The sequence below is a fragment of the Desulfotomaculum sp. genome (assembly GCF_982386235.1).
Genome location: NZ_CEVWQM010000006.1, coordinates 52,604 through 139,942 on the forward strand (window position 1 = coordinate 52,604; position 87,339 = coordinate 139,942).

At 44.6% G+C, this 87,339-nt stretch carries 94 protein-coding genes, 8 tRNA genes, 1 rRNA gene, 1 riboswitch and 1 other annotated feature (1 of these 105 running past the window's edge); of the genes, 42 read left to right on the forward strand and 61 right to left on the reverse strand.

The features are described from left to right. Both AC1U9Z_RS05160 and AC1U9Z_RS05165 read left to right on the forward strand, forming a co-directional pair. Nucleotides 1-124: the 3' portion of a hypothetical protein gene (locus tag AC1U9Z_RS05160; RefSeq protein WP_333529111.1), read on the forward strand. Its footprint begins 503 nt before the window's first position; only the last 124 of its 627 coding nucleotides appear in the window; its start codon lies beyond the left edge, outside the window; it ends in the stop codon at nt 122-124. 56 nt (nt 125-180) lie between these two features. Then, nucleotides 181-318: a hypothetical protein gene (locus AC1U9Z_RS05165; RefSeq protein WP_333529110.1), complete on the forward strand. Its 138-nt coding sequence runs from the start codon at nt 181-183 to the stop codon at nt 316-318. Between the two features lie 18 nt (nt 319-336). Here AC1U9Z_RS05165 and AC1U9Z_RS05170 read toward each other — a convergent pair. From AC1U9Z_RS05170 to dut, 4 genes are all read right to left on the reverse strand, one after another. Beyond that, nucleotides 337-411: transfer RNA gene (locus AC1U9Z_RS05170), tRNA-Cys, on the reverse strand. A 14-nt stretch (nt 412-425) separates the two neighbouring features. Beyond that, nucleotides 426-500: transfer RNA gene (locus tag AC1U9Z_RS05175), tRNA-Gly, on the reverse strand. 5 nt (nt 501-505) lie between these two features. Then, a tRNA-Phe gene (locus tag AC1U9Z_RS05180) sits at nt 506-581 on the reverse strand. A 71-nt stretch (nt 582-652) separates the two neighbouring features. Beyond that, nucleotides 653-1,222, reverse strand: coding sequence for a dUTP diphosphatase (gene dut / locus AC1U9Z_RS05185; RefSeq protein ID WP_333529109.1), 570 nt, complete (start codon nt 1,220-1,222; stop codon nt 653-655). 202 nt (nt 1,223-1,424) lie between these two features. On the opposite strand from dut, the gene AC1U9Z_RS05190 reads away from it, so the two are divergent. After that, on the forward strand, nt 1,425-2,102 hold the full coding sequence (locus AC1U9Z_RS05190) for a 4Fe-4S binding protein (RefSeq protein ID WP_479956104.1): 678 nt from the start codon (nt 1,425-1,427) through the stop codon (nt 2,100-2,102). An 82-nt stretch (nt 2,103-2,184) separates the two neighbouring features. On the opposite strand, the gene AC1U9Z_RS05195 is transcribed toward AC1U9Z_RS05190, so the two are convergent. The 7 genes from AC1U9Z_RS05195 to AC1U9Z_RS05225 all read right to left on the reverse strand — a co-directional run bounded on the left by AC1U9Z_RS05195 (nt 2,185) and on the right by AC1U9Z_RS05225 (nt 4,800). Beyond that, nucleotides 2,185-2,259: transfer RNA gene (locus AC1U9Z_RS05195), tRNA-Cys, on the reverse strand. Nucleotides 2,260-2,273: 14 nt separating this feature from the next. After that, nucleotides 2,274-2,348 (reverse strand) — tRNA-Gly (locus tag AC1U9Z_RS05200). A 5-nt stretch (nt 2,349-2,353) separates the two neighbouring features. Then, nucleotides 2,354-2,429 (reverse strand) — tRNA-Phe (locus AC1U9Z_RS05205). Between the two features lie 7 nt (nt 2,430-2,436). Continuing rightward, nucleotides 2,437-2,513, reverse strand: a tRNA-Asp gene (locus AC1U9Z_RS05210). A gap of 80 nt (nt 2,514-2,593) precedes the next feature. After that, nucleotides 2,594-3,469 carry an agmatinase gene (gene speB, locus AC1U9Z_RS05215; protein ID WP_333529107.1) on the reverse strand — a complete coding sequence of 292 codons (876 nt, stop codon included), beginning with the start codon at nt 3,467-3,469 and terminating at the stop codon, nt 2,594-2,596. A gap of 13 nt (nt 3,470-3,482) precedes the next feature. Then, a complete protein-coding gene (gene speE / locus AC1U9Z_RS05220; RefSeq protein WP_333529106.1) occupies nt 3,483-4,316 on the reverse strand; it encodes a polyamine aminopropyltransferase in 834 nt (277 codons plus the stop codon). 22 nt (nt 4,317-4,338) lie between these two features. Beyond that, nucleotides 4,339-4,800: a pyruvoyl-dependent arginine decarboxylase gene (locus tag AC1U9Z_RS05225; RefSeq protein WP_333529105.1), complete on the reverse strand. Its 462-nt coding sequence runs from the start codon at nt 4,798-4,800 to the stop codon at nt 4,339-4,341. 380 nt (nt 4,801-5,180) lie between these two features. Continuing rightward, nucleotides 5,181-5,433, forward strand: a binding site (T-box leader). A 115-nt stretch (nt 5,434-5,548) separates the two neighbouring features. Here AC1U9Z_RS05225 and trpD point away from each other — a divergent pair. From trpD to AC1U9Z_RS05255, 6 genes are all read left to right on the forward strand, one after another. Further along, nucleotides 5,549-6,598, forward strand: coding sequence for an anthranilate phosphoribosyltransferase (trpD, locus tag AC1U9Z_RS05230; protein ID WP_479956108.1), 1,050 nt, complete (start codon nt 5,549-5,551; stop codon nt 6,596-6,598). Next, nucleotides 6,595-7,284, forward strand: a complete 690-nt coding sequence (locus tag AC1U9Z_RS05235) for an indole-3-glycerol-phosphate synthase (protein ID WP_479956110.1) — start codon at nt 6,595-6,597, stop codon at nt 7,282-7,284. The genes trpD and AC1U9Z_RS05235 overlap by 4 nt, the downstream gene beginning before the upstream one ends. Continuing rightward, on the forward strand, nt 7,281-7,976 hold the full coding sequence (locus AC1U9Z_RS05240) for a phosphoribosylanthranilate isomerase (protein WP_479956112.1): 696 nt from the start codon (nt 7,281-7,283) through the stop codon (nt 7,974-7,976). Before AC1U9Z_RS05235 ends, AC1U9Z_RS05240 begins: the two co-directional genes overlap by 4 nt. Nucleotides 7,977-7,987: 11 nt before the next feature. After that, complete coding sequence (trpB, locus tag AC1U9Z_RS05245) at nt 7,988-9,172, forward strand: tryptophan synthase subunit beta (RefSeq protein ID WP_479956219.1); 1,185 nt, start codon at nt 7,988-7,990, stop codon at nt 9,170-9,172. After that, nucleotides 9,165-9,944, forward strand: a complete 780-nt coding sequence (gene trpA, locus AC1U9Z_RS05250) for a tryptophan synthase subunit alpha (protein ID WP_479956114.1) — start codon at nt 9,165-9,167, stop codon at nt 9,942-9,944. The genes trpB and trpA overlap by 8 nt, the downstream gene beginning before the upstream one ends. Before the next feature lie 197 nt (nt 9,945-10,141). After that, nucleotides 10,142-10,621: a hypothetical protein gene (locus AC1U9Z_RS05255; RefSeq protein ID WP_333529100.1), complete on the forward strand. Its 480-nt coding sequence runs from the start codon at nt 10,142-10,144 to the stop codon at nt 10,619-10,621. 198 nt (nt 10,622-10,819) lie between these two features. On the opposite strand, the gene AC1U9Z_RS05260 is transcribed toward AC1U9Z_RS05255, so the two are convergent. Both AC1U9Z_RS05260 and AC1U9Z_RS05265 read right to left on the reverse strand, forming a co-directional pair. After that, entirely contained in the window at nt 10,820-12,277 is a 1,458-nt protein-coding gene (locus AC1U9Z_RS05260) for a metallophosphoesterase family protein (RefSeq protein WP_479956116.1), read from the reverse strand. 85 nt (nt 12,278-12,362) lie between these two features. Further along, on the reverse strand, nt 12,363-13,220 hold the full coding sequence (locus tag AC1U9Z_RS05265; RefSeq protein ID WP_479956118.1) for a TIM barrel protein: 858 nt from the start codon (nt 13,218-13,220) through the stop codon (nt 12,363-12,365). 105 nt (nt 13,221-13,325) lie between these two features. Here AC1U9Z_RS05265 and AC1U9Z_RS05270 point away from each other — a divergent pair, with 105 nt between their 5' ends. The 5 genes from AC1U9Z_RS05270 to AC1U9Z_RS05290 all read left to right on the forward strand — a co-directional run bounded on the left by AC1U9Z_RS05270 (nt 13,326) and on the right by AC1U9Z_RS05290 (nt 17,165). Further along, nucleotides 13,326-14,903, forward strand: a complete 1,578-nt coding sequence (locus tag AC1U9Z_RS05270) for an ABC transporter substrate-binding protein (RefSeq protein WP_479956120.1) — start codon at nt 13,326-13,328, stop codon at nt 14,901-14,903. 131 nt (nt 14,904-15,034) lie between these two features. Next, nucleotides 15,035-15,748 carry a hypothetical protein gene (locus tag AC1U9Z_RS05275; protein ID WP_479956122.1) on the forward strand — a complete coding sequence of 238 codons (714 nt, stop codon included), beginning with the start codon at nt 15,035-15,037 and terminating at the stop codon, nt 15,746-15,748. A 218-nt stretch (nt 15,749-15,966) separates the two neighbouring features. Further along, entirely contained in the window at nt 15,967-16,209 is a 243-nt protein-coding gene (locus tag AC1U9Z_RS05280) for a hypothetical protein (RefSeq protein WP_333529095.1), read from the forward strand. A gap of 107 nt (nt 16,210-16,316) precedes the next feature. Further along, nucleotides 16,317-16,610: a hypothetical protein gene (locus AC1U9Z_RS05285; RefSeq protein WP_333529094.1), complete on the forward strand. Its 294-nt coding sequence runs from the start codon at nt 16,317-16,319 to the stop codon at nt 16,608-16,610. A 69-nt stretch (nt 16,611-16,679) separates the two neighbouring features. Continuing rightward, nucleotides 16,680-17,165 (forward strand): gamma carbonic anhydrase family protein, encoded by a 486-nt coding sequence (locus AC1U9Z_RS05290; RefSeq protein WP_479956124.1) that lies wholly within the window; start codon nt 16,680-16,682, stop codon nt 17,163-17,165. 42 nt (nt 17,166-17,207) lie between these two features. Here the strand turns inward: AC1U9Z_RS05290 and AC1U9Z_RS05295 are convergent, their stop codons facing one another. From AC1U9Z_RS05295 to fni, 3 genes are all read right to left on the reverse strand, one after another. Continuing rightward, nucleotides 17,208-17,507, reverse strand: coding sequence for a hypothetical protein (locus AC1U9Z_RS05295; protein ID WP_479956126.1), 300 nt, complete (start codon nt 17,505-17,507; stop codon nt 17,208-17,210). 87 nt (nt 17,508-17,594) lie between these two features. Further along, nucleotides 17,595-18,545 carry a hypothetical protein gene (locus AC1U9Z_RS05300; protein ID WP_479956128.1) on the reverse strand — a complete coding sequence of 317 codons (951 nt, stop codon included), beginning with the start codon at nt 18,543-18,545 and terminating at the stop codon, nt 17,595-17,597. Between the two features lie 75 nt (nt 18,546-18,620). Beyond that, nucleotides 18,621-19,673, reverse strand: coding sequence for a type 2 isopentenyl-diphosphate Delta-isomerase (gene fni / locus AC1U9Z_RS05305; RefSeq protein WP_479956129.1), 1,053 nt, complete (start codon nt 19,671-19,673; stop codon nt 18,621-18,623). A gap of 229 nt (nt 19,674-19,902) precedes the next feature. On the opposite strand from fni, the gene AC1U9Z_RS05310 reads away from it, so the two are divergent. Further along, nucleotides 19,903-20,865, forward strand: coding sequence for a metal-dependent hydrolase (locus tag AC1U9Z_RS05310; RefSeq protein ID WP_333529089.1), 963 nt, complete (start codon nt 19,903-19,905; stop codon nt 20,863-20,865). Between the two features lie 62 nt (nt 20,866-20,927). Here AC1U9Z_RS05310 and typA read toward each other — a convergent pair whose 3' ends face one another. The 5 genes from typA to AC1U9Z_RS05335 all read right to left on the reverse strand — a co-directional run bounded on the left by typA (nt 20,928) and on the right by AC1U9Z_RS05335 (nt 23,988). Continuing rightward, nucleotides 20,928-22,757: a translational GTPase TypA gene (gene typA / locus AC1U9Z_RS05315; RefSeq protein WP_479956131.1), complete on the reverse strand. Its 1,830-nt coding sequence runs from the start codon at nt 22,755-22,757 to the stop codon at nt 20,928-20,930. Nucleotides 22,758-22,950: 193 nt separating this feature from the next. Further along, nucleotides 22,951-23,130: a hypothetical protein gene (locus AC1U9Z_RS05320; protein ID WP_333529087.1), complete on the reverse strand. Its 180-nt coding sequence runs from the start codon at nt 23,128-23,130 to the stop codon at nt 22,951-22,953. An 85-nt stretch (nt 23,131-23,215) separates the two neighbouring features. Beyond that, entirely contained in the window at nt 23,216-23,560 is a 345-nt protein-coding gene (locus tag AC1U9Z_RS05325) for a hypothetical protein (protein WP_479956133.1), read from the reverse strand. 21 nt (nt 23,561-23,581) lie between these two features. Beyond that, entirely contained in the window at nt 23,582-23,794 is a 213-nt protein-coding gene (locus AC1U9Z_RS05330) for a hypothetical protein (RefSeq protein WP_333529085.1), read from the reverse strand. After that, nucleotides 23,794-23,988 carry a cap-binding protein gene (locus AC1U9Z_RS05335; RefSeq protein ID WP_333529084.1) on the reverse strand — a complete coding sequence of 65 codons (195 nt, stop codon included), beginning with the start codon at nt 23,986-23,988 and terminating at the stop codon, nt 23,794-23,796. The genes AC1U9Z_RS05330 and AC1U9Z_RS05335 overlap by 1 nt, the downstream gene beginning before the upstream one ends. A 134-nt stretch (nt 23,989-24,122) precedes the next feature. Here AC1U9Z_RS05335 and AC1U9Z_RS05340 point away from each other — a divergent pair, with 134 nt between their 5' ends. Both AC1U9Z_RS05340 and AC1U9Z_RS05345 read left to right on the forward strand, forming a co-directional pair. Continuing rightward, nucleotides 24,123-24,464: a phage holin family protein gene (locus tag AC1U9Z_RS05340; RefSeq protein WP_333529083.1), complete on the forward strand. Its 342-nt coding sequence runs from the start codon at nt 24,123-24,125 to the stop codon at nt 24,462-24,464. A gap of 173 nt (nt 24,465-24,637) precedes the next feature. Further along, nucleotides 24,638-24,895 carry an alpha/beta-type small acid-soluble spore protein gene (locus AC1U9Z_RS05345; RefSeq protein WP_333529082.1) on the forward strand — a complete coding sequence of 86 codons (258 nt, stop codon included), beginning with the start codon at nt 24,638-24,640 and terminating at the stop codon, nt 24,893-24,895. A gap of 203 nt (nt 24,896-25,098) precedes the next feature. On the opposite strand, the gene AC1U9Z_RS05350 is transcribed toward AC1U9Z_RS05345, so the two are convergent. Then, the gene (locus AC1U9Z_RS05350; RefSeq protein WP_479956135.1) at nt 25,099-26,565 is read right to left on the reverse strand and encodes a S1C family serine protease; all 1,467 of its coding nucleotides are present in this window, start codon (nt 26,563-26,565) and stop codon (nt 25,099-25,101) included. A 288-nt stretch (nt 26,566-26,853) separates the two neighbouring features. Between AC1U9Z_RS05350 and AC1U9Z_RS05355 the strand changes: the two genes are divergently transcribed. Next, on the forward strand, nt 26,854-27,042 hold the full coding sequence (locus AC1U9Z_RS05355) for an indolepyruvate ferredoxin oxidoreductase subunit alpha (protein ID WP_333529080.1): 189 nt from the start codon (nt 26,854-26,856) through the stop codon (nt 27,040-27,042). Nucleotides 27,043-27,102: 60 nt separating this feature from the next. Here the strand turns inward: AC1U9Z_RS05355 and AC1U9Z_RS05360 are convergent, their stop codons facing one another. Further along, complete coding sequence (locus AC1U9Z_RS05360; protein WP_333529079.1) at nt 27,103-27,369, reverse strand: DUF2619 domain-containing protein; 267 nt, start codon at nt 27,367-27,369, stop codon at nt 27,103-27,105. 155 nt (nt 27,370-27,524) lie between these two features. On the opposite strand from AC1U9Z_RS05360, the gene AC1U9Z_RS05365 reads away from it, so the two are divergent. Continuing rightward, complete coding sequence (locus tag AC1U9Z_RS05365) at nt 27,525-27,773, forward strand: YkvA family protein (protein ID WP_333529078.1); 249 nt, start codon at nt 27,525-27,527, stop codon at nt 27,771-27,773. Nucleotides 27,774-27,793: 20 nt separating this feature from the next. Here AC1U9Z_RS05365 and AC1U9Z_RS05370 read toward each other — a convergent pair whose 3' ends face one another. Together AC1U9Z_RS05370 and AC1U9Z_RS05375 are read right to left on the reverse strand one after the other, a co-directional pair. Next, entirely contained in the window at nt 27,794-28,015 is a 222-nt protein-coding gene (locus AC1U9Z_RS05370; RefSeq protein WP_333529077.1) for a hypothetical protein, read from the reverse strand. A 34-nt stretch (nt 28,016-28,049) separates the two neighbouring features. Further along, nucleotides 28,050-28,646 carry a hypothetical protein gene (locus tag AC1U9Z_RS05375; protein WP_333529076.1) on the reverse strand — a complete coding sequence of 199 codons (597 nt, stop codon included), beginning with the start codon at nt 28,644-28,646 and terminating at the stop codon, nt 28,050-28,052. Between the two features lie 541 nt (nt 28,647-29,187). Between AC1U9Z_RS05375 and AC1U9Z_RS05380 the strand changes: the two genes are divergently transcribed. The 4 genes from AC1U9Z_RS05380 to AC1U9Z_RS05395 all read left to right on the forward strand — a co-directional run bounded on the left by AC1U9Z_RS05380 (nt 29,188) and on the right by AC1U9Z_RS05395 (nt 33,185). After that, on the forward strand, nt 29,188-30,750 hold the full coding sequence (locus AC1U9Z_RS05380) for a [FeFe] hydrogenase, group A (RefSeq protein ID WP_333529075.1): 1,563 nt from the start codon (nt 29,188-29,190) through the stop codon (nt 30,748-30,750). 26 nt (nt 30,751-30,776) lie between these two features. Then, nucleotides 30,777-31,559, forward strand: a complete 783-nt coding sequence (locus tag AC1U9Z_RS05385) for a 4Fe-4S dicluster domain-containing protein (protein ID WP_333529074.1) — start codon at nt 30,777-30,779, stop codon at nt 31,557-31,559. Nucleotides 31,560-31,587: 28 nt separating this feature from the next. Further along, nucleotides 31,588-32,727, forward strand: coding sequence for an NrfD/PsrC family molybdoenzyme membrane anchor subunit (gene nrfD, locus AC1U9Z_RS05390; protein ID WP_479956138.1), 1,140 nt, complete (start codon nt 31,588-31,590; stop codon nt 32,725-32,727). Between the two features lie 382 nt (nt 32,728-33,109). Then, nucleotides 33,110-33,185 (forward strand) — tRNA-Met (locus tag AC1U9Z_RS05395). Between the two features lie 319 nt (nt 33,186-33,504). After that, a riboswitch (cyclic di-GMP riboswitch) is annotated at nt 33,505-33,596 on the reverse strand. 16 nt (nt 33,597-33,612) lie between these two features. On the opposite strand, the gene AC1U9Z_RS05400 is transcribed toward AC1U9Z_RS05395, so the two are convergent. The 7 genes from AC1U9Z_RS05400 to AC1U9Z_RS05430 form a co-directional block, all read right to left on the reverse strand. Continuing rightward, complete coding sequence (locus AC1U9Z_RS05400; RefSeq protein ID WP_479956140.1) at nt 33,613-40,689, reverse strand: S-layer homology domain-containing protein; 7,077 nt, start codon at nt 40,687-40,689, stop codon at nt 33,613-33,615. Between the two features lie 26 nt (nt 40,690-40,715). After that, a complete protein-coding gene (locus AC1U9Z_RS05405) occupies nt 40,716-40,931 on the reverse strand; it encodes a hypothetical protein (protein ID WP_479956142.1) in 216 nt (71 codons plus the stop codon). A 202-nt stretch (nt 40,932-41,133) separates the two neighbouring features. After that, nucleotides 41,134-41,625 carry a DUF6591 domain-containing protein gene (locus AC1U9Z_RS05410; protein ID WP_479956144.1) on the reverse strand — a complete coding sequence of 164 codons (492 nt, stop codon included), beginning with the start codon at nt 41,623-41,625 and terminating at the stop codon, nt 41,134-41,136. 18 nt (nt 41,626-41,643) lie between these two features. Further along, nucleotides 41,644-41,967 carry a DUF4870 domain-containing protein gene (locus tag AC1U9Z_RS05415; RefSeq protein ID WP_333529070.1) on the reverse strand — a complete coding sequence of 108 codons (324 nt, stop codon included), beginning with the start codon at nt 41,965-41,967 and terminating at the stop codon, nt 41,644-41,646. A 43-nt stretch (nt 41,968-42,010) separates the two neighbouring features. Then, on the reverse strand, nt 42,011-42,763 hold the full coding sequence (locus tag AC1U9Z_RS05420) for a zinc ribbon domain-containing protein (RefSeq protein ID WP_333529069.1): 753 nt from the start codon (nt 42,761-42,763) through the stop codon (nt 42,011-42,013). Between the two features lie 9 nt (nt 42,764-42,772). Beyond that, nucleotides 42,773-43,111, reverse strand: coding sequence for a double zinc ribbon domain-containing protein (locus AC1U9Z_RS05425; RefSeq protein WP_479956146.1), 339 nt, complete (start codon nt 43,109-43,111; stop codon nt 42,773-42,775). A 332-nt stretch (nt 43,112-43,443) separates the two neighbouring features. Beyond that, the gene (locus AC1U9Z_RS05430; RefSeq protein WP_479956148.1) at nt 43,444-43,596 is read right to left on the reverse strand and encodes a hypothetical protein; all 153 of its coding nucleotides are present in this window, start codon (nt 43,594-43,596) and stop codon (nt 43,444-43,446) included. A gap of 198 nt (nt 43,597-43,794) precedes the next feature. On the opposite strand from AC1U9Z_RS05430, the gene AC1U9Z_RS05435 reads away from it, so the two are divergent. Genes AC1U9Z_RS05435 through AC1U9Z_RS05445 form a run of 3 tightly spaced genes read left to right on the forward strand, consistent with a single transcriptional unit; the run spans nt 43,795 to nt 47,258 of the window. Continuing rightward, complete coding sequence (locus AC1U9Z_RS05435; protein WP_479956150.1) at nt 43,795-45,261, forward strand: extracellular solute-binding protein; 1,467 nt, start codon at nt 43,795-43,797, stop codon at nt 45,259-45,261. 16 nt (nt 45,262-45,277) lie between these two features. Beyond that, complete coding sequence (locus AC1U9Z_RS05440) at nt 45,278-46,912, forward strand: LuxR C-terminal-related transcriptional regulator (RefSeq protein ID WP_479956152.1); 1,635 nt, start codon at nt 45,278-45,280, stop codon at nt 46,910-46,912. Further along, entirely contained in the window at nt 46,896-47,258 is a 363-nt protein-coding gene (locus tag AC1U9Z_RS05445; protein ID WP_479956154.1) for a helix-turn-helix domain-containing protein, read from the forward strand. The genes AC1U9Z_RS05440 and AC1U9Z_RS05445 overlap by 17 nt, the downstream gene beginning before the upstream one ends. Before the next feature lie 410 nt (nt 47,259-47,668). Here the strand turns inward: AC1U9Z_RS05445 and AC1U9Z_RS05450 are convergent, their stop codons facing one another. The 6 genes from AC1U9Z_RS05450 to AC1U9Z_RS05475 form a co-directional block, all read right to left on the reverse strand. Then, complete coding sequence (locus AC1U9Z_RS05450; protein ID WP_479956156.1) at nt 47,669-48,142, reverse strand: LysM peptidoglycan-binding domain-containing protein; 474 nt, start codon at nt 48,140-48,142, stop codon at nt 47,669-47,671. A 76-nt stretch (nt 48,143-48,218) separates the two neighbouring features. Continuing rightward, nucleotides 48,219-48,488, reverse strand: coding sequence for a hypothetical protein (locus AC1U9Z_RS05455; RefSeq protein WP_333529061.1), 270 nt, complete (start codon nt 48,486-48,488; stop codon nt 48,219-48,221). Nucleotides 48,489-48,618: 130 nt separating this feature from the next. Next, a complete protein-coding gene (gene spoIIR, locus AC1U9Z_RS05460) occupies nt 48,619-49,155 on the reverse strand; it encodes a stage II sporulation protein R (RefSeq protein ID WP_479956221.1) in 537 nt (178 codons plus the stop codon). A gap of 290 nt (nt 49,156-49,445) precedes the next feature. After that, on the reverse strand, nt 49,446-49,808 hold the full coding sequence (locus tag AC1U9Z_RS05465) for a hypothetical protein (protein WP_333529059.1): 363 nt from the start codon (nt 49,806-49,808) through the stop codon (nt 49,446-49,448). Between the two features lie 176 nt (nt 49,809-49,984). Continuing rightward, nucleotides 49,985-50,635 carry an HlyD family secretion protein gene (locus tag AC1U9Z_RS05470; protein ID WP_333529058.1) on the reverse strand — a complete coding sequence of 217 codons (651 nt, stop codon included), beginning with the start codon at nt 50,633-50,635 and terminating at the stop codon, nt 49,985-49,987. 32 nt (nt 50,636-50,667) lie between these two features. Further along, nucleotides 50,668-51,522 (reverse strand): efflux RND transporter periplasmic adaptor subunit, encoded by an 855-nt coding sequence (locus AC1U9Z_RS05475; RefSeq protein WP_479956158.1) that lies wholly within the window; start codon nt 51,520-51,522, stop codon nt 50,668-50,670. Between the two features lie 314 nt (nt 51,523-51,836). Between AC1U9Z_RS05475 and AC1U9Z_RS05480 the strand changes: the two genes are divergently transcribed. Continuing rightward, on the forward strand, nt 51,837-52,286 hold the full coding sequence (locus tag AC1U9Z_RS05480; protein ID WP_479956160.1) for an RDD family protein: 450 nt from the start codon (nt 51,837-51,839) through the stop codon (nt 52,284-52,286). 19 nt (nt 52,287-52,305) lie between these two features. Here AC1U9Z_RS05480 and AC1U9Z_RS05485 read toward each other — a convergent pair whose 3' ends face one another. After that, nucleotides 52,306-52,746, reverse strand: coding sequence for a YaaR family protein (locus AC1U9Z_RS05485; protein ID WP_479956162.1), 441 nt, complete (start codon nt 52,744-52,746; stop codon nt 52,306-52,308). Nucleotides 52,747-52,977: 231 nt separating this feature from the next. On the opposite strand from AC1U9Z_RS05485, the gene AC1U9Z_RS05490 reads away from it, so the two are divergent. From AC1U9Z_RS05490 to asd, 3 genes are all read left to right on the forward strand, one after another. Further along, the gene (locus AC1U9Z_RS05490; protein WP_479956164.1) at nt 52,978-53,562 is read left to right on the forward strand and encodes a carbonic anhydrase; all 585 of its coding nucleotides are present in this window, start codon (nt 52,978-52,980) and stop codon (nt 53,560-53,562) included. Between the two features lie 118 nt (nt 53,563-53,680). Beyond that, the gene (locus AC1U9Z_RS05495) at nt 53,681-54,118 is read left to right on the forward strand and encodes a CBS domain-containing protein (RefSeq protein WP_333529053.1); all 438 of its coding nucleotides are present in this window, start codon (nt 53,681-53,683) and stop codon (nt 54,116-54,118) included. A 248-nt stretch (nt 54,119-54,366) separates the two neighbouring features. Beyond that, complete coding sequence (asd, locus tag AC1U9Z_RS05500) at nt 54,367-55,152, forward strand: archaetidylserine decarboxylase (protein WP_479956166.1); 786 nt, start codon at nt 54,367-54,369, stop codon at nt 55,150-55,152. Nucleotides 55,153-55,245: 93 nt separating this feature from the next. Here the strand turns inward: asd and AC1U9Z_RS05505 are convergent, their stop codons facing one another. The 3 genes from AC1U9Z_RS05505 to AC1U9Z_RS05515 form a co-directional block, all read right to left on the reverse strand. Then, on the reverse strand, nt 55,246-55,587 hold the full coding sequence (locus AC1U9Z_RS05505) for a hypothetical protein (RefSeq protein ID WP_479956168.1): 342 nt from the start codon (nt 55,585-55,587) through the stop codon (nt 55,246-55,248). A 169-nt stretch (nt 55,588-55,756) separates the two neighbouring features. Next, nucleotides 55,757-58,300, reverse strand: a complete 2,544-nt coding sequence (gene glgP / locus AC1U9Z_RS05510) for an alpha-glucan family phosphorylase (protein WP_479956170.1) — start codon at nt 58,298-58,300, stop codon at nt 55,757-55,759. A 128-nt stretch (nt 58,301-58,428) separates the two neighbouring features. Beyond that, nucleotides 58,429-59,310: a DMT family transporter gene (locus AC1U9Z_RS05515; RefSeq protein ID WP_479956172.1), complete on the reverse strand. Its 882-nt coding sequence runs from the start codon at nt 59,308-59,310 to the stop codon at nt 58,429-58,431. Between the two features lie 110 nt (nt 59,311-59,420). Between AC1U9Z_RS05515 and AC1U9Z_RS05520 the strand changes: the two genes are divergently transcribed. After that, nucleotides 59,421-59,606, forward strand: a complete 186-nt coding sequence (locus AC1U9Z_RS05520; protein WP_479956174.1) for an LAS seventeen-binding protein 3 — start codon at nt 59,421-59,423, stop codon at nt 59,604-59,606. 17 nt (nt 59,607-59,623) lie between these two features. Here the strand turns inward: AC1U9Z_RS05520 and AC1U9Z_RS05525 are convergent, their stop codons facing one another. Genes AC1U9Z_RS05525 through AC1U9Z_RS05535 form a run of 3 tightly spaced genes read right to left on the reverse strand, consistent with a single transcriptional unit; the run spans nt 59,624 to nt 62,039 of the window. Continuing rightward, nucleotides 59,624-60,331, reverse strand: coding sequence for an ABC transporter ATP-binding protein (locus AC1U9Z_RS05525; RefSeq protein WP_479956176.1), 708 nt, complete (start codon nt 60,329-60,331; stop codon nt 59,624-59,626). Further along, nucleotides 60,332-61,081, reverse strand: coding sequence for an ABC transporter permease (locus AC1U9Z_RS05530; RefSeq protein ID WP_479956178.1), 750 nt, complete (start codon nt 61,079-61,081; stop codon nt 60,332-60,334). Then, nucleotides 61,056-62,039 (reverse strand): ABC transporter substrate-binding protein, encoded by a 984-nt coding sequence (locus AC1U9Z_RS05535; protein WP_479956180.1) that lies wholly within the window; start codon nt 62,037-62,039, stop codon nt 61,056-61,058. Before AC1U9Z_RS05535 ends, AC1U9Z_RS05530 begins: the two co-directional genes overlap by 26 nt. 137 nt (nt 62,040-62,176) lie before the next feature. Here AC1U9Z_RS05535 and AC1U9Z_RS05540 point away from each other — a divergent pair, with 137 nt between their 5' ends. After that, nucleotides 62,177-62,587: a VOC family protein gene (locus AC1U9Z_RS05540; protein WP_479956182.1), complete on the forward strand. Its 411-nt coding sequence runs from the start codon at nt 62,177-62,179 to the stop codon at nt 62,585-62,587. 47 nt (nt 62,588-62,634) lie between these two features. Here the strand turns inward: AC1U9Z_RS05540 and AC1U9Z_RS05545 are convergent, their stop codons facing one another. The 7 genes from AC1U9Z_RS05545 to AC1U9Z_RS05575 form a co-directional block, all read right to left on the reverse strand. Then, the gene (locus AC1U9Z_RS05545) at nt 62,635-63,507 is read right to left on the reverse strand and encodes a DUF1028 domain-containing protein (protein WP_479956184.1); all 873 of its coding nucleotides are present in this window, start codon (nt 63,505-63,507) and stop codon (nt 62,635-62,637) included. Between the two features lie 19 nt (nt 63,508-63,526). Next, complete coding sequence (nikC, locus tag AC1U9Z_RS05550; RefSeq protein WP_479956186.1) at nt 63,527-64,420, reverse strand: nickel transporter permease; 894 nt, start codon at nt 64,418-64,420, stop codon at nt 63,527-63,529. 15 nt (nt 64,421-64,435) lie between these two features. Beyond that, nucleotides 64,436-65,383 carry an ABC transporter permease gene (locus AC1U9Z_RS05555; RefSeq protein WP_333529219.1) on the reverse strand — a complete coding sequence of 316 codons (948 nt, stop codon included), beginning with the start codon at nt 65,381-65,383 and terminating at the stop codon, nt 64,436-64,438. Nucleotides 65,384-65,509: 126 nt separating this feature from the next. Beyond that, nucleotides 65,510-67,099, reverse strand: coding sequence for an ABC transporter substrate-binding protein (locus AC1U9Z_RS05560; protein WP_479956188.1), 1,590 nt, complete (start codon nt 67,097-67,099; stop codon nt 65,510-65,512). Nucleotides 67,100-67,148: 49 nt separating this feature from the next. Continuing rightward, nucleotides 67,149-68,120: an ABC transporter ATP-binding protein gene (locus AC1U9Z_RS05565; protein ID WP_479956190.1), complete on the reverse strand. Its 972-nt coding sequence runs from the start codon at nt 68,118-68,120 to the stop codon at nt 67,149-67,151. A 1-nt stretch (nt 68,121) separates the two neighbouring features. Further along, on the reverse strand, nt 68,122-69,102 hold the full coding sequence (locus AC1U9Z_RS05570; RefSeq protein WP_479956192.1) for an ABC transporter ATP-binding protein: 981 nt from the start codon (nt 69,100-69,102) through the stop codon (nt 68,122-68,124). Nucleotides 69,103-69,395: 293 nt separating this feature from the next. Next, on the reverse strand, nt 69,396-70,292 hold the full coding sequence (locus tag AC1U9Z_RS05575; protein WP_479956194.1) for an acetamidase/formamidase family protein: 897 nt from the start codon (nt 70,290-70,292) through the stop codon (nt 69,396-69,398). A 197-nt stretch (nt 70,293-70,489) separates the two neighbouring features. Here AC1U9Z_RS05575 and AC1U9Z_RS05580 point away from each other — a divergent pair, with 197 nt between their 5' ends. Further along, complete coding sequence (locus tag AC1U9Z_RS05580; RefSeq protein WP_333529214.1) at nt 70,490-70,819, forward strand: PilZ domain-containing protein; 330 nt, start codon at nt 70,490-70,492, stop codon at nt 70,817-70,819. A gap of 96 nt (nt 70,820-70,915) precedes the next feature. On the opposite strand, the gene AC1U9Z_RS05585 is transcribed toward AC1U9Z_RS05580, so the two are convergent. Together AC1U9Z_RS05585 and AC1U9Z_RS05590 are read right to left on the reverse strand one after the other, a co-directional pair. After that, the gene (locus tag AC1U9Z_RS05585; RefSeq protein ID WP_333529213.1) at nt 70,916-72,106 is read right to left on the reverse strand and encodes an NAD(P)/FAD-dependent oxidoreductase; all 1,191 of its coding nucleotides are present in this window, start codon (nt 72,104-72,106) and stop codon (nt 70,916-70,918) included. Nucleotides 72,107-72,269: 163 nt separating this feature from the next. After that, nucleotides 72,270-72,425: a DUF1540 domain-containing protein gene (locus AC1U9Z_RS05590; protein ID WP_333529212.1), complete on the reverse strand. Its 156-nt coding sequence runs from the start codon at nt 72,423-72,425 to the stop codon at nt 72,270-72,272. Nucleotides 72,426-72,486: 61 nt separating this feature from the next. Here AC1U9Z_RS05590 and AC1U9Z_RS05595 point away from each other — a divergent pair, with 61 nt between their 5' ends. From AC1U9Z_RS05595 to AC1U9Z_RS05605, 3 genes are all read left to right on the forward strand, one after another. Further along, nucleotides 72,487-73,308, forward strand: coding sequence for a heparan-alpha-glucosaminide N-acetyltransferase (locus tag AC1U9Z_RS05595; protein WP_479956197.1), 822 nt, complete (start codon nt 72,487-72,489; stop codon nt 73,306-73,308). A 203-nt stretch (nt 73,309-73,511) separates the two neighbouring features. Continuing rightward, complete coding sequence (locus tag AC1U9Z_RS05600) at nt 73,512-74,189, forward strand: TerC family protein (protein WP_333529210.1); 678 nt, start codon at nt 73,512-73,514, stop codon at nt 74,187-74,189. Nucleotides 74,190-74,536: 347 nt separating this feature from the next. Beyond that, the gene (locus AC1U9Z_RS05605) at nt 74,537-75,328 is read left to right on the forward strand and encodes an undecaprenyl-diphosphate phosphatase (RefSeq protein ID WP_479956199.1); all 792 of its coding nucleotides are present in this window, start codon (nt 74,537-74,539) and stop codon (nt 75,326-75,328) included. 135 nt (nt 75,329-75,463) lie between these two features. Here the strand turns inward: AC1U9Z_RS05605 and AC1U9Z_RS05610 are convergent, their stop codons facing one another. After that, the gene (locus AC1U9Z_RS05610; protein ID WP_479956201.1) at nt 75,464-76,246 is read right to left on the reverse strand and encodes a DUF169 domain-containing protein; all 783 of its coding nucleotides are present in this window, start codon (nt 76,244-76,246) and stop codon (nt 75,464-75,466) included. Between the two features lie 146 nt (nt 76,247-76,392). Next, entirely contained in the window at nt 76,393-76,548 is a 156-nt protein-coding gene (locus AC1U9Z_RS05615) for a hypothetical protein (RefSeq protein WP_333529207.1), read from the reverse strand. Nucleotides 76,549-76,744: 196 nt separating this feature from the next. Between AC1U9Z_RS05615 and AC1U9Z_RS05620 the strand changes: the two genes are divergently transcribed. From AC1U9Z_RS05620 to AC1U9Z_RS05630, 3 genes are all read left to right on the forward strand, one after another. After that, nucleotides 76,745-78,121, forward strand: coding sequence for a tyrosine phenol-lyase (locus AC1U9Z_RS05620; RefSeq protein WP_333529206.1), 1,377 nt, complete (start codon nt 76,745-76,747; stop codon nt 78,119-78,121). Between the two features lie 86 nt (nt 78,122-78,207). After that, nucleotides 78,208-79,614 carry an amino acid permease gene (locus tag AC1U9Z_RS05625; RefSeq protein WP_333529205.1) on the forward strand — a complete coding sequence of 469 codons (1,407 nt, stop codon included), beginning with the start codon at nt 78,208-78,210 and terminating at the stop codon, nt 79,612-79,614. 27 nt (nt 79,615-79,641) lie between these two features. Beyond that, the gene (locus tag AC1U9Z_RS05630; RefSeq protein ID WP_333529204.1) at nt 79,642-79,806 is read left to right on the forward strand and encodes a hypothetical protein; all 165 of its coding nucleotides are present in this window, start codon (nt 79,642-79,644) and stop codon (nt 79,804-79,806) included. A gap of 42 nt (nt 79,807-79,848) precedes the next feature. On the opposite strand, the gene AC1U9Z_RS05635 is transcribed toward AC1U9Z_RS05630, so the two are convergent. After that, nucleotides 79,849-80,439 carry a YueI family protein gene (locus AC1U9Z_RS05635; protein ID WP_479956203.1) on the reverse strand — a complete coding sequence of 197 codons (591 nt, stop codon included), beginning with the start codon at nt 80,437-80,439 and terminating at the stop codon, nt 79,849-79,851. 84 nt (nt 80,440-80,523) lie between these two features. After that, nucleotides 80,524-81,954, reverse strand: coding sequence for an NAD(P)/FAD-dependent oxidoreductase (locus tag AC1U9Z_RS05640; protein ID WP_479956205.1), 1,431 nt, complete (start codon nt 81,952-81,954; stop codon nt 80,524-80,526). 458 nt (nt 81,955-82,412) lie between these two features. Between AC1U9Z_RS05640 and hcp the strand changes: the two genes are divergently transcribed. Both hcp and trhA read left to right on the forward strand, forming a co-directional pair. Beyond that, nucleotides 82,413-83,720: a hydroxylamine reductase gene (gene hcp, locus AC1U9Z_RS05645; RefSeq protein ID WP_479956207.1), complete on the forward strand. Its 1,308-nt coding sequence runs from the start codon at nt 82,413-82,415 to the stop codon at nt 83,718-83,720. 165 nt (nt 83,721-83,885) lie between these two features. After that, complete coding sequence (gene trhA, locus AC1U9Z_RS05650) at nt 83,886-84,536, forward strand: PAQR family membrane homeostasis protein TrhA (RefSeq protein ID WP_479956208.1); 651 nt, start codon at nt 83,886-83,888, stop codon at nt 84,534-84,536. A 37-nt stretch (nt 84,537-84,573) separates the two neighbouring features. Here trhA and AC1U9Z_RS05655 read toward each other — a convergent pair whose 3' ends face one another. Next, the gene (locus AC1U9Z_RS05655) at nt 84,574-85,323 is read right to left on the reverse strand and encodes a sulfite exporter TauE/SafE family protein (protein WP_479956211.1); all 750 of its coding nucleotides are present in this window, start codon (nt 85,321-85,323) and stop codon (nt 84,574-84,576) included. A gap of 22 nt (nt 85,324-85,345) precedes the next feature. Further along, entirely contained in the window at nt 85,346-86,299 is a 954-nt protein-coding gene (locus AC1U9Z_RS05660; RefSeq protein ID WP_479956212.1) for a sporulation protein, read from the reverse strand. A 240-nt stretch (nt 86,300-86,539) separates the two neighbouring features. On the opposite strand from AC1U9Z_RS05660, the gene AC1U9Z_RS05665 reads away from it, so the two are divergent. Then, nucleotides 86,540-87,151, forward strand: coding sequence for a DUF3298 and DUF4163 domain-containing protein (locus AC1U9Z_RS05665; protein WP_479956213.1), 612 nt, complete (start codon nt 86,540-86,542; stop codon nt 87,149-87,151). A gap of 69 nt (nt 87,152-87,220) precedes the next feature. Here AC1U9Z_RS05665 and rrf read toward each other — a convergent pair. Continuing rightward, nucleotides 87,221-87,337: ribosomal RNA gene (rrf, locus tag AC1U9Z_RS05670) — 5S ribosomal RNA — on the reverse strand. Between the last annotated feature and the right edge of the window lie 2 nt (nt 87,338-87,339).

The window sequence follows — 87,339 nt, forward strand, 5'->3', positions numbered from 1 at the left end:
GGTTTTGGAAGAGATCACCGAATCCGTTGTTGCTGCGGCACCTACCATACAGTTAGCAGACGTATTTAATCAACCAAGAATTACCACACATAAAAGCAGACCACCTAAAAGAAAAAAACGTTAATAATCAACGATTACCTTTCAGGAAAGGAGGAATCATTTGCCCTACGGGCGATTAAAATGCTGTCATCCTTCACTGACGCTCAGGATGACATTCAATTTTCACTCTTTGATGGTGCCGTTAACGGCATGGAAGCCTATACTGCCATCGTTAAAAATTATTCCTTTGATCACACAAAAAAGCCATCTACTTGGTAGATGGCTTTAATTATTCATTGGAGGCGGCACCCAGGTTCGAACTGGGGGATAAAGGATTTGCAGTCCTCTGCCTTACCACTTGGCTATGCCGCCAGCTTATAAATAAATGGAGCGGAAGACGGGATTCGAACCCGCGACCCTCGCCTTGGCAAGGCGATGCTCTACCACTGAGCCACTTCCGCATAAATGGTGCCTCGAGCCGGAATCGAACCAGCGACACGCGGATTTTCAGTCCGCTGCTCTACCAACTGAGCTATCGAGGCACTGCTGACGCTTATAAAATATATCATACTATGACATGTTTCGCAATAGTTTTTACCAATTTTTTTAAGAATTATAGCCCAGTGCTACCAAAGCCACCCTTTCCCCTCTCGGTATCGCCTAATTCTTCGCATTCAATAATCTCAATGTCGGGAAGGGCATGGATAATGGCTTGGGCGATGCGGTCCCCTGCTTTGAAAGATACCTCATAATGTCCTGCGTTATGAAGCAGCACAATTACCTCCCCACGATAGTCAGAATCCACCACACCTACAGCATTGCTTAGGGTGATGCCATATTTCTTGGCATTTCCACTGCGGGGATAAACCAACATGGCATAGGCCGGGGGCAATTCAAAGGCCAGACCCGTTCTCACAGATTTATGTTCTCCAGGGCAGATGGTAAAATCCTCTATTGAGTGTAGGTCGAAACCAGCACTTTCAGGCGTAGCACGCCTAGGCATTTCCGCATTTTCATGCAACTTTTTAATTTTAACAATGCAATTTTTAAAGCTAAATAAGCTACATTGTCTGAATGGGTACAAAGCTTCATCCCTCGGTATTTTAATTTCTTGCTTTTCGCATTTATAGTCTCCCCGAATAATCTCCACTCCATAGCGGCATCTTTTGCAAGTTTCTAACATATATAAACACCCCTAAGAACAGGATTTGTGATATTTGTCACTTCGACATTCCATATGAACTTTCCCTTCTATTTGGAAAAACTTTTTGTCATTTATTTGACAACTCCCTTGAATTACGCACAATTATATCGACTGCGTAATAATATATAAGTATATTAGTATTACCCCTTTGATATTTCAAAACAAGGAAGGAGGAAATTCGTTGAAAAATATTGTGCTATTAAAACGCATTCGCAAGCAGGCCATAACTTGGATTGTTTTGCCGGCAGTAATTGGTATTGGTTGGGTCTTTCCACCCGTTGGTTTCCTTTTATTATTATGCATGGTTGGTGCAGTGGGTCTGTCTTTCTTTAGTGGCCGCTCTTGGTGCGATTGGATGTGTCCACGAGGTGCCTTCTACGACGTGTTCTTTCAAAAATTCAATCAGGGAAAACCCGTTCCGACATGGTTACGTTCAAACAAACTGCGTACTTTCATGGTAGGTTTAATATTCACCGTTCTGGGAACCCAGCTTTATTTTGCTTGGGGGGATTTACATGGTATGGGTATGGCCTTTGTTCGCCTACTAACCATAACCACTACTGTCGGCATAATATTGGGCCTAACCGTACACGCCAGGGGCTGGTGCCATATTTGCCCGATGGGTACATTGGCTAGTTGGTTCGGAAAGGGTAAGAAACCGTTATTTATTAATCGGGAAAAATGCAGCGACTGTGGTTTATGCACCAAAGCCTGCCCAATGGGCTTAGTCCCGAATATAGCTGAAAATGGTCGACTGACTGATCCAGATTGCATTAAGTGCGGCAGCTGTGTAGTTGCCTGCAATCGTAAGGTATTAAGCTTTGATCAGCCAATCAAGGAAGTTAAAAGGCCCGCTTAAGTAATAAAAAGGGTCGTGTCATTATAAGCATAAAAGTCCTTGGACACAAAAAACTCCTGAGTTATAACTCAGGAGTTTTCACTGGAGGCGGCACCCAGATTCGAACTGGGGGATAAAGGATTTGCAGTCCTCTGCCTTACCACTTGGCTATGCCGCCAGCTTATAAATAAGTGGAGCGGAAGACGGGATTCGAACCCGCGACCCTCGCCTTGGCAAGGCGATGCTCTACCACTGAGCCACTTCCGCATAGATGGTGCCTCGAGCCGGAATCGAACCAGCGACACGCGGATTTTCAGTCCGCTGCTCTACCAACTGAGCTATCGAGGCATTTATGTGGCGGAGCTGACGGGAGTCGAACCCGCGTTCTCCTGCGTGACAGGCAGGCATGTTAGGCCACTACACCACAGCTCCAAAGTCATTTAGCTCACGCTCACTGACATTGATTAGTATACAAAAACTACCCCCAGAAGTCAAATGTTATTTTTCTTACCCTATACTTTTATTTTAGATCTTCCAAAAGCCAAGATAGCTTCCCGTACCAGCTTAGCTCCTAGCAACGCTGTTTTCTCAGAATGATCATAGACCGGACTAATTTCCACCAAGTCCATGCCAACCACCTTTAATTCCTTCATTAAATAAATGGCTTCCAAAATTTCTGTTGAAGTACAGCCACCTGGCTCTGCCGTACCCGTTCCTGGTGCATAGGCTGGATCAACCACATCAATATCCAGTGATAGGTACACCGGATGTCCTAACAGCTCCGGTAACACTTGCTGCAATGGCTCCAGTACCTTTGCCGGAAACATCCGGGTATGTCCCCTGGCATAGTCAAATTCTTCCTTGGTGCCGGAGCGAATACCAAATTGGTAGATATTCTGCCCCCCCACTAAATCAACCGCCCGCCGCATAACGGAAGCATGGGAAAGGGTCTGTCCCATGTAATCCTGACGCAAATCTGCATGGGCATCAAAATGAAGAATCTTCAAACCAGGGTACTTTTTAACCACTTCCATAATTACCGGCAGGCTGATCAAATGCTCACCGCCAAGCACCAAAGGAAATTTGTTATCAGCAATAATCTTGGCCACAACTTTGCCAATCCGCTCCAGGCTTTCCAATACATGCCCAAAGGGCAGGGCAATATCACCGGCATCAAAATAGGCATAATCAGCCAGGTCAAGATCAAGCATCACGCTGTATTCTTCTAGCCCAACAGAAACCTGCCTAATGGCCCGGGGCCCCTGGCGTGTCCCCGGGCGAAAGCTGACAGTAAAATCCATTGGTGCCCCCACCAGAACTACGTTAGAATTCTCGTAGTCCTGGGTGGCACCCATAAATCCAGTGCATTGATCGAGTAGATCAAACATTGGTAATCCCCCGTTATTTATTGATTAATTCTTGGACAAAGTTAGGCAAAGCAAAGGCTGCCTGATGGATATCATGGTTGTAGTAACGTGTTTTATAGCTGGGTTTTGTACTAAAATCCACCGCCTTGGGATCATATTTTTTAGATCCCATGGTGAAGGTCCAGCTACCACTGGGGTAGGTGGGTACGTGGGCCAGGTAAACATTCGTAATGGGGTACAGGGAACGAATATCTTTATTTACCTTGGGAATTAAATCCTTATTATAATAGGGAGACTCGGTTTGTGCTACAAAGATACCATCTTCCTTTAGGGCCTCATAACAATCTTTATAGAAGTTTCCTTCAAACAAACCTACGGCAGGTCCAATGGGATCGGTGGAATCCACAATAATGATATCAAATTCATTTTTGTGATCCCTTACATATTGAATGCCATCCACACAATGCACTTCAACCTTTGGATCATCCAAGGCACCTGCAATTTCAGGCAAATATTCTTTGGATACTTCCACCACCCGCCGGTCTATCTCTACCAATATCGCCTTTTCGACACTGGGATGTTTAATGATTTCACGGATAGCACCACCGTCACCGCCTCCGATGACCAGTACTTTCCTAGGGTTTGCATGGGTATTTAAAGCCACATGGCTAATCATTTCATGATATACGAATTCGTCATTAATGCTTGTCATAATAATATTGTCCAACCAGAGCATGCGGCCTAAAAGTGGCGTATCAACAACTGCAAGGTGCTGAAATTCTGTTTGCTCTTCGTGTAACACCTTGCTTACCTCAATACCTAAAGCCAGTCCGGGAACAATCCCTCTCTCTGTATACCATAATTCCATTTCTTCACAGACCTCCTTAATACTAATACCAAAGGGGAACTGCTGCTAGGGCACAACCAATTTTATCAACCTGATGTTCTGCGGAAGCAATCTTAATTGTCTTTAGTTCCAAACCACGGGTTTCAAATGCCTCTTGTAACATGCTATTGATACTTCTTTCAGCCTCTTCTTTACTACATTTCCCCGAGAACTCCATGATAACTCCAAAGGAGTCGCTGGAGTTAATACCCACTCCCACACAGGCGGCAATGGTATCACCAGGGATATCACTGACGATGTAGCCATAGGCTGTTGGAACTAGAGAACCTGGGGTCAATACCAAGCCGGGGTCTTCTTCACATCCCGGAGGTAGAATGCTAGATACTCTTAAGAGGTTAACATTTCCGATACGTGCTTTAAGCAATGCATTGTCAAATGCGGTAAGCTTGCTTTTTCCCTCGGAAGAAGCTGCTGTAACAAAATATTTCTTAGGAGTTTGTAGCATCCTTCGTTCCCCTTTCATTATTATTGCTTTTCCATCATTCTCCCTAACAACAAAACATATTATACCAAAGAGCAGTTAAAAATAAACTATTTTTTGTAATTGACCAATTTAATATTTGTAGCCCTTGAATTTATGATAGTTTTTTTATATTGTCTCTTAATTTTTGTTTTTTGCTAATCTATGCCTTAGATCGTGACAACAAATGAAGCAAAGTATACAAATTTCAAATATTAAATGGTAGAAATGGTACAACAAAGGAGGATGTATAGGCAAGGGAAAAATCATGGCCTGAACAAATAGAAAAAATAATCAACCCCTCTATTTTAGAAAATCATTGACATCCTAAAATCATCGGCGTATAATGTGCCTCAAACCAAATATCAAAACCTTTGATTGAGAAGAGTACCTTACTTCAAGCATACTCAAAGAGAGCCGCCGGTGGTGAGAGCGCGGCAGTATCGAAATAGGGGAATGGACTCATGAGGGCGGCAAGAAAGTGATGAACGAGTAATGGCCGACGGAATCTTCATCCGTTATCAAGGAAGCATGCATGTTGGTGCATGGAGCAAGTGGGCGAATTTTCGCCAATTTGGGTGGTATCGCAGAAGCAAGCTATACGCTTTTGTCCCTTACAAGGGGACAAAGGCGTTTTTTTATTGCAGGGAGGGATATGATTGGGACTGATACGATGGCGGGGATGCTTCGTATGAATCATCACCCCATAAATATTCTGAAAGGATGAACAACCATGATCGCAAATATATTGAACAAGCTGACAAATCAAATCGAACTGACAAATGAGGAAATTTCCGGGCTTATCCGGGCAATCAACGAGGATAAAATCAGCCCGGTGCAGATTGCCGGCTTCCAGGTGGCCTTGATGATGAAGGGCCCCACATTGGCAGAAATATCAGCGATTGCGCAAGCCATGCGTGACAACTGCATACAGCTTTCCCCCAATGTACCCGGTGATCTCATGGACACATGTGGCACAGGCGGCGGTCTTTCCACATTCAATATATCCACCGCCGTAGCCATCGTAGCCGCTTCAGCGGGCATCACGGTGGCCAAGCACGGCAGCCGCTCTATTTCCAGTCTTTCAGGCAGCGCGGATGTACTGGAAGCACTGGATGTGGCAATAGACCTTGATCCCGCAGACGCTTCCAAGATGATGGAAGACATCGGTATCGCCTTTTTGTACGCGCCTCTATTCCATCCTGTGATGGGTAAAGTTCTCCCACCCGAAACAGAGCTTGGCATCAAAACGATCTTCTACACGATTATTGGCCCGCTCATCAATCCGGCGGGAGCGAATCTGCATCTCATGGGAGTATATAAGCCGGAACTGCTAGAAACAGTCAGCCAGGTGGCCCGTAGCTTGGGTTATCGGCACGGGCTATTTGTGCACGGCACCGATGGTTTGGATGAAATTTCTCTGCTGGGCCCCACGCTTGTACATGAACTCAAGGACGGCAAACTATCTCGTTATGAAATCACACCCGAGCAATTTGGCCTGACCCGTTGTACCCTTTCTGATATTGCAACCGGCACCCCCGCAGAAAATGCAAACACCATCCGACAGGTATTCTCCGGCATCGACAAAGGACCGCGCCGTGATTCCGTTCTTTTGAATGCAGCAGGCGCGCTTTATGTCGGCGGACTTGCCGAGAATATTGCCGAAGGCTTGGCCATGGCCGCTGATCTGATTGATAGCGGCAAGGCGCAGGAAAAACTGCGCCAATTGTCCGAAGCTTCCAACCGTTACGCCAGACACAAACAAGAAAGGGAACGGCCATGAGGTTTACCAGCGCCTTAGAAAAAAGAAGGCAAGCGGGTCTTTTGCCCGTCATCCCCGACCTGAAGCGAAGATCTCCCAAGGAAGGAGATCTGTTCGCGGGCAGAGAGATTCACGAGCTTGCCGAAGCCCTGCAGAACGCGGGCGCGCCTGTGCTGTCGGTTGTCACAGAATCGCAGCACTTTGGAGGCTCGTTGGAGCTGCTGAAGCAGGCCGTGGCCACCGGACTGCCTGTTTTACGCAAGGATTTCATCCAAACGGCAAGGGATATCGAGGAAACAGCGCAGGCTGGAGCCGCAGCGGCATTGCTTATCGTGTCAATGCTTGATGAGAAAACCCTTGTCAGTCTGCTGGAAAAGTGCAAAGCCTGTGGGCTGGATGCCTTGGTGGAGGTTCACACTGCGGCAGAGCTGGGGATTGTCAACCTGCTAGGCCCAAAGCTGGTGGGAATCAACAACCGGGATATTTTACGCCTGGAAAAAGACAATGGCACAGTTGAAAACACAAGTATGCTGGCGGCCCTTGTCAAACAGCCTGCTTTGGTTGTGAGCGAAAGTGCCATCCATGACCAGGAGGATGCACGCCTGGCCCTACAAGCCGGGGCCGATGCCATTTTAGTGGGTACCGCTCTTTTGCAAGCAACAGACCTCGGCGCCAAGTACAGTCAATTGCAGGTGTCTATACCATGATGCCGGTTAAGATTTGTGGGATGACAAATGAAGAAGATATCTTCATTTGTTCGCAGCTTGGGGTTCATGCTTTGGGCCTTGTGGTGGAATATCCCGTGTCCGTTCCCTGGAACCTGACCGTTCACCGCGCTGCGTCCCTGTGTTGTGCCATTCCCTCCACCGTAACAGCCTGTATGGTCACAGGCGGCAAACCAGATGATATTATTGCCAGGGCAAAGCGGGTGAGGCCCCAACTGGTGCAATTGCATTTTGAAGAAACACTGGAAGAAATCGCCTACATTGCCAAATCACTTGCGGCTGAGCAAATCCGTGTGGTGAAAGCCCTTCGCGTAGGGCCTAGTGGGCGGTTGCTGTTTGAGATTGAAGACCCGACCGAAGCGGTGCGCTTGATTGCTCAAGCTGGCGTGGCCGCATTGTTGGTCGATTCCGGTACAGCAGAAAGGCCCGGCGGCAGCGGTATTGTTGTAAACCTGAAAACCTATCGTGCTGTTGCTGCAGCAAGCAACCTGCCAGTGGTGCTGGCGGGAGGTCTGACCGCCCAAAACCTGCATGCAACGGTTCCCGCTGATCTGCCACCCAGCGCAGTGGATGTGCTGAGTGGAGTGGAAGGCGAGCCGGGTCGGAAAGAAAAAGAAAAGGTGCGCGCATTTCTGCACGCGGCAAAATCACTGCCGAAAAGGAGTGGAAAATGATGGATCAATCCATGAAAAAAGGTCGCTACGGCACACATGGTGGACAGTATGTGCCTGAGACGCTGATGAACGAACTGCTGCAGCTGGAACAGGCTTATGCTCAAGCAATGGAAGCTGCTGACTTCAGACGGGAATTGAACGCCCTGTTATCCGAATACGCCGGAAGGCCTTCTCTTTTGTACCACGCTAAAAAGATGACTCAGGATTTGGGCGGCCCTCAAATTTACCTGAAGCGGGAGGATTTAAACCATACGGGTTCCCACAAAATCAACAACGTGCTGGGACAAGTACTTTTGGCAAAGCGCATGGGCAAAAACCGGGTGATTGCAGAAACGGGAGCAGGTCAGCATGGCGTAGCGACCGCAACGGCGGCAGCGCTCCTTGGGCTTGAGTGTGCCATCTTCATGGGAAAGGAAGATGTGGAACGCCAACTGCTGAATGTTTACCGCATGGAACTGCTGGGCGCAACCGTAACGCCAGTCACAACCGGAACCATGACACTGAAGGATGCTGTAAACGAAACCATGCGGGAGTGGACCCGTCGTGTGGACGATACCCTGTATGTGCTGGGGTCGGTGATGGGACCCCACCCATTCCCCATGATGGTGCGGGATTTCCAAAGCGTCATTGGCAGAGAAGCACGCGCACAGATACTGGTGGAAACCGGACGGCTCCCCACCGCTGTGATGGCTTGTGTGGGTGGTGGCAGCAACGCAATGGGCCTGTTTTATTCCTTCCTGCAGGATGAAACAGTGCGACTGATTGGCTGCGAAGCGGCGGGTCAGGGCGTTGAGACGGACCGACATGCCGCCACGATCGCGAAGGGCAGCATGGGGATTTTCCACGGCATGAAGTCATATTTCTGCCAGGACGAGTTTGGGCAGATCGCTCCGGTTTATTCTATCTCGGCGGGATTGGATTACCCAGGCATCGGTCCGGAGCATGCTCACCTGTACGACATCGGCCGCGCGGAATATCGGCCCGTCACCGATGAAGAGGCTGTCCACGCCTTTGAATACCTGGCAAGAACCGAGGGTATTATTTGCGCCATAGAAAGTGCCCATGCCGTGGCTCAGCTGATAAAAATGGCAAAAGAATTCACGCCGCAGGACAGTGTTGTTGTCTGCCTGTCGGGCCGAGGTGATAAAGACGTGGCGGCGATCGCCCGGTATAGAGGGAGGGCTATCAATGAATAGAATCACCAAGGCATTCGGAGCTGGGCGGCCATTTATCGGTTTTATCATTGGGGGTGATCCATCGGTGGAAAAAACAGAAGAATTCATTCTGGATATGATTGAGGGTGGCGCCGATATCGTTGAGATCGGTATCCCCTTTTCAGATCCCATTGCGGAAGGTCCCACCATCCAAGCGGCCAGCCTGCGCGCGCTTCAAAACGGGACCAATGTTGACAAATTATTTGATATGGTAGCCTCCCTGCGTCTCAAAACCCAAATACCGCTTTTGTTTATGACCTATCTGAATCCGGTGTTTCATTATGGGTATGAGCGTTTCTTTGCCCGCTGCCAAGCCTGTGGCTTGGACGGTATCATCATCCCAGACTTACCTTATGAAGAGCGGCAGGACGTGGAGGATATTTCAAACCGCTATGGCATCGCGCTTATTTCCATGGTTGCCCCGACGTCCAAAGACAGAATCAGTCAAATTGTACAGCATGCGCAGGGCTTTATCTACACTGTTTCTTCCATGGGGGTCACAGGCGTGCGCAGCAATCTGGACGACACGATCGCCCAATTGGTTCAAAGCATCAAAAAAAAGACCCCCGTACCAGTGGCCGTAGGCTTTGGAATCAGCACCCCTGAGCAAGCGCGTGCGGTTGTCCAATATGCTGATGGCGTGATTGTGGGCAGCGCACTGGTCAATATCATCGCCTCTCACAAGGAAGAGGCCGGGCTGTTTTTACGGGAATATGTGCAAAAGATGAAAGCGGCTATGGTCGTGCAAGAATAAACCAACCGGATTCTTGCTATCTTATGGTGAGTGGATAGGATAATCTTTCAACTATACATGAAAAAATGACTGGTGTTCGTTTTTTTTCAAAGCAATAAATTATATACAGGCCCTATTATATTTTCTAGGCATGAGTTTTGTTCCCCCCGGGCATGCTATTTTGGAAAGGCAAATAATTTTCAAAGGGGGCAGACTGTATGAAGACAATTACCGGATTTTTCTCCTCCAAGGATCAAGCAGAAAGAGCCATCAAGGAATTGCGCCGCAATGGCTATGATAAGGAAATTTCGATGGTGGCCAAGGATGATGAAAAGATGCAGGAAGGACCCAGAACCTCCAACTTTACCGGTGGAGATGGTGTCGCGGATGGCGCAGTTGGTGGTGCTACCATAGGTGGTCTAGCTGGTTTAGCCTTGGGCGTCGGTGCCTTAGCTATTCCTGGTTTTGGTCCTTTGGTCGCTGCGGGCCCAATTGCCGCCATTTTATCCGGTGCTGCCACAGGTGGTATTGCCGGTGGATTGGCCGACTATGGCATTCCTGCTGAAAAGGGTCGGGAATATGAAAACCGTATCCGCGAAGGCAAAATGTTGGTGACCGTTAAATCTGCTGATGGCACAGCCGAAAAAGCTGCCGAGGCTTTAAGAAATGCCGGTGCTGAAAACGTAGAAATCCATTAAACCAAGCACAGGGAGTGTCGCACTACTTTTTAGTAGCAGTGGCACTCTCCTTTTTTAGCCGTCAGCTTCCGCTTCAGCGCTCAAAAACCATTCCTGACACCACAGACAGTTACGTATTACCTACATAAAAAGTCCAAGCCCCACGGCTCGTGGCCCTAAGCACTTCCTACGGCTATCTTGCTGATAGCTGACGGCTATTCAGTTATTCTCTTCCAATCTACTTCTTATATCCCTAGCTGCATCCGAATCCAAGGGCTTTTCTGTTGCATCCGTCGACCCGTCAAATAAATGCCGCTTCATGCTAAATTCTGAGGTTACACTATCAATTTGAATGGAATCTACCGCAATTAAACGATTTTCTTTCCCATCATGATAATAATTTAGCAGCATCACGGAATAGGGTCTTTTCTCTACTTCCTGCAGCGCACCTAAACCGGAGGCACCGGAGGTCCCGGCATTGATCAGAACACTATGCCCCACCTTTTCCACGTTAAACTGGTGATTATGCCCAAATAACAGCACGGGTGCCAATCCAGCCAGGGGGCGGGCCACATAGGGACTGTGCACAGCTATGATATCCACGGGTTTATCCTGTTTAGCCAGGGAATATTTAATTTGTTTAACGAATTGTTCTTCCTCTTCCGGGGCAACCGATTTAATCTGATTGGTACGGGAGGCAGGATCATGAAAACCGACGATTCTAAAACCCTTTATCTCAACGGGTTTCCCGAGAACCATGACGTTTCCCTTTAACTCTTTCATTTTACTAATAATGCTGGGGGAGTCATGATTACCTGCCAGGAAGAGATAGGGTACGGGTAAGCTTTTAATACGTTCCAGCAACAACCCTTCCAGGGGGGTGCCAAAATCGCTAATATCCCCCGTATCAATGATAAAATCAACCTGAAACAATTCCGCCATTCTTCGGACCACTTCTATACCCGCAGGATTATTATGAAGATCCGATACATGGAGGATTTTGGTCGTATGGGTGTCCGTGGCAAGGGGCTGAAGGTTATCCACTTGTTCATAAAGCTGATAAAAGTTTTCAGCCACCAATTGAAGTTTATTACTTAGGGTATCGATTTTGGTAATGGCTTCTTCGGCAATTCCGATCATCCAGGGGGCCGCCTTTAATGCTCCTTCATACTCAGGGTTTGAGAACCGATTAACATCAAAACTTTTATACGTGGCAAAAAGCAAAAGACCGACTATACCCACCGCCACAAGGCTTCCCAATAGATATTCGGTTATCTTTCGGGAACGTAATAAAAAAGCTCCCAATAACCCAGCCACTCCGGCCAGGGCAATTAATTTCCCTACATATCTTCTTGCTTCCTTTTTTAAATCATTCTCCAGCCTTAGGGAAATTTCTCTTTGGTCAACATTATTTTGTACGAGGCTTTGAATTTTTTCTAAATCGAGACCAGTTAAATGCACCGTCATCTTTAAAGGAGTGTTGTGTGTGTAAGCCCTCACCAACCCCAAAGGCGGTACCTCCAGTTGGGTGGTCCCTTGATAGGCCAAGGTGGTGCGCACATTAAACTCAAGGCCTTCAAAATCAAAGGAATGGCTGCCAAAAGTATGAACTGCCAACAAGGACAGAAAAATTGCTATAGCAATTATCAATACATGCCTGTTTATTTTGATTTTCATAATTACATTCTCTGTACTTTGAGCACTCTTTATGTAAGGTGTCAAAAGAACCGTCACCATGACATCCGCCCTTGACATTGCTTGCTTATTTTCTAAGTTGTTCAAATATACTTTTATAAACCAATGCATCCTCCGCCTGGGTCCCGGCTGATTCACAAATTATTACTGGTTCCATCTGGCGTTCTACCATTAATTCCGCCAGAGGTGTAAAGTCCGGACCATACAGATGACTTTCCTGCAGGGTCCAGTGTTTCTTTTCGCCGGCCTTGGTAAACTCAATCGTACTAAAATGCATATGCAGGCGATTAACCACTTCTTGGCCCAGAGTCTGTTCAATCCGATCTAATACCCTGGCATAGTCTTCTTTGGTTTTTAAATTTCCCTGGCTAATGGCATTTAGATGTCCAAAATCAACACAAGGTATCACTTGCTCTCCCAACGTACATAATTCTAGAACTTCCTCTAGGGAGCCCATCTGATTAATTTTACCCATTGTTTCCGGAGCCAAAAAAATATTTTGTAAACCCTCTGCGGCAACCTCCTGTAAAATCTCTTTAAATAAAACCTTAGCACGGTCAAAAGTAACCAATCTGTCACTCCCTGGGCCACCCCCGGGATGAAATACGACAGTTTGTGCTCCCATCCATTTGGCTACCCGTAATGAATCCAATAGGTATCCCTTGGTTTTTATCTTTTTCTCAGGTTCTTCTGTACTCAAATTGATGTAATAGGGAGCATGGATCGAGAGGGTTATCCCAAACTGGCGTGCCCTTTCCCCCAATTCCCTGGCCATTGGTTCTTTGATTTTGACACCCCGGCTACACTGATACTCATAGGCATTTAAACCTTGCCTTGACAACCATGCTGGCATATCCAAGGAACTTTTATACCCTTGGGAATAAAAAGCATCCGGTGCTCCTGCAGAGCCAAATTTAACAGTCATTTTTTCTCTCCTTTACCTGGTCAACGATTTATTCTATCTATTTTGGAAGGATTTTACATATATGGAAGTGAATATACATATTAAAACCTTTAATGGGGGTTAAAAATGAGAAATAAACTATACCAGTTAGTCTTTTTATTTCTATTTTTGGGGTTCCTTTCGGCTATGATGGGCTACGATAGAGATAATTTTCCTGTGCTATCCAAAACACAAATTCCCCAAGAAATGGATCTCACCTATGCGATGGCAGAGCCGTTGAAAACGCTAGATCCAGCTGAAGCCAATAATATGTCGGAAGCAAGGGTTTTGTCAAATATTTTTGAGGGCCTCGTCCGCTATCGGTCAGGCAGCAGCGAAATCGAGCCTTGCCTAGCCACCGATTGGGAGATATCCAAAGATGGCTGTAATTGGATTTTCCATTTAAGAAAAAATATTAGCTTTCATGACGGCACACCCTTTAATGCCGAGGCAGTAAAAATTAATATCGAAAGACAACTACCACCCCAAAAAAAGGATACCATGTCCTATGGCAGTTTTACCTTTGGCATCGTTAAGGCAGTGGATGTCATTGATGAATACACCATAAAATTTACTTTAAAGACCCCTTACTCACCCTTTTTAAGAAACCTTGCCATGCCCTGGTCCGCACCAATTGTTAGTCCACAATCCCTTAGGGCAGCCACGAAGGGTAATCAGGCAAACTATGCAGGTACAGGCCCCTTTTTCCTAGCAGACTGGCGAGATGGTGCACCGGTCCTCTTGGCCTATGAAAAATACTGGGGTCAAAAGCCCTTAATCAAATCCATCGCCTTTCTTCCCCAGTCTCCCCAGCAAAGGGCCACTGCCCTTGATAAAGGAATTGTGCAGCTAGTCGATTTATCGGATTTACCCCCGGCAGATATTAAGTCAGAAAGAATGGTTATTACCACTCAAACAGCACCTTCCATCAGTTATCTTGGGATGTACAACAATCGTCCCCCCTTTAACAACGACAAGGTGCGGCGAGCCCTTTGCATGTCCATCGATACAAAGGATTTGAGCATGCAAATGTTTGGACATCAAGCTTTGGCTGCTAATAGTATTCTGCCACCGTTAATTGCAGGCCATCATGAAAATTTAAAACCCTATTATGGCGGTTCTGAAAAAGCAAAGGAACTACTAAAACAATATGGTTACCCAAATGGACTGGACATCACACTCATCACTTATAATACACCCCGCCCCTATAATCTACTGGGGGGAGCTGAATTGGCTAATATTATTAAAAAACAACTGGCACCTGCTGGTATTCGTGTGATCATAAAGGTTTATCCATGGCATGAATTTAAATCGGCCCTGCATAAACAACAGGGTGATGCCTTTTTATTCGGTTGGGTCAGTGACAATTTGGACCCAGATAATTTTCTTTATACCCTGCTGTCTGCCAATGAAACTGCCAAAACAAACCTTACCTATTATAAAAACAGTGAGGTAGACCGTTTAATCAGTGCCGCTCAAAAAGAACAAGATGAGAAAACGCGGATTCGGTTATACTACCACGCCCAACAGATCATGCTTCAGGATACGCCTATGGTCTTTTTGAATTATGGTCAAGAAAAAATTGCTATTGCTAAAAATGTAAAGGATGTAGAAATCACAAGCTTCGGTATTCCCCTTTTTGCCAAGGCCTACATTCAAAAATAATCTGGGCAGACAAATGCCAGGCCACAAACTGCGAAGTTTATCAAAGAAAATAAATAAAAAATGAATAGATTTTCAATTTTGGAAAAAGATATGACTAGTAAGTTCCAAAATTTATTAGGGGAGGTCATTCCATGCAAGCTATGCAACAACTGCAAGATCGCGTCAATCATCTGCGGAATGATATCAGTCAAATTCAACAAATGTGTAACCAAATGCAACAGACGGAACAACAAAATGCTCAACAACTGCAACAACTCTCAAGCCATGAGTCCACTACCGCACAGCAATTGCAACGCCTCAGTCAGACATTGCAACATATGAATCAGGACTTAGCTCAAATTAGCAGTGCATCTCAACAATTACCCCAGCAGAACCAGCAGTATAACATTAATCCTTACGGACAAGGCCAACCATATGGAAGTTTCATAAGTTCTACTGTAGATCCCCAGGCCTTAAACTCTGTGAGCAACCTTGGGCAATATACCAGTTTTCAAAGCAATCAAAACCAACCCTTTGCTCAATATAACCAAAACAGTTCACAGCAATTTGGCCAGCAGGCTAATCCATCCCAGTCAAGCCGCCCATTTGCCCAATATAACCAGTACGGCCAGCAACAAGGGCAGCAATATGGTAGCTTTGGTCAAGGACAACAGTTGAGTCAAAATAATCAACAGAGCCAACCCTATGCCCAATACAACCAGTACAGTCAACAACAACAGGAGCAAAACTTTCAAAATCTAGGTACCTATGGTCAGAGTACCAGTCAAGCAAATTACCTTAGTGGCCAACTTGGATCATTTAGCAGCCCCCAATTGGGACAACTTTACAATCAATACAATCAATAATCAAGCCTTAATAGGGAGTGTCGGAACTACTTTTTTAGTAGTAAGCGACACTCCCTTTTTATTTCACCTACATAACGAATGTACTATTAATAATGTATGAACATCAATTTTTTTACAAACAAAGGTTTAATTAGACATTTTATCCCCCTTACAAAAGCAACCAATGAGAAGTATAATGAATATACAATTTATGGTATTATTTGCAGGAGGTGTAAATTATGGCAAAGACTTTAAAAGAGGGTGCTGCATATAATCAGCGTGACATAGTGGACATACTTGCAGAATTTTCCGGGTTCAAAGACAGGGTAGAAAAGAAATTTAAAGATGTAGCAAAGGAACTAGACGGCAAAGCAAACGAGCATGAACTCTGGGTAGGAGTATACATGATTGCCAGTGACTATGCAGATGAACAAGCTTCCCGTCGCAAAGTAGTTGTTGACCAAATTCAAAAGATATCCTAGTAATATAGCAACCCTGTGGCCGCAGGGTTGTCTTATGTTAATCTTCAGATTGACATTTTTTGTTAGTGAAAGTATAATCAACAAAAAACAAACAGGAGGATGCTATAATGACTTTTGAAGTATATTACCCTCGTTCCGAAAACTACGTATCCGTATCTAAAAATCATATTACTTTAAATCGCAACCTAGCAGCAAAACTAAATGTTGACCATATCGAATTAGCCTACGATAGAGAAACAAAGGTTATTCGTATTCAAGGCTCCTCAGCCGATAGCGGTCTTATATTAAACAAAACACGTATTGGTGCAAAGGGTTTTTTACAATACTTCGGCATCGAAAACAAAGGCAAATTTCCAGCTACCTATAATGAAGAAGAAAATAGCATCTATATTCAATTATAATGCAGCCCAACCATAAAGGTTGGGTTTTTTCAAAATTATATATATTAAATTGAAAGGTAGGTTTTCGTTATGGTGATACATCCTTCCGTCTTTATTGCACCTGGTGCAATGGTTATTGGTGCTGTTAACATTCAAGATCAAGCCAGCATTTGGTATAATGCGGTGGTTCGGGGGGATGCTGACAGTATTTTCATCGGTAAAAAAACCAATATTCAGGATTGCTGTGTACTTCATCAAGACAAAGGTTTCCCTCTGCAGGTGGGGGAAAATGTTACTGTAGGGCACGGCACCATTCTGCATGGTTGCAGTATAGGAAGTAATTGCATAGTAGGTATGGGCTCCATTGTACTCAATGGAGCCCAAATAGGGGAAGGATCAATTATTGGTGCCGGCACGCTGGTCAAGGAAGGCCAGGAAATTCCACCAGGGTCCCTAGCGGTAGGTTCACCGGCCAGGATCATTCGCAGCTTAACAGAAGAGGAAAAAGAAAAAATTATTCATTCAGCCCAGCATTACTACCAAATGGCTCAAAAATATAAAAACGATCTGAAATAGTCTTCATGTTAAAAGACCAGGTCATACACCTGGTCTTTTTAGCTACTTTCCGCTTTCGTTAAGGCTTAATCCCTTGCCCTTCTCAAATTCTTTCTTGGATAGGTAAAATACATCGCAAATGGTGTATTTCTGGAATTTACTTTCCAGTTCTTTTTCATGCTGATGTCCATAGACGATGCCTCTGGAAACTGCTTTATCTTCAAAGCTAAGTAGATATAAGTCCCCTTCTTTTAAAAACCGGCAGGGAACCTCATGGGTTTGTGAAAATTTAACGGCAGCAGGCAAAACCTTCTCAAAATCTTCGGGCTCCAGGGTAAAGGCAGGGTAAAGGTAAGATCGCACTTAAATAGTCTCCTTTCATGACTTGCTTACCTTATGTGTATTCAACAATGACGTTTTTTGACCTTTATGCAAATGGTGGTAGAAATGTTAATTACAGCGATCATCGTCCTCGAAGATTCTAGTATCTGTAATTTCTGCATAGGCCTGACGATTTAGCAACTGATCTAAGCCTTCCCTAAGAACCCGATAGCCGGTGTCTCCCTCATCCATGACCTGTAATTCAATCTTTTTTTCCACGTTGACTGTACTATCTCGATAACGAATGGTCAGATAAACCCAAAAGCTCTCCGGGCTGCCCCCTTCGGAACGAATTCTTTGAACCTTGATCTGTTCAATTTGGCTAATAATTTTATGCAATTGATCATAGTCCTGGGGACCAGGTTTATGAATGGTCTTTAAGGCAAGGTTCGTATCCTGTTGATCGATGGTATTCATCAATACTTCGATCACTTCCTCTGGACTCATGGCTGTTATCATTTGTTTAAATCTCCCCGCTGCCTTCCAGATCATCATTTGGTGAGCCAGGTTTTCTTTACCCGATTGGTGTACCTTACTGTCCCTGAAATGAATGCAAAAATGCCCATTAAAATTATTTCCCCGTATGGCCCCAGAACCATGGGGCATACCGTTCATAGACGCAGCAATACGGCGACCCGCCACCTCCAGAACAATGGCTTTTCTTTTCCAACTCCATTGTCCATCATAGATGACGTTCATAATCGCCGTATCCTTGGCTGTCAAAGGCTGCACATCTGCATGATAGGTTCCGCCACGTCTCTGAACCTGAAAACTTAACCCAGTATCTACATCAATAACCGTGGCATTGGCATAGCGATAAAAGATTTGGTCAACTTCCTCCCAGGTTAAAAATTCACTCCGTTCAATTTCCGGTGGTGCACTGTGTGGCAGAGGCGCTACCTCTTCTGGCGTTTTAAAAGCTTCCCAGATTACATTGCCTAATGTAATTAGACATGCCAGTACAATAAGCAACCTAAAAAATTGTCTTGGCTTTAAAATGATAAAAAAAGAATTTTTCACCGGCCCGTCCCCCAAGATTTCATCTAACAAATAATATGGTGGGACAGCGTTTTTATGACTATTAAATTTATTTGTTTAGAAAAATTCCCTTCTGGCATAGTGATCAACGGAAATTCCTCTACGGGATAACCAATCATAGGTATTCCCACTGATAATGAGAGGAACTTTTTGTAAATCTGTAATGGTACGAGCCCCCAGCATCAGCATGATGCGATGGATATCCATGATTAGGCTTGATAAATATAAATTTAGTTCATAAAAGGAACTCTCTACTAATACCTTTAAGAAGGGGCGTGCCATTCCTACCAAAGAACAACCCATGGCTAAAGCCTTTACAATATCTAGCCCATGCCTTATCCCGCCAGAAGCGATGAGTCTTAAATCACCCTGTACTAAAGATAGTCCTTCCAAAGAGCTGATGGCTGTGGGAATGCCCCAGCTATAGCCGGCACCTTTACCCGATCGGGCCTCTTCTATGGCCATAAAATCGGTTCCCCCAGAGCCACCCACATCAATATGTTTTACACCGGCCTGGCTAATGCGGCTGATACTTTCACGGCTCATGCCAAAGCCCACTTCTTTCACGATAACCGGAACCTCCAGATCACGATTAAGCATCCGGATGTTTTCAAGAATGCCCTTAAACTTCCGATCTCCTTCGGACATCGCCAATTCCTGGGGTACATTTAAATGTAACTGAAGGCCATCGGCTTGAATCATCTTAATGGCTGCCCTGGCTTCCTCCAGCGTACAATCTGCCCCTAAATTGGCCAGCACCACACCCTGGGGGTTCATTTCCCGGACTACTGAGAAACTATACCGGGTAGAGATATCCTCCAGGGCCGCCCTTTGGGAGCCAACAGCCAGGGCCACCCCTGCCAGCGACGCGACCTTTGCTAAATCACCATTAATACCTTCTAATTCCCGATGTCCCCCTGTCATCGCATTGATTAGTAGAGGAACAGCTAACTTTTTTCCCAAAAACGTACAACCAGCATCAATATCCTCCCAATTTAACTGGGGTAAAGAATTATGTACCAGCGTTATATCATTAAAACCATTGGCACCCTCGATGGTTCCCTGCTTTAAAGAAAACTCGATATGTTCCAGTTTTCGGTTTAACCTCAATTCTCTGCCTCCTCCTAGCTTTTTGCCTTTAGCCATCCTATCAAGTTTTCATTCTTTGCCGATGGCATAAACGTCTTTTAGTCCCTGTTATTTGTTGTTGACTAAAGGCAAACAGCTACTATATATTTCCCCTAGCTGCATCCATTACCTGCTATGCTTTTTATTATTTGACAAGTTTCTCTCTTTTTAGCTAAAATGTACACATTCATTCTAATCTTTGGAGGAACCTATGGACAACGCAACCCATCTGCTTACCAGCCTTGGGGTAGCTGCCCTTGGGCAAAATATTCCCTTAATAAAAGAAGAAGATACTCGAAAAGCCGTATTCTGGGCAGCAGTGGCTGGTTCCCAAATACCGGATTTAGATGTGATCTATCGTTTAAAAAGCGAACTGGCTTATCTGGAAGTCCATCGTGGCTTTTCCCACTCTTTTCCATCATTAATCGTTATCCCGGTGTTGGTTACCGTGATCTTGGGCTTATTTTTTCCCCGTTTGTCGAAGCCTTTGGTGCTGGTGGTGACCTTTGCTTCTACCCTTTTACATATCTTATTGGATCTTCTCACCAGTTATGGTACCCAATTCCTCTGGCCTCTGTCCGATAAGCGGTTGGGTTGGGATATTCTGATGATTATTGACCCCTTTATTCTATTCGTTTGTGCCGCAGCCCTCATAGTTGGTAAAAAATCCAAAATATCACCGATAAAAATTTTTTCTACCATGTTTGGTATCATTGGATTATATATTTTGCTGCGTACGGGCATTCATCACAAGGCATTCATCATGGTCGATAATAAATATGAGGCAGAAAAATACCGGTTGGTCAGTGTACTCCCAGGATTTGGACTTAGCCAATGGGATTACATCCTTGACCCCTATGATAAAAGAAAGCCCATTATCGTAGGGTATGTCAATGTTCGAGAAGGAAAGGTCATTGAAAAACACCAATTTCTAACGGCCACAGGTCCCGTGGTTGATGCTGCGGCTAAAGTCCCTGTGGGACGTGTCTTTACCAAGTTTGCCCGTCATCCCCTGGCAATCGTAAAGGAGACGAAAACCGGTTATCTTGTCACATGGACCGATTTGCGCTACCGTTACCAAAACCATCACCCCTTTACAGCCTCTGTCCAATTGAATAAGGATTTAAAGCTGCTGAACAGCGGCCTGGGCAGAAAATTTACCTATGAAGAGTAGTGTTCCGTGTAAAAAAGTGTCGCTTCCCTACTAACAAGTAGTTGAGCGACACTATCTTTTGGCTAGGCTTGGAGGGCAACAACCTTTTTGGCCCGGGCCCTGTCACTTTTGTCTAATAGCTTTTTACGGATTCTTAGACTCTTAGGGGTAACTTCCAATAACTCATCATCATTTAAATACTCCAATGCCTCTTCCAAACTCATAATTCTTGCTTCTTCCAACTTTACGGTGGCTTCAGCGGTACTGGCGCGGTGGTTGGTTAATTGCTTTTTCTTACAAATATTTACTTCGATATCCTGCTCCCTTACATGTTCACCCACTACCATCCCTTCATAAACCTTGGTACCAGGCACAACAAAGAGGGTCCCCCTATCTTGAACAGAATTCAAGCCATAAAAAGTAGTATCACCCGTCTCAAAGGCAATAAGCACACCTTGATAGCGGCGGCGGATTTCTCCTTTGAAGGGTTCATAACCATGGTAAGTATGGTTGATCACGGCCAGGCCCCTGGTTTCAGATAAAATCTGGGAGCGGAAACCGATTAAACCACGGGCCGGTACCTTAAACTCCAAACGCAGTTGGCCAGGGCCATTGGGTCCCATATTAATCATTTCACCCTTACGGTTACCCAAATTTTCCATAACCGGTCCCATTTTATCCTCAGGAATGTCCACTAATAACATTTCCATTGGTTCCAACAGTTCTCCGTTTTCACCGCGTTTATAAATAACCTCTGGCTTAGAAACCTGCAATTCATAACCTTCCCGCCGCATCGTTTCAATTAAAATGGAAAGGTGCAGTTCACCACGACCAGCTACCTTCCAGGCATCCGGGGAATCTGTATCCAGAACCCTTAGGCTCACGTTTTTTTCCATTTCCTTGTGGAGCCGGGCCCGCAGCTTACGAGAGGTGATATGCTCACCTTCCTGACCAGCAAAGGGACTATCATTAACCATGAAGGTCATCTCTAAAGTTGGTTCATCCACCTTTATTGGCGGTATCGCCACTGGGTTATCCTTGTCTGCAATTGTCTCACCGATTTTAATATCTTCCAGGCCAGAGACTACCACTATTTCCCCACAGGCAGCTTCCGGTACTTCTACCCGCTCTAGACCTTCAAAGGTATAGACACGGCCAATGCGTTGGTTTCTAATGTTACCATCATGATCAATTACTGCAACATTTTGGCCATTCGAAATACTTCCCTGATTTATTCTGCCAATGGCAATACGACCTACATAGGTGTCATATTCCGTATTGTTAACCAGTATCTGTAGGGGTGCTTCAGGTTCTCCCTGGGGAGCTGGAAAATGATTGATAATCGTTTCAAACAATGGTTTTAAATCCGTTCCCGGTTGATCAAGATTCATTGTTGCTTTGCCCTCCCGGGCAATGGCATAAACAACCGGAAAATCAAGTTGTTCATCATTGGCACCCAGTTCAAAGAACAGTTCATAGATCTCATCCACAACTTCGTTAATTCTAGCATCTGCCCGGTCAATTTTATTGATTACCACCACTGGCACTAAGTTCAGTTCCAGTGCTTTGCGTAGTACAAACCGAGTTTGAGGCAGGGGTCCTTCCGAAGCGTCTACCAATAAAAGCACGCCATCTACCATTTTTAATACCCGTTCCACCTCACCGCCAAAATCTGAGTGGCCGGGGGTATCCACAATATTAATTTTATAGCCTTGATAGCGTACCGAGGTGTTTTTGGCCAGGATCGTGATGCCCCGTTCCTTTTCCAGGTCATTCGAATCCATGACCCTTTCCTGGACCACTTGGTTTGTACGGAAAATCCCACTTTGTTTTAACATCCCATCAACCATCGTGGTTTTACCATGGTCTACGTGGGCAATGATAGCAATATTCCTGATTTCCTGTATATTCATAAATGCCTCCTCAAAGGGTCTACGTAATAATTTTTCCCAAGATTAAATTATATAACACCTTCGTCCAATTGAATATGTAAATTTTTTACTTTATCCACACTTTCGGCAATAAAATTTTAAATCTCAGACTTTCTGAATCGTATCGAAAAAGATAAGCAGCCCTTTGGCTGCTTTAGTCGTTGTTTTTATATTATTAGCGGAACCTGTTCTGGTATTGAAAATTATTACTTTGTCTGCGTTCCCATGGTCGACACATTTCAATCGATATGCCTTGTTTATTATCTTCTTCATAAAGCAAGCGGTACACTTTGTTACCGAGGGTTGAAATCCCTAAATACACAGCACCCAGCAGAGGAAAAATAACTTTTTTCATAAAGTCACACACTCCCAATAATTATCCTCTACATCTTTCGTCACGTAATTCCAAAATCCTTCAAAGAAACCTTGTTTTTGGAAATTTAATTGTCAATTTGCAACGAGACACTCGATTGGTATTCATCCCCTTGATCTTGCCTAATGGCTAGCTCGTCCACACTTTGATTATCCCAGTTAAGCTTAATTTCCAGAGGCAAAGAGGCTTTGCTGATGTCTATCTTACCCTGACGCATCCAGTCATCATTGATCCTTACAAAAACAAGCTCCATCCGATTATTCCTAAATAACTTGATTCGGGACTCTCCAACAATCTTGTAAAAAAGGGTAAACTCCTTGATCTCCTTATTAAAAAAATCTTCCTCCGTTATGCTAAAAGTCAATTGACCTCGGGTTTCCATATCATCTGTAATGATGCTGGCTAAATCCACATCCTCTCCCCCTTATCTTATTTAGATACTACCACAGCCCTTTCTATATTCCTTAATGGTTAGTTGAACATTGGGGTTATTGAGTATGGTACGTAAAATTGAGACAATGTCATAGGGTTCATTGGCCACGGTTTGCTCAGCATACTGCAGGGCGGCCCCTTCATTATCAAAACTAGAAATCTCATCCACCTGACCGTTTAACAGCTTTACTACAGAATAAACATTTACATTCATTAACCTTCTACCTCCTGCTTAGTAATTTCATAGTCCGGACAGTCCTTTAAATATTCTTGAAAAGAATTAATCGCCATCTCTATCCCATCAGCAAAACCACTATTGTACTCATTGGCAGACATTCCCTTAATATAGTGAAGATAAATAATCGTGTTTTTTTCCCATTGCTTTAACTGCTCCTGCAAAGAAGCCAAGGATCATGCCCCCTTTTATCATTTTATCATTATCTCAAAGTTTATTGTTTCTATTTGAATAGCGATTATCCTTCAATATTATTAACATTGACACAAGATGAAATAGCAGATAGATTAGTTAAAGGGGTGAAAAAATGAGCTGGTTAATTACTCTGCTATTAAACAGTGCAGCATTGCTGGTGGCCGATTATTTGATCGACAGCATTCGGATTGTTGGTTTTACTTCTGCTGTACTGGCAGCTATCCTATTGGGTTTTGTAAATACTTTTATTCGTCCGGTTCTAGTAATTCTAACACTACCAATTAGTTTTTTTACTTTGGGTTTCTTTATTTTAGTGGTCAACGCCATCACCTTTAGCCTGGCTGCCTGGTTTGTGCCTGGTTTCCATATTAGTAGTTTTGGTGGTGCATTTATGGGAGCTATTATCACTTCGATCACCAGTTGGGCACTAAATGCAATCTTCAACAATCGTTAAATTACATAAACCACTCTAAATTGAAACCAATTTCAATATGATTTCTAAATGGCAAACCTGCCTGATCCTATATTTAATGACAAAAATTATCTCGTATTTAAAAACCCTCTTTGACCATAATAAAGATAGACCCAGAAAAACACAAAATAATTTACTTCAAGGAGGCGTTTTTAATGACAAGTCGTAACAGCAACGAACCTGTACTACCTGGTGCTTCCAGTGCTCTGGATCAAATGAAGTATGAAATCGCCAGTGAATTAGGTCTTTCCAACTATCAGCAAATCGACAAAGGTTCCCTACCCAGCCGTGTTAACGGTTATGTTGGCGGTAACATGACTAAGAAAATGGTCGCTTTCGCTGAGCAAGCTCTGCGCAGTGGTAACGTTGCCCAAGTTGTAAACTCTGCTCCCCTCGACAAACCCCAACAATAACACGGCAGGGAAACCGGCATAAGGCCGACAACAAAGGTGCCGGTTGGTCCCTCACCGCAACGGGAGAGCTTATAAACTCTCCCGTTGTTTATTATGGGTAAATTTATCTAGGTTCATTAAAGGAAAAATATTGAAAACTTGCATCAACCGTAATCTTTTCTATTGCCAGCCATGGTCCCTCTTCATACCTTAACGGATGGCTATTATTCCGTATCCGATTTCTCAATTTTTACCTTATCCTTTTCTATACCCTCACCATCCGCCGAACCATTCACCGTTGCCCCTTGGACAACCTTCTGTTTCCTCATCACCACTACTACCAAAATGACTATAACCGCCGCAACAGATATACCAAACAATACCCACCCAGAGACGGATTTATCCTTCCCTTCACGGATGGCCTTCGTACTATCTGCCACAAAATTTTGAACATAGGGATGACCTGGGCAAAGGGCGGCTACTTCCTGGAACTTTTTAAGGGATTTTTTATAATAACCCTTATCGTACAAATCCATTGCTTCCTTATAAGTCTTAGCGACTAAACTTTCACTGGGTTTTACATTGCCACGATCCAGGAATTCCTTAACGACTGATATGGGAACTACAAAATTCATTCCCGCTATTTTTTGTTCAGTGGCCATGTCCACCGAGCCAAAGACAGCCAATCCAATAACTTCTCCCTTATCATTAAAAACCGGTCCACCAGAATTACCCTGGGTTATATCGGCATTGGTTTGGAAAACAGACCAACCGCCTTCCATTGCCTTTTGGGCACTAATAATTCCCTCTGTTAAGCTGGGCTGAGCTTGGCTGGATTCAGATAGTAACGGATGAAAAGTGGCTGCACCTGGATATCCCATGATATATATTTTGTTCCCAATGGTCAAAAGGTTGGACTCACCGACGGACACGGTGGGCAAACTGTTTTGCCCTGCCATTTTTAAAACTGCCACATCTTTATTGGGAACAACTCCCCCTGCCTGAATTACCTCTGCCTTGATGCCCTTTTGAAGCAGGGGTGCACCTGGTACCTGAACCCCCATACCGATATTAACAGTCTTATTTAGATTTAGCACCTTCATATTTTCCACATAATAGGTGATCACCATGTTGGTAATTGCTTGTAACACATAATCCCGTGTGTCAGATGGGATATGGACAGCACCTTCCCCAACCTCCACCATAAAGCTATTAACCGATTCTTCTAGGATCGGTCTACTTAGATACTGTTTCAATAACTCCTCATCCGGTGCCACAACATGAGCATTGGTTACCACATAACCATCCGAAGTTATAATAAAGCCGCTCCCCACAGCCCGGTAACCATTCTGAATAACTTTTTTTTGATCACTTTTTTGCAAGAACTCCAAAGGTTTGGTTCTTATTTCATCCGCCAGGGCTTTCCACATAGCCGACTCATCCGCAGGAATAATTCCCTGCATAACCTGCTCAATAATGTTATTTAGTGTATCGTTTAGTTTATTTTCATCTAAATAGGGGTAGACAACCTCCACATTGGCTTCAAAGGTTGTCTGAACCATAACCACAGCAGGTTCCACCCTTTTGGCCATCTTAGTCCTATTGTTGGCATCACTGGCCAAGCAAAAACCTGCACTGGATAATATCAATAATACCACCAACAAGGTTACCAAATATTTTTTGGCAAGCAACTCTACCCTTCACCTCTTTCCTGTCAATGACCAAGAACCAGGCCTAAATCCCCCCTTTACCCAACTTACAATTTAATAAATAGCTATACAAAGAATTTATGCTGCCTAATGATAAATAGTTAAATTACTTTAGGGGATCCAGTTTGTAAATTTTCCCAATGGTGGTTTATAAATGAACTTATACAATAAATCTGTGATTGAATTGATTGGTTGATTAATTTATAATTTAGTTGTGTCCAAGTTAAATAGCAATGGATTAAACAATGTACCAACTAAGGGGGGATTACGATGTACATGGTATCTATTAATCAAGACAACTGTATTGGTTGTGCCGATTGCATTGATGCCTGTCCTGCAGGACTTTTAGGCTTAGAAGACGGTAAATGCGAAATTATTGGTGATGCAGCTGAGTGCATGGGTTGCGAAACCTGCACGGGTATCTGCCCCAACGAATGCTTCTCCATTATGGAACTATAATTTAGAAAAGCTTGGCTTGCGCCATACCCTAAAGGGGACGTCTGAGACGTCCCCTGATTTCTATTTCGAAGTTCCGATGACAATAAATACAGCACCCAGCAGAATCATAACAAGTTTGCTAAGAGGTACCTTTCCTGCCAAACCTGTCACACCCACTAGATTTATTAAGAGTAAAATCAACGGATTGGTTATAGACAGCACAGCATTAATTCTCAGTCCCGCCTCGACAGTAGGGAATTTAAACATTAAATAAACTGCAATAAGGGAAATAATAGCTAAGGAAAGTCTTAAATAAACCATAATTTTTGCGGCAATTCCAGCTTCCACTTTTTAACCTCCGGAAATTATAGTTTCTTCCATTATTGTGCTTCCGAATGAGGAAAAAAATGTCCTGAAAATTGCTTGCATTTAGAGTAGCTGTTAGTGATAGGGGAGTCTGTTCTAAATACCAATAATAATCACAGAATAAAGGAGCGATATATATGGGGAAATTTTTTCCAAAGATATATTTTTTTCTCCAGGCAATGCTAAACCCGGCTGTCCCTAAACGTTATAAGTACGAAACCTTCATTTGTTTCCTTTACTTTATTAGCCCCATCGATTTTGTGCCTGACTTTATACCTTTAACGGGTAAAGTCGATGATATTGTGATCATGTTCTGGGGTGTGAAACGTATTTTTGATATTGTTAAAGCCCATAGACAGTTTATTAAATATAAAAACACTCCGTAAATTCAACGGAGTGACTTTGTCTACATCAAAAATTTTATGGAATATACAATGAAGCAAATAACAATGAAAATACTAAGATACTGAATCACTTTACTGCGGTTATCGTTGTCTCTCTTTCTTTTGCCCCTTTCCTTCTTTAGTTGTTTCAGGGCAGGGTCTACATAGTTAAGTTTTTTTAGTTTTGGTTTTGTGCGAGGTGTGAATGGGATAACCTTCCCCTTTGCCTTTTCTCTCTGCACCATAAAACACCCTTCTCCCTATTTCACTAATCAAGTTTTATTCAATGTCTTCTTTACCAATGGCATATCCCAAACTGAAAATATCCCTTAATAAATTATGAATTAATATCTCCGCCCATTGCACAACCTTAGGATTTGGCTTGCTTTTATAAATTCGGGCCAGTTCATTGGATACCTCCGTAATCATTTCCCGGGTGTCATACTTCTCTTCAAATTCCTTAGAAGTGAAAATTTCTGCCCCTTCTTCAATGGATTGGTTAAACTGCTTTTCCAAACCACTAAAGTAGCTGACAATTTCATTTAATTCACCCAAAACTCCCTGTAGAGCTGTTTCCATACAATAATCGAAAAATTGTTTTTGCTCTGACTCAGCTAGCTCATTAAAAAGTTTTTTTCCTTCTTTATAATAGTAAACCTGGCAATTTGCCACATTGCCCTTTTCAAAACCTGTACCATCAAAGAATTCCCTAATGCGTTTTTGTCCCAAGGAACTGACGGAACGATTCTTTTCCAGGGTTGCTATAATTTCTGGGGGACCCAGTTCACATTTTATACGTAAAACCTTAACGTCCTTAATATAGAAAATATAGTATTCGCCGTATCTTTTACTTTTGATCTCTTCTGGGATAATCACCAATCCCCCCTCGCCTGCAAGATAAGTCCTTTAATATGTACTATATATGTACTATAAGTAAAATTCACTGTTAATGCCAAAAAATCCTTCCAGCAACACTAAAATCTCGGAGGTTAAGACCCCCAAGATTACTATTATTTACTAAATATGAAATTTCTAATACAATTGCTAATCGGATTAAACATGGATTAAACAAAATATTCCTTTATTGCTATTAAAAATATTCTCTCAAAGCATTATTATTAACTATTAGCATAATATATTATAACTAAAGAAAAAGCAAAATCGTCTGAAATATTTAAAATATTTATATTTTTCTTTCTATAAAAATATGTGATTTATCCTTTTGTGATTTTTTATAAATAGAATCTTTTAGAAAAGAAGGATTTCGGGGTTTTTTGCCAAACTTATCTTTAAGGACGTATATGTCCGTTTTTAGAAATTAGCATCCGGCTAGCAATGTGCTTAGTAATTATATTACGAGCGAACTTGGTAGCTTACTTGCTAATTAAGAGTAGTCTTAAGCAAAGGGGGAAAACCGATGCAGAACCAACAAGAGGTTCAAGAAAAGCAAAAGCAGTTCACCAGAAGGGGCTTCCTCAAGATGATGGGGGGAATTGGTCTCACCGGCATTACTGCAACTGTTGCCGGTTGTAGTACAGATCCCGCCGGGGGTAAGGGGTGGTTACCACAGCAGTATCAGGTTGCCAGCACCTTTTCCACTCAGGTAAAGGGACGTATTCCGATCGATCCCACCAACCCTTCCATTACAAGGGATGATAGAAAATGTATCCTTTGTGGTCAGTGTGTAGAGGTTTGTCAGAGAGTTCAAACAGTTTTTGGTTACTATGAACTTCCCATCAAAAATGACATCACTTGTGTAAACTGCGGTCAGTGCACCCTATGGTGTCCCACTGCAGCAATTACCGAGCGGGATGACATTGACAAAGTTGTAGCAGCCCTGGAAAACAAGGATATCCACGTAGTTGTGCAGACTGCCCCGGCAACCAGAGTGGGCTTAGGAGAAGAGTTTGGTATGGCACCTGGCACCTTTGTCGAGGGCAAACAGGTTAGTGCCTTAAAGAAGCTCGGTTTTAATGCTGTTTTTGATACCAACTTTTCGGCAGATTTAACGATTTTTGAAGAAGGAACGGAATTAATCAAAAGAATCTCCGGCGATATTCACGAACCCCTGCCCCAGTTTACCTCCTGCAGCCCTGGTTGGGTAAAGTTCTGTGAATATTATTACCCCGATCTTTTACCTCATATGTCAACTTGTAAATCACCGCAGCAAATGCTGGGTGCCTTAATTAAGACCTATTATGCTAAAGAAAAGGGTATTCAGCCTGAGAAGATTTTTTCTGTGTCGATCATGCCTTGTACCGCCAAAAAATTTGAGTCAGCACGTCCGGAAATGAACAGTGCCGGAAAACATGCTGGCAAGCCAGAATTAAGGGATGTGGATGTTGTTCTGACCACCCGTGAGCTGGCCCGCTTGATCAAGTCCAAAGGTATTGATCTAAACTCCTTAGGGGATGAAAAATACGACACCCTCATGGGTGAGAGTACCGGTGCAGGCCTAATCTTTGGTGCCACCGGTGGGGTTATGGAAGCTGCCATTCGCTCCGCCTATTTCTTAATTACCAAACAAGACCCCCCAGAAGCCTTGCTAAACCTAACACCAATCCGTGGTTTGCAAGGCTGCAAAGAGGCCTCTGTAGATATTCCCGGTGTGGGAACAATTAAAGTCGCAGTTGTGCATGGACTAAGCAATGCCAGACCAATTTTGGAAGCTGTCCGCAAGAAAGAAGCTCCCTGGCAATTTATTGAGTTTATGTGTTGTCCTGGCGGTTGTATCAGTGGTGGTGGTCAGCCTCGCACTTCTTTACCACCCTCTGATGATGTTCGGCAAGCCCGTATCAACAGCCTTTATAACGCTGATGCCCATATTTATGCCAAACGAAAGAGCTATGAAAACCAAGAAGTACTGGCTCTTTATGAAAAATTCATGGATAACCCCAACAGTCACCTGGCCCATGAATTACTGCATACCCACTATACCGACCGTGGTAAACAACTAACTGTAAAAAGAAACAATGCGTAATCACATATTTTGGGAGGTGAATAACCGTGTCAAAAGGCGTATTGGTTGACCTGACTAAATGTGTCGGCTGCGGCAGTTGCACCGTTGCCTGTAAACTATGGAATAAGAACGACTGGGATGAAAACCCCTCTATCGGACCCACTGCGAAACTGACCGATAAAAACTGGACCGTGGTTCAATTTAAAGAGGTAAAAGATAAGCAGGGAGAGCCAGTCTGGCGTTTTATCAAGCAACAATGTTTTCACTGTAAGGAGCCTGCCTGTGTTTCTGCTTGTTTTGCCAAGGCATTTCAAAAGACAAAGGAAGGTCCAGTAATTTACTACCCTCACCTTTGTGTTGGTTGTCGTTACTGTATGGTAGCTTGCCCCTTTAACGTACCTAAGTACGAATGGGAAAAACCCTTTCCGCTAGTCACAAAATGTATGATGTGTGACACCAAGGTGCAAAAGGGAGAAGCACCTGCCTGTGTATCCGTTTGTCCCGCCGACGTTTTCAAATTCGGCGATAGGGAAGCCTTACTAAAAGAAGCCAAAGCCACTATTAGCAAAGATCCTAAGTATGTAAAACATATCTATGGCGAAGAGGAAGTTGGCGGCACCGAATGGATGTACCTTTCCGACGTGCCCTTTGAACAGTTGGGCTTTAAAACAAACCTAACCAAGCGTTCACTGCCCAGCTACACCGAAGCCTATATGCATGCCACTCCCTTTGTGGGTGTTGCCTGGGGTGTTATTCTAACAGGCTTATACCACTATACAAAGAGACGTAATCAGATTGCAAAGGATAAAGACAAAAATATCAAGGCATAAACTACTTCTGAGAACTGGGGGGATATATATGGCGTCTCACGCCCAAGCCCAAAGGTGGAGTTTTAAGATAACTCCCACACGCATATTGCTCATGCTGTTATCTGCTATTGCCGTTGGCGTAATAGTATTTCGTTTGGTAACCGGTCTTGGTATGGTTACAAACCTAACCGACGAATGGCCCTGGGGGCTCTGGATCGGCTTTGACGTTCTCTGCGGTGTTGCTTTGGCCGGTGGTGGTTATGGTACTGCTCTTATTGTACACGTTCTACACAAGGATTATTTCCATCCCATCGCTCGCAGCGCAATGTTGACCTCATTAATCGGTTATTTGTTGGTAATGGCTGGTCTGTTCCTGGATATCGGCCAATGGTTTAACTTTTGGCGTCCATTTGTATCCTGGGGTCATTCCTCTGTACTGTTTGAGGTTTTCTGGTGTGTCTCCTGTTACACGACGGTGCAAATCTTAGAATTTGGTGAAATTGCCACCGAGCGCATCGGAACAAAGTATCACGATATCTTCAAAAAGGCCCTGCCTGTATTAATGATTGTTGGTATTATTTTCCCCACCCTACACCAATCTTCGTTGGGTGGTTTGTACTTGCTTATGGTTGATAAGCTTTATCCCTTATGGTGGTCCCCCATAATCTTCCTGTTTTTCTTGCTGTCCTCTTTCTTTGTTGGACCGGCAATGATTTGCGTGGAAACCACCCTAGCAGGAAGAGCTTACGATCACTGGATTCCTATTCCCATTCTACGCAAGCTAATCAGGATCTCAGGCAGTGTTATGATTTTCTACCTGGTCCTGAAAATATACGACTTAATTAGTCGCGGTGTATTTGGCCTCGTGTTCTCTGGCACCTTTGAAGCTAATATGTTCTTAATTGAAATAATCTTTGGCATCATCGTGCCCATTGTTATTTGCTTTAGCGGCTTTAGTGCCACTCGCAATGGTCTTTTTACCTTTGGCTTACTGGTAAGCTGTGGCGTCGTGCTAAACCGTATGAACGTTGTAGTAATCGGTATGATGAGTTCAACCGGCGTTTCCTATATTCCTTCTATCTGGGAATTCATTGTGAGTGCCGGTTTAGTTGCCATGGGTGTACTGGCCTACTGTTTCATTGTAGAAAACTTCAAAATACTTGATCATAATCACGGTCATACAGCCTAATATCTATGTTGGGAAAAAGGGCAAAGGACTCGTTGAGACCTTGGCCCTTTTTAATAAAACTTTTGCGCCTGTATTGTTTTTCTCTGTAACCCGACACAAGTTCGGGTTCTTTTTTTATTGCCTTCTTGCCTAACAAATGCAAAATTCATGCCGCTTACAAAAGGCCTAAAAACGAACCAATATGGGTAGATATTCACACTATTTGTGCTATTTAGAATCATCCCATAGGATTTCTTTGTACCAAAAGATAACATTGTTACGAAACAGAACATGTTGGCCTGCCTTGGATAACCTCTGCTAAATGAATATATCCCAATAATCAAGAAATAAAATTACAGATGCTTGACAGTATCGTATTTCGATGTTATACTAAACAAGTTGTCGCGGGATAGAGCAGTTGGTAGCTCGTCGGGCTCATAACCCGAAGGTCGAGGGTTCAAGTCCCTCTCCCGCAACCATGAAACCCGCATCCTACAGGGGATTGCGGGTTTCTTCCTGTCCAAAACCCCGTTTGCAACCACCTCTTGTCCGGAGAGCCTGTCTCCGATTTTTTATTGTCGGAAATAAGCCCTCTCCGAGTCTGAGGAAGCACGGCTTATCCGACAAATCCGCATCTGTGATGCAGAAAGACCGCAGGGCGATTAGTGCAATGATGGACGCTCTGTGCCACAGCAAGGCGGCGGATTAAAGCAGATCGCTGTCCGTAATACACAGAAACCGGTAATCAATGATAAAGCCTGCCCCTCGTAAACAAGAAGGGCAGGCTTTATGTGTTGTTGCGGCAGCCAGACGATCATAGCGCCTTTTCACAGCGTCGTAGACTCTCGGCTTTGCGTCCCTGCCTTTCGACAGGTTTGCCCTTAACTATTTGATCGTTCGGGCTATTTAATTTTTCTTGGCCTTGTCGATCACCAGCTCCACATAGCGGTGGAGGACGGCTGCAACTTCGGCGCGGGTGGCAGAAGCGGCGGGATCAAAGCGGTTTTGGTCTTTGCCCGTCAGGATACCGGCCATCTGCATGGATTGTACCGCGTCCTCGGCCCAGCTTGCGATGCTGCCGCTGTCGACAAAGGTAACTGCTTCGCGGGTCTTGGATACGGTGTAGCCCAAGACTTTGGCATAATTGCTCATAATAACCGCCATCTGCTCGCGGTTGATGTTTTGGTCGGGCGCAAAGGTTGTCGTGCTTGTGCCGCTGACGATGCCCTTTTCGGCCGCCCATGCCACATAAGGCGCGTAGTAGGAGGAAGCGGTTACATCGGTGAACTTGCTGATTTTATAAGCTGTGGTGTCAATTCCTGCCATCCTGCCCAGGGCGGTGACAAACATGCCGCGGGTCATACTGGTACCCGGACTGAATTGGTTGTTGCCGGTGCCGGCGAACAAGCCCCGCGCCGCAACAAACTCGATGTCCGCTTTGGCCCAATGCTCTGCAATGTCGCTAAATACCGGTACGTCGTCCTTATAGCCGATGCCAAAAGTTGAGAAATGGCCGGTGGAGAAGCGCAGGAGCTTGGCGAAGCTGTCATAGCCGGAGCCCGTGAGCCAGTTTACCTTGTTGCCATCCACATGGACGCCAAAGAGATTGCCGGCCTTTTCATTTGCTCCCAGGGTATAGGGCATTGCTACCGATGCCAGCCCTCCGCCGAAGCCGGAAACGGTCTTGCCGCCGCACTGTACCGAAAGGTCAAACACCGGGCGGTTGCCAATGGCGGCTCTGGCCGCTGCGGACAACTTGCTGACCTCTGCTTTTGCTGCATTAATCATTACATCGCCGCCTGCCTGCCGGAATTGCGTGAGCGAGGTCAGATCGAAGGAGATGGTAATGGTGCTGCTGGTAATCCGAAGCTCCTTCACGCCTGCCTTGACAAGCTCACTCACGGCCTTTGGCGATAGAATGACCGAAAGACTGCTTGCGGCCTTATCGGTTGAAATGTTGACGGAAACAGCGATACCGTTTTTCTCGGTTCCATTCTTTTTAGCCAAATCCCGGGCCGCTTTGATGGCATCGGTGACGGCCTTATCCGATACATTAGTCGTCGCCTTGCCGCTGCCGTCCACTTTAACGTCTACCTTGATTTCCGCTGTGGCGGGCGGATCAGGCTGCTCGGTTGCTGCAGGAGGTGTGATGATGGTAGGCTTGCTATCATCAGCTGAGGAGCCTCCGTCGCCGCCTCCGCCACTACCCCCATTTTCCCCTGTTCCCGATTGGGCGGGGAGAACCGTCAAGTGAATGGTTTGCATGACTGCCGAATTCTCCGTCCTGACCCTTATCTCCGCTATCCCTTTAGCCAGAGCATTAATCACGCCGGATGCGCTGACTGTGGCTACCTGTTCGTTGTCGGAGCTGTAGGTTATGGTCTTGTCGGTGGCATTTTCCGGGAACAAATTAGGCTTAATCGCATAGGTCTTCCCAGTATAAATGCTTAAGTCAGTCAATGCCATACCATCGGCATTCAATATGGTCATGTGCGTAACGCCTATCGGCAGCGGAGGATATTTTACCGTTACGTTAAATTTCGCAGCCTGGTCTGGATCATCTACCGATACTGCGGTTATTTCCGCCGTACCCTCGGCAAGGGAAAGGATCTTCACCTCGTCACCCTCACCCCAAATTCTTACCACGCCATCATTAGAAGAAGTGAACACCAGCCTCTTATCCAAGCTGTCCTCCATTGCCGGATCAACGGCGGTAAAGCTCACTGCATCTTTAACTGACTGGGTAATATCCTCTCCCGGCTTCACTTCAATATTTCTTCCGCTCAAACCCCCGATAAGGGCGGTAGGAGTCACTTGGTTAGTTTCCAGAAAGTCCTCCTCCATGGAGAAACCCGCATAATCCGCCACGGCCTTGTTTACCGTCAGCTTGTACTCTTGACCTGCTTTCAACGGGCTTGCCGGAGTACAGCGCACCGCCTTTGTCAGGCTCAGTCCGCCAGCCCCGGTTTTTGCATTCAAAGCGGAACTGAAAGTTTCCAAAACAAGTCTGCCCCTGTCATCGGCAAGACTGATGGCATTTGCATTTGCGGCCTCAAAAGCACTCATATCCATGTATTTGCTGAAATACACATCTACATAGCGACCGCCGCTGCCCCATACGGTTTTTTCAACCTGGGGCCAACTTAATTGCACCATGGGGATATTGATGTCCAGTTGGGGCGGCAATACCTTCAGAGCGTCGCTATATGCAGTTTGGTAACCATCCTTAATAAATTGCACCATCCACCAGCCCTCTGGCACATCCCAAGCGTACTTGCCGTCAGCATCGGTAGTGAGAGGATTTTCCTGCAAATACCACTCCGCATCCCAAAACTCCCATTCAGTGCTGGCTTTGGCCTCCGCTGCATTATCTGCTTTGTCTGTAGGAAGATAGAGAGCCGTGGCCGTTACCCCTTGGATCCGGTTATCCTCCACGGCTTCATATACATATCCGCTAGGATCAAAAATATAGCGAGGGTTGATTATTGTTCTCCCGGTTCTGTAGTAACTATCGCCATCATACCAGTACCAGCCATCCCATTCATTACCGCTGTCCCACTTCGGCCAGCCGGACAAGCCCTTCAACTGGGTGGTTAGCCTGTTGTAATCGGAGTCAAATTCATTGTCGAACATATCCCCCAAAAGCTTGCCGGATATGATCCCTGCTATCCCGCTTACAACCTGACCCACTAAAGGAACAAAATTGGCGGCACTCCCTACCCCGTCTCCCACCAGACCAAGGGTTTTGCCCACCAAAATATCCTTGCCCATACTTGACAATTGATTGTCATAATACTCTGCCATGTGGGGCTGTAGGTTGGGGCGCACACTCTCATAGTTTATGAGCAGGTCTGCCATTTTGGCTGATTTTGAAAGATCGCCAAAGGCTCCCATCAGGGATTCTCCCTTACTGTATACTTCAATGGAGGTATTGACAAATTTAAGACCTGTAGCAACAGATGACATAGTCATCATTCTGTTTCTCTGTTTTCCCTCTGATGCTGGCAACAGACGTCTATCCAGATAGGCTGTAATAACATATTTCCCATCTACCAGTTCATAGGAAAAATCATAGCCATACATGCCATTTCCTAGAGGGGTACGGCTTTTGGCATTGGCCGGATCAAAGTCCACCTGCTCCGCCTTCATACTAACGGTTGCATTCACATTCCCCATGGTCAGATTGACTGCCGGAAGGTCTAAGGAGTTCAGATATCCATCTGCACCAAACTCATACTTGACATCCGCTTCTGTCTTGGTCGCATCTGCAAACCTTACTTCTGCTTCCGTTATATATGTCGGCACTTTCCCGTGATCATATTTTAGAACCTCCTTAAGCTCAAGGCTCTTTTCGTTGTACTCCACCGGGATGCTCGTGATGCTGTTCATAATATGAGTGGTAAACGCATTTCCGTTGCGTTCAGCTCTATTTCCTGCTATCCTCACATTCTTTACCTTGTCCCCATCGTTAAAGATGGCACTAACCTCAACATTACTACGGGGATCGACGGCGAAAGGGAATGCCGTTACTTCCGATTTGGGGTCTATTCCTCTGGTATTACCCCCCTGGGTAAAAATAATCTGCTCAAGTTGAGTCCCCTCAACTCCTACGAGAACCGTAGCAGAGTCAGTGTATTCCCTGTCCTCGCTCCTTGTTTTTGCCGTAATGCAATGGAAAATCGGCATCCCCCTGTCTGGCAGCGAAACCGCGGCAGACCATAGGCCTGTGGAGGCAGCTTTTACCTCGCCAATTATAATATTGCCGTCCCATAGCTCTACTATATTATTAGCAGGGGCAAGACCGCTGAGCTTCACAGGTTTTAACGCATCAGCTTTTTCCACCTCGGTGGGTGCATTTAAAATAATCCTTTTGCTACTAATGGCAACAGAGCCTATTTCTTCAAGCTGGGTTTCCCCATAGATCTTATACTTTAGCCGGAAGCTGGCTCCGATTTCCTTGTAATCCTCTATATCCTGAACCTTGACCCGATAAGTCAGAGAACCGGCGGCGGACACCTCATCCTCTAAATCAAGGGTAATGCGGTTGCCGTCGATAACAGGCGTTACATTTTTTGTGCCCTTTATCCTCCTATAGACAACTGAATCCTCAACCAGCGTCGTACCCGACGGGATATCAGCCACAAGCTCCAGATTTTCGGAAACTACCACAACTTTATCATAATCGTAAACAGCCCGCAGGGTCATAATCGTGCCGGGTGTTGCTAGACTATGACTGGAAGAAAGACCGCTGGCTGCGTTATGACGAAAATAACGGGAATCCCCGGCTGTATATATGGGCGCTTTGCTGCCAAGCTCGGTGACTTGGCCGTCCTGCACCGTAAATACTTCGCTGTGCAGGACGCATTTGGGGTCATCCTGCCACTGCGAGAAGTTAGCTATCCTTTTCTGTTCCCAAGATATAACAGCTTTATATCTACCGCTTGGCAGATAACCTGAAAGATTTGGAGCAGATGAAGGGCAGGCTCCCACATAGCTGCCATTTTCTCTGTACACATACAAGTATCTGGTCTCGCCCTGCCTTTGTTTACCGTCTCGATCGGTAATGTAGGCGTTAACACGCCCATATTGTTTTAAAACAGCTGTGACCTCGGCATAATTGTTTTCATCCAGAGTGGCATCTACTGTGACGCTGCCATAACTAAACCCTTCTCCATCCAGCGTAATCCTTATTTTATCTCCGGGCTTTCCGTTTGTTCTAAAATAAGGGAAATCTGGGCCAGGTAAATACACACTGGATGTCTCCTGCTTTGTAATATTCACTATCTGGACACGTAACTGACGAGGATTGAACCAGTTAAAATCCAATGCTGTCGTAATTCCAGACAAATTCATTGTCTTCACAATTAGATTTAGGGTCGCCAGTTCAGAAAGTGGTACTTTCACATCATGGGTGTTAGTTCCGTCATTCAGGGTGATTGCTTTCTCCACGGAATTACTCTCTGTATTAACGGAAATTTCACCGTTAATCTTGGCCACCTGCATGGTATAACTGCCATTATCGCCAGTAAGGCAGGATGTATTGATAACTGAACCATTGGTATATGTCTGGGTCATCAGCACATTGGCGTTTTTTATAGGCTCATTGTTATGATTCGTAACTGTCCCCGTTAACGTCACCACCGGCACTTTCTTCAGCCTGACCTCAACCGGGTTGTCTCCTATTTTCGATATGTTTTCAGATAAGGAGGCATCTTCATACCAATCGGCTGGATTTTTTGAATCTGTCTGATAGACGGCCTTAAGCTCAATATATGAATCTGTCGCTACATTTTGGGCAAAATAGAGGCCATCTGCTGCGGCATAGCCATTTTCATCTGTTCTGGCGAAAATTGTGTATGTTCCGTCATTCAGCAGAGTTGCCTCTCCCTTGACTGCCACATTACTAAGAGGCTTCCCGGAGCTGTCCTCCACAACCCGGACTTTAACCCGGGCAGGAGTTTTCGGAGCATAGGTCAGCCCGGTTTCTAATCCTGCTTTGATTTCGACAGATGGAGCTTCGTGAAGCAGCGTGTCATAGCCCAGGAAATGCTGCAGCTGATAAGCCCCCTCCAGACCTTCTAAGGTGGCCGCCGGGCTCCCCTCGGGAAACCGTGAAGTAAGGCTATTCGTGCCGGCTTTGCTCACCCTGACAAAGGAACCGGCTATGATTTTGTTGAATTCCGCTGTTTCCTCAGGACTCATCGCACCGGGAACTGCTTCTACCTTCAAACGGCCTGCCACAGCAAGGTTTGGCTTTGTGGTTATTGTTTCAGCTTGAACTGCAACTTGAAGAGAGGTTATCTTGCTTATCCCTTCGGTCAGCTCAAAATCCGCCTTGTAAATTTTGCTGTTGGCTGGTGTTTCGGTCAGTGTGACCTCCTTCGTTGCGGCTTGGACGGTTTTCCTCTCGTCATTCCATTCCTCATAGGCAACCTTAACCGTAGGGTTTATGACGGTTTCGGCAGCAATCAGTTCAAGGACCACCGTGTCGCCCATATAAAGAGAGCCGTTGATATTTTTACGCGGGGCATTAAGCCTCAGTTCGGTGGTTCCCTGTGCCGTCTGGGGATTGGTCGTGACGGTGACGCTGGGGCCATCGATTGTCCACATAGCCTTTTCATTCACCGCCTCCACCTTAAAGGTATATGCAGTATCGGGTGAAAGGCCGGTAACCGTATAAGATGTATTCGAGCTGCCGGTAACCGTCCCAACCTGGGTATCCTCTAGATAAACCCTATAGCCGGTCACTGGATTATCCGTCTGCTTGCCATCCTCGGCCTGAGACCAGCTCAGGCTGACCGTATGATGGGTCTTATCGGTTACGTTCAGGAGGCTCCCCGTAGGCCAATAAGGCGGGGCAAAGCCGTCTTCTGAAAGGGTGCTGACGGTTTGGGAAAGCACCTCTGAAACATTACCATCCATATCTTTAGCTTGTATTTCGAATCTGTAGTTCGTACCCGGCAAAAGAAGGGGAGCTAAATACTCAGGAACACTAAGATTCAGGTCTGACGGACGAATAAGCTCACTGCCCTTGTATATGCTGACAGTATATTCTACATACCCGTTATCCTGGGCCGCTGTCCATTCTAAGTGAATCTGCTCATATGTTCTTTCCCGAATAGACACAGCACTGCCTTCGGGCCAGTAGGGCTTCTGGATTGCAGTCATTGGGTTTAAATTAACTTCAATTTTTGCAGGCTCGGCGGAAGCATCGTCCGGCACTGGCAAAGCATCGTCCAACTCCGGCAAAATATTATCCGGCTCCGGCCAAGTATCGTCCGGCTCCGACAAAATATCACCCGGCTCTGGCCAAGTATCGTCCGGCTCCGGCGCGGCCCCCTCCTCCTGTGGAATGCTGCGGTCTGCTGTTTCGCTTATATTGAGCGGATCATCAACCTCCTCTGCTTGTATGCTCATGGGCATGGTGATAAGCATCATCACCGCCAATAATAAGGATATTATTTTTCTTAATTTTAACGGCATACTACCCCTCCCGATTAATCCATCTTCTATTCTGTATACCCGGTCATTTTATCCACCGTTCGTACACTCATGGCCAGCGCTTGTTCTCTGGAGGTGTTGGCGTATCCCGCCGCAATCTGGGCCTGGGTCACGGCGCGGGGCATGAATTTGCCGTCGCTGCCCTTGATAATGCCGAGCTTAGCAATATAAAGGCAGTCGTTTAACGCCCAGCCCAAGATATCCGCTTGATCTGTGAAGCTCACCTCAGCTCAAAATAGGGGATCCCCTCGAATGATCGGAAGTTTGTGTTTCAAACTAAATCCTCCTCGTATAAATTCATATTGTGAAAACAGCTACGCTGTGCATCACCAAGCCGTCCCCCGTCTGGAATTGGAAAAACAATTGCTTTACGATAGTTTTTTGACGGCGAATCTCTTTTTCTTTTTCGTTCCGGAAATCTTGATTTTATTCTTCCTCCGGCTTTGCCTGCGCAACTGTGATGCTGAACCCTGCGTCTTTCTCATAGGTGAGCGTAACACTGAAGCCCTCGCCATTTACCGCCGTATACATCATGCCGGTGCCGGTGTTCATCGCAAAGGTTTCCTCGGTAAAACTTTTCTTGATTTCTTCCAGATAGGCCGTAAAGTCTTCTTCCGAGATTTCCTTGATCATAATAAACAGAGAATCGTCGGCCTCCATCACCGAGACAATCTTGCCGTCTTTGAACTCGGGAATCCTTTTTGCCAGGTCGGACGTGGGCCATTCGCCCGCGCCAATGTTCAATTCCTGACCGTCCTCACCCTTGACGACCACCTTGTCGCCGTCAATGTCCGCATCCACGCCGGCACCCTGGAGGATTTTTTCGGCAGCTTTTTCCGCCGCCTTTTCCTTTGCGCCGCAACCGGCAAGAGATAAGGCCAGTAAAAGGACCAACAGCCCCGTTAAAAACTTCTTCATCTTCCTCTCTCCCCTCAATTATTTTAAGATATCGAACGTTCCGATCAGGGGCAGCCTCTTTGCTTTACCGCCAAAGCCGTTCACCAGTCCCATGATGAATAGTGCCAGAACGCCGATGCCAAATACGGGAAGCAGCATCCAGCCAATCACCGGGATGATACCCAGTATCACGTTGCCTGCTATCCCTAAAATCAAGAGCATCAAGGATTGATTGGCATGGAATCTGGCATATTTAGATTCGGGGCAGGCAATCAGCGGCAGGAAGAAAAGCAGATAGGAAAGACCTGCCATCGTTTTGTTCTTTTCGATGTCCTCCGGGGTGTGGATGTTTTGCTCTGTCACGCTAACTACCTCCAAGGTTTTTATGATGTATCTTGAACTTGCTTTACAGCTTGTTGCCGCAGCCGCCGCAGAATCTTGTGCCGGGTGGGTTTTCCCCGCCGCAGCCGGGGCACCTGGCGGCGGCCGGCGCAGTCATGGACGTTCCGCAATGGTTGCAGAAGCGCACCCCCTGCGCATTTTTCGCCTTGCATTTGGGGCAGTCCGCCAGCGCCAGCGAAGCACCGCAGTTGTTGCAGAATTTTCCTGTCCCGGCAGGCTTGCCGCAAGCGGGGCAAACGGTCGTCTTGCTTTCCAGCTTTCCCTTCCAAACAGTGGCGCTTTCAGCGGTTTCCTCAATGTTGCGCCGCATGGCGTCGGCGCGGGCCTTTGCCACGGCGATTTCCTGTCGGGGAGCGCATTCGGTGCACAGGCCCTCGTCCTCGTTGTAGCAGGAATCACAGACCCATTTACGGCAGCCGTGACAGCGGTTAAAGTGCTGCTGGGCTTCGTTTTTTGCCCGCTCAAAGGCTTTTTCATGCTCCTTCTGCCATTCGGGACTCATACCTTCAAACCGATCGGACAGAATGTTCCCGCCCTGCTCCAGCGAATACCCGAGGTTTCCCAGGCGGCCGCCGAGCAGACTTCCCAGCATGCCCACTCCCTGAGCAAGCCCCCGCAGCCCCCGGCCCTTTTTGTAGGTCTCTGATTCAATGAAGCTGCTTTTGTATCCATCCTCACAAAGGTCGCAGTAAAAGGTAAACTGGAAACCCGCCTCAGTGGAGTTGTCTTCATAATTCCTTGTAAAGGATTGCAGCATGGATTCACCTCATTTCCTGTTTGATTTGATTTTTTTGCCGCAGGCCGTGCATTTTTCGTTTTCGAAGAATTGCCGGGCACCGCAACGGGGATTTCCGCATGAGACCATCAGTGACGCACTGCACTGCTCACATTTTTCCCCCGCAAAGGTGGGGTTGCCGCAGGCGGGGCAGGGGATATACAGAGCCCTGCCGCAGCCCGAGCACAGAGGTTGCCCCTTTTTTACAGGCCGCAGGCAGGTGGGGCAGTGATACCCAAAAGGGCTGCTGCTTTGGCAGGAGGGGCAAAACCGTGAATCCGATTCTATGTATGCGCCACAATGGATACAAGGCTGCTTATAGCTTGCCATATCATTCCTCCTGTCCCTGACCGCAGACGGCGCAAAACGTATCCCCTTTTGATACGTGGGACTTGCATCGGGTACAGATGCGAGGGACACAGTCTGTACACATCATGCGATTCTCGTTGAAGTGTTCGTCGCAAACCCACCGATAACAGCAATTGCATCGGTTGAAGTGCAGCCGTGCGTCCTGTTCTCCCAAATGCAGGGCCTCTTTTGGGGTGTCGCAGACAAGAGGCGGAGTGGTATATCCGCTGCCGCAAATCTCACAGAAAAAGGTCAGGCGAAAACCGGCGCTGTCCCGCACCGTCCGGCATTTTGCCGTAAACAGGGGAAGCCCTCTATCCATCCTCATGATCCGTGCCCTCACCTTCTTTTCCCTGCACCTTCATGCTTTCCAACTCGTCAATAAAGGTGCTGAGCTTTTGCAAATTAAAATAATCAAGTCTGTGGATTGCTTCAATAATTTTATCTCGCAACCACTCCTTTTGCACAAAACCACCCTCTTTCGCATTGGCACAAGACCGTTGACTCAGTTAGATTTGCTTGGTAACATAGAGACGATGATTCCATTTCTTTTCAGTTTTATCATTTTCAGTTTCATCATATAGAGAATAACGCCTGCTGTAATCATCACCGGGGTGATTACGGGCCAAAACAGGGGTGATTTTTGGGGTGATTCGTCAAACCCCTTGGCAATTTTAACCAAAAAACGTTTATTCGGCGTCGGTACGATAATAAAACAAGCCTTGCAGAAAGGAATCGGTAATCTTATGAACAAGAAAACTATTGCTTGGACAGTGCTTCTTCTGTTCGTCCTGCTGACTGCCTGCGGGCAAACAACCGGGCTTCATCCGAAAAGACCGGTAACGCTTACCCTGTGGCACAATTTCGGAGGACAGATGCAGGCCATGATGGATGAGCATATCGAGGAGTTTAACGCCACGATTGGCAAGGAAAAAGGAATTGTGGTCAGCGTTACCTCTATTTCCGGCTCGGCTGCCATTCAGGAGAAGTTAACTATGATTGCGGCGGGTGACCCCGGTGCACCCGAGATGCCGGACATCACCACCTGCTATCCGGCCACAGTCGCCCTGCTCGCAAACAAAGGGCTGCTTGCTCCGCTGGACCGATACTTTACCGGCGAGGAGCTTGCGGACTATCTGCCTCGGTTTGTGGAGGAAGGCCGACTGCCTGACGGAAAGCTTTATGTGTTTCCCTTTGCCAAGTCCACCGAGGTGCTTTTTCTAAACCAGACCCTGTTTGATCGTTTTTCCACCGCAACCGGGGTGACGGTGAGCAGCCTTGCCACCTTTGAGGGGATTGCCGATGCGGCGGCACAGTACCACCGCTGGACCGATGAGCAGACGCCGGATATCCCAAATGACGGAAAAGCCTTTTTTACCGCCGATTCATTTTTCAATCTGGCTCAGGTCGGCATGGAGCAAATGGGAGTTTCCCTCTTTGACGGAGAGAAGCTTAGGCTGGACACGCCGGAATTCCAACGAATCTGGAACGTCGTTTTTGAAGCGGCAGTGAAAGGCGGCTACGCCATTTATGACGGCTATTCTTCCGACCTCTCCAAGACGGGCGATATCCTCTGCTCCGTGGGTTCGACAGCGGGTATTCTCTTTTATGGCGAGGAGATTACCTACCCAAACAATGTGAAGGAGGCTGTGGAATACACTGTTTTGCCCTATCCAACCTTTGAGGGCGGCAAAAAAATCGCCATCCAGCGAGGGGGCGGTTTAGCGGTGGCCAAATCCTCGCCTGAAAAGGAAGAAGCGGCCGCTTTGTTCCTCAAATGGTTTACCTCTCCGGTGCAGAACATGCGCTTTGTTGCGTCTACCGGCTATCTCCCGGTGACCGGTCGAGCTTTTGCCAATCACATGGAGCGGGAGATCACTCAAAACAATAACCCAAATATTCAAAAGCTGCTGCGCACTGCCACCACCGTTCACGGAGAATATGACTTTTACATACCACCGGTATTTGATGCCTTTAACAGCGTTAGCGGGAGCATGGAGGCCAACTTTTTTACCATAGCAGCACAAAGACACGAGCGGTATATGGCACACATCACCGCAATTGAGCCCGGCGCCGCATATGAGGCAGCGGCAAGGGGTGCCCTAAAAGAATTTATTGCAAGACAACCGTAAACAGGAGGGAATGCAGATGCTAAAACGGGGCTTCATCGAGACCCTGGGGCTTTACCGTGAGGCGATACGCCGTGGCGGTCAAAACGGCCTGCCTATGCGTCTGCGGTTGTTTCTTTTTCTGATTTTGTTCCTCAACACCATCATGCTGGGTGTTCTGCTCATCCTGTTTTCCTCCGGCGTGTTCAAGACCGGATTACTTGAACACAGGTCAGTTCTTGGAAGTGAGCTGACACACATTGCACAGGATATCTATAAATCCTTTGGTACTGTTTCGGTGCGGGCAGCAGACCTTGCCAAAGAACTCTCGGTAGAGTTGGAACGGAATCTCAAAGAACACGGCAGTTCGGCTGCTTCTTTGCAGGAAAGCCCCGATTTGCTGGAGCATCTGCTGGAGGATGAGCTGGGCAGGCTTACCGGCGCTTTGGAGAAGTCGGGCGCCAGCGGCGTCTTTCTTCTGCTGGATGCGACCGTCAATCCTGCGCTGCCCGATGGGGCGGATTCCCGGGCCTGCCTTTACCTGAAAAACATGGAGCCGAATATCGTCAACGGAATGGCGGCGAACCTGCGCTTTGGGGTTGGTCCCATGGCGATTGCAAGGAATCATGGAATCCACCTTCTTCCCCAGTGGCAGATGGAAATGGATGTGGGAGAGTCTCCCGGTTTTATAGAGGTCATGGCTGCCGCAAGGGAACAAAAGCGTCCTCTTTCCCGCCTTTACCGCTGGAGTGAGGCAATGCTTCTGCCGGGTGGCGGCGAGCGGATCATGCTCTGCACCGTGCCACTCGTTGCTTCTGACGGTACGGTGTTTGGCGTGTGCGGCTTTGAGGTAAGCGAGATGCTGTTTAAGCTCTCCCATGCACCGGAATCAGAGGGCTATGACCATTTGTTTTGCCTGCTCTCTCCGCTGGAAGAAAATACGCTGCGTCTGTCCGGTGCGCTCTTTGCCGGCAACTTTGCCGCAGGCCCCGCTGCGCCGGAACACACTCAAATTGAGATATCCTCCGGCTCGGGCGGTTTTTACAGCTACCGGCAGCCGGAAAAGGAGGACTATGCCGGCTTGCACGAGACAATATCCCTGTATCCGGTTGATTCTGCATATGGGGATGAGCAGTGGGCGGTGGCACTGATGATGCCCGATAAAGGACTTAATCTGCTGATTTCGGACAGGAGCCGCAACCTGATCTTAGGACTTCTGTTACTTATGTTTGTGAACGTTGGTCTTGCATCGTTTATCAGCCACCGATATATACGGCCGGTGGCTGCGGCCTTGGAACACCTGAAGAAACCTGATCCCGCCGCCAAAACCAAAATTCCTGAAATTGACGACCTGATCAAATTTCTCGCGGCTCAGGACGAATTGCCTGTGCCGGCAGAAACAAAAGAACTCCCGGCACAGGAGTATTCCACCCTGTATCAGGAGTTTATAAAGAATATCAAATCGCTTTCGGCCGCCGAGACCTCCGTTTTTAATTTATATGTACAGGGGCATACCGCAAAGGAAATTGCCAAGATTCTTTGTCTTTCCATCAATACCATCAAAACCCATAACCGGCGTATTTATATGAAGCTGAACGTTACCTCCCGCAAGGAGCTGATGGTGTATATTCAGATGATGGAGGAGGTAAGCTGTGCAAATGCGGAAAACAATTGAACCAAGAGAACTGAAGACCTTTGCATCACGCATCAGGTGGATTATAAGAGAAAGGCAGATTAAGCAGGTAGACTTCGCCAGAGCGCTTGGCGTCAGCGCAAATTATGTCTACCTGCTGACCAGCGGCAGGAAAACCTCCATTTCTGAAACGCTGGCACGGCTGATTGAAAGCACCTACGGCTACCCCGCCGAGTGGGTTCTTAGCGGGAAATGGCAGGAAAAAGACGAGGTGCCATATAGCGATTTAAAGGGTGACATCATCGGGAAAGTGAAACAGATGGATAATGAGGAACTGCGGGCAGTGGCGGCCTTTGTACGCTCTTTGCACGAATCGGATAGGAAATAAGCGAATATAGGAAAGCATGCAAATTGGCATCCTGTTTTGCCCACATCGTGCTGAATGCGACCTCCAAGAATGGTGGTGTGATCCGCCACAAATTCAAGATAGCTCCTTAAAAAAGTGGGATTGACCGAAAAAAGCTCTAAAAAGCGCTCTTTGTCGATCTCTGCAATCATTGTCGGCTGCTTTGCGGTGATCGTCATAGGATCATGGGGGCTTTTGAAAAGAGCAGATTGCCACCCAAAATTTCGTCGCCGTAAAATTCCGCTATGGTCATCCGGTTGCCCGCCTCGTCAATGCGTTCAACGCTCACATGCCCGGATAATTAAAAGAGGGCTTTTCTCCATCAAGCCCATATCCTAGGCTACGGTTCAAAAAGAACCCTAAGCAATGCAAAAATAGCCGTCAGCTGACGGCTATTTATCCCAGGTTTTTAACGGTTCCCGGGGCACAAGCACCGGTTGACCAATCTGCAGGGGACCTGATAAGTCGTTTAACTTTGCCAGTTGACCGGCGTAGGCCTCCGTTTTATAAAACTTTTGGGAAATGATCGCAAAGTTATCCCCCTTTTGAATTTGATAGGGCAAAAGCTCATTGCCTATGTTTTTTGGTTCAGGGGTCGCTACCCTGTTTTCAGGAGGAGATGTGTTTTTTGATGGCAATAATTTTTGTTCCTCAATTTGTTTCTTTAAGCTAATATTCTCTTGTTCCAGACGATTAACTTCTGCTGTCTGCTTAAAAAGAAACCAACACATACAAAGATAAATTACAAACAAAAGTCCACCCGCTACTAACTTCCAATCCACGTGGGGGTTTGTTTTAACACGCAGTTCCCTTTCCAGTTGACCCACTGTTTTACCTTCAATGGACCGATTACGAATCGTTCTCAATCCCTTCCCTAGACTTTGCTAATAATTGACGATAAAATGACCCTGTCTTGCTGTGTAGACAGGGTCATTCATGTTCTTAGGCAAACTTGCTAGGATCTTCTAAGAAATAAACTACATAAGCCTTCTCAGGGTCTTGCCTTATTTCTTCCATAATGGAAGGACCCACAGATACTTCACCAATTAGGTTGATATCGGAATGAATGTCAAAATCTTCGTCCTCTTGGGGCTTTAAAACCTCTACCCCCGGGCTGGGGTCTTTGGTTTGAATATTCAAGGCTAGATATTTTTGCTTCGCTTCTTCAGGATTTTCTGCAAAAATAATTCTTGTATTCGTTGGATGCTGCACGGAAAATACCTCCATTACTATTATAATTAGGGTTCCTTCATTAAGTATGGTTATATTTTACTACCGTCCTAATTATTAGTGTACACTTATAAACCCAAACATTCAATAATATCTTTACCAAAACTATATTCTAACTAAATATTTTTAGTATATCCACACATTTTAACCGAAATTCTAAATTATCTTTTTCAAACACTTTAAGTCCTTGGGCAGTATCGTTCTTCTCCAGTGTCTGCACACTATCTACAAAACAAAGGGGGGGAAATAACACACACCACCAATTTTGTCCTTTTCCTTCTCCAATTACAACCCTTACCGCATGATAATCGCCGGCTGGTAAGGTTAAATTACCATAACTTTTGGTAGGAAAATAAAAATGTCCCATGACAACCTCTACTGGGTACTCTTCCCCCTCCCGGCGAATCTGTTCCTGAGCAATTCTTTGGATCTCAGCCATGTTTGTTGCTACTATTTTTTCAGCCTCTTGTCGGCTATTGACGCCACTAAATCTTTTTTTCATTTCTTCTACGACCACATCTCTAACATGTAGTTTGAGTGTCTGATCTGCAAAACTATCGCTATTGGCTATCACATGAAATCGAATCAATTCACCGGCAAACTCATGTTGAACATAGGTCCGGTAAGACCAAAATGAAATAATCAGCATCACCACAAAGGCTAAGGTGATATAAACTAATTTATTGAATCTACTCAACAACCATACACCCCACATACACTAATTAACTATCTAAGAGTATGTGAGTTTTCTGTAAATTTTATACATATAAAATACCACCGCCTTAACCGTGGTATAGTAACAGTCTTCCATGCCGAACGACACTGGCAGGAGATGAAAACTTTGTGTCATCCTTCGCTACCGTTCAGGATGACATGGCTGAAGGCAAAAAAGCCCAAGGCCCACGGCTCATGGCCATGGCCATTTTTCAGGACAATTAATCAATGCTGGTGATTGTTGCAGGAACCCTCTAGCTCAATGTAATCTTCAAATTGATCTCTCAGGAACAAATCGACCAAGGGACGCTGGCTGCCGGACACATTCCATTGTACCAACATCCCCGCCTCATCGTTTCTTATTATTTTACCCCTTGTCTCCGGTGCAATATCACCCAGTTTTACCTTGGCCTTTACCCATACTTCCCCTCGGCTATTATGCACCGCCAACATTTGGCGCGCCATTTCTAATGTGTGCATTAGACCGTTCATGGTTTCCTCAACCTTGTTCTGGGATAGCATTTCAATGCCCTCGGTACATAGTCTAATGACAGTTTCTAATTTTACCTTCGGAGTTTCTCTTTCCATTTCAAACCTCCTGGCATTTTAATAATGTGGTGGCTTATTTTTAATGGGACATTTTTGACAGTAACAGTTATCGCATTCTTCCTGACAGGAAGTATTACACTTGCACTCTATATCCTCATAAATACACTTCAATTTGGTTCCTTCCCCCCAACCGTCCACTTGACATCCTTGATCTCTTAGAGATGTATTTTTATGATAGCATTCATGCCAGGTAATAGTCGTTTACCATGGTAATCATCTATACTTATTTTTACAGGAACCCGTTGCGTTACCTTCGTAAAAGTATTGCCGGAATTTGTTTGTGGCAGTAAGGAAAAAACAGAATTTGCTGCATTACCTATGGAAATGACTTTACCCTCAAAACGAACGCCGGGAAAGGAATCAATGGTGTATTCTACAACCTGACCAATTTTTATTTTATTTAGTTCATTTTCTTCGATATTGGCTGTTATGTATAGATCATCAAGGTCTGTCATGAGAGCCATGGCAGAACCGGGTGTTGCCATTTCACCAACGTGGGCAATCTTTTTTAGAATTGTCCCAGTGATAGGTGCTTTAATTACAGTTAAATCAAGGTTGGCACCGGGCTGCAGGGTAACATCGGATAGGCGGCCAATAAACCCACCCTGTTCCAACTCTTGGTTTTCCTCAATGGGAAATTCGATAATCTGTCCAGATAACTGCGGACTGACCTTAATAATATTGCCATCTACCCTCGCATCTTCAGTGGACACATAATGGGCATTCTGATACCAGTAATAATAAGAAACCGCTGCCAAGCATACGACCATAGCTGCTAGAACTAGATATATCTTTTTCTTTTTCATGGCTACCTCCGTATCTTATTCGATTGGGCTCGCTATTTATTCAGTACAATCTCGGCAAACATACCGGGTTTCAAAACATTATCGGAGTTATCCAATTGTATTTTTACAGGATAAGCCTTTGTTTGGGGATCAGTTGCCAAGGCAATGTTGTTTATTTTGCCCGAAAATGTTTTCCCCGGAATCGCCGGAACCTTTACCTCAACCGCTTGATCATTTTTTAACTGATTAATTTGGTTTTCGCCCACCGATGCTTTGATCACCACTTGGCTTAGATTGACCAAGGACAATACGGCAGTTTGGGTACCCGCCATTTCGCCCGGGTTAATATTTTTTGCAGTGATAACTCCTGCAAAGGGAGCTTTGATAAACATATCATCGTAGGCGATTTGTTTTCTTTTTAAAGAAGCCTGGGCAGTTTTCAGACCAACTTCAGCCTTTTTGTAGGGACCCTCATATAGATTATCATAATCCGCTTGGGAAATGGCCTGGGAGGCCATCAATTCTTTGCCCCTTTGATATGTCTTTAGGGCTAAATCTGCATCAACCTGGGCCTTTTCAACAAGTGTAACTGCCTCTTCAAATTCTGCGGCCTTGTCTTCCGCCGAAAGGCTAACAAGCAGTTGACCGGCTTTGACTGTGCTGCCAATATCAACATGGACAGCAGCAACTTTGCCAGCTACCTTACTGACCAAATTAGCTGACTGTATCGCTTCAATTTTGCCACTCAAGACAGGTGTGCTTTGTTTTTCTTGTTCCGTATTCTGCTTCGTGGCGGCAGTTTTTTGCGTTTCTCCATTAGGTATCGGCACATCCCCTGAGTTGGCACATCCTGTCTGAAACACCAGCACCATGAATAATAGGGCAGTGACTATATGTTTTTTTGTCAACGAATAAACCTCCATTCGATAATCCTATAGGCCGTGCAAATTAAATTCGCCACCTATAGCCAGCTTCCTTCAGACTAAAATAATTTTTCCTATATATATAAATAAACTTACAGGCAACGTCAAAATTGGTACGAACCGGGCGGTCACAAGTTTACCGATTTCGCTCCGTCCATCAACGGGCCAGGCACCTCGCTTGCCTAAGTTAATGGCTAACAGCTAACGGCTATTTTTCGTGACAAAAAGCTTGCAATAATTATTTAGTTTTGTTATTTTTGTTACAAAGCTAACGCTAACTAGCTAGGAGGAGATGACCTTTGACCACACTAAACTACGCCAGCCCCTTTGAAAGATTAATTGCTAGAATTATTGATAAGGTTGTCATAACAGCGCCAATATATTTGTGGTTTGGCACCCAAGACAATCAAAGAATGATAGAAGCCATTGGTGGTGGTGTTCTTCTGGTTATCATTATCATCCTGAATCTGCTTTGGGATGGCCAAACAGTGGGTAAGAAGGCTATGAAGATTAAAATCGGATCAAACAAAGGAGAAAAATTACATTTTGGACATTACCTGCTAAGGGAATTTTCTTTTACCCTATTTCCTGTCTACCTAATAACCAACACATTTGTGCAAACTACCTGGTTATTTTGGATGCTGACCACAATGGTTTTAGTATTAATGTATGGCCGAGGCATTCATGACTTTTTAGCCCAAACTGTCGTCGTTAAGGCCCAGGTAAACAGTGACATTAATCAAAGCTAAAACCCCCTTGCGGGGGTTTTTACATGTATACATCAATAATTAAGCCGGCAATTCGGTCCACCTCGGCCACGGCGTCGATATTATCCTTCTCTTCACCCAGCAGCTTTACAGTAAGTTCTTCCACTTCCCTATTTATTATTTCTACCCGGGTGTAGAAAGTGCTGTAATTGATACTGCGGTCATGACGCAACTTATGGTAATTTTTCAGTACAAAGGTAAGGTAGTCCTTAATACTATCCTTATATTGTCTGACATTTTCTTCAGTGACGGCAGATTTTAAATTATCCCCTGCTACGCTGACTTTATCCAACAGTTCTTGAAGCTGCTTATGGGCATAGTCTTTTTCTTCATTCTCCAGCACCTTAGAAAATACTTGTTTGGCCTTAGATGTCTCTAAGGAACCAGTTGCAGTTCTGCTTTTGTCATTTTGTTTATTGCTAGATATTGCTGATATTTTCACATTTTACCCCCATAAAAAGATAATTGCCCATAATTTCGTTATTAGCAAACCTTTTTCCTTTTTAGCGTAGAAAACATTTTAGAAAATGTATTGTCCCTACCAAAATTAAAGGAAATAATAGTACCAATTAATAAAACATTGGGGCAAAGGATAGTAGTGACAAAAATAACTATTGTATCTTTAGATTTTTTCTGTTAAATTATTAAAAACGCTAACAAAGGAGGGTGACAAATGGCCGAGGTTGTTACAGTTAACACAAGGGAGGATATATTTCCCCAGTATTTAAACACGCCGATTGGTGATTTAATTGAATATCACAACTTTAACAAGCACTTTTTTAATTCAGACAAAAAATATGATCATGCAGAGATTTTAATAGGTATGTGTATGGATAACCGTAAGCGCCTTAATATCCCAGAGAGATTTGCCTACGTAATCCGCACCGGGGCGGGAAATCTACGCACTTCGGAATTTAAAGTATCCTATGCCATTGGTGTCGGTGGTGTAAGAGCCATTGCATTAATCGCCCATAATAACTGTGGCATGGCTAACTTAAAAGCCAAAGAGCAGAAATTTATTGATGGTCTCGTTGAAGTAGGCTGGGATAGAAAAGCCGCAGAAGATCATTTTAATCATTTTGCTCCCATGTATGAAATTTGCAACGAATTAGATTTCGTTCTAGCTGAGGCCAATAGACTCCGCCAAAGATATCCCAAAGTTATCGTTGCACCCATGATGTATCAACTGGAAGACAATCGACTTTATTTATTAAAAGATGACCAACAGGTTTCCCAATCGATTCATCAATCTGCTTAATCTGAACAGGGTAAAATTACCCTGTTCTTTATTTTTTTAACAGCCAGCCAAAGAATTAATCCCCCATAAAAAAGGAATTATAAAACAGGATTCTAAAACTATCTGGGGAGGTAACAAAATGGCTCAAAAACTTAAAGATATGATGACTCAAAATATTGCTACTGTCAGCCCGCAACAATCGATTCAGGAAGCAAGCCAACTTATGAGTCAGCATAATGTAGGCTCCATTCCCGTGGTGGAAAATGGTCGCTGTGTGGGTATTGTGACAGACCGTGACATTGCCCTACGGGCTGTATCCCAGGGACAAAGCCCTTCTTCCACCACTGTGCAAAGTGTTATGACTGCTGAGGTTGTAACTGGCAGTCCAGAAATGGATGTTCACGAAGCTGCCAACCTAATGGCCCAGCGTCAGATACGCCGTCTTCCTGTGGTGGATAATGGTTCAGTAACTGGCATTGTTGCCTTAGGAGACCTGGCTACCCAGAATATTTACCAAAATGAGGCTGGACAAGCCTTGTCCCAGATTTCCGAACCTGCATCTTCCACTTCTATGTAAAGTATAAGAAGTAAAGTAAAAGAAGTGTCGCAAAACTATTTTTCAATAGTAGCGGCACTTCTTTTATTCAATTTCACAAATCCATCATTCCCATTTAGTTACTCCCGAACAAAATATTATATTTACTTTATTTCTATTGGTCAAGATGAAATTTTTGGTATTGTATATTTTTACTGGAGTATTTTTATAGTAAAGTGTTATAATTTATATTGTTTAACATTTACTAAAATCGCAAAGGAATGGATAATTTGAGTTTATTAAAAAAAGTCGCTGTACACTCCATCTCCCGTAAGAGCTTTGGCAAAGCCTTTGATATTGCCTTACGCAGTCGTTTCAGCAAGGTTTTAATCAAGCCTTATATAAAATTATATAAAGTAAACCGCTCAGAGATAAGGCCCCCCAAAGAATACAAAAGTCTTACCGATTTTTTTTCCAGAGATATTTGCCCTTCCCTACGCCCCATTGCACCCGGTCAGAATGTAGTGGCAAGTCCAGTGGATGGAAAAATTGCTGACCTGGGTTATGCCAAGGAAAATAAAATTATTCTGGCGAAAAATAATTCCTATTCCATTCCCGAGTTATTATCCGGCCAGGATTTAGAGGAATTTAGGAACGGGTTTTATCTAAACATTTACCTAAGCCCCAGAAACTACCATCGCATTCATATGCCTTACCCTGCCAAAGTCATTCAACACAAGTATATTCCAGGGAAGGTTTTTCCAGTTAACAACCTGGGTATCACAACCATTAAAGATCTATTTGCTAAAAATAGACGAACCTACACCCTATTTCAGACCCCCCACGGTCATAAGTTTACCCTCATCAAAGTAGGGGCCTTGGGTGTGGGAAAGATTGTTTCCAACTTCACCCTTGGTCAGGAAATTCAAAAGGGTATGGAAATTGGCCGTTTTGAGTTTGGGTCTACCATCATTATGATTTTCCAAAGGGGTTCTTTCATACCGGGTAAAAATTTATTGGCCAACATGGAGATCAAAATGGGTCAACCGCTTGGGTCAATCTTGCAATATGAATAACCGATTAATTTTAGTCACAAACCGCTGATGGCAAAGATAATTTTAAATACAAAAAGAAAGACGAGGGCAATTTACCCCGTCTTTCTTTTTGTATTAGATCGAATCATTCAGTTCTTGTTCAGCTTGGATAATCTGGTCTTTGGTCATACCCATTTTAACTAGCCTTAGTGTTAACGCCTCGGCCCAGAGCTGGCTTTTATCGTGAATCTTTTTGTATTTTTTAGTCAAGTTCTTGTATCTCTTGCCACGATCCTCACTGTTTGACATAAGAATTGTGAGGATAAAGCGTCCCTTGATGGTCTCTTCCTTGTCCAAGTTGAGATAATCACTATTTAAGAAATCAAGGACATCTTTATAATAAGCTTCAAATTCTTCATAGGGTATTTCGGTATCCATATTAAGATACCCTTTCATTTTTTCAAAAAAATTTTCCATATCGATAACCCCTTCTAAAATACAATTACAGACTAGGCTGCATCTTTTCTATTTTAATATAAAGTTTCTCCCTTGACTACCTTAATCTCTTTCTATTTTTCAATATAACCATAAATCATTTAAAATAAAAGGAACCGTCCGGCGGTTCCTTTTATTTTCTATCATTACGTTAAAAGTTCTCCGCCCACTTTACAAGAGGCAATTCAAATATCTGGGCGATATGCGTATCCTTTGGTCTGATTCTCACTGTATAGCCCGAGGTTCCCTTCTTCAGTTCCAGCTTAGCCTCGTATAGGTAGGTATTTTCACGAACTACCTGTTTAATTTGCATGGGTATCAACCGGGTAGCTTCCAAACCATGGTCACTTACCTTGCCATATACCAATTCGACAATTAGATCCTCTGGTCTGATTGATCCCAGGTGTACTTCGGCCTTAACATCGATTTCATTTCCTGCCAACCATACCTGTGGTTGATCAATCTGAATCGAGTTAAAGGAAAGCTGATGCCAATTATGGGTCAAGTTATTTTTAAACTGCTGCACCTGATCAGCCAATTGGCATTGATCCGCTTCAAAGGCCATTCCCCTTAGAGCCGCCTTTAGATAAAATTCTTGCGTATATTCTTTGACCATGCGTTCTGTACTAAATTGCCAAGGAATGGTGGCCAAGCAATCCTTCATGCGCCGCACCCACTCTCGCGGCAGACCATCCACTCTGCGGTAATAATAAGGCACCATGATCTGTTCTAACAAATCAAACAGCGAGCCGGCATCTTCTCGGTCCTGTTCATCATTATTATGGTAATCCCTATCGGTCCCCACAGCAAAGCCATTTTCACCATTGTAGGCCTCCGGCCACCAACCGTCCAGCACACTGCAGTTAATAACACCATTGACAGCAGCTTTTTGACCGCTGGTTCCACTTGCTTCATGGGGCCTGCGGGGAGTGTTTAACCATACATCCACTCCTTGCAGCAAATGACGGGATACATTAATGTCATAGTCTTCTACAAAGACGATCTTCCCTCTGAATTGTTCTTCATAAGAAAAATCATTAATCATTTTAATTAATTCTTGACCTGGTCCATCGGCTGGATGCGCTTTGCCGGCAAAAATAAGCTGAACGGGCCGTTCCGGGTTATTAAGCAATCTAGCCAATCTTTCTTTATCCCTAAACAGTAGGTAAGCCCTTTTATAGGTGGCAAATCGTCTGGCAAAGCCGATGGTTAAAATGTCTTTGCTTAAATAACCGGCGCATTCACGAATTAGTTCCAGTGGTTGAAAGTTTCGTTCCATACGACGGAAGATATTATTTTGCACAAATTTAATCATTTTGCCCTTAAGAACTTGGTGAATAGACCATAACTCCTGGTCCGGAATATCATAGACCCTTTGCCACTGGTCTGGCCCGGATATATTCTGGGTCCAGTCCGGGCTAATATATTTTTCAAATAGCTCTCTAATCTCTGGTGCCACCCAGGTCTCTGTATGAACACCGTTTGTCACTGATTGAATGGGAATCTCCTCTAAGGGGATACCAGGATAAAGATGAGCAAACATCCTTTTACTTACTTCGCCGTGTAGTTTGCTTACTCCATTGGTAAAGGCGGCATGATGCAGTGCTAACAAGGTCATATTAAAACCATGGCGATTGGAGTCCCAACCTAAACCCATAAAACCTTCTCGATCTAGTTTCAATTCTTCATAAAGATAACCTAAGTAACGGTCAATCATATCCGCATCAAAAACATCATGCCCTGCCGGCACCGGTGTATGGGTGGTAAATATGGTGCTGGCCCGAACTGCCTCCTTGGCACTGGCAAAGGGAACATGATTCTGAATTAGCTCCCGGATGCGTTCTATTATTATAAAGGCCGCATGCCCTTCATTAATATGCCATGCTGTTGGGGCAACACCCAACTTACGCAAGGCCTTAACCCCGCCAATGCCTAAAATAATCTCCTGGCAAATACGGGTATCCTGGCCGCCGCCATACAATTTGGAGGTCAAAAGTCTATCTTCTCGACTATTTTGAGTTAGGTCTGTATCTAAAAAGTATAATACAACCCGCCCCACTTGAAGTTGCCATACCTTGACAAAAACATCCCGGCCCGGCAGACGCACCGTGATAATGACATCCCCACCTTCTGGCTGGACAGCCGGTGTAACAGCCATTTCATTAAAATCCATAAAGGAGTAATGGGCCTCCTGCCAGCCCTCCCGATTAATGCGCTGGCAAAAATAACCTTGTTTATAAAGAATTCCTACCCCCACAAAGGGAAGTCCTAGGTCACTGGCAGATTTACTATGATCACCTGCCAACAAACCTAATCCCCCACTATAAACCGGGTTGGATTCGTGAATGCCAAATTCTGCTGAAAAATAAGCGACCAGTTGGTTATTTAGTTCGGGGTAGGTTTTTCTATACCAGGTATCCCCCTGCATATAGTTATCAAAATCTTTCATTACCCTTTGATACAGGTCGCAATAGACTGCATCCCCTACCGCCTTATTTAAGCACTTTGTATCCACATTAAGCAAAAATTTAACCGGGTTGTGATTAACCTTTTCCCATAGGATTGGATCCAATTTACTGTAAAGTTGCTCAGCCAGTGGATGCCAGCTAAACCATGAATTACGGGCTAACTCAGCCAACCGGTTAATGTTCTCAGGCAATTCCGGAATTACTGACACGGTTCTAAAGGAATACATTCTACCCCTCCTCGAAAAATATAGAATACACGTATAATTCTATGACGTTGCCTGAAAGTTTAACACATTTGGTTTATTTTAACAGTAAAAAATAAAAAAAAATGGGCCCTTTGCCCATTTTTTAAATATTAGGCTGGTTCCCTTTCCCTTTCTTTGGACAATACGGACAGAACAGCACCAGCCAAAACGATTATCCCGCCTAATAATTGTAACCATGTCATACGTTCACCAAACAAAATGGCAGAAAACAGAATGGTAACCAAGGGTTCCACCATACTAAGTATCGCTGCCCGGGTAGAGCCAATTAATTTCAAACCATGAAAAAGGGTAAATATCGCTAAAACTGTGCAAACAAGGGACACTCCTATGGTGGCGAACCAGGCCTTGGCAGTAAGCTGAAAAGTTAAACTGCCACTGGATATGCCAATGACAGCAAGGGATATCGAGGCAAATAGGCAAATAAAGGCACTGGTCTCCAGGGGTGAGGCATTTTTCAAAACCCTATTGCCAAATAGAAAATAACCAGAGTATGAAAGACCGGCACCCAAGGCCAGAAGCACACCAAACACATTGATGTTGCCAAAGGAAGTTCCCAGAACCATTGCCAGCCCCAGTAAGGATATGCTAATCGAACCCACCGTTTGCTTCGTTAGTTTTTCTTTTTCTACCAAGGAAGATCCGATTGCTACAAATATAGGATACGTATAAAAAATTAATACAGCCAGGGAGACCTGTATATATTTTACTGAAGAAAAATACAAGGTTGATTGTACTGTATAAAAGCCGCCCCCCAACAGCACGAGGTGTTTAATATTTTTAGGTATCGAAATCTTTTTATTTTTCCACTTTAGGTAGGTAAAAAAACATACACTAGCTAAAATAAAACGAAATAAAAGCAATGCTGTTACACTGGCCCCGCCCGCATAGGCATAGAGGGCAAAAATAGGAATAAAGGCAAAACTAAAGGCCGATAGGACTATAAGAAAAACACCCTGATAAAAGGGACTCACAATGTTCACCTGCTTTTTAAATTTACTGAAGCTCCCAACAAGTCATCCCAAACGCATAATTCATATTTATTGTCACATATTAGTCATAACAACTACAAGGAGGTCAAATTATGCCACTGAATAATTCCAGTGATACCGAGAAGAAAAAGGAAAACCCAACAACCCCTTGCTTTGTCTATGAACCAACTGGGTCTGCAACTTGTATTAATTTAGACGGAAAAACAGAATATGGTCATTACAATTTGACCGATAATAATCTATCTGGTGGCACCGGAGATAATCCCCTAGCTGAATAGGAGATTATCTCCTAAGTTTACCTCGTCATTAATCGCGTAATCTCACCCAACAGCCTTGTTAGCTCCGGACTGGCTAAATCCCGCTGGCAAGGCGGCAAATCAATTGTGAATTCCCTTCGCACGGAGGTAGGCTTATTTGAATAAACCAACAATTTATGACCTAACAGCAGTCCCTCCGTTAGATCATGGGTCACAAATAAAATGGTATTTTGCTTTACCTCCCACATCCTGGCAACTTCTTGTATCAGGGATAGGCGAAGTGCAGTATCCAGGGACTTAAAGGGTTCATCCATCAGCAGTAATTGATGGGGAAAGGCAAAGGCCCTGCAAAGTGCCAGACGTTGTTTCATACCACCGCTTAAGGTATGCGGGAAGTTATCTTTGTAGGCTGCTAACCCCATTAATTCTAAATAGCGGTTGCTAATCTCCCTGCTCTTAATCGGAGAAACTTTATCTTGAAGCACAAACTGGATGTTACCCTCTACGGTTTCCCAGGGCAATAACCGGGGTTCCTGGAAAACATAGCTCACCTGTAGTCCCCCAAGCCCAGTAATACTACCTCCATCTGCCTGCAGCAAGCCAGCTAGCAGTTGCAGGGTGGTGGTTTTACCAGAACCAGATGGGCCTAAGATACAGGTAATTTGCCCTGGTTCCAGACTGAAAGACAAGTCCTTAAGCACCTGAGTTTCCTGAAATAATTTGTCAACTTCTTTTAATACAATCATTTAGCACCTCCAAGCTGTCAGGTGTTTCTGTAATAAACGCAAACCATAATCTGTTACAAGGCCAAGCAAAACCAACAGAAAAGTCCAGGCAAATACCTCCGATGTTTCTAAATTTATTCTGGACACGGCCATACCCGCACCAATACCCCTCTGGGTACTGAGAAATTCAGCCATTGCCACTGCTTTCCAGGTGGTACCCAGGGCAGCTGACATGCCTGCCAAAAGGTAAGGAAGCACTTGGGGCAGATATACCTTTACGTATATCTGCCGCTGGTTCACTTTAAAAACCTTGGCCATCTCGGTGTACTGTTGGTCAACATTACTAACTCCTTGTACCACATTTATCAGTATCAAGGGCAGTGTGGTAATAACTACCACAAAAACCGGAACCCGTTCGGAGCCAAACCAAATCATGGCCAGAACCAGCCAAGAAATAATCGGAACCACTTGCAAAATTACCACCAGTGGCTGCATTAGGCGACGGGCAACCCGGTTGATACCCATTAATAAGCCCAGGGGTATCCCGATCACAGCAGCAATTAAAAAACCCGTAAGCCCCCTGAAAATAGTACTCTGGGCATGAACCCACAGTTTGCCGCTGAGTCCTAAATGCCATAAAGCTTGCATGGTCTCAAGGGGGGAAGGAACCAGTACCGGGTTATAAAAACTTGCTATCCATTGCCAAGAGATCAATAAAAAGAGGAGGCTAAGTAAGGGTAACCCCTTACTTAGCCAGATAGAATTTTTCATCGGGCAGTTCCCCCCCCACCATATCTGGCGAGAAGCTTAATAATTTAGCCAAATAGTTTTCCACATCCGTCTTAGCATCTTCTGCGATAACAAATTTCAAATTCGTTCGTTCCATTGATTTTACAAAGATTGGTCCCGGTATATTAAAATTTTCCTCCATGAGGGCCGACACTGACGCAGGGTCAGCTACGGTTTGCTCCAAGGCTTCTTGATAGGCCGTTCTTATTTTACTGATGGCAGCTGGATATTCCTTAACAAATTTATTTTGCACCACCATCCCGGTTTGTGGCAGGTTGCTGTTATTTTCTGCTAACTGCCATTCCTTATGAAAATCTAAAATGACTTTGGCAGACTGGTTTTTGTTTAAAACCTGGGTAACCATTGGTTCCGGTAAGACAGCGGTTTTTACCATACCTTGAATCATCATTTGAGCAATTTCCGGCGAATTACCATACTTCAATGTCACATCGGTGGTCTTGATATTATTCTTTTCCATGAGGTAACGGGCGATAATATCCGGACTAGCACCTTGGGCACCCACATAAACTTCTTTGCCCTTTAAATCCTGCCACTGGGAAATACCTTGGTCCGTTGACAGTAAGTAAAGAATGCCCCAGGTAGATACGTTATCTAAGGAAATGTCTATCCCTTTGTTGTAGAGTTTAGCGGCAGTGTTTATCGGCAAAATAGTATAATCCGCTTCCCCTTTAACCACCCTGGCAGTGGCTTCCTCCACTGTTTTATAAGGGATTAATTCAATTTGAACTTTCTCTCCCAAGGGCTTGCCCTCAGCCATTTTTAGCAGAGGCGCAGTGGGTGGTCCCGTTGGTACTTGAATGGTAATTTTCTCAGGCATTTTTTCCTGGGTTGCGGTATTTGAACGACTACCACTACTAACACACCCTGTAAGCAGGCTCAGCACAAAAAGCAGACCCACCAGCAGAACACTTTTTTTCATAATAGAATCACCCTTAATCGAATTTATTTGTAACCTTATATTTATTAAACAATAATATTCTATATCCTGCTTTAAGCTAAGGTAATCGTAGGTATAATTATATATTAACAATTAACTAGCGGAAGGAGAGTATACTAATGAAAATTATAGACCACTTAAATCGATACGTTTCAAATGTTAATAATTTTATAACTTTTTATCGTGATGTCCTTAATTATGAATTGATTGATCAGGGCATAAAAGCAAATGGAAAGAATTATGCGATTCTTAAAGGTGAAGGACATGAATTATTTATTTCTGAAAGGAATGAGTTTTCAATAGAAAGAGAGCAAAACCTTAGACATATCGGTTATTATATTAAAAATGTTGCTGAATTATTAGCTGCTTTGAAATTAAAAGGCTATATTGAAAAGGAACGGGAAATTATCATTAAACCATTTTCAAGGCAATTCTATATAAAGGACCCGGATGGATTTGAGATCGATTTGATTCAATGGACAGATAAACCGGCATTTTATAATTACCTAAAAAATAAAAATAACAACTAGGCAATTTTTTTGCGACAGGGGGAAACCGTCCCCACTGTCGCAAAAGGTTAGGCCCTTTGCCTCATAAATTCTAATACTGCTCGATCGATAAAACCATTTTCGCAGATTCGCTCATCAAAATTCTCTGTTAGATAAAAGGCTTGAAGTGCTTGGTTAAATGGATCGTCTAAACTGCCATTAATTGGTGTTGTATAGCCCCACTTCGTTAATAGTTCTTGTATTTCTGTAACCAGCGGACCTTCAATCGCTAGGATATCCTCAGGCTTTGTCTTATAAAAATACAAACGGTAAAGGCTGTGGATGCGAATTAGTTCTTTGATTGGCTCTGGGTGATCATCCACCCTTAGGTCGATATAACGATCATTGTAGCCGCCATAGCCCCCCTTATCCTTAGCCACATATAAAGCAGCCGATTGTTTGCCTCGGCTATCACCACCGGCCTGTTGGCCCGCATCCAGGGCTGCCAACATTCTGACTGCCAAGTCACCCTCCGCTTGTTCAAATGTACTAGCCATGGCCTGAACAGTCTCTTGACTTACCAGGATATTACCCTGGCAGGCAAAATTTTCGCCGCAGATGCCCCCAGCCCAGGGATAACATTCCGAACCGGTAAAGGAGGCCGACTGGCCGCCAGGTGCCACAATACCCACCTGGCGCAGGTTTCGCCCTTCATCTGCGGCAGTTAATTTGTCAATAACCGCTTGGGGTGAGAGGCCCTGCTCCAAGAGTTTTAATCCCTCACTGCCATAACTGGTATTGGCCCAGGATTGGGTGGCAATGGCACCAACCCCGGCCTTAACCCAGGGTACTACGGAACCAACCGAAAGAAATTTAGATTGTACCGCCACACCTATTTCACCCGTGGCCGGATCATAACCACAAATAGAAAAAGTAGCCACTAATTTTCTGGGAATCCTCATGTTCATCCCCCTATTTAAATTATTGTTTCAATCTCGGATCCAAGGCATCCCGCAGCCCGTCACCAAGCAAATTCAAGGATAAAACAACTAGGAAAATACACACCCCCGGCAACAACGAAACATAAGGGGCTACCCTTAAAAACTTTCGCCCTTCACTAAGCATAACGCCCCATTCGGCAGTGGGCGGTTGGGCACCTAAACCAAGGAAACTTAATCCTGCGGCAGCAATAATCATCCAGCCCACATCCAGCGTAGCTGCCACAATAATCGGTGCCATTGTGTTGGGTAAAATATGCTTAAAAATGATGCGCATATTGCTGGCCCCCAGGGCCTTCTCTGCTTCAATGAATTCCTTGTTGCGCAAAGAAAGCACGGTTCCCCGGACAATTCTTGCATAATAAGGGATGCCAACGATGGAAATGGCCACCATCGCTTGGAGTAAACCTGGCCCCAGGGCTGCAATAATGGAAATAGCCAACAGCACATAGGGAAAGGCCATTAAAACGTCAATGCAGCGCATTAAAATTGTATCAGTCCAGCCTCCATAGTAGCCGGCAAAGAGACCTACCAAAATACCAAAGAAGAGGGCGATAGCCACAGCCACAAAACCAATCATGACAGAAACCCTGGCTCCATAAACTAACCGGGTAAACATATCTCGTCCCACTTCATCGGTGCCTAAAAAATGCCCCTCCGTACCGGGGGGTAAAAGCCTTTGTTCTAATTGTGTCTCATTGGGATCATAATGGGTAATCAGTGGAGCAAAGATGGCACAAAGGATCACCACCAACAAAATAACGCCGCCAATAACGGCAAACTTATCTTTTTTAAAGCGACGCCATAGCTCCGCCAGCTTGCCCCTGCGAATGACTTCTTGTGTTCCCTTTGCTAATTGAATTCCTGTTGAAGACATTTCTCCACCTCCATCCTAATCGTATGAAATGCGCGGGTCAAAGAGGGTATAGAGTACGTCCACTAACAAGTTGACCAGCACATAGGAAGTGGCCACCATCAAAATAATTCCTTGTACCAGTGGAAAATCCCTGGCAATAATGCCGTTGACCATCAGTGTCCCAATACCCGGCCAACTAAAAACCATTTCTACCAACACAGCACCGGCCAACAGATAGCCAATCTGCATACCCACAACGGTAACCACCGGAATAAGAGCATTCTTTAAGGCATGATGCAGGATGGTCTTGCCATTGGATAAACCTTTGGCCCTGGCCGTACGAATATAATCCTGCCGAATAACTTCTAAAATACTGGAGCGAGTCATCCGGGCAATCACCGCCGCCGGTTCAGCCGCCAGGGCAATGGCCGGCAAAACCAGATAAGGCAACATATCTGCAAAGCCAGTCTGACCAGGTGAATGCATACCGGACACCGGCAGCCAACCTAACTTTAAGCCAAACACATATTGCAGCATAATACCTAGCCAAAACACCGGCAGACAAAAGCCCACCAGGGCTGCTATCATGGCTGTCCGGTCAAAAATGGAATACTGTTTTGTGGCTGAGACAATACCCGCCAATAATCCAACGGAGATGGCCAGCAACGCTGCAAATAGGGTCAAAATCATGGTTGCGCCAAAACGTGTCAGTACCAAAGGCAGTACTTCACGTTTTAACTGAATGGAACGACCCCAGTCACCCTGCAGTACATTGCCAATCCAATTAAAATACTGCTTATAAATTGGTTGATCCAAACCCAATTCAGCACGTAGTTTGGCCAAACTTGCGGCCGTGGCTTTGGGTCCCAAAATTACCTGGGCCGGGTCACCCGGGGCAAAATGCATAATACCAAATACCAATACGGTAACCCCAAATAAAACAGGAATTAGATAAAACAGTCGTTTGATTAAATAGGAAGCCACGGATTTACCCCCCTAAAAAGAAAAAGTACCATTGCCAGTTTTCAAGGGAATCTTACTACCTGTAAAGCCCCGTACCGGGCGCTACCCCCTTGGATAACGCCCTAAGTCACCGGGAACTCCTCTCTTTTATTCGATATCAGCCTTTTCAAAGCGGAACATACCAGTGGGATGGAGTTTAAAGCCCTTAACCCTTGGATTCATCGCCACGATTTGGTTCTCGTGGTCCACAACAACCCAGGGGGAATCCTCCATGATCAATTTTTGGGCTTCCTGATACAATGAGGCACGTTCTTCTTGGTTCGCAAGAACACGGGCTTTTCTCAGCAGTTCATCTACTTTTTCATTCTTATAGAAGGCATCGTTAAAGCCAGCCTGGGGCCACTGGTCACCGGAAAGCAAGATATAGAGGAAGTTATCCGGGTCACCATTGTCGCCCATCCAGGACATCTGGTGCATTTGCATTTCACTCTTATCAGCAGGAATAAACACCTTGTCCAGGTAAGTGGTCCACTCTAAGGTTTGAATTTTTACCTTGATCCCTACCTTGGCCAGATCTGACTGGATGGCAGTAGCCATAGCCACAGGTTGCTGCATGCCAGAGCCAGATTCAGGTACCCAATAGGTTACTTCAAAGCCATCGGGGTAACCAGCCTCCGCTAATAACTGCTTAGCCCGCTCGGGATTGTGCTCGTATTGTTTCCCTTCGGTGGTATGACCCCAGACCACTGGCGGCAGTGGGCTTTCGGCTATTACACCGGTGTCTTTCAGGATGTTTTTAACAATGGATTCTTTATTGATGGCATAGTTTACAGCCTGACGAACCTTGACATTGTCAAAGGGTTTTTGCTGACAGTTCATGGCAGTCCACCAGACATGCATACCAGGCTGTTCAATAATCGTGAACTTAGCATCGGTCTTCAGGCGTCCCAAATCATCTGGCAGAATATTAACAATGAAATCAACATTGCCAGCCTCTAACTCGGTCAGTCGAGCCTGATCTTCAATGATGGGTTTGAAGATTACCTTATCAATCTTGGCCTTGTCACCCCAGTACTCGGTGTTCTTTTCTAAGATAACTTCAACACCTGGGTTCCAGCTAACAAACTTGTAGGGGCCTGTCCCCACAGGGTTTTTGGAAAAATCCTTGCCAAACTGCTTAACAGCCTCCGGGCTTACGATGCAAGCCGAATGCATGGCCAGATTGGCTAAGAAGGGAGCAAATTTTTCTTTCAGGGTGATTTTAACGGTTTTTTCATCCACTACATCCACCGACTTAACCATCCCAAAGGTAAAGTCAGCATAGGAGTAAATACCTGTGTCATGGTAAGGATGGTTGGGATCAATCTGACGGTCGATGGAAAACTTAACAGCCTCCGCATTGAAAGGTGTGCCATCATGGAAGGTCACGCCTTCACGCAGGTGGAAGACATACTCCAGACCATCCGGGGAGATATCCCAGGAGGTAGCCAGGCCAGGTTCCACTTCGGTGGACTCATCTTTAAATTCCACCAGAGAGTTGAAGATACTCCGACCGGAACGGGTGGAGTTGTAGTCTTGCATTTGATGCGGGTCTAAGGTTGCGGGCTCCGCCTGCAAACCAACCACGATGGCCTTTTCTTGAGCTGCTTTGGGCTGCTCACTGCCTCCACCGCCACAACCGGTTAGCAGCAGGGCTGATAGGATCAATAGGCTAGCTAACATAAAAAACTTTTTCATTATCAAATACCTCTCTCGTCTCCTATTTCCCACTGGCAATGGTACTTAATTATTGATGATACTTATGACAGGCCACCAGATGTTTTTCGGTCAAGGGCCGTAACACTGGTTGCCGGGTTTTACAAATATCCATACATTCCGGGCATCTGGTATGAAACTTACAGCCGCTAGGCGGATTAGCAGGGCTTGGCACATCCCCGGTTAAAATAATCCGTTCCAGTTTGGCATCCGGGTCCGGCACCGGCACAGCTGAGAGCAGGGCACGGCTATAGGGATGCCTGGCTTGTAGATATAGCTCATCACTGTCGGCAATTTCTACAATTTCCCCCAGATACATGACCCCCACTTGATCACTAACATGTTTAACGACATTTAAGCCATGGGCAATAAAAACATAAGTCAGGCCAAGCCTATCCTGAAGCTCCAACAACAAGTTAAGGACCTGGGATTGAATGGATACATCCAGGGCAGAAACAGGCTCATCACAAACTACCAGTTTGGGGTTTAAAGCAATTGCCCTGGCGATACCGATACGCTGCCGCTGGCCACCGCTAAATTCATGGGGGTAACGGACCCCATGATAATCAGAAAGCCCTACCAACTCCAAAAGTTCCTTTACCCTTTTACGTCGGGAGGGCCCATCACCGATGTTGTGAATCACCAATGGTTCCACTAAGATATCTTCCACTGTTAGCCTGGGATTTAAGGAAGCATAGGGATCCTGAAAAATAATTTGCATATCTCTGCGCAGTTTATTTAACTGATCGGAGCCAAGCTTATAAATATCCTGGCCCTCAAAAAAAACCTCCCCGGCCGTTGGTTCTAGCAAGCGTAACACTAGCCTGCCGGTGGTGGATTTGCCACAGCCGCTTTCACCCACCAAGCCTAGGGTTTCCCCCTTATTAACCTGAAAGGAAACTCCGTCTACGGCCCTGATGTTACCAACGGTTTTGGAAAAAATACCGCTCTTAATCGGGAAGTATTTTTTTACTCCCTTTACTTCCAATAACGGTACAGACAACTCACACCCCCCCTTCCCCTAGCCAACAGGCTACTTTATGTCCATTCTCCATGGTCCTCAAGGCTGGCTCCTGGGCCCTGCATTGATCCTTGGCCTCGGGGCAACGGGGATTAAAGCGACATCCGGTGGGAAATGCCAAGGGGTTGGGTACAGTCCCCTCAATACTAGGCAAGGTACTGCGTCTTTGCCAATACATTCTGGGAATAGAACCCAATAGGCCCTTGGTATAGGGATGCAAAGGATTTTTAAAAATATCCCGAACTTGTCCCTCTTCAACAATTTTTCCGGCATACATTACCAGGACCCGATCCGCCATTTCAGCCACAACCCCCAGGTCATGGGTAATTAGTAAGATGGCTGTATCGGAATCCTCCTGAAGCTTCCTCATTAGATCGAGGATCTGGGCCTGAATGGTCACATCCAGGGCAGTGGTTGGTTCGTCGGCAATGAGTAAGGATGGCCGACAGGCCAAAGCCATTGCGATCATCACCCGCTGCCTCATACCACCGCTCAGTTGATGAGGATAATCCTTGGCCCGTTTTTCGGGGGATGGAATTCCCACCCTCTCTAACATACGAATAGACCTTTCCATCGCTTGCTCCGGATTAAGTCCCCGGTGGAGACGATAGGTTTCAGCAATTTGATCCCCTACCCGATGTACCGGATTGAGCGAGGTCATGGGTTCCTGAAAAATCATCGAAATGCGGTTGCCCCGGATCTCCTGCATTTGTTCTTCGGTCTTGCTAAGAAGATTATCCCCCTCAAAGGAAATGCTGCCTTCCACAATACGACCTGGTGGTGAAGGAATTAGACGTAGGATCGAGGTGGATGTTACACTCTTGCCAGAACCAGACTCACCCACCACCGCTAAGGTTTCTCTGTTATAGATCTGAAAGCTTACGCCATCCACCGCCGGAACCACACCGTCGTCGGTAAAAAAGTATGTTTTTAAATTTTCAACATCTAATAATGGCTGTCTCACTAAACCACCTCAAACGCTCTTTTCTGCTGGTACCACGGTTGTTTTCTTTCAACCTCCCCCGATAAAATGCTCACCAGTTAGCAACTAAGAAAGTATGGCAATTCACAAAACCAGCTGGTACTGTTCACATAAATAATGTACAATTTATGGTCGTTGTATAAATAGTCTGCCAAAAATGCCTTTATGTGGTAGACGTATGTAATTATACCACGGATATAGTCGAAGTTATAGAGGGTGCTCTTCTATATATTGCAAATTATCTGACACCGTTGTGTATATTTTTGCACAGTTACTTAGAAGGCAAAGGTCACACCCAGCCTTTTCATAATCCACCGGGGCATCGTAAATCTAGCCGTCTTTAAGGGGTCAACAACTTGAGATATCTCTGCATTGCCACAGGCACTCATAAGCATACCTGCCTCATTTATGGATAATTCCGTCTCCTCTTGTAAGAGCTGTGCCATATCCTGTGTAGCAATGTTCACTGCCTCATCCAAGGTTCCCGCAGAGGCCAAGGTAGCCACTTGATCCTCTGTGACAACCAGTGGATTGGTTAATTTTTTGCCTGCGGCAATTTCAACGGTTACATCCACTTCGCCTGCTACTTCAACACCCGTTACCATGATTTCCCCATTTCCCATGGCAGCGTGAAGATCACCCATGGCCAACAGGGCACCCTCTACTTGAACAGGTAAGTACAGAGTACTGCCCGACTTAATCAGCGTGGTGTCCATGTTTCCGCCGTGACAATCCGGTGTCCCGCAGCTAATTGGCTGGTCTGCAGGGGCTACACCAATTACACCGATCATCGGATTTAGGGGTATTGCCAGCTCTTTAAACTTGGCCATGCCCTTTTCGATAGGAAGTATTAGCGTTTCGCTCTTTGTTACCAAGTTCCCCAAAACGCCAGCCCCAGGAGCAGCAATCATAATTCCCGGGGACTTTACCCGCATATCGCGAATATGTACCGCAATGACATCACCGGGCTTGATTCCATTAAAATAAACTGGACCAGTGGCAGGATTCACTCTAGAAAAATCAAGATTCTCCAGAGTATCTGCCTCACTTTTTACCTGTCCCCCAAAACAATCCAGTGTTTCAAAGGTAAGCCGGGCTGGTAATGCCACCCTCGCTACGGGTGAATTACCCTTGTCCATACTGTAAAGACTGTGATCACTAGAAATCTTCATGCCAGCACTCCTTAAATTTTTTCTTTTCCTCATACCCTTAATACCAGTAGAAAAAATGCCAAGGTCAAGAACTTGACAATACTTTAACAAAATATTTCTTGCATTAGAAGCCCCTTTTACTTATACTGTATAAGTATTTCCTAAAAAGGCCCTGTGTCCCCAAACAATCATAAATATCATCATGAGGTGGGAAAAAAATGAGAAATCGCACGGTAATGCGTGTTAATGTAAACTGGTCAGCGGCAATGGAGTCGCTGCAAAATAAGGAGAAAATCAGCGGTATTAAGGTATTAACCTTTAGCCATGCTGGCTTATCCTTTCGGTGTGACAGGGAAATTAAAGTGGGCGAAAGCTTTATGATTGATTTGCCCTTTGCTTCAGTGCCGATTAGTGTTGTAAGGCGGTTGGATGACCGTTATGGGTCATTATTTCTAAACATCTCCCGGGAAGAGATCGAGTTAATCAAAGAAAATTTATATAAAGACGATGGTCGCTCTGTTTTAATGGAAGCTATTTCACAGTTCTAGGAGATGCCAAACCTTAGTAAAATTCACTTCGTGGTGCAAAAAATAAACTTAGCCCCTGGGTAACCCCAGGGGCCTTTTACTTCAACTCTTAATTATTCATTTCATCCCTCTACGCCCCAATAGTTTTAGCCCACCAATCGTAAAGAAATATTTAATGGGTATGAATTTTTTAAGCAGGGCCGCTGAGACACCCTTAATGCGGAATTTTTTACTTTCCCCCAACCCTCTTCCCCTCCCCACAGTAATGCAAAGAAGGATTAAACCAGGCTGATGTTCTTTAAGAGGTTGCCCTGTAATATCAGCATAGATGTTTTGGGCAACCTGCCGGCCTTCTTGAATAGCCGCCTGGGCTGTGGGCAAAACAGGGATGCCGGTTTCGGGGTCCTTTACCAGAGCACTATCTCCCACTGCATAGATATAAGGATCGTCGATATATTGTAAGTAAGGGTTAACTAAAATTCGACCCCTCCCATCTGTCTTAATCCCAGACTTAGCCAGAATCGAGTTGCCCCTAATGCCACCCGCCCATATCAATAAGGAATATTTTATCTCTGGGCTAGATTTTAAATAAATTTTCTCCGGTGTTACTTCACTTATCAAGTCATTAATGATGACTTTTACACCCAGGTCTTCTAAGGTTTGTTTCGCGTAGGCTGCAATTTCTTCGGACATCCCAGGGAGCAACTGATTGGCAGCCTCAATAATGGTAATTTTATATTGATCCGCAGAAAGATTATATTTTTCCCATTTCTCTTCCAGGTAGGAAGCCAGTTCTCCGGTAAACTCTACTCCGGTGAGTCCACCCCCGCCAACCACAAAATGCAGCGGTGCTTCATTTCTTTCTTCACTTTTCTTTACTAATAAATTATCAATACGGTCATTGATAACCTGGGCATCATTGATATTATTTAGACTTATACTATTTTCCTTTAAACCTTTAATACCAAAGTATTCGGGCATACTACCGAGGGCAATGACCAAATAATGAAAGGAAATTTCCTTGGTACTGTTAATGACAACAATTCTTTTATGTAAGTCTATTTCGGAAACAGTACCTTTCACTAAGGACATCCCTTCAACGATCTCATTTAAAGGTATAATCACTTCGTTATAATCCCTGGTTCCAACTGCAGGTTCATAAAGTTGTGTCCGTAAGGTATGGTAATCTTGTTTATTAACTAAAACAATCTGATATTTATCTTGATTTAATAATCGTTTATTTAATTCCTGGGCAACCCGAATTCCCCCGTACCCGGCACCTAGCACAACTATGTTGCGTTTTGTCATAATAACTCCCTCTAGTTTTTTCTCATGTTCTGGATTTTACCCTTTAATAATAATGCTAAATTACCCTTTGGTCAAAAAAATTATTGTTAAATTTTAAAAAATTATTAAGTTTTTTGCTCAAAATCAAAAAGACCCTTTCGCAAGCGAAAGAGTCTTTTTGAAGCTAGCCTAAACGAGGTGCGAAGGTGTCACAGCAAGTGCCATCAGAGGATTGTACACTCATATCTCCGCTGGATTTTACTTCGATGCTTTCGGCTTGGCATTCATGATTACTGTTATATTGACATTCTTCAATCATGCATTTGCTTATACCAGACATGCAAATCCCTCCCTCTGTTTTTGGCTCAGACTTATTTTAACCAATAGTGATCAGTATATGCTTGAAAAATTTTAGCCAATGCGCCAAGGAAAGACAAATAGAATTAAATGGTTGTCAGATTTTTATTTTAATGGTAACAATATATAAAGTGATTTTAACGGGTGGAATGATAGCAATGATGATGCATAAACCTCATAACCGTATTTGGGAGATCGATTGTCTACGTGGGTTAGCCATTATTTTTATGGTTTTTTACCATTTTATCTATGACCTTAATGAATTCTATGGTTTGCCTGTTAACTACGAGGAAGGCTTTATTTATTTTACAGGTAAAGCAGCTTCAACGTTGTTTATCTTACTGGCTGGCATTAGCTGTTCGTTGAGCAAAAGTAATTTTAATCGAGGCCTTAGACTGCTTATGATCGCGATCATCCTAACCATCATCACCTCCATAGCCGTTCCAGGGTCCCATATATTTTTTGGCATTTTACATTTTCTAGCTATCAGCATCCTTTTGTATCCCTTGTTTCACCCTTTACATCCAATACCCCTTATTATCATAGGAACATTGATCCTAGCTGCTGGACCCTTGATCAATGATTTGGCCCTTTCTACAAACCTATTGCTTCCACTGGGCCTTACCAAACCGGATTTTTTTTCTGTAGATTACTTTCCGTTAATTCCTTACCTAGGCCTGTTTTTGTACGGTGTTTCCCTGGGTAAATGGTTGTATAATAATAAAACTAGCCGCTTTGCCTACTTTCCTTTGGCAATTCCTTTTATTTTTTTAGGGCAACACTCCCTTTTTATCTACCTCATACACCAACCAATCTTTTTGCTGTTACACTATTTATTTCTTGACAGTGGTAACCTTTTGTTATAGTATGAATTTAGAAACATTCTCTAAAGGGGAGTAGCTTTTACAGCAAAGTCGTCATTTCGGGTTTAGTCCCCGGCTTTGTTGGCAACTTAAAGTTGTTAGCAAGACCTTTACCATAGGTAAAGGTCTTTTATTTTATAAACGATCTTTGCCTATGGGCAAGATCGTTTTTCATTTATACCTCACAATTGAAAGGAGATAACGTGATGGAATTTTTGTCTGCGGATTTTTTATCTGCCTTACTGGCAATTATCCTGATTGACCTCGTGTTGGCCGGTGACAATGCCATTGTTATCGGCATGTCAGCAAGGAACGTACCAAAGGAACATCAAAAACAAGTGATTATTTGGGGAACAATCGGTGCCATCGTAATTCGTGCCTTAGCAACTTTGGCTGTTGTCTGGTTATTAAGGATACCTGGGCTAATGCTCCTTGGTGGCGTATTGCTGGTATGGATTGCCTATAACCTTTTAACAGAAGAAAAGTCTCATGACCAAATTAAATCCTGCGACAATCGCTTAACTGCTATCCGAACCATTATTATTGCAGATGCTGTGATGGGCCTGGATAATGTCCTGGCCATTGCCGGAACCGCACACGGCAGTTTTTTATTGGTGGTAATTGGTCTGATGATTAGTATTCCTATTATTGTCTGGGGCAGTACCATTATCATAAAATGGATCGAACGTTTTCCGATTATCATTTATTTAGGGGCTGGGGTCATAGCACTAACCGCTGCCAAAATGATCCTGCACGAGCCCCTGGTTGCTGGCTTCTTTAACAATAACCCGCTTCTTAGCTATGGCATGATGGTTGCCATTACAGGTGGCGTTCTGATTGCCGGCAAAATAAGAAAGGGTAAGCCCAAACCCGCAACTTGTTAATGGCAAACCCAAGGGGTGTCGCAATACTACTTTTTGTAGCAGCGACACTCCCTTTTATTTAGTGCGCACCACGAAACGATGCCTTGCCACCTAAACCGCTGCGGCTTAGTATGACAGACTATTCACATCCCCCTCTAATTGTGACTAAACATTACTCGTAGAAAACAGTCAAAATCACCCCCCTACAACCGTGTGGTAACCAACAATTGTTGGCTAACGGCTAATTAATTTTAAGCATGTTATCGTACTTATTCAAATAAAATATTACTGAATGGGTTTTAGGTAAACAATTTTATTTTTATCTGGTATAGCAGCATGTTGACTTAATAATCTTTTAGGGGTGACTTATGGAAGAGGTATTAAAGGCACTTATTTTGGGTACCGTTCAAGGTCTAACTGAATTCTTACCCGTTAGCAGTACAGGCCATTTACTTTTAGGTCGAAAACTCCTGGGCCTGTCCGAAGCTGGTTTGTTTTTGGACACCATGCTGCATCTGGGAACCTTGTTAGCAGTGGTTGCAATTTTCTGGGATGACATTCTCTATATGATTAAACGACCCCTTAGCAAATTATCCCTGTTGATTATTGCCGGAACCATACCCACAGCAATCATTGGTCTTCGTTTCGAGGATTTCTTTGAAGAAATTTCTAAGACAGGGGTTACAGTGGGCTGGGAGTTTTTAATTACGGGTGCCATTCTTTGGGCTGCTGATAATATGAAGAGCAAAGGAAGCAACAAAAAAAATATTGATCAGATTTCTTTCAAAGACGCCCTAGTAGTTGGTACATTACAGGGTGCCGCCATCCTACCTGCGATCTCACGTTCCGGTTTAACCATTGCCGGGGCTTTGTTCCGGGGTATTGACAGGCAAGCGGCTGCCCGTTTTTCTTTCTTGCTTTCCCTACCGGCTATTTTAGGTGCCGTGGTACTCCAGGGAGCTAAACTGGCAGGTGGTCAAGCCGAATCCATTGGCTTAGTCCCCCTTCTGGTAGGTACAATTGCCGCAGCCCTTTCGGGCTATGTGGCAGTTAAGTGGATGCTGGCCATTCTGCAGCGGGGGTCACTGAAGGCATTTTCCATTTATGTTTGGATTTTAGGTATCGGTATATTAATTGCTCAGTTTTCGGGTAAGTTTTAGAATTCGCCCTCCGCTTTTGGCGATAGCTATTGGCTTTGGCTATACCGAAAGGGCCAGGGGCCTTAGGCATGATGCTACCAGCTAATGGCACAAAAAAGCCCCCGGGTTTTACTTTTACCGGGGGTTTTTCTATCTTTACTTACGATTTCTTTCTAATACTCTATGCCACTCGTGTCTTTCCAGGAAACTTCCCTCCACATTACCTTCCATTTCTACAAACATCTTATAGGGCACTGCAAAGGACAGGATATCCTTGTCCACACACTTTCTGGCAGAGATATCAAACATACCGATTACAGCCCTAGGTTTGTCTGCTTGCTCCTCATTATAAGGAATAATGCAGGTAGTATGACAACCTGCTCCAAAGGGGGCTATCACGTTTAAGTTGTGGTCCCTTTCATAGTTTGCCAGCACCACGAGGGCCGATAGTTGATCTGGATTGACTAGAAATACCACAACCTTGGGTGTTTCTCCCTCCGCAAAGTTCTCCAAGGGTTTAAAGACAATATACTCTGTGGGTACATCGGTCATAGGCAAAGAGTCAATAAATTTTTTAGCCAGTTCGGGGTTTTTTAGGTAGCCTTCCCCATGTTCCAAGGCAGGCATATTTCTTACAATGTTTTTTCCAATTTCGCTATTGCAAAATTCCTTATTTCCAGTAGAAAGAAAATACTCAATACCTCCAGGAAATTGCGTGTAGGTGTTGCCAAATCCCAGCCCAGTACCACCACCTATACACCCATAGGTCTTCCGATCAAAAACCACTGTTTTTCTCCGGGCTGCAGCACTCATCATGGCAGCCACACAACCCCAGCGACCCTCTTTAAACTGAAGAGACCCCTCCGGTTTTTCATTCGTTAGTAAAATTCCAACCGGAACATACTTCATCTCAATGGCCTTGGCAATTTTGCTTTGCAATTGAAACACCTCTTTTCCTATTTATCTCTATTTTACATGGTCTTGGACTGCCTGCAAATAGCAAAAAGCCAATAGACCCCCATGCCGTTAACCGCACCAGCAAAGAAATGAAAAAGCAGTCAGCTTTTTAGCCGACTGCTCTTTTATTAAGGTACATAGTTACCATCAAACTCAGATGATAAGGCACATGCCTCACTTTTTACTTCACCATAGCCTGCTTCCGCTTGGCCTGTAAAGGCATCCTTTAGGGTCGGATTAGCGGCCCTTTGGCTTTCTGCTAATTTTTTACTTACTTTCGGCATAATTTTGCCCCCTTATTTTTTATAAGTAAATTCAATATTAAGTATTCGGTTTTTTAGGGTAATCATACGTGGATGATTTTGGATTCTTACTTATTATATTATTCTTGGATAAAAGTAACTCAGAGATATCAAACTATTGTAAGTAACAATTAGAAAGGTAAATTAAAACCAGATAAACAAGGAGGAAATACATCACATGGAACGTAAGTACATGGCAGAACCCTACAAAATTAAAGTAGTCGAGCCGATTGCTATGTCCACACAGGAAGAAAGAACGGAGGCTATTAAACGTGCCGGTTATAATACCTTTCTTCTAAAATCGAAGGAAGTCTATATTGATCTATTAACAGACAGCGGCACCACTGCCATGAGTGATAATCAGTGGGCTGGTATGCAAATTGGTGACGAGGCCTATGCTGGCAGTGTAAACTTCTATCACTTGGAAAAGGCCGTTCAGGAGCTTTACGGTTTCAAATATGTCGTTCCCACCCACCAGGGTCGTGGTGCAGAGAACATTCTTTCCAAGATTGCCATTAAGCCTGGGGATTATGTACCTGGCAACATGTATTTCACCACCACCAGGGCCCACCAGGAATTATCCGGTGCTACCTTTGAGGACATTATTATTGATGAAGCCCACGATTCTCAAAATGATCATCCCTTTAAAGGAAACATTGATCTAAAGAAATTACAAAACCTGATCGACCGTGTTGGCGCAGATAAAATACCTTATATCTGCCTGGCAGTGACAGTAAACCTGGCTGGCGGGCAACCCGTTAGCATCAAGAATATGCGTGAGGTTAAAGAATTGGCCAGCAAACACGGTATCAAAGTTATGTTTGATGCCACCCGCTGTATAGAAAACGCCTACTTTATTAAAGAACGTGAAGAGGGCTATCAAAACAAAACCATCGCTGAAATTGTTAAGGAAATGTTCAGCTATGCGGATGGTGCCACCATGAGTGGTAAGAAAGACTGCCTGGTAAACATTGGCGGGTTCCTGGCTTTAAACGATGCAGATCTCTATCAGAAGGCTACTCAATTGGTCGTACTTTATGAAGGTATGCCCAGCTATGGCGGTTTAGCCGGCCGTGATATGGAAGCAATGGCCCGTGGTATGTATGAATCCGTAGACTACTACTACATTAGGCACAGAGTTGAGCAGGTACGCTATTTGGGCGAAAAACTTTCCGAAGCTGGCGTGCCCATTGTGAAGCCCATCGGTGGCCACGCCGTGTTCATCGATGCCCGGAAATTCCTGTCCCACATTCCCCAGGATCAATTCCCGGCCCAAATGCTGGCCGCAAAATTATACGAGCTTTCCGGCGTACGGAGTATGGAACGCGGTATTGTTTCAGCCGGCCGTGACAAGGAAGGTAAGCATTACTTCCCGAAATTGGAGCTGGTGCGCCTGACCATTCCTCGACGCGTATACACCTATGCTCATATGGATGTCGTGGCAGATTCAGTAATTGAGCTATACAATAAGCGTGATAGCATCCCTGGTCTAAAGATGGTCTATGAGCCACCTGTATTGCGGTTCTTCACCTCCCGCTTCGAACCCCTTAAATAAATTAGCAAAAGGGTTATATTAAGGGCCGGCTAGGGTAAACCCTACGGCCCTTATGTCAAATTACTCTTACTAAAAGGAGTACGCCTATGAGTATCTTTCGAACTAAAGATGTCGAATTAATGATCAAAGAATCTAAAAAGCATGGTCTCATAAAGTCATTGGGTGCCCTGGATATTACGCTAATCGGGATTGGTGTTATCATTGGTACGGGTATTTTTGTTTTGACCGGTGTAGCGGCTGCCAAATATGCCGGACCAGGCCTCATGTTATCCTTTGTTTTAGCCGGTTTAACCGTGGCCTTTGTCTCTTTGGCCTTTTCGGAGCTGGCAGCCATGATCCCCATCGCAGGCAGCGCCTATACCTATACCTATACGGCATTGGGTGAGGCTTTAGCCTTTTGGGTTGGCTGGGGCCTGGTGCTGGAATATACCGTGGGTGCCAGCGCAGTGGCAGGCGGTTGGTCTGCTTATTTCACTGGCATTTTAGCCTCCGGGGGAATACACCTACCAGAAGCATTAACGAAGGTTCCTGCCGATGGCGGTATTGTTAATTTACCGGCTGTATTAATTGCCCTATTTCTAATGTTATTACTTGTCAGAGGAACGAAGGAGAGCGCAAATCTTAATAAAATTCTCGTATTCGTTAAGCTGGCTGCCATCTTTATCTTCTTATTCCTGGCAGGTCCCAAAATCAATTCTGCCAACTGGAGTCCCCTTTTACCCTACGGCTGGCAAGGTGTAGCCACCGGGGCAGCGGTAATCTTCTTTGCCTACCTGGGCATTGACTCGATCGCCACCTCTGCGGAGGAAGCAAAAAATCCGAAACGCGATATGCCCATTGGCATTCTATCCTCATTGGCCGTTTGTACCGTCCTGTATATAGCTGTGACGGCAGTAATGACCGGCACCACACCCTATGCACAATTGGATACAGCCGAACCGGTAACCTTTGTTTTGCGTAACCTGGGTTACAATTTGGGTTCCGCACTGGTGGGTACCGGTGCCATAGCGGGCCTAACAACGGTTCTCATGGTGATGATGTATGCACAAACCAGGGCTTTCTTTGCGATGTCCCGTGACGGCTTAATCCCACGGTCCCTGTGCAAGCTTCATCCTAAATTTGGCTCACCCTACCTTGTTACCATAATTGTTGGTATTGCTGTTGCCACAATGAGTGGCTTTACTCCCATTCATCTGGTAGCTGAAATGTGCAGCATTGGTACCTTGTTTGCCTTCTTTATGGCCATCATTGGTGTAATGCGGCTGCGCAAGACCAAACCTCATTGGGAAAGGCCCTTTCGATGCCCTGCACTATTTGTGATTGGCCCGGTGGCTCTAATTTTCTGTTCCTTCGTGATGGGTAATTTACCAGCCCATACCTGGAGAAATTTCTTTGTCTGGATGACCATTGGTGTAATCGTTTACTTTGCCTATAGCAAAAACCATAGCCTATTAGGCCAAGCAAAAGACTCTGAACCTGAACCTGAAAAGTAATCCATACCTAAGGGGGATAAATAAATCATGACTAAAGACAACAGCAAAGGGGTCGGTTTTTTCGGTGCCACCTTTGCGGGAGTTACGGAGAATAAAAAAAATAAGAATTACGATGAAGAGTACTCCCGTGATGTAGCAATTCCCGAAAAGGATGCCAAGGAATTTACACCAAAATCTAATAATAAACAATAATTTAAGGCCAGGTAGCAACCTGGCCTTAAATATTGACTATTTTTAGTGTATCCTGCCAGCGGGACAACGCTCACCCATTAAACGATCCAACCAAGATATAACCTGATAATTGATGGACTCCTCCGGTGCGGCTTTAATTATTTTATCATAGCACCTTTGGCAAACGTTTTTCCCCGCCAAATGAATAAGTTCCTTTGGTACGCCTAGATTGCTTAAGCGTAATTCTCGGTCTGGTACTTCTATATCTGAAACCTCCACAGCATCCTTAGCCGCAACGATCAGTCCGGTTTCTCCTTTTAATTCAGAGTCATGTACCAAGGAATAATTGATACCTATCTGTTTGGCTAATTTTTGATATTTTGCCGTAAAAACCTGGGGTATCTCACCATTAATAAGTAACTTGAAAGCCCGTGGGTCCTTTAATGCTTCAACTATTTCAGGATATATCGCCGGTTCCGAAACCTGACGTTTGGAAAGCATTCTAATAACCCTTTCTCTAAACTGCCCAAGATATCTATTTTTCTCTGCCTTCTTTAGTTCCGGCGGGCCATGTAACCCTGCTGCAATGGTCTTCTGTAATTCATCCTGACTTAACCACGAACCCATTTCCTCTTGACCAACATCTTTACTCATTTTCTCATTCCCCTCTAGTGAACCCTAGCCCATGAGCCAAGGGACTTTAAGCATAATGAAAAAAGCGAAAGGCCGCTGGCTAAGTTAAAGTTTGCCAATAATATCCCTGGCAATGGCCACGCCGCAGGCACCTGCCTGGGCTAGACCACGGGTAATACCTGCACCATCCCCACCTGCGTATAGCCCTTCAATTTGTGTTTCAAAGTTAGCTGTCAGAATGGGGCGGGCAGAATAAAATTTTGCTTCTACTCCGTATAGCAGTGTATGTTCAGAGGCAATCCCCGGTGTTACCTTATCCAGTGCTTCAATCATTTCCATGATACTTTTCATGGTGTTGTAGGGCAGTGCCAAACTCAAATCCCCCGGTTCAGCCTCTTTTAGTGTGGGCTCAACAAAACCTACCTTGACACGTTTCTGAGTGGACCGCCAACCTTTTTTTAGGTCCCCATAGCGCTGCACTAACACACTGCCATTGGATAAGTCATTGGCCAGCCGGGAAATGGACTTGGCGTATTCAATGGGCTTATTAAAGGGATAAGAAAATTTATGGGACACCAGCAGGGCAAAGTTCGTGTTATTACTGCCAAGACTTTTATCCTTGTAGGCATGTCCATTGGCCAACATTACACCACTGTGATTTTCGATCACTACATAGCCAGCCGGGTTGCTGCAAAAGGTCCGTACGGTGGTACCCACGGAAGTACGAAAGATAAATTTACCTTCATAAAGGTGTTCATTTATTTCTTCCATGATGGCATTTAAGGTTTCTACCCTCACACCCACATCCACCTGATTACTCAACATTTCCAGGCCGATCTTCCGACAAACCGCAGACAACCATTCAGAACCATCCCGACCGGGTACGACAACTACTTTCTTAGCCAGGTATTCTTCATTATTCTTGGTAATAATCCCTTTGATGGATATTTTGCCTGCTTCCTGTGCATGGATTAAGTCCACCACTTCTGTTTCATACTTCATATCAACCTGTTCTTTCAGGTACTCAAAAATGTTTTTTAATATTTCTAGGTTTTGCTCCGTGCCCAGGTGACGCACCCGTGCCCGCAGCAGCTTTAGACCGGCACCAAGACCCCTCTTTTCAATGTCCTTTACAGCGGAGGTATCCGGGTTAGTGGTAGCCGATTGCGCCCCATGCTTAAGATTAATGCTATCAACATACTTAATTAACTCTAACACCTCAGAAGGTGCTAGATAGTCGGTCATCCAGCCGCCAAATTCAGTGGTTATATTAAACTTGCCATCCGAATAAGCCCCTGCTCCCCCAAATCCATTGGTAATGGCACAAGCTGGTCTGCAGCCGGCATAATCCTTTTTCTCAGTGGGCGGTGGGCACTTAACAACCTTCTTCTGTAATATGGGACACACCCTTCTATAAATATCCTTACCCTTTTCCACTAATAAAACTTTAAGGTGAGGAGCTTTCGATGCTAATTCATAACAGGTAAAAATACCTGCCGGACCGGCTCCAATAACGATCACATCATATTGATTCATACCAGCACCTCCTATTACATTTTGCCCAAACAGAATCATTATGAAGTATTGATTTGGGTTTTTCAATTACTTTTTATATAAATGTCTCGTTTACCATATTATTACCCCCAAAAAAGAAGAGCCATTTAGATTCTGCATGGCTCTTTTCTTCGAGGGTTTATATATAAAAATATAAATTTTTTGCTCAAACTAGCGATCTACCGCTAAAATAATAAAGGGCATACTCAGGATATAAAGACACATGATAATTCCTGCTTCCATTCTCCCACCCCCTGATGTTTTCTTATCGTACTATATTCGTCAAATCTAGCAATTATCCTTTTGTTGAGTGACCAATATCACACCCAATGGTTGACCACAATCACATCTTTTCTCCTTCATCTCCTGTATCCTTAGACCATCATTAAAAAGCAAAAACACGGCCTAGGGCCGTCAAATATAAAGGAGGAAATGAAAATATGTTTTGTTATCAGTGTGAACAGACTCCCAAAGGCGGTTGTACAAAAATTGGTGTGTGTGGCAAAGATGAGAATATCGCCAGCCTGCAGGATACCATTATCTTTGGTTTAAAGGGTGTGGCAGCTTACGCTACCCATGCTAAAGAGCTTGGCTATGCCGACCCTGAAGTAAATGCCATCACCCATGAAGCCTTATATTCAACCCTAACCAACGTTAACTTTAATCTTGAAGAAACCATCAACATGGCCCTAAAGGTTGGTACCGCCACGGTTAAAGCAATGGACCTATTGGATAAGGCTCACCTGGATAACCTTGGTGTACCCTCCCCTGTTACTGTTACCTCCGACAAAGTAGAAGGAAAGTGCATCCTCGTTACAGGTCACGATCTGCTGGCGTTAAAAGAACTATTAATCCAATCCGAGGGCAAAGGCATTAATATTTATACTCACTCAGAAATGTTGCCCGCCCATGGTTATCCGGAACTAAATAAATATAAACACCTTAAAGGTAATGTAGGCAAGGCCTGGTATGATCAGAGAAAGCTTTTCGAAGCTTTTCCCGGTGCTATCCTAGCCACCACCAACTGTGTAATGCCCATTCGCAAGGATGCCACCTACGGTGACCGTATGTTCTCCTTTGGTGTTACAGGTTTAGAAGGGGTTAAGAAAATTGAAGGCTTGGATTTTACACCTGTAATTGAAAAGGCATTATCTCTGCCTGGTGCCCCTGCTGAAGCTTTGGCCGCAGAGGTAAAAACCATGACCACTGGTTTTCACCATCTAAACATACTACCCCTGGCTCCCCAAATTGTCGAAGCTGTTAAAGCTGGTAAGATTAAGCGTTTCTTCGTCATTGCCGGCTGTGACTCTCCCACGAAGGGCAGAGATTACTTTAGGGAACTGGCCCTGGCTATTCCTAAGGATTGTGTTATCCTGACCACTTCCTGTGGTAAATTTAGATTTAATGATATCGATTTTGGCACCATCGAAGGCACTGGTATTCCCCGTTTCCTAGACCTGGGGCAGTGTAACAATTCCGGTTCCGCTGTGAAGATTGCTTTAGCTCTGGCCGAAGCATTTAACTGTGGTGTTAATGACCTTCCATTAACCATTGTTCTATCCTGGTTTGAACAAAAGGCTGTGGCCATTCTCTTAGGCCTGTTTAGCCTGGGTGTCAAGAATATGTATATCGGACCCAAGGCTCCTGAGTTCCTCACCCCTGGAGTTGTAGATGTCCTGCAAAAGACCTTTAATCTTCAGTTAATCAGTGGAGATGCCAACGCAGACCTAGCTAAAATGCTAGGTTAAGATAAACCCACCTCCTTGTCTGTGAGTGTCGCACTGCTGCTTATTGCAGCAAGCGGCACTCCTTTTTTATCCAGCCACTTAATCTAAATTTAATAAATAATCCCAGCAGGAGAATAATAAGATTTGGATAATTAACCTATCAAAATATATTACCGAGGTGTTCAGATGATTAAGTTAAGAGACCCTTTTAGTGGCTTAAGTCATTTAACCGGTGCATTATTATCCATTGTGGCTTTAATTCTGCTGGTCTACAATGCGGTTCAGTATGGTAAAACCATACATGTTGTTTCCTTTTCTATTTTTGGGGCTAGCCTGATCTTACTTTATACAGCCAGTGCCTTATATCATTTATTACCCCTATCTCCAAAGGGCGTGCTTCTTTTACGACGTATTGATCATATGATGATATTTGTTTTAATCGCAGGAACCTATACTCCGGTTTGCCTGATTCCTTTACGCGGCGGTTGGGGTTACTCACTGCTAGTAGGGGTTTGGGTCCTTGCTATTGTTGGTATTATTATTAAGGCTCTCTGGCTGGAGGCCCCCCGCTGGTTTTCAACACTAATTTACCTGACCATGGGTTGGCTCATTATAATTGCCTTTTGGCCCCTAATTAAAACGGTTTCCACCGGAGGCATTGTTTGGATGTCCCTTGGGGGTATTTTTTATACCGTGGGGGCAATCTTTTACGGTACAAAATGGCCCCCTAACCTAATCCCTGGCTGGTTTGGCTTTCATGAGGTTTTCCATCTTTTTGTTATGGCAGGTAGTTTTAGTCATTTTTGGCTAATGGCTAAATATATCATGTATATATAATTAAGGCCCACCTGCTAATAGGTGGACCTTAATTACTTTATAGAGAGTTAAAGAGCATGTATATTCCCGTAAATATCAAAATGCCATTGGCAGCAAACTGAAAGGTTCTTTGATTAATTTTATCAAACAATAAATTACCGATGAACACACCTACCGCAACGATAGGAATTAGCTTTAGTGAAACCGTTATCGCTGCGGGTTCTATACCAACTGTTAAAATTTGCATAACCATACTAATAATATAGACAAAAATAAAAAATGTTAGGGTTGTGCTCCTGGCAGTTTCCTTTTTCATATTTGTTAAATTAAAATAAAGCAGGAGAGGCACCCCAGGCATACCGATACTGGTTGTCAGCATTCCGCCACAAAGGCCAATCAAAAACTGTATCTTTGACGAAATACTTTCCTCGATAGCTTCCTCTTTTTTCGACTGGCTGGATTTTTTTATAGCAGCTCGTAGTGTTATAAAAGCGGCTATAAATATAATAACAATGCCAACGGTAAATTTTAAGATCGGTAAACTGACGTAGGAATAAAATACAACACCAATGGGTGCCCCTACAAAGCTACCCCAGATAAGCCTTTTTAAGAACTCTTTATCAACATCTTTTATGATCTTAAAAATTAACAGCAAAGAAACGATAAACGATAGAATAATACTTATTTGTACACAATCCCGGGAATTAAAAATCAAGAGTAAAAATGGCGTAGCCATAATGGCAAAACCAAACCCTATGGCGGCTTGCAATATCGATGCGAAAAAAACAATGACCATTGCTGAAATCAATATAATCACTCTTCTCAATTAGTTAAAAGTCGTCATCACCAAAATCCAAAAAATCCCCTAACCCAGTATCAAAGCTATCTTCTTCGCCAACCACGTAGTTGGCTTCTTCTTCTCCTTCAAGGATGCTGCCAAGCAAAGCACCACCTAACATACCAGCAACCATACCACCCATAACCCCCCCCATGCCTGACCCATGCCGCAGGGATTGCTGATTGCTGTGATTACTTGGAGCCATTTTGGGTCCTTGTACTGAAATTACCACCAATTCCTTTTCTAAAAAGCTTTTAACCGCGTCGGCCAATTGCTGTGCAGAACCATTGGTCCGTACATCAGCGGGGACAATAAGCTCCGCATGATGGCCAATACCACTACGCATATAGCCACCATTCATTTCAATCTCCATCAGGAGTTTAAATTCGTTTTGATCAACGTAAAATTTTAGCTTTATTTCCTTTAATTGTTCTGCAAATTGGGGACCCGGGTAAAATTCAAACTCCTGCCCAGATTCAGTTATTTTTCCAGAACCAATTTTTTCTTTGAAATTTAGTATTTGCAAGGCATCAAAAACCATTTGCATATCTTTATTGGCTAAAACAAGCAGGGGATCATTGTCATCGGTATCCACAGCCTGGGCAATATCCATTTTGGTGATTAAGAAATAGGACAGGGAGCTTTTAGCGATCGGATAGGACAGGGGCAATAAATGCTCAAAGGGGATCTCCTTTACCTCCCTAGCCTCAACCCGAATATTTCTAGCAACTGATACTGTATCTAGCACACGTTTGACTTCTTTACCCTTAATAATAACCCGCATCATTACATCAACATGGAGGGTATTAATGTCCTGGGCAGCATTCCCTCCCATCACGATAACTTTACCACTGACAACTTCCCCAATGCGGTAACCTTCCTTATCCAGTACCAGGTTCACCTTGGCAGCTCCCACCCCAAAGCTGGCCATTAGTTTTTTAAACATAAAACCATGAACACTCCTTTTTGACTGATACCCTTTTTTTGGGAGACCTGTAGCTCTACTGTACTGTATTTCGTTTTAACATTTTCTTATTCCAGTATATAGTATCAACCTCAAACTGTACAGATTGACGTCTTGCTTTTACATAGGACCCAAAGTATGGCTAACCATAAGTTTTTTTAAAGTGGGGCGAACTAAGTGCCTAAAATTTTCATAACTTACAAATAAAAAGGAGTGTTTTCCGTGGTTAACAATAAAAATACCACAGCCAAAATATCCGATAACAAAATAGAAGATCAATGCATTGACATTATTTATCCACAGATATCGGGTCTCAAGAACCAGATGGCTGAGCAAAGAATTAATGAAGCCATTACAAACATCGTCCAAAAGGAAATTCCCATGGAAGGCTGTGACGTTTATGCGGAAATTTTCGGTCGGTATGAGGTGGAGGTCAATCAAAAGGGCATTTTGAGCATTAAGTTTAATTTTTATACGATCGCCCAAATGGCAGCTAACGGTTTAAATGTACAAAGGTCAATTACAGCAAACTTGAATACAGGGCAAATTTATCAATTGCATGACCTCTTTAGACCCAACAGCTATTATAAAGTAACCCTTAATCGAATAATCAATCAAAGCCTTGAAGAAAGGGATATTGATCTTCTAGAGCCCTTTCCCGGGGTGAGTGACTATGACGAATACTATTTAACGGATCATGCACTGGTACTATACTGGCAGGAACTTAAATACACCGCCCATGCCTTAGGCACCATTGAGTTTGTTATACCCTACACTCGAATTAGTAATCTAATCAGCGAAACTGGTCCCATAGGTATACTCTTACGTGATTAAAACCAGTAGCCTCTATTATCCAAAAACAAAACCCTACAGTCGTGTTACAACTGTAGGGTTTTAAAAATACTCTGGCAACGACCTACTCTCCCAGGAGCGTGAGCTCCAAGTACCATCGGCCCTGAAGGGCTTAACTGCTGTGTTCGGGATGGGAACAGGTGTACCCCCTCCGGTATCGCCACCAGAAA

Excerpts from the sequence above, each read along its gene's own strand:
- AC1U9Z_RS05165 (WP_333529110.1), top strand. The coding sequence starts at position 181 with ATGCTGTCATCCTTCACTGACGCTCAGGATGACATTCAATTTTCACTC.
- dut (WP_333529109.1), bottom strand. The coding sequence starts at position 1,222 with ATGTTAGAAACTTGCAAAAGATGCCGCTATGGAGTGGAGATTATTCGG.
- speB (WP_333529107.1), bottom strand. The coding sequence starts at position 3,469 with ATGTTTGATCTACTCGATCAATGCACTGGATTTATGGGTGCCACCCAG.
- speE (WP_333529106.1), bottom strand. The coding sequence starts at position 4,316 with ATGGAATTATGGTATACAGAGAGAGGGATTGTTCCCGGACTGGCTTTA.
- AC1U9Z_RS05225 (WP_333529105.1), bottom strand. The coding sequence starts at position 4,800 with ATGCTACAAACTCCTAAGAAATATTTTGTTACAGCAGCTTCTTCCGAG.
- trpD (WP_479956108.1), top strand. The coding sequence starts at position 5,549 with ATGATCGCAAATATATTGAACAAGCTGACAAATCAAATCGAACTGACA.
- AC1U9Z_RS05235 (WP_479956110.1), top strand. The coding sequence starts at position 6,595 with ATGAGGTTTACCAGCGCCTTAGAAAAAAGAAGGCAAGCGGGTCTTTTG.
- AC1U9Z_RS05240 (WP_479956112.1), top strand. The coding sequence starts at position 7,281 with ATGATGCCGGTTAAGATTTGTGGGATGACAAATGAAGAAGATATCTTC.
- trpB (WP_479956219.1), top strand. The coding sequence starts at position 7,988 with ATGAAAAAAGGTCGCTACGGCACACATGGTGGACAGTATGTGCCTGAG.
- trpA (WP_479956114.1), top strand. The coding sequence starts at position 9,165 with ATGAATAGAATCACCAAGGCATTCGGAGCTGGGCGGCCATTTATCGGT.
- AC1U9Z_RS05255 (WP_333529100.1), top strand. The coding sequence starts at position 10,142 with ATGAAGACAATTACCGGATTTTTCTCCTCCAAGGATCAAGCAGAAAGA.
- AC1U9Z_RS05260 (WP_479956116.1), bottom strand. The coding sequence starts at position 12,277 with ATGAAAATCAAAATAAACAGGCATGTATTGATAATTGCTATAGCAATT.
- AC1U9Z_RS05265 (WP_479956118.1), bottom strand. The coding sequence starts at position 13,220 with ATGACTGTTAAATTTGGCTCTGCAGGAGCACCGGATGCTTTTTATTCC.
- AC1U9Z_RS05270 (WP_479956120.1), top strand. The coding sequence starts at position 13,326 with ATGAGAAATAAACTATACCAGTTAGTCTTTTTATTTCTATTTTTGGGG.
- AC1U9Z_RS05275 (WP_479956122.1), top strand. The coding sequence starts at position 15,035 with ATGCAAGCTATGCAACAACTGCAAGATCGCGTCAATCATCTGCGGAAT.
- AC1U9Z_RS05280 (WP_333529095.1), top strand. The coding sequence starts at position 15,967 with ATGGCAAAGACTTTAAAAGAGGGTGCTGCATATAATCAGCGTGACATA.
- AC1U9Z_RS05285 (WP_333529094.1), top strand. The coding sequence starts at position 16,317 with ATGACTTTTGAAGTATATTACCCTCGTTCCGAAAACTACGTATCCGTA.
- AC1U9Z_RS05290 (WP_479956124.1), top strand. The coding sequence starts at position 16,680 with ATGGTGATACATCCTTCCGTCTTTATTGCACCTGGTGCAATGGTTATT.
- AC1U9Z_RS05310 (WP_333529089.1), top strand. The coding sequence starts at position 19,903 with ATGGACAACGCAACCCATCTGCTTACCAGCCTTGGGGTAGCTGCCCTT.
- typA (WP_479956131.1), bottom strand. The coding sequence starts at position 22,757 with ATGAATATACAGGAAATCAGGAATATTGCTATCATTGCCCACGTAGAC.
- AC1U9Z_RS05320 (WP_333529087.1), bottom strand. The coding sequence starts at position 23,130 with ATGAAAAAAGTTATTTTTCCTCTGCTGGGTGCTGTGTATTTAGGGATT.
- AC1U9Z_RS05330 (WP_333529085.1), bottom strand. The coding sequence starts at position 23,794 with ATGAATGTAAATGTTTATTCTGTAGTAAAGCTGTTAAACGGTCAGGTG.
- AC1U9Z_RS05340 (WP_333529083.1), top strand. The coding sequence starts at position 24,123 with ATGAGCTGGTTAATTACTCTGCTATTAAACAGTGCAGCATTGCTGGTG.
- AC1U9Z_RS05345 (WP_333529082.1), top strand. The coding sequence starts at position 24,638 with ATGACAAGTCGTAACAGCAACGAACCTGTACTACCTGGTGCTTCCAGT.
- AC1U9Z_RS05355 (WP_333529080.1), top strand. The coding sequence starts at position 26,854 with ATGTACATGGTATCTATTAATCAAGACAACTGTATTGGTTGTGCCGAT.
- AC1U9Z_RS05365 (WP_333529078.1), top strand. The coding sequence starts at position 27,525 with ATGGGGAAATTTTTTCCAAAGATATATTTTTTTCTCCAGGCAATGCTA.
- AC1U9Z_RS05370 (WP_333529077.1), bottom strand. The coding sequence starts at position 28,015 with ATGGTGCAGAGAGAAAAGGCAAAGGGGAAGGTTATCCCATTCACACCT.
- AC1U9Z_RS05380 (WP_333529075.1), top strand. The coding sequence starts at position 29,188 with ATGCAGAACCAACAAGAGGTTCAAGAAAAGCAAAAGCAGTTCACCAGA.
- nrfD (WP_479956138.1), top strand. The coding sequence starts at position 31,588 with ATGGCGTCTCACGCCCAAGCCCAAAGGTGGAGTTTTAAGATAACTCCC.
- AC1U9Z_RS05400 (WP_479956140.1), bottom strand. The coding sequence starts at position 40,689 with ATGCCGTTAAAATTAAGAAAAATAATATCCTTATTATTGGCGGTGATG.
- AC1U9Z_RS05410 (WP_479956144.1), bottom strand. The coding sequence starts at position 41,625 with ATGAAGAAGTTTTTAACGGGGCTGTTGGTCCTTTTACTGGCCTTATCT.
- AC1U9Z_RS05420 (WP_333529069.1), bottom strand. The coding sequence starts at position 42,763 with ATGCTGCAATCCTTTACAAGGAATTATGAAGACAACTCCACTGAGGCG.
- AC1U9Z_RS05425 (WP_479956146.1), bottom strand. The coding sequence starts at position 43,111 with ATGGCAAGCTATAAGCAGCCTTGTATCCATTGTGGCGCATACATAGAA.
- AC1U9Z_RS05440 (WP_479956152.1), top strand. The coding sequence starts at position 45,278 with ATGCTAAAACGGGGCTTCATCGAGACCCTGGGGCTTTACCGTGAGGCG.
- AC1U9Z_RS05445 (WP_479956154.1), top strand. The coding sequence starts at position 46,896 with ATGCGGAAAACAATTGAACCAAGAGAACTGAAGACCTTTGCATCACGC.
- spoIIR (WP_479956221.1), bottom strand. The coding sequence starts at position 49,155 with ATGCTGATTATTTCATTTTGGTCTTACCGGACCTATGTTCAACATGAG.
- AC1U9Z_RS05465 (WP_333529059.1), bottom strand. The coding sequence starts at position 49,808 with ATGGAAAGAGAAACTCCGAAGGTAAAATTAGAAACTGTCATTAGACTA.
- AC1U9Z_RS05470 (WP_333529058.1), bottom strand. The coding sequence starts at position 50,635 with ATGAAAAAGAAAAAGATATATCTAGTTCTAGCAGCTATGGTCGTATGC.
- AC1U9Z_RS05490 (WP_479956164.1), top strand. The coding sequence starts at position 52,978 with ATGGCCGAGGTTGTTACAGTTAACACAAGGGAGGATATATTTCCCCAG.
- AC1U9Z_RS05495 (WP_333529053.1), top strand. The coding sequence starts at position 53,681 with ATGGCTCAAAAACTTAAAGATATGATGACTCAAAATATTGCTACTGTC.
- AC1U9Z_RS05505 (WP_479956168.1), bottom strand. The coding sequence starts at position 55,587 with ATGGAAAATTTTTTTGAAAAAATGAAAGGGTATCTTAATATGGATACC.
- glgP (WP_479956170.1), bottom strand. The coding sequence starts at position 58,300 with ATGTATTCCTTTAGAACCGTGTCAGTAATTCCGGAATTGCCTGAGAAC.
- AC1U9Z_RS05520 (WP_479956174.1), top strand. The coding sequence starts at position 59,421 with ATGCCACTGAATAATTCCAGTGATACCGAGAAGAAAAAGGAAAACCCA.
- AC1U9Z_RS05525 (WP_479956176.1), bottom strand. The coding sequence starts at position 60,331 with ATGATTGTATTAAAAGAAGTTGACAAATTATTTCAGGAAACTCAGGTG.
- AC1U9Z_RS05530 (WP_479956178.1), bottom strand. The coding sequence starts at position 61,081 with ATGAAAAATTCTATCTGGCTAAGTAAGGGGTTACCCTTACTTAGCCTC.
- AC1U9Z_RS05535 (WP_479956180.1), bottom strand. The coding sequence starts at position 62,039 with ATGAAAAAAAGTGTTCTGCTGGTGGGTCTGCTTTTTGTGCTGAGCCTG.
- AC1U9Z_RS05540 (WP_479956182.1), top strand. The coding sequence starts at position 62,177 with ATGAAAATTATAGACCACTTAAATCGATACGTTTCAAATGTTAATAAT.
- AC1U9Z_RS05545 (WP_479956184.1), bottom strand. The coding sequence starts at position 63,507 with ATGAGGATTCCCAGAAAATTAGTGGCTACTTTTTCTATTTGTGGTTAT.
- nikC (WP_479956186.1), bottom strand. The coding sequence starts at position 64,420 with ATGTCTTCAACAGGAATTCAATTAGCAAAGGGAACACAAGAAGTCATT.
- AC1U9Z_RS05560 (WP_479956188.1), bottom strand. The coding sequence starts at position 67,099 with ATGAAAAAGTTTTTTATGTTAGCTAGCCTATTGATCCTATCAGCCCTG.
- AC1U9Z_RS05575 (WP_479956194.1), bottom strand. The coding sequence starts at position 70,292 with ATGAAGATTTCTAGTGATCACAGTCTTTACAGTATGGACAAGGGTAAT.
- AC1U9Z_RS05580 (WP_333529214.1), top strand. The coding sequence starts at position 70,490 with ATGAGAAATCGCACGGTAATGCGTGTTAATGTAAACTGGTCAGCGGCA.
- AC1U9Z_RS05585 (WP_333529213.1), bottom strand. The coding sequence starts at position 72,106 with ATGACAAAACGCAACATAGTTGTGCTAGGTGCCGGGTACGGGGGAATT.
- AC1U9Z_RS05590 (WP_333529212.1), bottom strand. The coding sequence starts at position 72,425 with ATGTCTGGTATAAGCAAATGCATGATTGAAGAATGTCAATATAACAGT.
- AC1U9Z_RS05600 (WP_333529210.1), top strand. The coding sequence starts at position 73,512 with ATGGAATTTTTGTCTGCGGATTTTTTATCTGCCTTACTGGCAATTATC.
- AC1U9Z_RS05605 (WP_479956199.1), top strand. The coding sequence starts at position 74,537 with ATGGAAGAGGTATTAAAGGCACTTATTTTGGGTACCGTTCAAGGTCTA.
- AC1U9Z_RS05615 (WP_333529207.1), bottom strand. The coding sequence starts at position 76,548 with ATGCCGAAAGTAAGTAAAAAATTAGCAGAAAGCCAAAGGGCCGCTAAT.
- AC1U9Z_RS05620 (WP_333529206.1), top strand. The coding sequence starts at position 76,745 with ATGGAACGTAAGTACATGGCAGAACCCTACAAAATTAAAGTAGTCGAG.
- AC1U9Z_RS05625 (WP_333529205.1), top strand. The coding sequence starts at position 78,208 with ATGAGTATCTTTCGAACTAAAGATGTCGAATTAATGATCAAAGAATCT.
- AC1U9Z_RS05630 (WP_333529204.1), top strand. The coding sequence starts at position 79,642 with ATGACTAAAGACAACAGCAAAGGGGTCGGTTTTTTCGGTGCCACCTTT.
- AC1U9Z_RS05635 (WP_479956203.1), bottom strand. The coding sequence starts at position 80,439 with ATGAGTAAAGATGTTGGTCAAGAGGAAATGGGTTCGTGGTTAAGTCAG.
- AC1U9Z_RS05640 (WP_479956205.1), bottom strand. The coding sequence starts at position 81,954 with ATGAATCAATATGATGTGATCGTTATTGGAGCCGGTCCGGCAGGTATT.
- hcp (WP_479956207.1), top strand. The coding sequence starts at position 82,413 with ATGTTTTGTTATCAGTGTGAACAGACTCCCAAAGGCGGTTGTACAAAA.
- trhA (WP_479956208.1), top strand. The coding sequence starts at position 83,886 with ATGATTAAGTTAAGAGACCCTTTTAGTGGCTTAAGTCATTTAACCGGT.
- AC1U9Z_RS05660 (WP_479956212.1), bottom strand. The coding sequence starts at position 86,299 with ATGTTTAAAAAACTAATGGCCAGCTTTGGGGTGGGAGCTGCCAAGGTG.